Source organism: Streptomyces arenae (genome assembly GCF_022343545.1).
Taxonomy (GTDB): Bacteria; Actinomycetota; Actinomycetes; order Streptomycetales; family Streptomycetaceae; genus Streptomyces; species Streptomyces humi.
Map to the genome: position 1 here is coordinate 55685 of NZ_JAKQYH010000068.1, position 94965 is coordinate 150649.

72 protein-coding genes (1 of these 72 running past the window's edge) are annotated in these 94965 nt (G+C 71.5%); 42 read left to right on the forward strand and 30 right to left on the reverse strand.

From position 1 onward, the window contains the following. From MB828_RS31250 to MB828_RS31265, 4 genes are all read right to left on the reverse strand, one after another. Nucleotides 1-215 carry the 5' portion of a hypothetical protein gene (locus MB828_RS31250; protein WP_301651101.1) on the reverse strand. Its footprint begins 67 nt before the window's first position, so only the first 215 of its 282 coding nucleotides appear in the window; it begins with the start codon at nt 213-215; its stop codon lies beyond the left edge, outside the window. A gap of 770 nt (nt 216-985) precedes the next feature. Then, nucleotides 986-1720 carry an NADPH-dependent F420 reductase gene (locus MB828_RS31255; RefSeq protein WP_301651102.1) on the reverse strand — a complete coding sequence of 245 codons (735 nt, stop codon included), beginning with the start codon at nt 1718-1720 and terminating at the stop codon, nt 986-988. A gap of 104 nt (nt 1721-1824) precedes the next feature. Further along, nucleotides 1825-2421, reverse strand: coding sequence for a TetR/AcrR family transcriptional regulator (locus tag MB828_RS31260; RefSeq protein ID WP_301651103.1), 597 nt, complete (start codon nt 2419-2421; stop codon nt 1825-1827). A gap of 264 nt (nt 2422-2685) precedes the next feature. Then, nucleotides 2686-3063 (reverse strand): hypothetical protein, encoded by a 378-nt coding sequence (locus MB828_RS31265; protein ID WP_133023555.1) that lies wholly within the window; start codon nt 3061-3063, stop codon nt 2686-2688. Between the two features lie 635 nt (nt 3064-3698). On the opposite strand from MB828_RS31265, the gene MB828_RS31270 reads away from it, so the two are divergent. After that, complete coding sequence (locus MB828_RS31270) at nt 3699-4049, forward strand: MerR family transcriptional regulator (RefSeq protein WP_133023554.1); 351 nt, start codon at nt 3699-3701, stop codon at nt 4047-4049. A 521-nt stretch (nt 4050-4570) separates the two neighbouring features. Here MB828_RS31270 and MB828_RS31280 read toward each other — a convergent pair. Both MB828_RS31280 and MB828_RS31285 read right to left on the reverse strand, forming a co-directional pair. Beyond that, on the reverse strand, nt 4571-4966 hold the full coding sequence (locus tag MB828_RS31280; protein ID WP_133023553.1) for a hypothetical protein: 396 nt from the start codon (nt 4964-4966) through the stop codon (nt 4571-4573). A 231-nt stretch (nt 4967-5197) separates the two neighbouring features. Continuing rightward, nucleotides 5198-6433, reverse strand: a complete 1236-nt coding sequence (locus tag MB828_RS31285; protein ID WP_301651104.1) for an IS701 family transposase — start codon at nt 6431-6433, stop codon at nt 5198-5200. A gap of 42 nt (nt 6434-6475) precedes the next feature. Between MB828_RS31285 and MB828_RS31290 the strand changes: the two genes are divergently transcribed. Then, complete coding sequence (locus tag MB828_RS31290) at nt 6476-6931, forward strand: hypothetical protein (protein WP_301651105.1); 456 nt, start codon at nt 6476-6478, stop codon at nt 6929-6931. A gap of 244 nt (nt 6932-7175) precedes the next feature. Then, nucleotides 7176-8240, forward strand: coding sequence for a hypothetical protein (locus tag MB828_RS31295; protein ID WP_301651106.1), 1065 nt, complete (start codon nt 7176-7178; stop codon nt 8238-8240). Nucleotides 8241-8320: 80 nt separating this feature from the next. Here MB828_RS31295 and MB828_RS31300 read toward each other — a convergent pair whose 3' ends face one another. Then, nucleotides 8321-9166, reverse strand: coding sequence for an alpha/beta hydrolase family protein (locus MB828_RS31300; protein WP_301651107.1), 846 nt, complete (start codon nt 9164-9166; stop codon nt 8321-8323). Nucleotides 9167-9914: 748 nt separating this feature from the next. Next, nucleotides 9915-10649, reverse strand: coding sequence for a hypothetical protein (locus MB828_RS31305; RefSeq protein ID WP_301651108.1), 735 nt, complete (start codon nt 10647-10649; stop codon nt 9915-9917). A 671-nt stretch (nt 10650-11320) separates the two neighbouring features. Here MB828_RS31305 and MB828_RS31310 point away from each other — a divergent pair. The 10 genes from MB828_RS31310 (at nt 11321) to MB828_RS31355 (ending at nt 22142) form a co-directional block, all read left to right on the forward strand. Continuing rightward, nucleotides 11321-12472, forward strand: a complete 1152-nt coding sequence (locus tag MB828_RS31310) for an MFS transporter (protein WP_301651109.1) — start codon at nt 11321-11323, stop codon at nt 12470-12472. A 5-nt stretch (nt 12473-12477) separates the two neighbouring features. Further along, a complete protein-coding gene (locus MB828_RS31315) occupies nt 12478-13287 on the forward strand; it encodes a M15 family metallopeptidase (RefSeq protein WP_430381453.1) in 810 nt (269 codons plus the stop codon). A 25-nt stretch (nt 13288-13312) separates the two neighbouring features. Beyond that, nucleotides 13313-14464: a D-alanine--D-alanine ligase family protein gene (locus MB828_RS31320; protein ID WP_301651111.1), complete on the forward strand. Its 1152-nt coding sequence runs from the start codon at nt 13313-13315 to the stop codon at nt 14462-14464. Nucleotides 14465-14850: 386 nt separating this feature from the next. Then, complete coding sequence (locus tag MB828_RS31325) at nt 14851-15723, forward strand: LysR family transcriptional regulator (protein WP_301651112.1); 873 nt, start codon at nt 14851-14853, stop codon at nt 15721-15723. A gap of 245 nt (nt 15724-15968) precedes the next feature. Next, nucleotides 15969-17492 (forward strand): GMC family oxidoreductase, encoded by a 1524-nt coding sequence (locus tag MB828_RS31330; protein ID WP_301651113.1) that lies wholly within the window; start codon nt 15969-15971, stop codon nt 17490-17492. Nucleotides 17493-17962: 470 nt separating this feature from the next. Further along, complete coding sequence (locus tag MB828_RS31335; RefSeq protein WP_301651114.1) at nt 17963-18967, forward strand: DUF4331 family protein; 1005 nt, start codon at nt 17963-17965, stop codon at nt 18965-18967. 94 nt (nt 18968-19061) lie between these two features. Beyond that, entirely contained in the window at nt 19062-19778 is a 717-nt protein-coding gene (locus MB828_RS31340; RefSeq protein WP_301651115.1) for a hypothetical protein, read from the forward strand. Beyond that, the gene (locus MB828_RS31345; RefSeq protein ID WP_301651116.1) at nt 19775-20365 is read left to right on the forward strand and encodes a cytochrome c oxidase subunit 3; all 591 of its coding nucleotides are present in this window, start codon (nt 19775-19777) and stop codon (nt 20363-20365) included. Before MB828_RS31340 ends, MB828_RS31345 begins: the two co-directional genes overlap by 4 nt. Nucleotides 20366-20368: 3 nt before the next feature. Further along, a complete protein-coding gene (locus MB828_RS31350) occupies nt 20369-20605 on the forward strand; it encodes a cytochrome C oxidase subunit IV family protein (protein ID WP_301651117.1) in 237 nt (78 codons plus the stop codon). 253 nt (nt 20606-20858) lie between these two features. Beyond that, nucleotides 20859-22142 (forward strand): MFS transporter, encoded by a 1284-nt coding sequence (locus MB828_RS31355; RefSeq protein ID WP_301651118.1) that lies wholly within the window; start codon nt 20859-20861, stop codon nt 22140-22142. Nucleotides 22143-22169: 27 nt separating this feature from the next. On the opposite strand, the gene MB828_RS31360 is transcribed toward MB828_RS31355, so the two are convergent. Beyond that, nucleotides 22170-22844 (reverse strand): response regulator transcription factor, encoded by a 675-nt coding sequence (locus tag MB828_RS31360; RefSeq protein WP_301651119.1) that lies wholly within the window; start codon nt 22842-22844, stop codon nt 22170-22172. Beyond that, complete coding sequence (locus MB828_RS31365; RefSeq protein ID WP_301651120.1) at nt 22841-24109, reverse strand: PucR family transcriptional regulator; 1269 nt, start codon at nt 24107-24109, stop codon at nt 22841-22843. Before MB828_RS31365 ends, MB828_RS31360 begins: the two co-directional genes overlap by 4 nt. 496 nt (nt 24110-24605) lie before the next feature. Here MB828_RS31365 and MB828_RS31370 point away from each other — a divergent pair, with 496 nt between their 5' ends. The 3 genes from MB828_RS31370 to MB828_RS31380 all read left to right on the forward strand — a co-directional run bounded on the left by MB828_RS31370 (nt 24606) and on the right by MB828_RS31380 (nt 28950). Beyond that, a complete protein-coding gene (locus MB828_RS31370) occupies nt 24606-25484 on the forward strand; it encodes a LysR family transcriptional regulator (protein ID WP_301651121.1) in 879 nt (292 codons plus the stop codon). Nucleotides 25485-25697: 213 nt separating this feature from the next. After that, a complete protein-coding gene (locus MB828_RS31375; protein WP_301651122.1) occupies nt 25698-27245 on the forward strand; it encodes a protein kinase domain-containing protein in 1548 nt (515 codons plus the stop codon). Nucleotides 27246-27375: 130 nt separating this feature from the next. Continuing rightward, nucleotides 27376-28950 (forward strand): hypothetical protein, encoded by a 1575-nt coding sequence (locus tag MB828_RS31380; protein ID WP_301651123.1) that lies wholly within the window; start codon nt 27376-27378, stop codon nt 28948-28950. 60 nt (nt 28951-29010) lie between these two features. Here MB828_RS31380 and MB828_RS31385 read toward each other — a convergent pair whose 3' ends face one another. Beyond that, nucleotides 29011-30741 (reverse strand): SpoIIE family protein phosphatase, encoded by a 1731-nt coding sequence (locus MB828_RS31385; protein ID WP_301651124.1) that lies wholly within the window; start codon nt 30739-30741, stop codon nt 29011-29013. Nucleotides 30742-30892: 151 nt separating this feature from the next. Further along, nucleotides 30893-31972, reverse strand: coding sequence for a hypothetical protein (locus tag MB828_RS31390; RefSeq protein WP_301651125.1), 1080 nt, complete (start codon nt 31970-31972; stop codon nt 30893-30895). 201 nt (nt 31973-32173) lie between these two features. On the opposite strand from MB828_RS31390, the gene MB828_RS31395 reads away from it, so the two are divergent. Both MB828_RS31395 and MB828_RS31400 read left to right on the forward strand, forming a co-directional pair. Beyond that, nucleotides 32174-33553, forward strand: coding sequence for an RNA polymerase subunit sigma-70 (locus MB828_RS31395; RefSeq protein WP_301651126.1), 1380 nt, complete (start codon nt 32174-32176; stop codon nt 33551-33553). Between the two features lie 130 nt (nt 33554-33683). Then, nucleotides 33684-34451: an SDR family NAD(P)-dependent oxidoreductase gene (locus MB828_RS31400; protein ID WP_301651127.1), complete on the forward strand. Its 768-nt coding sequence runs from the start codon at nt 33684-33686 to the stop codon at nt 34449-34451. 295 nt (nt 34452-34746) lie between these two features. Here MB828_RS31400 and MB828_RS31405 read toward each other — a convergent pair whose 3' ends face one another. Both MB828_RS31405 and MB828_RS31410 read right to left on the reverse strand, forming a co-directional pair. Next, nucleotides 34747-37677, reverse strand: coding sequence for an ATP-binding protein (locus MB828_RS31405; protein ID WP_301651128.1), 2931 nt, complete (start codon nt 37675-37677; stop codon nt 34747-34749). Between the two features lie 478 nt (nt 37678-38155). Beyond that, a complete protein-coding gene (locus tag MB828_RS31410; protein ID WP_301651129.1) occupies nt 38156-38920 on the reverse strand; it encodes an SDR family oxidoreductase in 765 nt (254 codons plus the stop codon). Nucleotides 38921-39379: 459 nt separating this feature from the next. Between MB828_RS31410 and MB828_RS31415 the strand changes: the two genes are divergently transcribed. The 9 genes from MB828_RS31415 (at nt 39380) to MB828_RS31455 (ending at nt 58958) form a co-directional block, all read left to right on the forward strand. After that, the gene (locus MB828_RS31415; protein ID WP_301651130.1) at nt 39380-41305 is read left to right on the forward strand and encodes a hypothetical protein; all 1926 of its coding nucleotides are present in this window, start codon (nt 39380-39382) and stop codon (nt 41303-41305) included. Nucleotides 41306-41402: 97 nt separating this feature from the next. Continuing rightward, entirely contained in the window at nt 41403-42689 is a 1287-nt protein-coding gene (locus MB828_RS31420) for a hypothetical protein (protein WP_301651131.1), read from the forward strand. 29 nt (nt 42690-42718) lie between these two features. After that, nucleotides 42719-45307 (forward strand): hypothetical protein, encoded by a 2589-nt coding sequence (locus MB828_RS31425; protein ID WP_301651132.1) that lies wholly within the window; start codon nt 42719-42721, stop codon nt 45305-45307. Nucleotides 45308-45412: 105 nt separating this feature from the next. Continuing rightward, nucleotides 45413-46996 carry a VWA domain-containing protein gene (locus MB828_RS31430; RefSeq protein ID WP_301651133.1) on the forward strand — a complete coding sequence of 528 codons (1584 nt, stop codon included), beginning with the start codon at nt 45413-45415 and terminating at the stop codon, nt 46994-46996. Between the two features lie 11 nt (nt 46997-47007). After that, entirely contained in the window at nt 47008-48960 is a 1953-nt protein-coding gene (locus tag MB828_RS31435; RefSeq protein ID WP_301651134.1) for a PQQ-binding-like beta-propeller repeat protein, read from the forward strand. Nucleotides 48961-49073: 113 nt separating this feature from the next. Further along, complete coding sequence (locus MB828_RS31440; protein WP_301651135.1) at nt 49074-52205, forward strand: FG-GAP repeat domain-containing protein; 3132 nt, start codon at nt 49074-49076, stop codon at nt 52203-52205. A 102-nt stretch (nt 52206-52307) separates the two neighbouring features. After that, on the forward strand, nt 52308-53948 hold the full coding sequence (locus MB828_RS31445; RefSeq protein WP_301651136.1) for an adenosine deaminase family protein: 1641 nt from the start codon (nt 52308-52310) through the stop codon (nt 53946-53948). A 113-nt stretch (nt 53949-54061) separates the two neighbouring features. Continuing rightward, the gene (locus tag MB828_RS31450; protein WP_301651137.1) at nt 54062-56725 is read left to right on the forward strand and encodes a SpoIIE family protein phosphatase/ATP-binding protein; all 2664 of its coding nucleotides are present in this window, start codon (nt 54062-54064) and stop codon (nt 56723-56725) included. A gap of 70 nt (nt 56726-56795) precedes the next feature. Continuing rightward, nucleotides 56796-58958: a protein kinase domain-containing protein gene (locus tag MB828_RS31455; RefSeq protein ID WP_301651138.1), complete on the forward strand. Its 2163-nt coding sequence runs from the start codon at nt 56796-56798 to the stop codon at nt 58956-58958. A 27-nt stretch (nt 58959-58985) separates the two neighbouring features. On the opposite strand, the gene MB828_RS31460 is transcribed toward MB828_RS31455, so the two are convergent. Further along, nucleotides 58986-60035, reverse strand: coding sequence for a cation diffusion facilitator family transporter (locus MB828_RS31460; protein WP_301651139.1), 1050 nt, complete (start codon nt 60033-60035; stop codon nt 58986-58988). A 352-nt stretch (nt 60036-60387) separates the two neighbouring features. Here MB828_RS31460 and MB828_RS31465 point away from each other — a divergent pair, with 352 nt between their 5' ends. Further along, the gene (locus MB828_RS31465) at nt 60388-61314 is read left to right on the forward strand and encodes a TolB family protein (RefSeq protein WP_301651140.1); all 927 of its coding nucleotides are present in this window, start codon (nt 60388-60390) and stop codon (nt 61312-61314) included. Here the strand turns inward: MB828_RS31465 and MB828_RS31470 are convergent. Beyond that, the gene (locus tag MB828_RS31470; protein ID WP_301651141.1) at nt 61302-61889 is read right to left on the reverse strand and encodes a hypothetical protein; all 588 of its coding nucleotides are present in this window, start codon (nt 61887-61889) and stop codon (nt 61302-61304) included. The genes MB828_RS31465 and MB828_RS31470 overlap by 13 nt on opposite strands. A 158-nt stretch (nt 61890-62047) precedes the next feature. Between MB828_RS31470 and MB828_RS31475 the strand changes: the two genes are divergently transcribed. Then, nucleotides 62048-63901 carry a glycoside hydrolase family 15 protein gene (locus MB828_RS31475; RefSeq protein ID WP_301651142.1) on the forward strand — a complete coding sequence of 618 codons (1854 nt, stop codon included), beginning with the start codon at nt 62048-62050 and terminating at the stop codon, nt 63899-63901. On the opposite strand, the gene MB828_RS31480 is transcribed toward MB828_RS31475, so the two are convergent. The 5 genes from MB828_RS31480 to MB828_RS31500 form a co-directional block, all read right to left on the reverse strand. Continuing rightward, nucleotides 63898-64932, reverse strand: a complete 1035-nt coding sequence (locus MB828_RS31480) for a cytochrome d ubiquinol oxidase subunit II (protein WP_301651143.1) — start codon at nt 64930-64932, stop codon at nt 63898-63900. The two genes, MB828_RS31475 and MB828_RS31480, sit on opposite strands and share 4 nt — an antisense overlap. Continuing rightward, complete coding sequence (locus tag MB828_RS31485) at nt 64929-66374, reverse strand: cytochrome ubiquinol oxidase subunit I (RefSeq protein WP_301651144.1); 1446 nt, start codon at nt 66372-66374, stop codon at nt 64929-64931. The genes MB828_RS31480 and MB828_RS31485 overlap by 4 nt, the downstream gene beginning before the upstream one ends. Nucleotides 66375-66410: 36 nt before the next feature. Next, nucleotides 66411-67250 (reverse strand): SDR family oxidoreductase, encoded by an 840-nt coding sequence (locus MB828_RS31490; RefSeq protein ID WP_301651145.1) that lies wholly within the window; start codon nt 67248-67250, stop codon nt 66411-66413. 164 nt (nt 67251-67414) lie between these two features. Continuing rightward, entirely contained in the window at nt 67415-68995 is a 1581-nt protein-coding gene (locus MB828_RS31495; RefSeq protein ID WP_301651146.1) for a GMC oxidoreductase, read from the reverse strand. A gap of 115 nt (nt 68996-69110) precedes the next feature. Further along, nucleotides 69111-70073, reverse strand: a complete 963-nt coding sequence (locus MB828_RS31500; RefSeq protein WP_301651147.1) for a cyclase family protein — start codon at nt 70071-70073, stop codon at nt 69111-69113. Between the two features lie 316 nt (nt 70074-70389). Between MB828_RS31500 and MB828_RS31505 the strand changes: the two genes are divergently transcribed. The 3 genes from MB828_RS31505 to MB828_RS31515 are packed head-to-tail and all read left to right on the forward strand — an operon-like array spanning nt 70390 to nt 73259. Next, nucleotides 70390-70629 carry a ferredoxin gene (locus MB828_RS31505; protein WP_071659643.1) on the forward strand — a complete coding sequence of 80 codons (240 nt, stop codon included), beginning with the start codon at nt 70390-70392 and terminating at the stop codon, nt 70627-70629. Then, nucleotides 70626-72020 carry an NAD(P)/FAD-dependent oxidoreductase gene (locus tag MB828_RS31510; protein WP_301651148.1) on the forward strand — a complete coding sequence of 465 codons (1395 nt, stop codon included), beginning with the start codon at nt 70626-70628 and terminating at the stop codon, nt 72018-72020. The genes MB828_RS31505 and MB828_RS31510 overlap by 4 nt, the downstream gene beginning before the upstream one ends. Before the next feature lie 18 nt (nt 72021-72038). Next, a complete protein-coding gene (locus tag MB828_RS31515; RefSeq protein WP_301651149.1) occupies nt 72039-73259 on the forward strand; it encodes a cytochrome P450 in 1221 nt (406 codons plus the stop codon). 15 nt (nt 73260-73274) lie between these two features. Here MB828_RS31515 and MB828_RS31520 read toward each other — a convergent pair whose 3' ends face one another. Beyond that, a complete protein-coding gene (locus MB828_RS31520) occupies nt 73275-73952 on the reverse strand; it encodes a GAP family protein (RefSeq protein WP_301651150.1) in 678 nt (225 codons plus the stop codon). A gap of 186 nt (nt 73953-74138) precedes the next feature. Next, nucleotides 74139-75158, reverse strand: coding sequence for an FUSC family protein (locus tag MB828_RS31525; RefSeq protein ID WP_301651151.1), 1020 nt, complete (start codon nt 75156-75158; stop codon nt 74139-74141). A 183-nt stretch (nt 75159-75341) separates the two neighbouring features. Between MB828_RS31525 and MB828_RS31530 the strand changes: the two genes are divergently transcribed. Further along, entirely contained in the window at nt 75342-75512 is a 171-nt protein-coding gene (locus MB828_RS31530; protein ID WP_046734738.1) for a hypothetical protein, read from the forward strand. Nucleotides 75513-75589: 77 nt separating this feature from the next. On the opposite strand, the gene MB828_RS31535 is transcribed toward MB828_RS31530, so the two are convergent. Beyond that, complete coding sequence (locus MB828_RS31535) at nt 75590-76051, reverse strand: ATP-binding protein (RefSeq protein WP_301651152.1); 462 nt, start codon at nt 76049-76051, stop codon at nt 75590-75592. Nucleotides 76052-76233: 182 nt separating this feature from the next. Between MB828_RS31535 and MB828_RS31540 the strand changes: the two genes are divergently transcribed. Then, nucleotides 76234-77088: an RNA polymerase sigma factor SigF gene (locus tag MB828_RS31540; RefSeq protein WP_430381451.1), complete on the forward strand. Its 855-nt coding sequence runs from the start codon at nt 76234-76236 to the stop codon at nt 77086-77088. Here the strand turns inward: MB828_RS31540 and MB828_RS31545 are convergent. Together MB828_RS31545 and MB828_RS31550 are read right to left on the reverse strand one after the other, a co-directional pair. Further along, nucleotides 77075-78088, reverse strand: a complete 1014-nt coding sequence (locus MB828_RS31545) for a Ppx/GppA family phosphatase (RefSeq protein WP_301651153.1) — start codon at nt 78086-78088, stop codon at nt 77075-77077. The genes MB828_RS31540 and MB828_RS31545 overlap by 14 nt on opposite strands. 309 nt (nt 78089-78397) lie before the next feature. Continuing rightward, complete coding sequence (locus MB828_RS31550; RefSeq protein ID WP_301651154.1) at nt 78398-79213, reverse strand: ANTAR domain-containing protein; 816 nt, start codon at nt 79211-79213, stop codon at nt 78398-78400. Between the two features lie 313 nt (nt 79214-79526). On the opposite strand from MB828_RS31550, the gene MB828_RS31555 reads away from it, so the two are divergent. Next, nucleotides 79527-80693 carry a sugar ABC transporter substrate-binding protein gene (locus MB828_RS31555; protein ID WP_430381452.1) on the forward strand — a complete coding sequence of 389 codons (1167 nt, stop codon included), beginning with the start codon at nt 79527-79529 and terminating at the stop codon, nt 80691-80693. On the opposite strand, the gene MB828_RS31560 is transcribed toward MB828_RS31555, so the two are convergent. Further along, entirely contained in the window at nt 80686-81987 is a 1302-nt protein-coding gene (locus MB828_RS31560) for a hypothetical protein (RefSeq protein WP_301651155.1), read from the reverse strand. The two genes, MB828_RS31555 and MB828_RS31560, sit on opposite strands and share 8 nt — an antisense overlap. 158 nt (nt 81988-82145) lie before the next feature. Further along, the gene (locus MB828_RS31565) at nt 82146-82673 is read right to left on the reverse strand and encodes a peptidoglycan-binding domain-containing protein (RefSeq protein WP_133023506.1); all 528 of its coding nucleotides are present in this window, start codon (nt 82671-82673) and stop codon (nt 82146-82148) included. A gap of 143 nt (nt 82674-82816) precedes the next feature. Here MB828_RS31565 and MB828_RS31570 point away from each other — a divergent pair, with 143 nt between their 5' ends. After that, on the forward strand, nt 82817-83866 hold the full coding sequence (locus MB828_RS31570) for an ArsR/SmtB family transcription factor (protein WP_301651156.1): 1050 nt from the start codon (nt 82817-82819) through the stop codon (nt 83864-83866). An 18-nt stretch (nt 83867-83884) separates the two neighbouring features. Here the strand turns inward: MB828_RS31570 and MB828_RS31575 are convergent, their stop codons facing one another. Continuing rightward, a complete protein-coding gene (locus MB828_RS31575) occupies nt 83885-86167 on the reverse strand; it encodes a heterodisulfide reductase-related iron-sulfur binding cluster (protein ID WP_301651157.1) in 2283 nt (760 codons plus the stop codon). A gap of 225 nt (nt 86168-86392) precedes the next feature. On the opposite strand from MB828_RS31575, the gene MB828_RS31580 reads away from it, so the two are divergent. From MB828_RS31580 to MB828_RS31600, 5 genes are all read left to right on the forward strand, one after another. Next, nucleotides 86393-87412: an MraY family glycosyltransferase gene (locus MB828_RS31580; protein ID WP_046734444.1), complete on the forward strand. Its 1020-nt coding sequence runs from the start codon at nt 86393-86395 to the stop codon at nt 87410-87412. Between the two features lie 94 nt (nt 87413-87506). Beyond that, nucleotides 87507-89342, forward strand: a complete 1836-nt coding sequence (gene dnaK, locus MB828_RS31585) for a molecular chaperone DnaK (RefSeq protein WP_301651158.1) — start codon at nt 87507-87509, stop codon at nt 89340-89342. Continuing rightward, nucleotides 89339-89995: a nucleotide exchange factor GrpE gene (gene grpE / locus MB828_RS31590; RefSeq protein WP_133023502.1), complete on the forward strand. Its 657-nt coding sequence runs from the start codon at nt 89339-89341 to the stop codon at nt 89993-89995. The genes dnaK and grpE overlap by 4 nt, the downstream gene beginning before the upstream one ends. Nucleotides 89996-90031: 36 nt before the next feature. Further along, on the forward strand, nt 90032-91207 hold the full coding sequence (gene dnaJ / locus MB828_RS31595; protein WP_133023501.1) for a molecular chaperone DnaJ: 1176 nt from the start codon (nt 90032-90034) through the stop codon (nt 91205-91207). A 5-nt stretch (nt 91208-91212) separates the two neighbouring features. After that, nucleotides 91213-91659 (forward strand): heat shock protein transcriptional repressor HspR, encoded by a 447-nt coding sequence (locus MB828_RS31600; protein WP_046734448.1) that lies wholly within the window; start codon nt 91213-91215, stop codon nt 91657-91659. A gap of 74 nt (nt 91660-91733) precedes the next feature. Here the strand turns inward: MB828_RS31600 and MB828_RS31605 are convergent, their stop codons facing one another. Further along, the gene (locus tag MB828_RS31605; RefSeq protein WP_301651159.1) at nt 91734-93389 is read right to left on the reverse strand and encodes a fibronectin type III domain-containing protein; all 1656 of its coding nucleotides are present in this window, start codon (nt 93387-93389) and stop codon (nt 91734-91736) included. A gap of 295 nt (nt 93390-93684) precedes the next feature. Here MB828_RS31605 and MB828_RS31610 point away from each other — a divergent pair, with 295 nt between their 5' ends. Next, nucleotides 93685-94791, forward strand: coding sequence for a sugar ABC transporter substrate-binding protein (locus MB828_RS31610; RefSeq protein WP_133023500.1), 1107 nt, complete (start codon nt 93685-93687; stop codon nt 94789-94791). The last annotated feature ends 174 nt before the right edge of the window (nt 94792-94965 follow it).

A 94965-nucleotide genomic window follows, 5' to 3' on the forward strand; every position in this document is an offset into this window, starting at 1 on the left:
GGGTCGGCCGGGCCATGCATCCTGTCGAAGTCCGCGATCAGCTCGTCCAGGTTGTCCCGCTCGATCTGCCGCTGGGCCGCCTTCTCCAGGTACGCCGAGACGCCCCGCTTGCCGACCCGCTCGCGGATCGCCTGCAGGGTTCCGGCGGTCAGTGTGACGGAGATGCCACTGGTGGGGCCGTCGCCGGGTGGGAAGTCAACGTAGTCATCAGCCACACCCCGAGTATGCCATTGAAAATGGCATAGCGGGTGGCAAGCGCACTGCGAGGCTCTGATCGGATGACGGAGGGCCTGGTGCCAGAGGCTCGCGGGCAGTGTGCAGCCGCAACGCTCCTCGACAGCAGGCCTCGGTCCCGGGTGGACCGGGCCCCGTCGTCCCCCACGGTGGCGCCGGCCTCCCCCCTTCAGGACTCCGTGCCCTCCGCGTGCCCGTAAGAGCGGAAACCCACGGTCAGTGACAGTGCAATCCGCCGCACGCGAACAGTCCGAGGTCTGGGTATCTGTGCTGGTCAGGGGTGTGGAGTCGGCGCAAGCGTCGTCGCTTCCCAAGCTGAGAGCGCGAGTTCGATTCTCGTCACCCGCTCTTCTTGAAGCCCCAGGCCAGTGGCCTGGGGCTTGTGCATGGGCGAGGGTCTGTCCGCGGGATCCGGCCGCTGGGCGCAGGGGGATTGGGCACCAGAAGGGCACGTGTTCTCGGCGGTCCCGGCAGACTCGTCGAACCCTGACGCCGAGCGGTGTCCCTGATCCGCGGTTCCGCTGCATCAACCAGATCGATCACCTCTGTGAGCCCTCAGCCTCTCCGTCCCTTTGACGAGACGGTGGCGTTCGCGGACGCCGCAGCACTGTGCGCTGCCCAACTCTTGCCCGGCTGAGAGGACTTCGACTGCTCGGGCGATTGACGGCCTCCTTCATGCCCGCCTGGGCCCCCGCAGGCGTAGCCGTACCCCCAGCTGCTTCCCGAAGGGCCTCGCCGTCGGCAGGTGTGGTCACCTGTGGGCGGCGCGGTTCATCTCGACGACGGCCTCCAGGGTGGGATCGGCACCTAGAGCGGCGAAGCGCTCCCCCATGCTTTCCCGGACCGCCGCGTCCTTGACGCGGTCGGCCGAGGCCAGGGCCGCCGGCAGCTCCTCCAGGGTCAGTTCCGTGCAGTAGGCGGGGCCCATCGGCTGCTGACGCCAGGAGTCGGCCAGTGCTCCCGCGTCGTAGGGGTCGAATCCGGTGTCGTCCACCAGACGCATGGCCACACGCTTCGCCTCCTCGGAATCACCGGCGACCGGGATGGCGATGCGGCCCGGCGTGCCCGCCGGGACACCCTTCGTCCGCTGGGTCTCGGCCAGGGCGGCGTTCCATGCCTTGACCACGGGGCGCCCGAGCAGCCCGGCGGTGTACATGCTCTCTACGGCGCCGCCCTCCACTGCCTCGATCCGTCCGCTGAGGTGCGGGTAGTAGTTGGAGGTGTCGATGACCACCGTCTCTGCGGGGACGGAGGCGAACAGATCGGCCAGCTGTCCCGCCACCCCGAAGGGAATGGCCAGGATGACGGCGTCCCTGTCCTTGACGGCGTCTTCGAGAGCCACGGCGTGGGCGCCGGTCTCCAGCACGCCGGGCGCGACGGCACCGGGCCCGCGGGCGTCGGCCACCTGGACGTCGTGGCCGGCTTCGCTGAGCTTGCGAGCGAGGTTGCCGCCGATCGCTCCGGCACCGATAACGGAAATTCTCATGATTTGTCCTTCCAATAGGCACACCACTCCCAGGGCGGCGCGATGTGATCACTGCGGGGATGCGGAATGTGAAGCAAAGGCGCGGGTCATCGCCCGGCAGGGGCTTACGCCTCGGTGTTCTGCTCGCGGTAGCCGGCGGCGATGAGTGCGCGAACGCGGTCCAGCGACTCCTCCTCCGCGGCGCCGGCACCCTTGAGCCAGGCGACGGAGATGGCCGCGAGGAACAGGTCGTAGCCCTTCACCGAAGCGCGTACGTACCCCGTCCGCTGAGCGGCCCGCACGTACTCCTCGGTGGCGGAGATGACGGTGTCACAGGGGAGCGTGAGCGGGTTGTCCGGATCCTGCGCCCTGGCCGCGGCCATGAGCGGCTCCGGCAGTCCGCTGAACGCGCTGAAGTACTCCTCCAACGCGCGCAGCCACTGGGCCAGCGCCTTGGCGGCGTCGCCGAGGCGCGCGATCTCCTCCTGACGCGCCACGAGTTCTTCGGAGCGCGTCTGCAGCACGGCAGCCAGCAGCGCTTCCCGGGTGGGGAAGTGCCGGTACAGGGTGCCGGGCCCGACACCCGCCTCCTTGGCCACCGCCTCCAGGGACGTACCGACCCCGTACTTCAGGAAGTGGCGCTGGGCCGCTTCGAGGAGGGCGGCACGGTTGCGCTGGACATCCGCACGGGGCCTGCGCCCCTGCTGTCCAGTGGCGTCCATACGCCCTCCCGACTCACGCGATCCTGCGGTCCCGATAAAACGGAGGCCGCCTCCGAAGTGGTTCCACAGTAAAACGGAGGCAGCATCCGGTCAAGCTGGAGGTGCCACCGGCAGGACGCCTCGGGACGGCCGGGCGGGGTCGCGGCAGACCTGCTGTCGGGCCGCTCGGGTAGTGACGGTTCTCGTCGGCATCGCACAGGCGGGCCACCCGGTCGGTCGAGGGGCCGTCGAGCGCCGGCCGGGCGACGGGGCCGAGGTGGCGTCTCACTCGTCGAAGCGGATGAGATCTCCTACGGTCCACGCACTGACGTCCTTGATCGCGACGCGGTACATACCGCCCGTCTCCGGGATCCCGCGGCTGCCCTGCAGGATCCGGGCGAGATGGAAGTGCAGGTGCGTGGGTGCCTCGCCGCGGCCGGCCCGGTTCCCGCCCGGGCCGCGTGCGAAGACGTCCGAGAACGCGCCGAGGCGGTCCGAGGCGTGCAGAACCTCCGCCACCCGTTCCCTCCACACGGCCTCGGGGGCCAGCCGGCCAGTGATGACGGCGCCACCGACGACCACGGTCAGCGACATCTGATTGCTTTGCTCGGACTCCACCGCGGCGGAGATGGCGACGAGCAGCTCATCAGGGTTGTTCGACATGCAGCAGAGCTTATGCGGCCCCGCGGTCCCGAACCGCCCGCGGGGCCGAAGTGGCCGCGCGACCGGCAGGAGGGCGGCTTCGTCATGCGGTGAGGGTCACGCGTGGCAGGGTTCCTCCTCTTCCAGACGAGTGAAACCTTCTCTTGCCGGAGTAGATTTTTGTTCCCAGCGTGGGTATGGTTCTTCTCGTAGAGACGGTCGAACGAGACCCGCCAGACACGAACTGGCGGGTGGCTGAATACGAAGTACGCAGGTCAGTGCGGCTCTCGAGCCTCGAAGCCACGTGTTCCCAGATCGGTGACGGGACTGCGAGCCGCACTGGGTGGCTCGCACGTCGAGGAGCCGCCAACAGCAGTACCCGTTCATGTAGTTGTTGGTCCCGAGAGGAACGGAGGAGTAGACGCCATCAGGATCGCCCGGCCCGAGAAACCATCGGCCCGGGTACCGCAAGACCCCGGAATGGATGGTGGTCCCCGGTCAAGCAGCTGCGATCCCCCGCTCCGCCCTGTCGGGCCGGGTAGCGGAAACAGAAGGTCGGCCCAGCAGTAGGGCCGACAGATGGTGTTCAATTTCCTTCGGGGCCCTGGTGCCGGTACGGCGCCAGGGCCCCTCGACGCGTTGCACAGCGAGGTGACATGACATCGGACAACCCCCTGAATGATCGTCTGGACGACGACGACTACCCGGCGTACACGATGGGCCGGGCAGCCGAGATGCTCGGCGCCACCCCGGCCTTCCTCCGAGCCCTCGGTGAGGCCCGTCTGATCACTCCGCTCCGCTCGGAGGGTGGACATCGCCGGTACTCCCGCTACCAACTGCGGATTGCCGCGCGCGCCCGGGAGCTCGTCGACAAGGGGACTCCGATCGAGGCCGCGTGCCGCATCGTCATCCTTGAGGACCAGCTCGAGGAAGCGCAGCGCATCAACGCCGAATACCGTCGTGCCGCCGGCGAACCGGCGGACCGTGCCGGCTCCGGCTCCGTCTGAACACACGGGCGCGTGGTCGTGTCCGCGACGCCGTCCGGTCGACGGAGTCAGCGGCGCCAAGCGCGGAGCCCGTTCATGTCGAGGTCGACATCCCGGCGGCGGAGGCCGGCCAGTTCTTCCGGCCGCATCGGACCGTAGGCGCCCGCGGCAGGCCATGAGCCGCCGCCGCATCCCCACGGCGTCGGCGAGCGCGTCGATCAGGGCGACGGTGGCGATACGCCGTTCAGCGGCCTTTTTCTTCCCGCTCCTTCCCAACGGCCCTGATCCGGCCGGGGTTTCGGGCGATCGGCTCTTGTCCGCCTGCCCTGTGCGCTATGGCGGTCAGCGGGATCCGCGAGCAGGGGCGGTGGGCGATTCCCGGAACGACGGGAAAAGAGGCGGCGCCCCCTGGCCTCTGTCGGGCCAAGGGGCGTCGGCATTACAGGTCGACCCTTTTATTGTGGTCACACACAATCAGGACGTTTCTGCCGCGTTGTAGCTTCCGGCAGATGCGTCGCAGGGAATACCCGAAACTTCCTCGATCAGGCCGACGAGGTGGCGGTGTGGCAGAAACGGTCGCCCTCCGCCGCGTTGTTCAGGCACACCTTGAGCGTGACCTTCGTTCCCTCGGCCAGGTTCCAGCTGTCCGGAGAATAGGTACAGTCCCCGTTCGACTTGGCATACAGAGTGGTCGAGCCGCCCGACCAGGACACCGTGCCCTTGGCGGCATAGCCGTCAGCCTGGTTGTCACACACGACCCACTTGTCCTGAGTACCCGAATAGGCACCCCACCAGTCCAGGTCGCCGCCAGGGTTGTCGTCCGTCGTGTAAAGCAGGTAGGCGGACCCCGCCGCGTAGGCGCTGCTCCCCGTGAGGGCGAGCGCCATCGCACCGGTGGCCACTCCGGCGACCGTGAAGGCCTTACGAAGACTGAGCATGACTTACTCCTTTTGATTCGGTCTCTGTATGAGCACCTGGTGCCGCCTGCACCGCCCCGCGCCCCATATCGTTGATGGCGCAACTTCTTTGGGAAAACGGCCGTCGCAACAGGCCAAGACAGAGACGTGGCGTATACCACGAGGGGGCTCCCGTTGTCGCCCCCTTTGCGATGAGAGCACGGTAAGTGAATAACAAATAAGACCTAATACTCCAGCTGTAGATCGCGATCTTCATGTCTGGGCGGCTTGTCGCTGATAGTGGCTGGCCTGGGATCGAGCCTGGTGACGGCGTCGCCAGTGGGACCAGTCGAGCCGGTGGGCCGTTCCGTGGACGGGCCGGACGACGAGCACGATGAACAGGCGCTGGATCTCGTTGCAGGTGAGCGGTATCAGTCCGTCCGGCTTCGGGTGGCGGGCGTGTTCGTCAGCGCGGACGACGGTGAGGAAGGCATGGGCGAGCATCGCGAGGGTGACCCAGCGGTGCCAGGACGTCCAACGTCTGACCTGGTGTTCGTCCAGCCCAGTTAGGCCCTTGCCGGAGTGAAAGGTCTCCTCGATGGTCCATCTGCGTCCGGCGACGCGCACGAGGGTGGACAGCGGTGCCGGGGCGGCTGAGTAGCAGCGGTAGAAGGCGAGTTCGCCGGTGCGTCGGTTGCGCCGGACGAGCAACTGGTGGTGGCCAGGGCGGTCGTCGGCGAGGTCGGCCAGGGCCCAATCGTAGAAGCGGTGCCCCTTGGCCCCGGCGCCGGCGGAGAGTTTCTGCCAGGCTCTCCGCGGCAACTTCTTGATGAGGGCGTCGGCGCGGAACGTGCCCGCGTGGGTGGTGATCTGGTGGTCACGGGCGACGGCGAGTACGTAGCCGACCTGCCGTTTCTCCAGGGCAGTGCGCAGATGCGGGTTGGCTCCGTAGACCTCGTCGCCGACCACCCAGGATGCGGGGACGCCGACGTCCAGCGCGCGGGTGATCATACGGACTGCGAGGGCGGGTTTCGTGGCGAAGCTGACGTCGTCGGGTATTCCGGCGGCCCGGCAGCGGGCTGTGTCCTCGGTCCACGAACGCGGGACATATAGCTCCCGGTCTATCGCCGCGTGCCCGAGCGGAGTCGAGTAGGCAAGGTAGACGGCGACCTGGGAGTTCTCGATGCGCCCGGCAGTGCCGGTGTACTGGCGCTGCACCCCCACAGTGCCCATGCCTTTCTTCAGGTCGCCGGTCTCGTCCACGACCAGCACCGCATCCTCGTGGTGCAGGTGCTCGACGACGAAGCCGCGGATGTCATCGCGTACCGCGTCGGCATCCCACTTGGCCCTCGACAGCAGGTGTTGCAGACCGTACGGGTTCGCGTCCCCGACCTGCTCTGCGAGTGTCCAGCAGTTCTTGCGCGGCAGGTCCGACAACAGTCCGAGCACGAACGCCCGTGCCCGGCGCCGGGGTTCCACCCGGACGAACCGTCCCGCAATACGGCCCATCAGGGCCTCGAACGCTTTCTGCCAGCGGGCAGGATCTATGCTGTGACCTGCGGCCACCGCCTGATCTTCTGTCTTCACACACCGATGATCACCGGTGGCCGCACCCGTTCCCTGACCGGCCCGACCATCAAGATCATGGTCTGGGCCCGAGCACCAGCTCTGGAGTTGAATCGGCTGATGGACATGTCCTCCCGAGAGATCCGCATGCCCCTCAGCGAGGTCGTCGCGGTACTGCAGGACCTGAACGAGTTCGTCGTTTCCCTCGACCGGCTCGGATCCCGGCAGGCATCCGGAACCGCCGACGAGTACACCGTCGGCACATTCATCGCCGACTGGGATGTCGCCCGGCGATTGGCCCGTGCCCGACGCGTCATCAGCGTCGCGCTGGATGCACAACTGAGCGGAGAAGACAACGCCGAGATCGACGCATTGTGCGACCAAGGCCGCTTCTACGGCACGGACAGCACCACCAGCCCCTCCACTGACCAGTCCAGCTGAGACAGCAAAGGCATCGGACCGGACCAATCGAGACCGGGATCAGTTCGGCCCAGGACCTGATACCCGACCAGCAAGATCACGATCTACAGCCGGAGTACTAAGGTCAAAACAAGATGATCATGCAGTGAGAATACCGTATATAAACGGGCAAAACTGAAAATTCCAGGGCCGACAGCGTGGCGGAACTTGCGTCAGGCGGTTCGGTGTCACCGGAAGGCAGGAAGTGGGAAGAGAGGGTGCGGACATGGCGGGCGGTAGTTCTGAGATGGGCTCGGACGAGCGCCGGGCCGGCGCTTCCGTCGTGGCCGAGGCCCTGCGCATCACCGGCCGGGAGCGGCGGCCCGTGTTCGGCTCCGCGGTCATGGCCGGCGCCGCGGCGCTGCTCGTCGGAGGGGGGACCGTGGCAGCCGGGTTCGCCGCGTCCTGGGGTCTCTTCCTGGCGGCCAGGAGAGACGCCGAGTTCTCCATCGCGAACGAGGACTCCTACGTCGCCTACGCCGACCAGTGGAACAGCCTCGTCAAGGTGGCGTTCGGCGTGTACCCGCTGCTGCTTCTCGTGGCCATGGTCCTGGTCGCCTGGCTGTTCACCGCCCAGGCGGTGATCGCGGCGTACGCGCGGGAACGCGTGGCGTCGGGCGCCGACGCCGCCACGGCCCCCGGTGCTCTCACTCTCCGCGCGCTGTGGTGCCGCTCCCGTCCGCACCTCGGGGCCGCCCTCCGGGTCCAGTTGCTGACCCTGCTGTGCGTCCTCGTCCCGGGGCTGGCGGGCCTGCTCGTCCTGGCCGCCATCCAACTGGAGCTGGTGCCCGGGGTGGTGTGGCCCACGTACCACGATCCCGCGACGGTGCAGTTCGTCCTGGTGGGCCGGATCCTGCCCGTCGTGATCTGGACGCTCGGGTTCGTCCTCCTGACCCGCTTCTCACTGGCCACCGCCGTACGGGTGGCGGACAGTTGCTCGGCGACGGCGGCGATGCGCCGTTCCTGGACGCTGACCCGTACGGCACGGCTGCGCACCACCGGGGTCTGCCTGCTGGGTACGGTCGCGGTCGTCGCCGCCTTCATGGTGCTGAAGTGGCTCGGGACGTACGTGGCGCACTGGGCGGGGCTGCTCATGCTGGCCACCACCGACGACAACGTGTGGGTGACCGGGGTCCTCGTGATCATCACCCCGGTCGCGGTGGCGCTCCTGCTCCTGCCCTTGGCGCTGGCGCCGGTCGGCGTGCTGCTCGCCTGCCTGCGCGAACGGCTCGACGACGGCGCGGGAGAGGTGGGAGAGGCCAGGGCGCCGTCCGGCGCCCTGGCCGGGTAGGCCTCGGTGAGGGGTGCGGGTACCCGCTGCCTGCCTGCACGAGGAGCGGTACCAACCGTGGGCCCCGCTAGGGGAGTTCGTCAGTGCACGGAGTCGGCGGCGGCGACGATGGCACGGTCGACCGCTCCCGGGCTGATCGAAGGAACGTCGTGGCCCGAGCGGGTGTAGATGACGTGGGCGCCCACTCGGTTCGCCTCGAACTTCTGGGCGGCCGTCGGCACGGCGTGGTCCTCGGTCGAGATGACCGCCCACTTCGGCGTGTTCGCCGGCGGATTCACCGTCGCCTTGTCGGTGAACGCAGAAAGCGCGACCGGCTCCTGAGTCACCGAGGCGACCTGGATGTCCGACTTCGACAGCCCGTTTCCGTAGACCGTCCCGAACTTGTCGGCCTTGAGGTACACGTCGGTGTCACCGCCGGGCAGGGGAACCGTGCGGAAGTTCTCCGGGACGAGCTGCGACCCGGGGAACTGCCCGATCAGTGAGCCGGCGGTCTCTCCGGCCTTCGGGATGAGGGCCGCCACGTACACGAGGGCCTTGACCTTCGGCGTCTTCGCGGCGACCTGGCTGACGACCTCGCCCGCGTAGGAGTGGCCGACCAGCACGACGGGCCCCTTGACGGACTTCACCTGTGCCTCGACGTAGGCGCTGTCGAAGGCCAGGCCGCGCAGCGGGGTGTCGATCGCGAGGACCGGGTAGCCGTGGCGTCGCAGGTAGCCGATCTCGCTGTGCCAGCTGGAGGAGTCGGCGAACGCCCCGTGGACCAGGACCACCGTCGGCTTCGCGCGGTGCGCCGCCCGCGAGGCGACGGCGTGGTCGTTCTCCGTGGTCGTGACGGCGCTCGCGGTCGTCACGGCCAGCGAGGCCACGACCGCGCCACTCACAAGCCCGGCGGCGGCCAGCGCTTTGATTCGAGCGGTGGACTTCATGTGGTGGTGTTCCTCTCGGGTTGTCGAACATAAAAGGCAGAGGAAACGGCGTCATTCGCAGGGACACGGAAACCGTATGTGCTGCGGCCGGCGGCGCTTCGCAGAATCGACTATGGCGGCCGTGTCGGTGGAAGGCCAATGCCAATCCTGCTTCTTTCCATGTCGAGTCGGCATGAGCCAGTGGACTCTTACAGTTCTTCGATTTCCAGCGCCGAAATTCTGATGCCTAAAACGGTGAGAGCCGCCGGCAATGGAGCGGCGTGGGCACTGCGCGGGGTACGAACGGGCACGGTCGCCACGGAGCGGCCGTTTTCGTGACCGGACGCCGACCATGTGAGGACGGTGACACGTCGCCAGCATGCCGAAATCTGATCTCGCAGGGGCAAACCCCTGCCCAGCGGCCAGAACTGGCAGGCGCGCGGCGACGGGACGGTCTACAGCGCCGTCAACCAGCGGTGGAGCATCCCCACCTGATCACCTGATCCTTCAGGGGCGGCTTGCCGAAGGCGTGCTCAGGCATCTGGTAAGCTGCCCTGTGGAGGGACCCGGTGGAGTCTCCGGCGGGGGCCGACCTCGTTCGGACCAGGCAGGGTCACGCCCCATGTCACCGAACGCGACGAGGCTGCCCCATGTCCGTCCCCCGCGCCACCCCCTGCCGTCCAGGCGTCCAGAAGCGCGGCCCGCACCGACTCCTCCGACTCCTCCGGTTCCGATGCTTCGCCTGATGCCGCCGCTCGCTCGTCCATGTTCAGCTCTCCGTTCGCCTTCTCCCGGAATCCTCGACGAGGCCCAGGAACGTCGTGCGTCCCCACTGGGTCGTGCAGTTCACCGCCAGTCCGTACCGCGCGAGGCGCTCGTCGAGCCGTACGACCCTGCCCTGCAGTGCTCGGCGGCTCATCGGCTCCCCGGCTGTGCCGAGCAGGAGGCACAGATCGTGGCAGCACCATGGCCGAGCGGCGGAACAGAGGATGTCGAACAGCACCCGCTGTGAGTGCTGCTGTGCGCGGACAGCGCGAAACGGTGGTGAATCCGCGGGCCGCCGCCGCGGTGCGCGCCGCATGTCCAGCCATCGGCGCTCGGCGGTGATTCTGCCGGCGAGTTCCCTGGGCGGCGTGTCGCGGCGGAGGACGTTGGCGGCACCCGCCAGCAGAAGCCGTACGGAGTCCGTGTGATCCGGTACGAGTACGACCACGGAGGAGAGGTTGCTGAGCGCGCGCACGCGTTGCTCCAGACCGCCGCTCCACTGCGAACCGGGTACGTCCAGGACGGTGAGGCGAGGGCCGGCCTCGTGCAACAGGGCGCCGTAAGCCCGCTCGGAGCCCCAGGTGTGCGTCTGGGCGGGCAGCACCTGCTGACTGCGCAGGGCGCGGAGCAGCGACGCCGTCCGCTCGCGCTGAAGCGTGAGCACGATGTCTACCGCATAGGTGACGTCCTCCTGTTCCACGAGACCGACGGGGCCTTGGCCGATGCTGAGGTCAGTCATGTTCGGTGTTCGTCCTCCGGGGTGGCAGCGCCCGGACCTGGGCTCTGAGGCGTTGGCGAAGGCCGGCGCTCACGGACATCAGCGGGTCGCCGGACGACAGAGGCAGACCTGACCCGCCCGCCGATTCTCGGTCGGGTCCAGCCGATACCGCCCATACCGACCAGGGCCGTGCCGATGCCGGATGGGCATGCCCCCAGCTTGCCGACGCGTCATCCATCGCACCTGCCGCACCGAAGTGTCCGTTCGGGCCCTGCCGAGGTCCCGTTGGTACCCGATGCGCTACGGCAGCCGTGAGGCACGTCACCCGGAGCCCTACGGTGGTCCCCGTCGGCCTCCCCCGGTCCCCCTCGGCGGGAGGCCGCGCTGATGCCGTCGAGCCGCCTGCGGCATCAAAGCCGTGCAGGGCACGGCTCCACCGGTGCGTACCGCGCTCCGCGGGCGACCGTGGCGCGTCGCGGGAATGACGGCGCCGGGGCGATGGCCCCGGAACGCGCCGACAGGTCAAGCGACGTACGCCCTGCGGGTGCCGCTCGCGTGTCCCACTCCGCCCCTCCCGTACAGAGAGCCGAACAAGGATGCTCGAAGAGCTTCATGCCAAGTCCGAGGCACGGGCCAGACCGCCCAGCGGGTGGGCCGACCACGCGGTCATCCGCCGGAGGTCGGCTGTCTTCTTGTCCGTCGTCCTCACCACGTTCCTCGTCGCCTCCAGTGCGCCCACTCCGCTCTACCGCGTCTACCGGGAGAGTTGGCACCTTTCCTCCGGCACGGTCACCGTGGTCTACGGCGTGTACTGCCTGAGCGTCCTGGTCGCGCTCCTGACCGTCGGCGCGCTCTCCGACCATGTCGGCCGGCGGCCGGTCATCGGCGCCGCGCTCGCCCTCGAAGCACTGTCCATGCTGCTTTTCCTGCAGGCCGGCGGCGTGACCTCGCTGATCCTCGCCCGGACGCTCCAGGGGCTGGCCACAGGTGCCGCGACGAGTGCACTGGGTGCTGCCCTGCTCGACGTGACCAGGCGGTGGGGGCCCCTGTTCGTCAGCATCGCTCCGCTCATCGGCATGGCGCTGGGGACGATCGGCACCAGCCTGCTCATGGACCTGATACCAAATCACCTCGGGAGTGTGTACACGCTGTTGTTCGGCGCGCTGGCGGCGCAGACGCTGGGTCTGGCCTTCCTTCCGGAGTCGAGGTCGCCGAGGCCCGGAGCCTGGCTTTCCCTGCGGCCACGGATCCGCGCTCCCCGGTCCAGTCGCCGGGCCCTCCTCGTCACCGCCCCCGTGTTCGTGGCCGTCTGGGCACTGGGCGGTTTCTACCTGTCCCTCGGGCCCGATCTGGTCCAGGGCGTCACGGGATCGGCGTCGTCGACCGCCGATGGCCTGATCGTGTCCCTGCTGACCGTCAGCGCCGTACCCGCGGTGCTGTTGACCCGGCATGCCGACGCGGGCCGAACGGCCCTGGGCGGTTCCCTGCTTCTGACGACGGGAGTGGCCGTCACGCTGCTGGCCGCGCACCGCGACTCCGCCACGGCCCTGTACGTGGGGACCGCGGTGGCCGGTGCGGGATTCGGCCCCGCGTTCCAGGGCGGCGTCCGTCTGGTGACGGCGAACGTCCTCCCGACGGAACGGGCGGGCCTGATGGCCGCCATCTACACCATCACTTATACGTCGATGTGCGTTCCGGTGCTCGTCACTGGTCTGCTCGTCGGCGAATACGGTCTCCTGCACTGCACCTTGTTCTTCGGTATTTTCGTCATGGCGCTCTCACTGGCGCCGTTCGCGGGTCGGGGGAAATTCTCCGCCCCTATGTCAAGTAGAGGTACGGCATAGTGAAGATCAACAACGTACGCAAGCGTGTCCCCGCGCTGCTGGCATTTGTGGCGGCCACTCTTGTCACGGTGACGAGCACGTCCGTCACCGCGCAGGCCGCCGACACGGAAAACACGGCACCCGCCGATTTCGTGGCGCTCCACGACGTGGCCCCCGCGATTCTGCAGGAAATCCGCTACGCCACGCCCCACAACTTCATCGGCACGCCGATAAACGGCTATGACGAACCGCTGTGCATCGTCACCGCCCCGACGGCACAGGCCCTGGCGAAGGCCGAGCGCCACTTCCTGGCGCAGGGCTACACGCTGAAGGTGTACGACTGCTACCGGCCGCAGCGTGCGGTGGACCAGTTCGTCGACTGGGCCGAGGACCTGACCGACGTGAAGATGAAGGACGAGTTCTACCCGCAGGTGGACAAGGCCGACCTCTTCGCCGACGGGTACATCGCGGCGAAGTCGGGGCACAGCCGGGGCAGCACGATCGACCTCACGCTCGTGAAGCTGCCGGCCCACCCGACGCGCCCCTACGTTCCGGGGGAAAAGCTTGAGCCCTGCTATGGGCCGGCGGCGCAGAGGTTCCCGGACAACTCGATCGACATGGGCACCGGATACGACTGCTTCGACACGCTCGCGCACACGCTCGACCCGCGCATCGTGGGAGTCCAGCACAGCAACAGACTGCTGCTCAAGAACGAGCTGGAGTCCCTCGGATTCGTGAATCTCGCCGAGGAATGGTGGCACTTCACCTTCGCCGCCGAGCCCTACCCGGACACCTACTTCGACTTCCCCGTCTCCCGGTCCTCGCTGACCGGCTGACCGCACAGCGAAGGAAGCAGAGACCATGACCGAACAGCCCACCTCCCCTCCGGGATCGCGCCGCAGGCCGCTGGTGCTGCTTCTCTTCGGTGGCCGGAGCTCGGAGCACGGCATCTCCGTCGTGACCGCGGGAGCCGTGCTGCGAGCCATCGACCGGACGAAGTACGACGTCCTGCCGGTCGGCATCACCCAGGACGGCCGCTGGGTCCTGACGGCGGACGATCCCGGACGCATGGCGATGGCCGACCGGCGGCAGCCTACGGTCGAGCAGCTCACGGATACGGGCCGGGGCACCGTCACCGTATCCGTGGACCCGACCGACCGGACCGCCGTGCGCGGCGAACGCGGTACGGAGCCCAAGGTCCTCGGCGAGGTGGACGTGGTCTTTCCCGTCCTGCACGGACCGTACGGCGAGGACGGCACGGTGCAGGGCCTGCTGGAGCTGTCCGGCATCCCCTACGTCGGAGCGGGCATCCTCGCCTCGGCGGTCGGTCAGGACAAGGAGTACATGAAGAGGGTGTTCAGCTCGTTCGGCCTGTCGGTCGGGCCGTACCTGGTGATCAGGCCCCGCGAGTGGCAGTCCGACGCGGCCGGTGCCCGGGCGAGGATCCACCGCTTCGCCGACGGGTACGGCTGGCCGCTGTTCGTGAAACCGGCACGCGCCGGCTCGTCGATCGGTATCACCAGGGTCGAGGGGCCGCCCGGGCTGGAGGACGCGATCGCGGAGGCGCACCGGCATGACGCGAAGATCATCGTGGAGGCCCTCGTGCAGGGCCGCGAGATCGAGTGCGGCGTGCTGGAGTTCCCCGAGGGACCGCGGGCCAGCGTGCCGGCCGAGATCCCGGCGCCCGGCACGGGCGCGTACTACGACTTCACGGCGAAGTACCTCGAATCCACCCCCGGAGTGGTCCCCGCGGCGCTGACCGACAGCCAGACCAGCGAGGTGCGCCGACTTGCCCTCAAGGCGTTCGACGCGGCTTCCTGCGAGGGGCTGGTCCGTGCGGACTTCTTCCTCACCGCGGAGGGGCAATTCGTGATCAACGAGATCAACACCATGCCCGGCTTCACCCCCGTCTCGATGTACCCGCAGATGTGGCAGGCCAGTGGCATCGGGTACGGGGAACTGGTGGACCGCCTGCTCCAGGCGGCGCTGCGGCGGACCACCGGGCTCAGGTGACCCGAGCCTGACCGCTCCGCCCCGGAACACCTCGGCTCCACGCCGCGAAATGAGGCGGCCGGCTATAAAGAACCGGGGGATTTGTCGATTGCCGCGCCGAGGCGGAGTGGAATTATTTCACGGCGGTGCCGATTTTCGGCTCCTCGCCGCGGTTCGCCGGTGGCAGGAGCGGAAGGAGAGCCCTTCGGCCGGGCGGGGCTGCGTGCAGGGCAGGGCAGCCATCCGCCGATGGCGGGCTGCTTTGTGCCAGTCAATCATGGTCATGGATGCCTGGTGACGCCAATGCCGATTCGCGCAGAAGCCATGCCGATTGGGCATCATCAAAGCCCAAGGTGCTATTTCGGATCGCAGTTCGACAGGAAAAGCGGCGTGGTTAACATGGCGTCATGGATATCGACCTCCGGCGTCTCCGCTATTTCGTGACGGTTGCCGAAGAGCTCAGTTTTGTGCGTGGTGCCGAACGACTGAAGATGACGCAGCCCGCACTGAGCCGACAGATCCGTGCCCTTGAAGACGATCTCGGAGCTTCGCTGCTTCAGCGCGGCCCGCTGGGTACGGCGCTCACTCGGGCCGGCGGTCAACTGCTGGAGGACGCAAGGCCGTTGCTCGCGGCATCGCTGGCCCTGCAGCGGCGAGTCCGGCTCGCCAGCCGGGAGGGGCACCATTTCACCATCGGTTTCATGCCGGGTGTCATAGTCACGCCAATCGTCAGACAGTTCCGGGCGCTGGCGCCGGAGGTCAATGTGCAGGTGCTGCACACGGCACCCACCGACCAGGTCGACTATCTGCTGGACGGACGCGTCGATGTCTGCTTCGTCCGGCTGCCGTTGCCGGTCGACACCTTCGAGGTCGTCCCTCTGTTCCCCGAGCCGCGGGTCGCGGCTCTCTCCGACGAACATCCGCTGGCACAGGCGCGGACAGTCCACATCACGGAGCTGACGCCGTACCGCTTGCTCCAGGACTCCGCTGACGTACCGGAGTGGCGCGGCACCGACTTCGACGCGGCAGCGGCGCGCAACCGTCCGGAAGCCGAACGGCCCACCTCGATCGAGGAGAGCCTGGAAGCCGTCGCGTCCGGCACCGGGTTCATCGTCGTCCCGGCCGGCCTCGCCGATTTCTACCGTCGCCCCGACATCCGTTACGTACAGCTCACAGGGGTCGCTCCGCGCATGGTGGCGCTGGCGTACGCCAAGAACCGGAAGATGCCGTCCATCGACCAGTTCGCCAAGATCGTGATTGCGGCGCTCGGTTCGGCATAAAAGCACGCGCGTGGGTGAGCGGAACCGCCCTGTCCTGTCGCCATGTCCGATCGGCATGACGATTCGGGTGATCGGCATTGGCGCGACGGGCCGTGGCCCGCAAAGCTCATTGGCAGAAGGAAATTGAGCTGAACAGAAGAGGTTTTGACGATGTGGCGTCGCGGCTTATTCGTGCCGGGGACGAGCACCCACCCGGGGCTCACGCTGCCGGGCCGCGCTTCCAGGCACCTGTAGGCGGGACAGAAATGACTGCCTATGACTATGTGGTCGTCGGTGGCGGAACGGCCGGCTGCGTTCTGGCGGCGCGTCTGTCCGAGGACGCGGCGGCGGAGGTGCTGCTCGTGGAGACCGGCTCGGCGCTCGGGCCGCCGGCCATGCACCTTCCGGTCGGGTTCCCGCTCACCCCGGCCAAGGAGATCCTCTGGTCACGCTGGACGACACCGCAGCGAGGGACGCTGTCGCGCAGGCACCACTGGCCCAGCGGAAGGGTTCTCGGAGGGTCGAGTTCGATCAACGCGATGATGCACGTCCGCGGGCACCGTGCCGTGTACGACGGGTGGGCGGACGACGGTGCGAAGGGCTGGAGCCACGCCGAGCTGCTGCCGTACTTTCGCCGGACGGAGACGGCGATGGGCCGCAACGCCGCCCTGCGCGGCGTCATCGGGCCGGTGTGGGCGGCGCCGACGACCCAGCTCGACGACGGGTCGTTCACCTTCCTCGACGCGCTCACCGAGGCCGGTCACGATCTCACCGACGACATCAACGGTGAACGGCAGCACGGCGCCTTCTGGTGCGACCTGGCGGGGGCGGGTGGCCGTAGGCAGAGCGCCGCGGACGCCTATCTCGTCCCGGTGCTCGACCGGCCCAATCTGCACCTGGCCACGGAGGCGGACGTCAGCCGCCTGGTGATCGAGCACGGACGCTGCACCGGCGTGGATTACACGTCCTTCGGCACAGTGGAACGTGCCAAGGCGCGCGGCGAGGTGATAGTGGCGGCCGGGACGGTGGGCTCCGCCCAGCTGTTGCTGCTCTCTGGTATAGGTCCCGCGGCACACCTGCGTGACGTCGGGATTCCGGTGCTGGCCGATCTCCCCGGAGTCGGCGCCAACCTGCACGATCACCTGCAGTGCCCGGTGGTCTTCGAGGCAGGGCGGCAACTGACCACCAGCCATGGTTTCAGTACGGTCGGTGCCCTGGTGCACACCGGCGCGACAGCCGTGCCGGACGTTCAGCTGATGCTGCTCGACGCTCCCGCGGACATCGCGGACGCCGGGACGCCCGAGTGCGGACACACGGTCGCCTTCGCCCACACGGCGCCCGCGAGCCGGGGAACGGTGCGCCTCAGGAGCTCGAACCCGGGCCGGCTGCCGTTGATCGATCCGAACTACCTCGCCGACAGCGCCGACGTGTCCGCCATGCTCGCGGCCCTCGGCATGGCGCGAGAAGTCGGCCGCATGCCCGCCTGGGGCCAGTGGGGTGCTCGGGAGACCGCTCCGGGAAAGGCAGACGACCTCGTCACCTATCTCCGCGGGAACGCAGCGAGCTTCCACAACCCCGTCGGCACGTGCCGCATCGGCATGGACGACCTCGCTGTCGTCGACCCGGACCTGAGAGTGCACGGCATCGACGGTCTGCGTGTCGCGGACGCGTCGGTGATGCCGTCCATCCCCAACACAGGAGTCAACGCGACTGTCCTGGCCGTCGCCGAACGGGCTGCCGACACCATCCGACGCGATGCACGACGGCCCCTGAACCCGAAGGAGCGGTAACCGTGAAGTTCTTGTGGCGCCTGGTGGACGAAACCCTCGTCGGTGCGGTGATCTACGCACTCACGTGCAGGCTGCCCCGCAGCTCGCCCCGTAGGGACGGCACGCGTGCGACGCGGCGCGGTCCCGTGTGAGCCGTCCCGGATTCGCTGACCTCCCGGCCGCGTCCAGAGCAGACAAGTGGGCTGATGCCGAAGCGGCATGCGGGCCCACCGGATAGGCATTGGCGACGAACGACCGCCCCGGGTCAGGATGTTCGACGTGACCCGCACCTGAGTGCGGCGATCGTCGCGCCGGAGTGCTGAACGAACACCCCGCCACGAGCGGCGCCGGGCCGATGGAGACGGCCGGTACCGCGGCGGCTTCCCCGGGTCGCGGAACCGCACCCCTCATGTGCTGTGCACACCACATCCGCCGAGCCGGCAGGGCTTTGCCGTGCCCTGTCCCGCTCTGCTCTCACGGAAGGCCGATCGATGTCCCACCACCAGGATTCAGCTGCCGCGAAACAGGACCCCCGCCTGGACATCAGCGATGTCTACCTGTTCAAGGGCCGGACCGGCACGGTCTTCGTCATGAACACCAACCCGGTGTCGGCCGACAAGGGCTTCCACCCCGAGGCGCTGTACGAGTTCCACATCGACACCGACGACGACGCGGTGCAGGACCTGACGTTCCGGTTCAGGTTCCTCGCCACCGAAGCGGACGGCCGGCAGGGCTGGGTGCTCGACCGGCTCACCGGTGCCGAGGCCGCCGACCGCGACGCCTCGGGAACCCTCGTGGCAACCGGCAGGACGCAGGAGATCGTCACCACGCCGGACGGCGTCAACGTCTTCGTCGGCCGGGCCGGGGACCCGTTCTACCTCGACGGCACCGTCGTCACGGCGGTCCTGACCGCGCTCCGGGACGGCACGGCGGTGGACCTCTCCGCGTTCGACCCGCAGCGGGCCTCGAACCTGTTCGCCGGCACCAACGTCACCGCCGTCGTCCTCGAAGTACCGGACGACCTCATCGGACCGGGGACGATCGGCGTCTGGGCTACCACCGCCCTGGACGACCACCACGGCGGCTGGCTGCAGATCAACCGGTGCGCGACACCGCTCGTCAGCACGCTGTTCGACGTCACCGAGGCCGGCTTCGACGACTACAACGCCACTGATCCACGCGATGACCTGGCCAACTACGGAGACCTCGTGCGCCGGAAGGTCGCGGGTCTCGTGGCCGCCAACGACACGCACGCCGACCCGCTGGGCTACGGCGCCGCGACGCGGGACGTCATCTTCCCGGACGTTCTGCGCTACCAGGTCGGGACCGAAGCCGACTTCGGCGCGAAGGCGCGCAACGGCAGAGGGCTCACCGAGTCCGCTCCCGAGGCGATGTTCGAGATCGTGCTGAACGCCCCCGTCCCCATGGGCCTGGACGCCGGCCACGCCACCGGGACGCTGCGCGCCGTGTTCCCGTACCTGAGCGCACCGGCCTGACGCCAGCGGGACGGCGGTCCCACCCTCACGTCCTCAGGTCCGCGCGGCGAAGCCCGCTCCGTACCCGCCCCTTCCGGAACCAGGAGATTCCACCATGTCCCGCCGAATCCTGATCGCCTGCGCGAGCTTCGGTTACCTGTTCATCGCGCTGTTCTTCGCCGCCCTGCTGATCGCCCACTGGATACCGCCGATGGCGCCGAGCTGGTCGGCGGAGCGGGTGGCGGCCTTCTACACGGACCACGCCGACTCGATCCGGGCCGGCCTCGTGGTCATGCTCGTCGGCGCCGTGACGACGGCACCCTTCGTCGCGGCGCTGTCGAGCCTGATCCGGCGGATCGACCCGCGGCTGGAGCCGCTGGCCGGCATACAACTCGTCTGTGGTGCCGCGAACGTGGCCGCGATCTTCGTACCGGTCCTGATCTTCACCGCGACGGCCTACCGGCCGGACCGCTCGCCCGACATCACGATGGCGCTCAACGACACCGCCTGGATCACCCTGGTCATGAACGCCTTCCCGGCGATCGGGCAGGCCACCGCGGTCGGAGTGGCGATCCTGGCCGACAGGCGCAGCACGCCGCTCCTGCCGCGCTGGGCCGCGTACCTGAACTTCTGGATGGCCTTCCTCTTCCTGCCCAGCATCCTGTTGACCTTCTTCAAGACCGGCCCCTTCGCCTGGAACGGCATCCTCTCGTTCTGGGTCGCGGCCGGCGCCTTCGGCGCCTGGTTCCTCGTCATGACGTCCCTGATGGTGCGGGCCGCGAAGCGGGTGGACGACGACCGGGTCCCGGCCGTCCTGGAACCCGCGGTATGACCGCCACCGTGGCCCGGACCGCGCACCCGGCGCCCCAGCGCCACCGCCACATTCCTGGCGAGGCGGGCCTCTGGGTCTTCCTCCTCGGCGACATGATCATGTTCTCGGTGTTCTTCGGCTTCATCGCGGTACTGCACGGCCGGTATCCGAGGATGTTCCGGGCTTCCCAGCAGGCCCTTCATCCGGACCTGGGACTCCTGAACACACTGCTCCTGCTGATCGCTTCAGCGCTGGTGGCTCGCGGGCTGCGGCAGCTGCGAGCCGGCGGGCCCGCACGGACCCTGCCGTGGGCGCTTCTGTGCGCGTTCGGGTTCGCCGCCGTCAAGAGTTCCGAATACGCGCTCGTGATCCACGGCGGACACACACCGGGCAGCAATGACTTCTTCATGTACTACTTCGTGTTCACCGGCATCCACCTGGCCCACCTGGCGATCGGAATGGGCGCGCTGACGTTCCTCATCGTCCTGTCCCGTCGGCCGGCGTTGAGCCGGGGCCAATTGCTGGCCGCCGAGGGAGCGGCCGCGTACTGGCACATGGTGGACCTGCTCTGGCTCGTCCTCTTTCCGCTCTTCTACCTGGTGGCGTGACGCATGTGGGTCTTTCCGGTACTCGTCCTGGCCACGCTGTCGAGCTGGCTGCTGGGCATCGAAGGCAGCACGTCGACCCTGGTCGGTTGCGCGGTCCTGGCGATCGCGCTGGTCAAGGTACGCCTGGTCGGGCTGCACTTCATGGAGCTGCGCGACGCACCGGCGGCCCTCCGCGGCGCCTTCGAGGTCTACGTCGGGGCCACGGGCGTCACTCTGCTCACGCTCTACCTGTTCCTCTGAATTCAGTCCAGGAAGTCCGTCAATGCCGATCCGGTATGGGCGGCGACAATATCGGCATTAGCGATATGGGGCGACTTCCTCGATAATTTTCCCAGCGACTCCCTTATGGGCGGGAGTCCACGAGCAGTGGAGGTGGAAAATGAAGAAGCAGCACTCCTGGTGAATTCATCGGCCGCTCCGGTACTTGTTCGGGTCCGGAGCGGCCGTATATTCCGCGCAATGTCCGCCATCGCGAGAAACAGGATCCATCACCTTGCGGGCCTCCCGTCCTTCGGTGCCGGCGCCGCTGCGCCGTGCCGCGTTCAGAAAGCTCTGGTCCGCCACCACGCTGGCCGCCCTGGGCGATGCCATCTCCTCGGTGGCCCTGCCGCTGGCCGCGATCGAGATCCTTGGCGCCGACGCCGTCCACAGTGCCGTCCTGTCGGCCGTGATCTGGCTCCCGAGCCTGTTCCTGGCCATACCGGCCGGTTCCTTCGCCGACCGGACGGGACACCACCGGGGACTCCTGGCCGGCGCCAATCTCCTGCGAGTCGCGGCGCTGAGCAGCGTGCCGGTCGCAACGGCCTTCGGTCTGCTCTCTCTCATCCAGCTGGCCGTCGTCCTGGCCGTCATCGGCCTGTGCTCGGTGCTGTCGAACGTCAGCGAGAGCGGTCTGTTCGCCACCACCCTGCCGCCCGAGCTCTACGTGGCCGGGCAGGCGGCCTCCTACACGGGCCGGACCGCCGCGATCCTGGCCGGACCTGCCATCGGTGGCCTCCTGGTCCAACTCGCCGGTGTACCCGCGGCGATCGGCGTGGACGCGGCCACCGCCGTCACGGCCGCCCTGTTCCTCCTCCGCCTGCGCCCGCTGGAGCACCGCCGGGAACCCGGCCCCCCGGAGAGCCGCGACCGTCGCCCGGGCCTGGCCTTCATCCGACGGAATCCGCTGATCAGGACGGCTCTCGCGGTCACCGCCACCGGCAACTTCTTCAACATGCTCTTCTTGTCGGTGCTCGTCTGGTACTACGTCCACCAACTGTCCCTTACCAGTGCCCAGATCGGCTTCGTGTTCACCGTGCAGGCCGTCGGCGGACTCGCCGGCGCGGCCCTGGCCTCCCGGCTCGCCCGGCGCATCGGCCTGGGGCGGATGCTCCTGGCCGGCTGCGTGCTGTCGCACGCTCCGCTCCTCGTGATCCCCGCCGTCGGCGCCACCGGAAGCCTCGTCCTCGCCCTGGTCCTGGCCTCGACCCTGCTGGGCGGCGTCGGCGAATCCGTCCAGGACATCTCCGTCGGCTCGGTGTTCGCGCTGGTGGTGCCTCCTCACCTCCGCTCGGCGACCCGGGGCGCGTACCAGACCGTGAGTTTCGGCCTCCGCCCGCTGGGCTCGGTCACCGGCGCCCTCATCGCCGCGACAGCGGGCATCCCCGTGGCGCTGTGGGCCGGCGCGATCGGCGGAACCCTCGCCTGCCTCTGGCTCCTTCCCTCACGCCTGCTGTCGTTCCGCGGTCAGGACGACCCGTCCGAACAGCCGGAAAGCGCCACCGCCCTCGCCTCATGAGGCAGAGCGGCGGCCCGCTGGGCCGGCTCATATGAGCTTGTTGCGGATGGCGTACGAGACGGCGTGGACGCGGTTGCGCAGTCCGAGGCGGTTGATGACTCCGTAGAGGATCTTCTTGATGTTGCGTTCGGAGTAGCACATCGTGTCGGCTATCTCGGCGAGGTCCAGCCCCTGCGCGACCAGCCTGAGCACGTCGATCTCCCGTGTGTTCAGGCCGGACGGCGTCAGGCCCTTCGGCAGCAGCACGTTGCGGTGGAGGCGGTCCGCCTGGTCGAGCAGTTCGCCCTGTACGGCGGACGGCAGCAGCGCTTCACCGGCGGCGACCGCCAGCACGGCACGGATCAGGGACTGCGGCCGCGCCTCGGCCTGCCAGAGCACGGCCCGGATCCCGCTGTGGGCCGCCACCGTCAGGTCGGCGTACCAGCCGTCGCTGACCACGAGCACGATCCGGGCCGGAGGCGGCATGGGCAGACCGCGCAGGGCCTCCAACGTGGAGTTGTCCGCGGTCCGGATCGCGGCCACCACGACGTCCGCCTCGCTCACCGTCGTGAGCGCCACTCCCGGTCCACGGCTCAGCCCGGCCGCCAGCCCGGCGTGGGTCACCGGGTCCGCGGCGTCCACGGCCACCGGCACCGAGGCCGTGGGAACCCGGCGCCGTGTCGGCACCAGCCCTGCCGGGGCTTCCGTCGGACGGGTTCTCATCGCTGCTCGCTTTCTGAGTAGGTGCCTGTTCGGCCGGTGCCGTCGGGCGCGGTCGACAGCGAGTGGTTCAGCGCGGATCGCGATCCGGCCGGTCGGGAGGAGACCCGCGCCCACCTGACCGCCAGCCACACCAGCGTGCGGTCGCCGTGTCTTTGCAGGTCGAGGCCGATGAGTTTCTCGATCTGCTTGACCCGGTACAGCAGGGTGTTGCGGTGCAGGTGCAGGGCGGCCGAGGTGGAGGCGCTGTCGAACTGCTTCTCGGCCAGGCAGGTGAGAGTCGCCGTGAGTTCGTCGTGGCCCCCGTCCGCCAGTGGGCCGAAGACCCGGCGGGCCGCCGCGTCGGCGAGTTCGGGCGAGCGAGCGAGAAGCAACTCGGGCAGGAACTCCTCGGTCCGGACCTGCCCGTGCCGCCGGGACCGCGATGCGACAACGACCAGCAGACGCAGGGTGTCGACGGCGGTCCGAAGGCCGGTCCGCCCGGTCGCCGGGCCCTGGGCCAGCAGCAGGCGTCGGCCGGCCATGAACCCGGACCAGTCGAACGCGGACCCGGTGACTCCGGAGACCTGGACGTCCTCGACGAAGGCCAGGGCTCCGGCGGTACGCAGGCGGGCCGCCAGATCGGCGCGCTCGGCAGGGACGGACCCGTCGAGCAGCACGACGAAGGGCATGTACGGGGGTGTCAGGTCGAAGCCGAGCCGAGCGGCACGCTCCTGGTCCTCCACCGTGACGGGCAGGTCGGCGCGGATGCGGTCGAAGAGAGTGCGCGCTCGGCGCTCGCCCTGTGCGGACGGCAGGTCGGCCTGGTCCGCGTACGCCCGCGTGAACACCCGGGTGACCAGGTCGAGGTGGCTGTCGAGGTACCGCCGTACCTGGTCGGTCCAGCCCGCCAGGTGTCCGCGGTCCTCCTCGGTGACCAGGCCGAGCACGGCGTCCCAGAAGACGCTCGCGGCCCGGAGATGGAGGAGCAGGCCGCCGTCCAACGGCTGTCCGGCGGCGGCGCACTCCCGCGCCTGCTCGTACATCTCGGACAGGACGTACGAATCCGGCGGTGTGCCCCTCACGATCCAGTGCAGGAGCAGGTCGACGTGCCGGCGCAGCGGGACACGGAGAGCGGAGGACCCGAAGTCGCGTGCAGGGCACCCGTGTTCGGGCGTACGGCGAAGCGCGGGTTCCATGCGCTGCACGACGGCGTCGGGGTCGATGCGTTCGAGGGCGGCGCGCAGGGCCGCGGTCGCGGCGGCAGCGCGCTCGGATCTGCCGGTCATGACGGACAGACACGAACCGGGGAGCGGACCGACCGCCGTGCCGTCCCGTCGTACGCCGTGGCGCCCGGGGTGTGTCCGGTGGACGGCGTGGCCCTGTCCCCGTGCCGGCGCAGTCCCATGGTGACTCCTCTCGTGGGGCACATCGGCCTCGCGGGCCGGACGTGGGGCGGATGGCCGATGCGCGCGTGCTCGTACGAGTGGCTTGCTCGTACGAGTGGACGGTCGTGTGACCGTGTCCGCGTTCGACGCGCGCGGGGTCCCGACGCCTCGCGGCCGCTCCCGGCCGACGGCGTGCGTGCCCCCTGCCCACGACGGTGGCCGGCCGCCTCGCAGGCCGGGCGGGCGACTCAACTGCTGTGACAGCAGGGGACGTTGTGATCCCGTCTTCGGTCCGTCCCATGGTGGACCGGTCGAGGGGGACCGCGCCAATGCCTATCTGTTCGATTCTGAAGCCGCTTCGGCATATGCCGTGATGGGCGCGGCTACGATGAGCCGCATGGATCTCGACATACGCCGGGTGCGCTACTTCGTGGCCGTGGCCGAGGAGTGCAGCTTCGTGCGGGCGGCGAGCCGCCTCTACATGACGCAGCCGGCGCTCAGCCGTCAGATCCGTGCGCTGGAGGAGGATCTGGGCGTGGTCCTGTTCCTGCGTGACCGGCAGGGCACCGTACTCACGCGGGCGGGACACCAGTTACTGGAGGACGCCCGGCCCATGCTGGCGATGGCGCAGGCGGTGCAGCAGCGGGTGCGGACGGCGAACCGGGAGGTGAACCAGTTCACCATCGGCTTCATGCCGGGTGTCATCGTCACGCCCATCGTGCGGGAGTTCGCCCGGATGGCGCCGCAACTGGACATCGAGGTCGTCCACACCTCGATCACCGACCAGGTCGACTTCCTGCTCGACGGGCGGGTCGACGTCTGTTACGTCCGACTGCCCCTGCCCGAGGGCATGTTCGAGGTGGTCCCGCTCTTCCCGGAGCCCCGTGTGGTGGCGCTGTCCAGTGAGCATCCGCTCGCGGAACTCAAAGCGGTGCACGTCGAGGACCTGCGGGACATGACCTTGCTGCAGGATCCGCGGGACGTACCGGAATGGCGTGGACGTCTCCCGCTGGACCCGGTGGCACCGCCGGGGGACGCGGGACGGTTCCCGGCGACGATCGAGGAATGCCTCCAGACCGTCGCCCTCGGCTCCGGGTGTCACGTCATGCCGGCCGGGATGGCCGGCTTCTACCGCCGTGACGACGTGGTCTACCTGACGCTGGAGGGCGTGGCACCGCGCATGGTCGCCCTGGCCTACTCCAAGCACCGGACCATGCCGGAACTGCTCCAGTTCGCCGAGCTCTCGCGCCGCATGCTAGGCCCGGGTCCGGACTGACGCACGGCCGTTCCGCGGCTTTGCGGGCCGGACGACGGGAGGGCCGTTGTGCCGGTGCCCAAAAAATCGAGATCGTGCTGGTCCGGCGCACGTTGTGCGTGGCCGCGTCACGCGTCGACACTGACACGCAGGCATCTGCGGTCGTAGACCCCGGCGTGCCGTCTCCCGGTCCGGTCGATCGTCGAACGGCAACTGCGCTGGAGTTCCGCCCTCATGTCAACACTCGTCACCGTCGGACGTCACCGCCTGCAACGCCTTCTGGGCTGCGGAGGGTTCGGCATGGTCTGGCTCACCCATGACGACCTGCTCGACGCCCCGGTCGCGGTGAAGGTCATGGCGGAGAAGTGGGTTCACCGGCCGGACCTACGGGAGCGTTTCCTCGACGAGGCCCGGCTGCTGCGCCAGGCCGCGTCGGACCGCGTGGTGCAGGTGTACGACCTCGGTGAACTGCCGGACGGACGGCCGTACTTCGTCATGACCTACGCCGACGGCGGCACGCTGGCCGACCGGGTGGCCCAGGGACCCCTGACCGTCGACCGGGCGCTGCGGTTCGCGGTGCAGGCCGCTCGGGGCGTGGCCGACCTGCACGCGGTCGGCATCGTGCACCGTGACATCAAGCCGTCCAACATGCTGCTCCAGACGGTGCCGGGCGGCCGTGAGCGGCTGCTGGTGGCCGATCTCGGCTTGGCCAAGAGCCTGGCGCACGCCTCGGGCCTGACGCAGGGCGTGGGATCACCCGGCTACATGGCTCCGGAACAGGTCCCGGAGGACCGGCTGGTCGATGTCGACGAGCGCGCCGACGTCTACGGACTGGGCGTGCTCACCTACGAGTTGCTGACCGGGAGCCTGCCGAGCTCGACGGAACGGCTCGACTGGCCCGGCCCGCCGCGCCCCCAGGTGCCGGCGGCGGTCCGGCGCGTGACGCGGCGTGCCCTCGAACCCGAGCGGGAGGGGCGCTGGGCCGATGCCGCCGAGTTCGCGGACGCACTCGAATCCGCCGGTGCCGCGACCGTCCGCGGCCGCCTGTCCCGAACCGCCACGACCGGCAGGGGCACCGGCGCCCGGCGAGTGGGAGCCGTACTCGCCGGGGCCGCGGTCCTCGTGACCGCGGGGCTGGCCACACGCGCGTCCTTCGTAGCGGACTCCGCCGTCGGCACGAAGCCCGGCACGGGGGCCGGCAGCACAGCGATCGCCCGGCCGTACGCGACCGCCTCGGCCCCGGCATCACCGCCCCGGCGTCGAGCGTCCACCGCGGCGGCTTCCTCGCCGTCAGCCGCACGGACCGCCGCGCCGCGGTCACCGAACCCCTCGGCGGGACGCGGCGCCGGGGCGACGCAGAAGACGACGCAGAAGAAGACGGAGAAGACGATCCCCGCGGGTGAGGCGACGGCCCCGGACCCGGGCGGGACGGCATCGGCCTCGCCCGAATGGACGACGTTGACCGTGCGGCACGACCAGGAGTTGATGCCGGGCGAGTCCTGGCGGACCAACCGGACGACCATGACGATGCAGACCGACGGCAACCTCGTCATCTTCGACGAGGACCACCACCGGCGCTGGTCCTCGGGCACCTCCGGCACCGGATACCGCGCCATCATGCAGGCCGACGGCAACCTCGTCGTCTACGACAAGGACACCTGGGGTGTCTGGAGCTCGGTCACCTCCGGGCACGACGGCGCCTGTCTGTACCTCGGTGCCGACGGTGACGTCAGCGTGGTCTACCAGGGCACCACCCTCTGGTCGGCCGGCACCCAGCACTGACCCGTCGGCGTTCGCGGCGGCGTGATCTTTCTTTGTCACACCTTGATCAGGTGTATCTCCTGGCTTGAACCACCGTGTGCGTGGCGTACCTATGATTGGCGAACTTGGGGGTTTCAAGGGGGAGTTGTCGATGGTGCTGCGAAGATCGCTTGCTTTCGCCGGGGTGGCCGCGCTGGTACCGCTGGTCGCGTCGGCCGCCTCCGCGCAGGCGGCGTCGGGCTCGCTGACGGTCACCACGCTGGGGCGGCACGGCGGGAAGGTCTCGACGACGGTCACCGTCGTCGCCGTGCCGTCCGGTCAGACGTACAGCGTCAAGTCCGGCAAGCGGATCAGCCTGCCGTCGGGGCGGTACCTCGCGATGACCGACATCTGGGAGCACGGCACGGACGGTCTCGGCACCGACACCATCGGCGCTCAGGTCGTACAGGTGTCGGGCAGCAAGTCGGTGACGCTGGACGCGCGTAAGGGCAAGCTGGTCAAGGTGTCGCTGGACACGCCCGCGGACGTGACGGACCCGCCGCGGATCAACGCGCAGGTGTGCGCCGCCACCGTCGGCACCATGCCCTCCGCGTTCAGCGCGGGCGGCTGGAACAACGAGGGCGCTCTCTACGCCATCCCGAACTCCTCCAAGCTGCTGCAGTTCGGGTACCTGGCGCAGTGGTCGGGCGACGACAGCTACGTCGCCGTGAAGAACACCACGGGCATCCCCACCGCGCCCGGCGGGTCGTTCAAGCGGTCGAAGCTGGCGACGATGCGTTTCTCCGTGCGCGCCGGTACGCAGCTGGCCCAGCAGAACGACACCGCGCTCCAGGCGGTGCCGAAGGCCGACGACTGCACGACCGACCTGACGGCGGCGGTCCGCGACGACAGCGCACCGTACAGCGCCACCGTCCATGTGACTCCCGGCACCTGGCAGCCGCGCGACGACGTCATCGCGGACAACGGCGACGACGTCGGCGGCGGTTTCCCCAAGGTGCGGACGTTGACGGCGGGGCAGAGCTTCACCCAGTCCTTCGGACGGGCCGCGTGGAGTCCCCTGCACTACCTGCCCCTGCTCGGGCAGAAGTCCGTCACCTTCCTCCCGGACGCCCTGATCGGCGACCCCGACGTCGGCGGCGTCTGGGCCGACCCGACGAAGGAGACGGTGGTCCTGACCAAGGGAAGCACCACCGTCAAGAAGAAGACCCTGACCGACTGGGGTTCCGGGGACGCCGAGTTCACCGCCGGCATCCGCTCGGCCGGCTGGTACCGCCTGACCGTCGACGCCCACCGTTACCGCCCGGGCATCACGTTCCCCGCCGGCATGCTGTCGCCGCGGACCACCCTCGACTGGCACTTCAAGGTGGCCGACCCGGACAGGGCGATGGTCGCGCCCGTCTTCCTCACCCGCTTCCTGCCGACCGGGCTCAACAGCCACAACCAGGCCGCGCCGAACAGCACCACGACGGTCGACGTCAGCGCCGGGCGCGGCTCCCAGGGCCCCGACACGAAGCTCACCAAGGTGACCGCCAAGTCCGTCCGCGTCTGGTCGTCCCCTGACGGCGGCAAGACCTGGAAGGCGGCGACCGTCAGGCACTCCGGATCGACCTGGCAGGCCTCCGTCCCCAACCCGGCATCCGGCGCCGTGGCCCTGCGCTCCGAGGTGACGGACTCCGCCGGGAACACCTCGGTGGAAACGGTCTACCGCGCGTACGCCATCGGCTGAGCGCGTTGCTCCCGTGACGTCCCGACGGCCCGCGGGTATGCCCCGGCGAGCGCTGTCCCCTCAGACTTTCGATCCCGGGGGAGCCAGGGAGATGGCTGTGTCAGGTGACCAACCCGGTACGTACCGCACGGCCAGCAGGGCCACGTCGTCGTCGTTGTTCGGCGGGCGGGCCCGCGCCAGCAACTCGTCGGTGAAGGACTCCAGGGAGCGACGGGACAAGGCCGCGGCGTGCCGGCGCAGGCGTTCCAGGCCCTCGTCCAGGGTGTGGCCCGGAGACTCGATCAGGCCGTCGGTGTAGAGGAGCAGGGTCGCCCCGGGCGGCACTTCCGCCGTCGCGTCGGGACGGACCTGTTCCGGTGTGACGCCCAGGAGGATCCCGTGGCCGTCGGTCAGAAAGCGGGCCACACCCTCTTGGGTGACCAACAGGGGAGGCGGATGGCCCGCGTTGGTCCAGGACAGCTCGCAGCGGCCGTCGGCGTTCTCACTCATGCGGGCGAAGACCAGCGTGGCCATGGAGACCTCGGCGATGTGCAGCGTCGCCTGGTCGAGCCATTCCACGATCTTGCTCGGCGGCCGCTGCTGGGACACGGCGTAGGCCCGGAGCATGTTGCGCAGCTGGGCCATGCCGGCCGCGGCCTCCAGGTCGTGGCCGACGACGTCCCCCACGGCCAGGGCGGTGGCGCCGTCCGTGAGGGTGAACGCGTCGTACCAGTCGCCGCCGACGTGGGAGGCGTCCGGCGCGGGCAGGTAGCGGGCGGTCATGCTGCGGCCGGGTGTACGCGGGAGCTTCGGCAGCAGATGGCGCTGCATGGTCTCGGCGACCTGGCGCTGGCGCTGGTAGAGGCGGGCGTTCTCCAGCGCGAGGCTGGCGCGTCGGGCGATGTCCTCCAGCAGGGCGGTCTCGGCCGCGGTGAACCGCTCGGGCTGGTCGGCCCGGCCCAGGGTGAGGGCGCCCATCACGCTGTGCAGGCTGCGGAGGGGGACCACGATGGCCGAGTGCATGCCGGTCGCCTCGAACAGGCGCCGCTGCTCCACCGCGATGCCGGAGTCGGGCGGGCCCTGATAGGTCTCGGGACCGGCGAAGGAGGACGCGACGCCGCGCAGCGCGCGGGACAGGGGCATCGGGGACTCCTGCGGTATCGGCGGCATGGGCCCCTGGAGGTCCTCCCGGAAGGCCACGGTGCCGTCCTCGGCGTGGGCGACCGCGAAGCGCCACACCTCGTCCCGCTCGCCGATCAGGTCGATGACGGTCCAGTCGGCGATGCGCGGCACCACGAGGCGGATCAGGCGGCGCAGCGCCTCGTGGATGTCCAGGGTGGAGGTGAGCAGGGTGGTCGTCTCGGCGAGGAGAGCGAGCCGTTCCAGTTCGGAGAGCCGTCCGCCGACCGGCGGACGCCGCGCGGAGGGCCCGGGGCGTCCTGTGGAGTGGAAGAGGAGGAGCGTGGCCGGCCGGCGACTGCCCAGGTCGTAGGGGGTGCCCAGCCATCCCACCGGCAGCAGGGTGCCGTCTCCACGCTCGAACCACTCGTCCTCACCCTGCTGGGTCCGCCCGTCGAGCAGGCTCTCCCGCAGCCGGCACTGGGCCCTCGGCACGGGGTCCCCGTGGCTGGTGCGGTGCAGCAGGTCATGGGCGTCCCGGCCGACCAGATCAGCGGCGGGGCGGGCCAGGAGTTGTTCGCCGCGCGTGTTGACCGCGACGATCAAGCCTTGCTCGTCCGTCAGGTAAGCACCCGTCCCGAGGGCCTCCAGAACTCGGGCAACCGGCCCCTGGGGGCCATCCAGGCCCATCATCCCTGCCTCCCGTCACCGGAGAAACCGCCTGGGCCATCCCTGCGGTCCGAGTACCCCAGGGCACACACGTGACCCTCACGGCACCGGCGAGGACGGGCACCCCGGCCACTCGGCCTGGACCGGCACCCTTCCGCAGGGAGAGGCGAAGGGGTCAGGTCTTGAGGTCGGTCTTGTAGAAGATGGTCGACCGGAACTGGGCGGGGAGGTCGCTGTCGTACTTGCTGGAGAAGCCGAATGCCAGCTGGGGCCCGGTCGGAGAGCGGTAGACCGCGATTCCCTGCGGTTCCCGGCCGGGGAGGAGGGTGTCACCGGCGTGGGTCGGGAAGACCTCCTTGACCGAGCTTCCGACGTCGTTCATGTCGAGCGTGACCAGGTAGGACGGCACGGCCGGATCCGTGGTCTTCTCCGGATGGCCGCCGTAGAGGAGGTAGGCGTACTGACCGTAGGCGGTCACACCCTGGAAGTCGTCCTTGTCGGTGAGGCCGATCTCGCTGTTGCTCGGGAGTGCGCGGGCGGCGAGGCGGGGCGGTTTGTCGTCGACGAAGCCCTTGCTGAGGACGCCGGGGAGGTCGAAGAGCGCGAGGCGCCACGGGCTGGTGGTTCCCATGTACCGCAGGAGGATCCGGTTGTTGTAGGGATCGATGGCCGGTCTCGGGCAGTCGTGGAAGTCGGACAGGAGGATCGGGAACTTCCGGACCGCCGAGTTCGAGTAGCTGAGGTCGCCGCCGTCGACGTACTTGAAACGGGCGATGGTGTGGCTGTTGGGCTTGCTGTCGGGGTCCTCGGGATGCAGATCTCGCCAGTCGCCCGGGACCCACATGTACGGGGATCCGTAGGTGTCCGGCTCGATGGCTATGTTCGAGCCGTGGTCGAAGCCGTGGATGGCCATGGCGCCCAGGATCTGACCGGTCATGTCGGTCCTGGTCACCCAGAGATCGCCGTTCTCGCTGCCGACCTTCGTCTGCACGTAGTAGATGTGGCCGTAGACGTGGTCGAAGGCAAAGGACTGCATCGCCCAGTAGGGCTGGTGGAGCGGGATGTTCACGAAGAACTTCCCGCCGTTCCCGCCGAGATCGAAGCGCTGCGACGCGCCCACGTCAGCGGACGCCGGCTGAGCCGCGAACACGGAAAGGCCGCCGCTCACGGCGGCGGCCGCCATGCCCGTACCGGTCCGGAGGAGTGTGCGACGACTGACGGCGGATGCCCCGCTGTCCTCGGTCTTCTCGCGCAACTGCGTCACCCTCTACTGATCGTTCAGCCGATGTGGTGCTTCGCGATCACGCTAGCCCGCGGAACGGCAGGCGTCCATGAGGTTAATTCCCTTGCGGACAGGCGCGGTTGAGGCAAGGTCCGCGGGGCGGTGGTCGTGTGGTCGTGTGGTCGTGGTGGTGAGTGGGTCCCGCGTGACGGGCGGCGGCTCTAGCGTGGGGGCATGACGGTGACGTGTCAGGTCTGTGGGGGACCGATCGAGGGTGGTGGTGGGCCGGGGCGGGTGGCGTCGTACTGCTCGCAGGCGTGCCGTCAGCGGGCCTACCGGGAGCGGCGGCGGCCTGCCGGCGTGCCCGCGCGGGAGCTGGTCTCCGACATCGGGGAGCGCCTGGCGCGGCTGCGGCTGGAACCCGGGCTCGTGTTCCACGCCGATGTCGAGGCGCTGTCGACCCGGTTCGCGCAGTTGCGGCGCCTCGCGCGCGAAGCCCGCGAAGGACGCGAAGCCCGCGAAGCACGTGAAGGCCGTGAATCGCGTGACGCCCGTGACGTTCGTCAGGACTCCGGGGCGGCGGCCGCTGTCGTCGAGGGTACGGAATTCGTCACGCCTTCCGGTGTGACGAATTCGCGGGAGGACGCCTTCACCGGTCTCGTCGAAGGGCACCGGCGGGAGCTGCGGGTGCACTGCTACCGGCTGCTCGGCTCGTACGACGAGGCAGAGGACCTCACCCAGGAAGCCTTCCTGCGAGCCTGGCGGGCCCGGGAGACGCTGGAGGGCGTCGACAACACGCGCGCCTGGCTGTACAAGATCGCCACCAATCTCTGCCTCGACTTCCTGCGGAAGCACAACCGGCGGCCCGCGCCCTATGAACCGGTGCCGGGCATGGACTCCGGAGCCGGGCCGCCGCCTCCGCGTCTGCCGTGGTTGCAGCCGTTTCCCGACGACCAGTTGCCCGAGACGCCCGCGTCCCAGCCCGCCCCCGACGAACGGGCCGTGGCGGGCGAGACGCTGGAACTGGTCTTCCTGACCGCCATCCAGCATCTCCCGCCGCGCCAGCGGGCCGCGGTGATCCTCCGCGATGTCGCCGGATGGTCGGCGCAGGAGACCGCCGACCTGCTGGACTCCAGCCTGGCCTCGGCGAACAGCGCAGTGCAGCGCGGAAGGTCGGCACTCCGGCAGGCGCTGCCGGGCCGGCGTGAGGACTGGTCGGCCGATCCGCCCAGCGCCGAGGACCTGGCTCTGCTCCAGCGTTACATGGACGCGGCCGCCCGCGCCGACATCGACGCCATGACCGAGCTCGTACGGGAGGACGCGGTGCTCACCATGCCGCCGAACCCGTTCTGGTTCACCTCCCGCGACGCGCTCTTCGCGTTCGTACGGCCGAACCTCGACCCGGCGTCACCGATGTTCGCCGGGCACTGGCGGCACCTGCCCGTGCGCGCCAACGGCCAGCCGGCGGTCGCCGGTTACCTGCAACGTCCGGGGACCAGCGTCTTCAGGGCCCAACTCATCGACGTACTGCGGGTGGAGGAGGGCCGGATCGCCCAGATCACCACCTTCGAACCCCATCTGTTCGCGGCGTTCGGGCTGCCGATGACGCTCTGATGCGCCGTGGGACCAAGGCGGTGAGGGCGGGCTCGCGGCGGGTCCGGCGGGCGCCGATGAGTTTTCCCGGCCGGCGCGTCCTATGGGTGACGGGCGCACACGGCGCCCCGGTCGGAGGAGTCGAAGAACCATGCTGAAGGACAAGGTCGCGATCGTCTACGGCGGAGCGGGTTCCCTCGGTGCGGGAGTCGCGAGGGCGTACACGCAGGCGGGGGCGCGGGTGTTCCTCGTCGGCCGTACGGAGGCCACGCTGCGGAAGGTCGCCGCCGAGACCGGCGCCGAGTACGACGTCCTCGACGCCCGTGCCGAAGACGCCGTCGAGGCCCACGCGACGGCGGTCGTCGAGCGGGCGGGACGGATCGACATCTCGCTCAACCTCGTCCCGCGCGGGGACTTCCAGGGCGTCCCGCTGACCGAGATGTCGGTCGAGGACTACACGCGGCCGGTCGTCCAGGGCATCGCCTGCCAGTTCATCACCGCCCGTGCCGCGGCACGCCGGATGACCGCACAGGGCTCGGGCGTGATCCTCTCCCTGGACAGCGCCTCCGGCAACGGCAGCCCGATGATGGGCGGCACCGCCGCGGCCGACGGCGCGATCGACGCGCTGATCCGCCAGTTCGCCCAGGAGGTCGGCCCGGCGGGCGTACGCGTCTGCGGGATCTGGACCGCCGGTGTCACCGACAGCCTCACCCCCGAGAAGCTCGCCGCCGCCGGTGCGCCGGGCATGGACGAGGCCGCGGTCCAGGGCATCCGCTCCCACCTGGACGGGCTGCGGATGACGAAGCGCTCGCCGCGGATCGCCGACATCGCCGCGCTGGCGACGTTCCTCGCCTCCGACGCCGGAGCCGCCATCACCGGCACCTGGATCAACGCGACCGCCGGCATGTTCCCCAGCTGACAGACCACCCCGGCCATCACGGCTCACCGCCCGATCAACACGGCTCACCGTCCGGTCGTCACCGCCGATGGTGCGGCCATTCGGCTCGCCGTCCGGCCATCACGGCTCGTGCCGCGTCGCCTCGGCCGGTCGTTCGGTAATCACGGCTCATGGTTCGGCTGCCCGCTCACCGTCCCGTCATCACGTCTCGTGGTTCGGACAGCTCGGCTCGCCGTCCACGGAGCCCGCGTGGCGCCGGGCCGGCCGAGCCGGTCCGTGGCTCACGGGTCACGGGTGACGGGCCGCGGGTCAGGGGTCACGAGAGCGTGTCGGGGGTCCAGTGGTGGGTCAGTTTCTTGGTGAGTGGGGCGGGGAGGCCCAGCAGGCGCAGGGCTTCGGGGAGCGTGGCCGCCGCGGTGACCGTGGACACGGCGGCCTGCCCGGCCTGCCGGTACCGGGTCCGGGCCTCGGTGTGGTCGCCGCGTGCCTCGGCGGTCCGGCCCAGGCCGGCCAGCGTACGGACGCGGTTGGCGGCCCCTTTCACCCCGTGCGGGTCGAGGTGTTCCAGCGCCTGGGCGTACAGGTCCTCCGCGGTGGTCCGGTCCCCCTCCGACAGGGCGATGTCACCCAGTCCGCGCAGGGCCGCCGACAGGGCGCCGGTGCCGCCGGCACGGCGGGCGAACCCGGCCGCCCGCGCGTAGTCGGCCTGTGCCGCCGCCGGATCGGCGTCGATCCGCAGGTCCCCCCGGTTGACCAGGAGGTCGGCACAGTCCTCCAGGGCGTCCAGCTCTTCGGCGAGGGTGAGCGCCTCGTCGGTGAGCGCGACCGCCGTGCGCGGCTCCCCCCGGGTGCGCGCGACGCCCGCGAGCGCGTCCAGTACCAGCGCGGCACCCCAACGATCGCCCAGCGCGCGGAACCCACCGGCCGCCGTGCCGAAGGCCCGTTCGGCTTCGGCCAGGTCGCCGTCGCCGAGGGCGCCGAAGCCGGTCACGTACTGGGCGGCGGCCCTGACCCACGGTTCCGCGCTGTCACGCTGCGCGGAGACGAGGGCGAAGGCCCCCTGCGCGTCCCCCTCGCGCGTCGCGTTGTGCGTCATCCACAGCAGCAGGGCGGCAGGGTGCCGTCCCGTCCGGCCGTCCGACCACGCCGCGGTCAGTGCCTCGCCCGCCGCCGCCCGGTGCCGGCGCCACACGTCCCGGCCGGCCGTTCCGGACGCGGCGACCAGCACGCAGACCGCGTACTCCTCGCCCAGCCCGGCCGGAGGCGGGTCGCCCAGGGCGTCGAGGACGGTGCGGGCCGGTGACGCCAGGGTGCCGGCCGCGCCGCGGATCCACAGGTACGCCGAGGCAGCGGCGATCAGTGCCAGGGCCGTTCCGGTCTCCTGCGCCCCGGCCGCCCAGCGCACGGCCGCCGTCAGATCGGGCTGTTCCGCCGTGAGCGCCGGCAGCAGGTCCAGCTGCTCGGCGCGGCGCAGCCCGGGGCCGGCGGTGCGCAGCAGCTCCAGCAGCGTCTCGGCATGGACGCACCGCACCGGCTCCGTCTCACCCGCGGCTTCCAGCTGCTCGGCGCCGTAGGCACGGATCGTCTCCAGCATGCGGAAGCGGCCGCCCGACCACTCCAGCAGCGACTTCTCGGCGAGCGAGTGCAGGGTCTCCTCGTCCGTGTCGCAGACCCGCAGCGCGGACGCCGTACTCGCCCCGCCGACGAACACCGAGAAGCGCCGGGCGGCCCGTTGCTCCCGCTCCGGCAGCAGGTCCCAGCTCCAGCCGACCACCGAGCGCAGCGTCCGGTGCCTGGACTCGGGCGTGCGACTGCCCCGCTCGGTCACACCGAGCCGGTCGTGCAGCCGGGCCGAGAGCTCCGCCGGCGTCAGGGTGCGCAGCCTGGCCGCGGCCAGCTCGATGGCCAGCGGCAGGTTGTCCAGGGCGGCGCAGACACTCCGTACGGTCCCGGGGTCGGCGGTGAACGCCCGGCGCGCGGCTCTGGCCCGGTCGGTGAGGAGTTCCGCGGCAGCGGCGTCGTCGAGCGGTCGTACGGGGTGGAGGTGTTCGCCGATGACGGCGAGCGGTTCGCGGCTCGTCGCCAGCACCCGCAGGCGCGGGCAGGCGGCCAGCAGGTGTGCCGCCAGTACGGCCGTCTCCTCCACCAGGTGCTCGCAGTTGTCCAGCACGAGCAGCAGCTCCCGGCCGGACAGCGCGGTGACCAGGCGGTCCAGCGGTCCCTGGGCACCGGCCGCCAGGTGCAGCCCGCTCTCCCGCAGGCCCAGGGCGACCAGGAGGGCCCCGGGCAGCACGGCGGCGTCCCGGACGGCGGCCAGTGCCACGAAGCAGACCTCCGCGTCGGCCGTCCTCGCCACCTCCGCGGACAACCGCGTCTTGCCGACGCCTCCCGGGCCGGTCAGGGTCACCAGCCGTGCTGTCGCGAGGAGTTGCCGGACCTCGGTCACCTCGTCGGCGCGGCCGACGAACGCGGTGAGCGCGGCCGGCGGGGCGGCGAGGGCGGGGGCCGGGTCGGCGCGCAGCAACTCGGCGTGGAGGGAGGTCAGTTCGGCGGACGGGTCGGCGCCGAGCTCGTCGGCGAGATGGCGCCTGACCTTCTCGAAGACGACCAGTGCCTCGGCCTGGGCGCCGTTCGCGTGCAACGCCCGTATCAGCAACCCGGCGAGCCGTTCGCGCAGTGGATGACGATCGACGAGCTCGCGTAACTCGGCGACGGCGGACCGGTGTTCGCCGAGGCTCAGCTCGGCCTCGAGCCGGTCCTCGAGCACGGTCAGCCGCAGTTCGTCCAGCCGTACGGCGGCCGCGCGGGCCGACGCGCTGTCGGCGAGGTCGGCGAGCGCCGGGCCCCGCCACAGCCGAAGTGCCTGACGCAGCAGCGGCAGGGCCGCTCGGGCGTCACCGTCGGCGAGTGCCGAACGGCCGTCCCGCGCCAGCCGTTCGAACCGTCCGGCGTCCGTGTCCTCGGCGCTGACGGCGATCCGGTAGCCGGTCCCGGTCCGTTCGATCGCCGCGGTGTCACCAAGGGCCGAGCGCAGCCGGGACACCTGCGACTGGATCGCGTGGGCCGACAGCGCGGCGCCTTCCGGTCCGCCGGACGGGATGTCGTCCGCCAGCCGGTCCGTCGGGACGACCTCGCCGGGGGTGACGAGCAGCAGCGCCAGCAGTGCGCGGCGGGCCGGCCCGCCCAGGGGGACCTGCGCACCGTCGTCGTCCCACGCCTGCGTCCCGCCGAGGATTCCGAAGCGCATGCGGGTGATTATCCACGCGCCCGCCTGCCCGCACAGGACGGGCGGCCGGCCGGCGGACGAGGCCCGCAAGGAACGGCTGACCAGGCCGGGGCAGGACCGGAACGGCGCACCGGACGGCCGGAGAACACGGGCACCTGACGGGCGGACGCCGGGGGTGCGGGGTAGTGAGAAGACGGCCCCGCACGGTCGAGCGACGACACCGGACGCCCGGCCACCACGGGCGCCCACCGGGGGCGCTCACCGCGGGCGTTCGGCGCGGGCGTTCGGCGGGCGGGCATTGTGGGCGTTCGGCCACCGCAGGCACCCGGCGGTCGGGCACCGTGGGCGTCCGGCGGTCGGGCACCGTGGGCGTCCGGCGGTCGGGCACCGTGGGCGCCCGGCGGTCGGGCACCGTGGGCGTCCGGCGTTCGGGCACCGCGGGTGCCCGGTGGTCGGGCACCGCGGGCGTCCGGTGGCCGGTCGGCGGGTCTCCGGGCGGTCAGGCGATTGGGCCGAGGTAGGTGCCGCCGGAGACGTCGATGGTGCGGCCGGTGATCCAGCGTCCGCCGGGGCCCGCCAGGAAGCCGATGACGTCGGCGACATCCTCGGGCTCCCCGAGGCGGCCCAGTGCGGTGATCGCCTCCAGCCCGGCGACCACTTCGGGGATCGAGGTGTAGCCGGCGGTCAGATCGGTGCGCACCGCGCCCGGTGCGACCGTGTTCACCGTGATGCCGCGCCGGCCGAGTTCGTTGGCGAGCGACGGCGCCAGCGACTCGACCGCGGCCTTGGTGACGGTGTAGCCGATCTGCGTGGAGACGGCGAACCGGCTGGCGGTGGAACCCACGGTGATGACGCGTCCGCCGTCGTTCAGCAGCGGCAGCGCCCGCTGGATCACGAAGAACGGCGCGGTGACGTTGACCGCCAGCAGCCTGTCCCACTCGTCCGCGCTCACCTGGGAGATCGAACTCGTCGACGAGATGCCCGCGTTGTTGACCAGGATGTCCAGCCCGCGCCCCGCGAGTCCGTCGGTCAGACCCTGGAACAGCCTGTCCACCGCGCCCTCCTCCCCGAACCGGGCCCGGACGGTGAAGGCCCGGCCGCCGGCCTCCTCGATCCGCGTCACGGTCTCCTTGGCCGCGTCGTCGTTGCCGCCGTAGTGGACCGCGACCAGTGCTCCCGCCGCGGCCAGCCGCAGCGCCACCGCCCGGCCGATGCCCCGCGAACCGCCGGTCACCAGTGCCGTCCTGCCTGCCAGTTCAGCCATCGTCCGCTCCTCGCTCGGAGACCGGCCCACTGCGGGCCGGCGATGGCCCCACACTGGCGGCGCCGGCTCACCGCCCGCTCACCGCGCGCTCACCGGGCACGGCAGCGGCACCGTCAGCGTCCCCCCTCCAGAGGCCGCCCAGCAGACGGAGAGCGGATGGCCGGCGGTTCGCCAATGTTTCGCCACCGCGCCCTGCGGTCCCGGGCGGGGCCGACGGCTACTTTGGGGCTGGGGCCGTTCGCAGATTCGGTCGATTTCCGCTTCCATACGCCTTCGGGAAAATCGCCGAAATCTCCAGCGGTGGCTGAATTTCGTGTATCTTCACGACCGTCACACAAATCGCATCATAGCGTATTCGTGCATTTGTGCGCCCCCTGAATCCGGCGGGGCGTCGTTCGTTCGATTTATGTGTGGGCAGGGCGTTCCGCGCACCGCGGTCCGTTCTGCCCTGGGGGGCACGTGAGAACGCAGCAGGGAAATGAGGGGTCCGGCCGTGACGACACCCTGACCGCCGCCGCCCGGGTGGTGGGGGCGCTGGGCGCGCCGGGGGCGGCCGCGACCGAACCGGGGTGCGAGCAGGCGTTTGAACGGGTCGAACAGTTGGTCAGGGAGCAGTTGGCCGAGGTCGGCCGGCATCCGCCCGAGCACTGGCGGGCGGCGCTGCGGAAGGTCCGCGAGGAGGAGCGGCGGCACCTTCCGCCGGCGGGACGGGGGTGGCTCGCCACCGCACTCGCCGGCGGGGAAATGGCGGCGGCGACTTTCCTGGAATTCGGCTGCGAGAAAATAAGGGTCAGCCGGATCACGGGTGACACGGGTGACGCTTTTCCGAGCAGTGACGTCCTTTTCGAAGCGGAGTGGCGCGCCTCTCAGCCCGGTGACGCCTCTCAGCCCGGTGACGCCTCTCCGGCCGGTGGTGCCCCTCAGCCCGGTGGTGCCTCTTCCCCCGGAGCGGGAGACCGAGCGGGCGGCCGAATACGACGCCTTTTCGAGCTGGCGTCCGGGAAACCCACGGCCGAGGAGATCGGCCGGCCGCTGGGCCTGACCCTGGACCGGGCCCTGCGGCGGCTGCCGGAGCCCCCGGACCGCGGGGACACCCCGGTCGTCGTCGCCGTACGCGCGGCCGGCTGGACCTGCCTGGAGCGCGCCGTCGAACGGCTCGCTCCCCGCACCCCCCTGCTGTGGCTGCGTCTCCCGGCCGGATGGCCGGCCGGCGGCCCCGACGACCTGCTCGCCCCGACCCCGCTGCGCCGGACCCTGTGGTTCGCCGCCGCGCACGTGCAGCCGTCCACGGGAGCGGTCCAGGTGGTGCGGCAGCCGCTGTTCCCGGCGGGCAGCACGGCCACCGTGCCGGGCGCGCGGTCCGCCGGGCCGCTCGCCGAGGTGCGGGTGCGGGCCCCGTCCGACGGCGGGGAACAGCCGCGCGCCTGTGCCGTCGTCGTCACGGGAGCCCCCGAGGACGCCCCCGCCGACTGGCAGGCCGTCCGGGCCGACCGGCTGCTGCTCCCGGCGGCGGGACCGGCGACCCTGCGCTACCGGCTCGACGGGCCCGGCCGGGTCCGGCTCCTGTACGACGGCGGGCACCGGCCCGAGTCCACCGCCTGGAGCACGCTCGTCGACAGGCTGCCGCGCCGGCTCGCGCCACCGCTCCCGCTCGACCTCGTCCTGGCCGTGGAGACCGCGGTCCGCCGCCGGCAGGGCGCGGCCCAGCTGGCCACCCGCGTCCGCCGGGCGAAGGCCGTCGTCGAGGCGGTACGGGACGGCAGCCGCCACCCGGAGTCGCTGCGGGTCGCGCTCATCGGCTACCGGGACCACCTGCCGCTGGCCGGCCCCGGCGACACCAGCCCCCTGCACTACCGGACGGGCTTCCACCCCGTCACCGCGGCGCTGCGGATCCTGGACGAGTGGGAGCCCTCCCCGCTGCACCACGACTTCGCCACCGGCCTCGAACACGTCCCGTACGAACTGCGCTCCTGGCAGGACCGGTGGCGCCCCGGCAGCCTGCGCGGCCTGATCGTGGTCGGCTCGCGCCCGCCGCATCCGCACAGCCGCCCACCGCAGGCGGTGCGCAGGCGGGCCCCCGTGCGGGTCTGCCCGGACCGGCTGGACTGGGGGGCCACGCTGAGCCGGCTCCGCCACGAGCAGCGGCTCCACTGTCTGGCCCTGGTGGACGAGCCGGACTGGATGGACGACGACGGCGAACCGCTCGTGGCCCGCTGGGCCCGCCAGGCCTGGGCCCACATCGGCACCCAGGGCTGTTTCGACGCGCACGAGGACCCGCGGCGGGTGGTCACGGGCCTGCTGCCCGACACCCGCTCCGGGACGGACGAGGCCGGACCCTCGGGGCTCGCGCTGGCGGCGGGACGCCCGGAGAGCTGGCTGCCGTGAACGCCGCCGAGGCGCCGAACAAGGCGGTACAGCAGAACAAAACAGAACAAAGTGGATCAAGTTTTGCCAGGCTGAATCAGCCGAACCAGGGGGAGACATGAACGACCAGGACGACGTCACCGAGTCCGGGCCGCGGCAGAGCGGGCGCAGTCGCGCGGACAGTGGCCGCAAGAGCCTCTATGCCGCGTTCGAACAGCGCCCCGCGCTGCCCGGCCCCGTGCCGGCGCCCGCCCCGCCGCCGACGACCTTCCCCGTGCAGGAGGACGCGCGGGCGGCCGACGGCGCGGACCAGGCGGCCCCCTCGCTGCCCCGCACCCGGCCGGGACCGGGCGGGGAGCCGTCGGTGAAGTGGCCCGAGGCGGGCGGGGAGACCGCCGAGCCGCCGCTCGCCGAGGAGACCGAACCGGGCGGGCCCACCATCACGCTGTGGGGCGGCATCGGCAGCGGCAAGTCCACCCTGCTGGCCGCGCTCACCCGGGCGCTGATGGACCCCGTGTACGGCTCGTGGAACGTGTTTCCCGAGGACCACTCGTCCAAGCAGTACCTCAGCGACCTCGCCCACACCTTCTACCGTGAACGCGTCTTCCCCAGCGCCACCCAGGACGAGCAGCTGCCCGTCCGGCTGACGCTGGTCGGGGACGTCGGCGGCACCCCCTACGCGAGCAGGACGGCCGGCAGACGGCGGTGGCGCCGGGGCGGGCAGCCCGCCAGGGACGTGCTCGAGTTCCGGGTCTCCCTGCGGGACATGCCGGGCGAGGCCTTCGACCTGCGCTCCGACATGGGCGCCCTGATGGGGCCGCGGCTCGTCACCGACCTGGCCGACTCACGGGCCATGGTGTACGTCCTCGACGCGGCCCGCGAGTGGCGGGTCAACGGCGCGGACGGGCCCGTGGACGAGGACGAGCGGCAGAGCGCCGACTTCTTCACCGAGGTGCTGGACGGGGTGGCGACCGAGATCGCCATCCGCGGGCAGCGCGACGGGCACCGGCTGCCGCACAGCATCGCGGTCTGCCTGGCCAAGTTCGACGACGACGACGTGTTCCGGTTCGCCTGCGAGCACGGCAACGTACGGCTCAACCCGCGCACCGGCCAGCCCGAGGCCATCGACGCCAAACGGCTCTTCGACGACCTGTGCGACCGCTTCCCGCACGGCAGCCTCGGCGAGATCAGGAACCAGATCGGCCGCTACTTCGTGCCCGAGCGCGTCGGCTACTTCGTGTGCAGCGCCGTCGGCTTCTGGGTCGACCCGGACCGGGGCTTCGACTTCGACAACCCCTCGCTGGTCAACGCCGTCGACGACAAGGTCCGGTTCGTGGCCCCGCCCCGGCCGGTCAACGTCATGGAGCCCTTCCTGTTCCTGCGCGGCCTGTCCCGGCAGCGATGACGTCCCGAGCGAGAGAGGGAGGTCCGCCCATGTCGTCCGACGGCGCCGGGCTGACCGCGGGCTGGGCGGTCTGGGGCAAGCGCCCCCACAGCCCGCAGGGTTTCCAGGTGATGGCGGCCTGGCCGCCGGAGTGGAACAGCTACTACACCAGGGCGGTCCAGCACTGGTCCCCGGGCACCCCCTCGCCCGCCGACCGGCTGCCCTGGGTCACGGTCGGCCCCAGCACGAACCCGGACCACCGGCTGTCCCTCGGGGTCTTCGTCCTCGACCGGACCGAGACCGCCGACGTGCACAGCCGGCCGATCAACCACGTCACCCACTTCTGGGTCCCCTACGAGGAGGCGGCCGGCCACGGCCTCGGCTGGAGCGCGCTGGCCCGCGCCGCGCTGGCCGGCCGGACCGGGCTGTCCCGGATCGCCGCGGGCGGTGAGTCCGGCGCGCTGCACGGCCCCGTACGCCTGCCGCTGTCCGCCGACGAGCACCTGATGAACGGCTTCGACGAGGAGTTCGTCTCCGCCAGCGACCCCCTGCTGCACTGGCACGCGGCGGTCGCCGCCCTGCTGCTGGACGGGCCGGTGGTGGTGACCGGCGCCCCGGACGACGACCCGCTGGAACGGCTGCGGCTGCTCGACAACATCGCGGCGATGCTGCCGTACGCGCTGCGCACCTGTCTGTCGGCCGCCACCGCCACCTCCTCCGGCGCCAACCACCGCATCCGCCTGTCCTGGGGACGCTCCGCCCCCGGCCGGGACTGTGTGCCCTGGGGCGGCGCGGTGGGCGTCGAGCGGTTGTCAGCCGTGGCGCGCCAGTACCACGACCTGCTGATCCACGCCTGGGAGTCCCGGGGCGGCCACACGGTCCTGGACCATCTGGCGCGCTGCACGGCCCTGCCCGAGGGCGCGCACGCGGGCCTGCCGACGGCCCAGCAGGCGCACCGGCTGCTGTGCGCCATGGACCACGAACTCCACGTCGAGGCCGAGGTGTTGCGGGGTGGCCCGGTGGCCGACGACGTGGTCGACGGGTTCCTGCGCGATCCGCGGACCAACCCCAGGACCGGCAGCATGATGGCCCGGGCGAAGCTGTCCGGGACCTCCACCGACCTGTCGTTGCTGCCGCCGTACCTGAGCGATCCCCAGGTGGCGGACTCGCTCCTGAAGCGGCTGCGCGAGGACCTGCGCACCGGGCCTCTCTCCTCCGTGCAGGAGAAGGTCAGCAGCCTGTTGCGGGCCACCCGCGTGGAGGGCACCAACCTCGACGTCGTCGACCGCGCCCTCGCCGTCCTCGTGGACCCTGGCGACGGACCCGGCGAGGACGTCGACGTCACGGCCACCCTGGGTCTGCTGCCGTCGCTGGAGCCGTTCCCGCCCGGCACCATGCCCCTCGCCCGGGGTGCGGTGGCCGCCCGGCCCGAGCTGACCTGGATCCTGCTGGAGGGCGCGGCCGGCACCCCGGAGCCCGCCCGCTCGGTCCGCCGCTGGCTGGAGTGGCTGGGTACCGGCGCCGGCGACGAACTGGCCCTGCTGTACGACCTGTTGCGGCCGGACACCACCGTCTGGCAGCCGCAGTCCGCGCGGTGGGCCGCCAAGCACCCGGACGGGGCCGCGCGGCTGCTGGGCCTCGGCGTCGCCTGTGGACGCGGCGACACCCTGCTGACCTCGTCGTTCTTCGACGATCTGAGTGACGCGCTGGGGCCCGGCGGACCAGGCCGGGTGCTGCGCCTGCGCGGTCCGCGCACCGGGCCGGAGGGGCTGCGGGCCACCCTGGCCGCAGGACCGCGCGCCGCCCTCGGCCTGGCCGCGCGGGCCCGCTGGGACCTGCTGTGCGCGCTGGCCGGCGAGGCGCCGAGCGCGCTGCCGGACGACGCCGGGACGCTGACCAGACCGGAGGTGGACCGCTATGCCGACACGCTGAAACAGCACCTGGACGCACTGTCCCAGCACCGGCGCAGGCCCGCCGCGAAGACCCTGCTGCGATGCCTGCTGCGTTTCGACCCCGCCACCGGGCGCCGCCCGGGAGCGGCGGCGCGGGCCGTGGCCGAACGCCTGGTGCAGGAACCGACGGACGCCGCCCTGCGGGGCATCACCGCCGAGGCCGTCTCCGACCTGCTGGCGGCGCCCGGCTGGCGGGCCCGGGGCGAGGAGGCCGCCTGGCTGGACCGGCTGGCGCAGTGCGTACCGCAGATCGGCGGCACGCTGCGCCTGTACGCCCTGGGCGAGGCGGCCCGGGACGGCGCGCTGAGCGCCGAGGAGTTCGGCAGGCGGCTGCGTTCGGCCCGGTGCGCGGGCGCGACCCGGGCCCAGCTCTGCGGTCCCCTGGCCGCCTGGGCGGACGGCCGGCCGAGCCCCGGGACGGCGGTGCTGGAGCTGCTGGACGCCTACCGGGAGGCCTACCGGCAACAGGGCGACCCGGCCGGCCCGGAGCAACGGGCGCTGCTGGAGAAGGAGTTGTGGGGGCGGCTCGGGGGGCGGCTGTGGACCGCGTACTTCGAGGCGGCCGACGCCCACCTGCTGGACCAGGAGGAGAGCGCCACGGACGCCATCCGCCGCAACGAGCAGCTGCGCGAGGAGGTCAGGCGCCGTCGGCAGGCGCTCAGGGCCCTGCACTTCACCCGCCGCTGAGCGCCCCGCCGGCGCCCCCGTCCGTCCCCGGACCACCCGCCCTGCCAGGGGCGTTCACCACCCGTGAGTCCCGACCGGGCCCCGCCCAGGAAGAGTTGGCACGTCATGATCACCTCTGTTCCGTCCGCGCCGCGGGTACGCGCGAGCGCCACGGCCCTGTTCCTCGCCGCCGCGCTGCTCCTCGGCGCCCGCGGGTCCGCGTCGGCCGACGACGCGTCCGCGGTGCCGTCACCCGACGACATCTGCCGTTCCCTGCACGTCGACGACGTGCCCGCCTCGTACGTCGTCCTGGTCGACACCTCGTCCTCGATGCAGGACCGCGGCCCCGACGGCGCCACCCAGTACGACACCGTGAAGAAGCGGCTGCGGACGTTCCTCGCGGGACTCGCGCCCTCGGACCAGGTGGCGCTGGTCTCCTTCGGGCGCTCCGTCGGGGTCGTCCACCCGCTGGGCCCGGCGGCCGGCGCGCGGAACGCCGTCGACGACCTGCCCGCGCGGGCCACGGAGACCGCGAGCGACCCCGGCAGCGCCCTGGAGGCCGCCGCCGACCAGCTGCGCGACAGCCGTACGCCCGTCGCGGCGGTGCTGCTGCTCACCGACGGCGCGGTCAACGCCCCGGACAGCGACTACGCCGAACTGGGCTCGCCGAGCTGGCGCAGGCTCGGCGCCCGCTACCGCGCGCTGGGCGCGGACCGCACGGTGGTCGGCTACGGGCTGCCGCTCGCCGACGACACGCACGTCTCCGACATCCTGGGCGCGGTCGTGGCGACGCCACGCATCCTCCCGGTCGGTGCGGCCGCCCTGGGCACGCAGCTGAACAGCGCCAAGGACCGGGTGCGGACCGACAAGGCGGTCCGCGCCCTGCGCGACGACGCCGGCGCGGGGGTACGGCTGGCCGTGACCGACGGCACCTCAGGCACCGGCACCGGCACGCTCGACCTCGGCACCGGCGACCGCGAGGGCGCACGGCGGCAGACGGTACGGCTCACCGTCACCTCCACCGCCCGTCACGTGCCCCTGCGGGTCCGGCTGCGCGCCGGGACCGACGGCGGCGGTCCGGCCGTGACCTCGGTCGGACTGCCGGACCGGGCCGTCACCCTGGCGCCGGGTGAGCGGCGCAGCTACCGGCTCACCCTGCTCTGGCACCAGGACCCGCGGGCCGCCCTCGCCCCCGCCACCGAGGACTTCGAGACCGGACTGGCCGTCTCCGCGGAGGTGACGTCGCCGTGGACGCCCACGGTCCGCGGGGCACTGGGCTACCCCGGGTTCCGGCTCGCCGCCGCCGCTCCGGCGCGGGTACGGCTGCACGGCCAGGTGCCCGGCACGCCGCCCGGGTGGCTGTACCCGGCGCTGACCGTACTGGTGCTCGGCGGGATCCTGGCGGGAGCGCTGGTGTACCGGCGGCGCAACCCGCTGCTGTCCGGGACGCTCGTCGTCACGGACCTGCGCTCGGGCGACCGGGTCCACCATGCGCTGGGCGGGCGTCTTTTCACGAAGGACGTCGAGGTCGCCCAGGTGCGCGCCCGGGTCAAGGTGCGCGGCCGGGCCGGGCGCGGGGTGCTGGCCGTGGAGTGCGTACGGGAACCCCTGCGTGCCAACGCGCCCCGCCTCGCCGACAGCGGGGAGTGCGAACTCGGCAAGTCGACCGTCCTGTGCGGGATCGGCTTCTCCCACACCTCCGACCGGTGACGGGAGCGCAGGTGAACCCCTCCGCGCCGGTGGTCCCGCAGCCGCGTCCCGCCCCGATCGTCGCCCTGGAGCGGTCCGATCCCGCCGAGGCCGCCGGGTTCCGGCTGCTGGGCCGGCTGGCCACCGGCGGCTTCGGTCACATCTACCTCGGCAGACGGGCGGTCGACCATGCCGTGGACCCGGGTGGCGACCCGTACACGCTGGCGGCGGTGAAACTGCTCAAGCAGGAGTACTCCGGCAACGCCCAGCACCTCCAGCGCTTCCACCAGGAGAGCAAGGCGCTGCTGCGGGGGGCCGGCGCCCGCATCCCCGAACTGCTGTCCTTCGAGTTCGACGCGGGCCGGCCGCCCGCCATCGCCACCCGGTTCATCCCCGGGCCCTCCCTGCACCAGGTGATGGCGGTGCACGGCGGAGCGCTGCCGGCCGAGACCGGTTACGGGGTCGGGGCCGACCTGGTCGACACCCTGCTCGCGGCCCACGACCAGGGGGTGTGGCACCGCGACCTGCACCCGGGGAACGTGCTGCTGACGGCGGACGGGCCGTGGATCATCGACTTCGGCCTGACCCGGATCCGCGGCCAGCAGCTGACCCGCCCCCTCGACCAGGCCTTCGGCAACCCCCACTACTGCGCGCCGGAACAGCTGGGGGGCCTGGCCGAGACGGACGCGGCCACCGACGTCTTCGGGATCGCGGCGGTCCTGCTGTACCTGCTGACCGGACACGCGCCCTACCCGGGACCGCGGGCCCCCGCCGGGCGGCCGGCGGACCTGTCCGGGCTGCCGCGGGGCCGGGCGGCGCGAGCGGTCGCCGCCTGTCTCGCCGTACGCGCCGGCGACCGGCCCTCGCTCGGCGAACTGCGCTCGGCGCTCGGCGAGGCCGGCGCCCTCGCACTGCCGTCCGGGGTCCGGCGGGAACTGGACGCCCACCGCACCCGGCTGACGGAGTTCCTGCGTGCCGCGGACAACGAGGCCGACCTCACCGTGCCGTTCCGGCCGGGCCGCCGCAGCTGGAGCCGACGGGTGGGGGAGTGGGCGCACGCGCTCGTGGCCGTAGGGGACGACACGGTGGTGACCGCCGACGGCGCGGGCCGGCTGCACTGGCTGCACCCGGGGACGGGCGCGGTGCAGCGCACCGACGTCGGGTTCCGGCCGCCGGTGCGGCTGTGCGCGGGGGAGCGGGTGATCCTCGTCCGGGACGCCGCCGGGCGGCTGGAGGCGTGGGACACCGTCTCCCGGACGCGCCGCTGGTCGGTGCCGGAGCCGGAGGACCGGGTGGCGGCTCCGGCGCTGCTGCACGGCCGCAACGTGCTGCTCGGCGACGCCGGGGGGAGGGTCCACCACTTCGACGCCGACACCCGCCGCGTGTGGTGGCGGGGGGAGCCGCTGCCGGACACCACCGCGCTGGCGGTCGGCCGGCAGCGGGTGTACGCGCTCATCGACCACGGACTGCGGTTGCACGCCCTCGACGACGAGGACGGCAGGACGGCCTGGCAGGCGCCCCTCGCGCTGCGGGCGCCGGTGCGGGCGGCACCCCTGCCGGAGCCGGACGCGGTGTACCTCGCCGACACGCGGGGCGCGCTGTACTGCGTGGCGGCGGCCGACGGCACGCTGCGCTGGCGGGTACGGCTGGGGGCACCGGTCGTCGCCGCGCCGGTGCGGGTGGGGGACACGGTGATCGTCGGCGACACGGCCGGGGTGGTGCACGCCCGCGACCTCGCCACGGGGGCGGAGCGGTGGCGGAGCGCCGGTCCGGGAGGGGACGAGGTCTTCGCGCTGTGCGCCACCGGGACCACCGTGGTGTGGGGCGGCTGGCAGGGACGCCTGCATGTCGTGGACGGCCTGGCGGGCACCTCGCTCCAGAGTTTCGACATGCGCGGCCAGGTCCTCGCCCTGGCCCCCGCCCCCGCACAGGGCGCCGTGTACGCGGCGACGACGAGCGGCGAGGTGCACGGCGTACCCCTGTGACCAGGGGGAGACCCGGTCCCGTGAGCGTCCCCGCGCACCACCCGTTGGTAAGAGTCGGGTAAGATCCGGCCACTTGTGCGAGGGGCGGACCCTCGTGGGGGAGGGAACATCACGTGGGCAGACACGCCCTGGGACGGGGCGGGCCTGCCGCCGCCGTCTCCTCGCTCGTGGTCGCCGTCGTGGCCGCGTCCGTCGTCGTCCTGGCGGAGGGCGGCGGCTCCGCGGAGGCGACCGAGGCCGACACCACCGCGGTCACCCTGGTCGACCCGAGTTCCGGCACACCGCGCACCGACCGCCCGTACGTCGCGGGCGACACCGGGTTCCTGCACCGGCAGACCGGCAGGACCGGGATGCTGTGGAGCGACTACGCGACCGGCAGGACCGTCACCGTCGAGAACGCCGCCGGCGTCTACACCCCGGGCACGGGCTGCACGAGCATCGGCTCCGCGTGCCGTACGGCCTGGTACGGCTCGGACGGTGACCTGGTCGCGCTGCCGGCCACGGCCAACGACGCGTACGCCACCCTGTGGGACCCGGCGACGGCCACCTCGGAGAAGGTGAGCTGGAACGGGTCGACCGCGTACGGCCAGGGCTACTACCGGGCCCTCGCCGGCGACACGATCGTCACCACCAACTCCCTGATCGACGAGGCCGACGGCGCCGACGGCGGGTGGCGCACCCGCAAGGTCACCGGCGACGCGACGAACGTCGGGACCGAGGACGTGCTCGCCGCGGACTCCGCCGGCGTGTTCGTGGCGGAGCGCACCTTCGGCACGCTCCACTACATCGACATCGCGTCGGCCGTGAGCACCACCCTGTTCCCCGACGCCCCCGACGCCGGGCGCTACGTGATGAGCGAGGACCGCGTCGGCTGGTACCAGCCCGGCACCGCCGAACTGCACCTGAAGTCCCGCACCGACCTCACCGCCGCCGAGCGGGTCGTCACGCTGCCCGCCAACCCGGGCGCGCTCGACGGCGACCCGGTCCTGGCCGGCCACTGGCTGCTGCTGCCGCTGTCCTCCGACGCGCTCGGCTCCCGGCTGCTCGCGGTCGACGTCGACGATCCCTCGGTGCAGCGGACCGTGCTGGCGAGCGCCGGCGCCTACACGCTGGCGGCGGGCGACGGCAGCGCGCTGGTCACCGGCGGCACCGACGCCACCGACTGGTGGGTGCGGCGGGTCGGCGCAGCCGCCGACGGCACGCCGGAGCTCACGAAGGTCCAGCAGTCCCCGGCGATCGAGAACGCCAAGACGGGCATCGCGCTCAGCCGCGGCAGCCTGCGGGTCGCCGAGGACGACCCGGACGCCACCGCGGACACCACGTCCGTGCGCACCCTCACCACCGACGGCTCCGGCTCGCTGACCGCGTCCGAGGCCACCGCGAGCCGCTCGATCCACCAGGCCCTCTGCCCGTACGAGGGCACCACGTGCACGGCGCTGTGGGGGAACCTCGACGCCCGGGACGTCTACCTCGACGCGAACGGCGGCACCGACGAGGGCGAGAGCCTCGGCGACGACCGGCTGGTGGAGGTCGGCGGCCACTACCTCGACTTCGGCGGCCAGGGCGGCCACATCGTCGACGTCTCCGACAACTACGCCGTCTTCGACTCCGGCGGCAGCGCCCCGGCGCAGTACGTCGGCGAGTTCGACCAGGGCCAGAAGCTGAAGCGGTCCGTGCGCGCCGCCGCCCTGAACGGCTCCACCCTGTGGAGTGCCACCACCAGCGCGGGCAGGCTGACCTCGTACAGCATCCCGCTGGCGAAGACGCTCACCACGGTGACCGTCCCGGGGCTGGCCTGCGTGCCGAGCGAACTCCAGGCGGCGGGCCGCTGGGTGTACTGGGCCTGCGGGACGGACTCGGCGGGCGTGTACGACACGAAGGCCGGTACGGCGAGGGCGGTCGTCCCCGGTGACGTGCTGCTCGGCGACGGCTTCACCGTCCGCCACGACCACGGCACGGGCACGCTGGTGCTCACCGAGGCGGCCACCGGCACCACCCGTACGATCGCCTCCGGCCTGGCCGGCAAGGGCCTGACCGTGGACCGCCGTTACCGGTGGACGGTCGACGAGTACACCGGCCTGGTCGGCTGGTTCGACGACTACGAGCGCACCCACGTCACCACCACGGGCATCGCCCCGTCCGCCGTGACGGCCTTCGAGACGTCGGTCGGCGACTACGTGGCCCCGGGGGCGCCCTACCAGGGCTCCTGGGTGTTGTCCCGTCCGGTCACCTCCTGGTCGCTCACCTTCACCTCGGTCCAGAGCGGCGCGAACGGCAAGGTCACCCACACCCTCACCGGCGGCACGACCCCGGCGCGGGTGACGGCGACCTGGAACGGGCGGACGGCGGGCGGGGGTTACTTCCCCAACGGCCACTTCACCTGGACGCTGCGGGCGACCGGCCTCGGCACCACCACGCTCAACACCGTGACCAGCGGCGACGGCTTCCTGCAACGCGGGGCCGCGGTGCGCCGCGACTTCGTCAGCCCCGACGGTCCGGACGGCCGCGGCGACCTGCTCACCCTGAACTCCTCGGGCGGCCTGACCTTCCACAGCGGCACGGGGACCGGGAAGTTCGGCGACAGGTACACGGGCACCGGCTGGCCGACGACCGTCATGGCGGTCCCCTTCGGCGACCTCAGCGGCGACCGCTGCAACGACGTCCTGGTCCGCTACAACAGCGGTGCGCTGCGGCTGTACAAGCCGGGCTGCGGTGCGCCGGTCAAGCCGTCGACGTCGTACACGAGCCTCGGGACCAGCGGCTGGACGCAGTACAACGTGCTCACCTCACCCGGTGACGTGAGCGGGGACGGCCGCCCCGACCTGATCGCGCGGAACTCGGCCACCGGAGCGGTCTACCTCTACAAGGGCACCAGCACCGGCAAGCTCTCCGCCCGGGTCAAGCTGTACGACAACTGGAAGGGCTACAAGAAGATCGTCGGCGTCGGCGACATCACCGGCGACGGCAGGGCGGACCTCCTGGCCCAGGACACGTCCGGCAACCTCTACCGGTACAACGGCAAGGGCGACGGCACCTTCGCGGCCCGCGCCAAGGTGTTCTCGAACTGGGGCGGTTCGTACAACGCGGTCGTCGGGGTCGGTGACATCAACGACGACGGCAGGGCGGACCTGGTCTCCCGCGACACCGGCGGCAAGCTGTGGCGCAACAACGGCGACGGCAAGGGCTCGTTCGGCGCGCGGACCCAGATCGCGACCGGCTGGAGCGGCTACCGGTCCCTCTCGTAGGTCCGCCGGGGAAGGGCGTGGCTACGGCCGCCCGGGTGGCGCCCGCGTGCGTCGCGCGTGGCTGGGCGGCCGTAGCCGGTCCGGTTTGATGATCATCCTTGGGTGACGACCTACGACGGCCCCCGCGCCGCGCACCGCACCCGCCGCCCGGCGCTCGCCGCCGGCCTCGGCGCCCTGCTCTGTCTCGCGTCCCTGTCGGCGGCGCCGTCCGCGGCCGCGCGCACCGGGACCGTCCCCAGCCGGACCGCGCACCCGGGGGCCGCCCGCCCCGTGGCGCCCCGTCCGACGACCGCCGCCGAGGCGCGCACGGCCGCGTACCTGGCCTCGATCCGCAACGAGCCCCGGCTGCTGCGCGGGTTCTTCCGGCACCTGCCCAAGGGCGGCGACCTGCACAACCACCTCTCCGGTGCGGTCAGGACGGAGTACCTGATCGAGCTGGCCGGTGAGGACGGGCTGTGCGTGGACACGGCGACGCTGACCGCGGTCGTACCGCCGTGCGGTCCCGGGGCCCGGCCGGCCGCCGACGCCCGTACCGACCGCGCCTTCCACGACGCCATCGTCCGGGCCTGGTCGATGCAGGACTTCCCGGCCGGCCAGAGCGGGCACGACCACTTCTTCGACACGTTCAACAAGTTCGGCGAGGTGCCCTGGCGGCATCGCGGCAAGCTGCTCGCCCAGGTCGCCGACTCGGCCGCGGCGCAGAACCAGTTCTACCTGGAGACCATGGTCACCCCGGCCTCCGACGGCGCCCGGCAGCTGGCCGCCGAGGTCGGCTGGGACCCCGACCTGGCCGCGCTGCACGCCAAGCTCGTGGCCGGCGGCCGGCTCGACAAGGTGGTGGCCGACGCGCGCAAGGAGGCCGACGACGGCGACGCCGAGTTCCGTACCGCGGCCCGCTGCGGCACCAGCCGTCCGCGCCCCGGCTGCGCGCTGACCGTGCGCTGGATCTCCCAGGTCAACCGTGGCAGTTCACCGGAGCGGGTCTTCACACAGCTGGCGCTCGGCATGCGGCTGGCCGAACGCGACTCCCGGTTCGTCGCCGTCAACCTCGTGCAGCCCGAGGACTGGGACAGCTCGCTGGCCGGCTACAGCCTGCAGATGCGCATGGTGCAGTACCTGCGCACCGTCTATCCGAAGGCCCACGTCACCCTGCACGCGGGCGAGTTGACGCCCGGTCTGGTCAAGCCGGAGGACCTGGCGTTCCACATCGCCCAGGCCGTGGACATCGCCGGCGCGGACCGGATCGGGCACGGCGTCGACCTCGTCCACGAGGACCACTGGCAGCAGACCGCCCGCACGATGGCCGACCGCCAGACCGCCGTCGAGGTCCCCTTCACCAGCAACGCGCAGATCCTCGGCGTCCGCGGCGCCGACCACCCCTTCGACACCTACCGCGCCCACGGCGTCCCCGTCGTCCTGGCCACCGACGACCCCGGCGTCTCCCGCACCGACATCTCCCACGAATACCAGTACGCCGCCCAGACCTACGGCCTGACCTACCCCGAACTCAAGGACCTGGCCCGCGCCTCCCTCCAGTACGCCTTCCTCCCCGGCCCCGGCCTGTGGAGCGGCAACCCCACCCGCGACGGCTACCGCCCCGCCGCCGCCTGCGCCGGCCAACTCCCCGGCAGCGGACACGCCCCGGGCACCGCCTGCCGTCACCTGCTCGCCACCAGCCCCAAGGCAGCCGTCCAATGGCGGCAGGAAGCCGCCGGCGCGGCCTTCGAGAAGCTCTTCGCATAGCCCGCACGCCCCCTCGCCGAGGGTGCCCGAGGGGGCACGGAGGGCGTCCGTCGGTGAAGGCGTATCACCCGGGGGGTGATGTCGCCTTACCCCTTTAGTGTTATATGAGCCGTATGCACCAGCTGCTCCGGCGGCTGTGGTCCCGGCGTGGGACACGCAGCGTGGCCGGCCAGATGTTCCTCCTTCAGGTCGTGGTCGTCCTGGTTCTCGTGGCGGCGGCGGTCGTCGCCCTCCTGCTCCAGTCACGGAACGACGCCGAGCGCGAGGCCCAGCGGCGCACCCTCGCCGTGGCGGGCGCCGTCGCCTCGGACCCCTCGGTGCGGCAGGCGCTGACGAAAGCCCGCCCGAGCGCCCTGCTCCAGCGGCAGGCCGAGGAGACCCGCAGGCGCTCCGGGGTGGACTTCGTCGTCGTGATGAGCCCCTCGGGCGTCCGCTACACCCACCCGACCCCCGGCCGGATCGGGGAGCACTACATCGGGAGCATCACGGCGGCCCAGCACGGCGGCGTCGTCACCGAGACGACCGTCGGGACGCTGGGCCCCTCCGTGCGGACCGTGGTCCCCGTGACCGGCACGGGGGGCAGGGTCGTCGGGCTGGTGTCCGCGGGCATCACCGTCCACCAGGTGAGTCTCGCGGCCGGCCGGCAGATGCCGCTCGTCCTGGGGGCCGCGGGCCTGGTGCTGACGGCGGCCACCGGGGGGAGCGCCCTCATCGGCCGGCGTCTGAGCCATCAGACACACGGTCTCGGACCGCTCCAGATGACCCGCATGTACGAGCACCACGACGCCGTCCTGCACTCGGTGCGCGAAGGCGTCCTCATCGTGGATCCACGGGGCCGGCTGCTGCTGTCCAACGACGAGGCCAGGCGCCTGCTCGGGCTCGCGGCCGGCGTCGACGGCCGACCCGTCACGGACCTGGGCCTCGACCCGGGGGCCGAACAGCTCCTCCGGTCGGGCCGGGCCACCACGGACGAGGTGATCGAGGTCGGCGGCCGGCTGCTGGCCGTCAGCCAGCGCCCCACGCCGCCGCCCGGACCCGGCGGCTGGGTCGCGACGCTGCGGGACACCACAGAACTCAGCGCGCTGATGGGCCGGGTGGAGGTGGTCCAGGAACGGCTCGGGCTGCTGTACGAGGCCGGAATACGCATCGGCACCACCCTCGACGTGACCCGCACCGCCGAGGAACTGGCGGAGTTCGCCGTGCCCCGGTTCGCCGACTACGTCACCGTCGACCTGGCCGACGCCGTGCTGCGCGGCGAGGAACCCGATCCGCTGGGCGCGGCGGTGCTGCGCCGTGCCGCACTGCGCGGCATCCGGTCCGACGTGCCGTTCTACCGGCCCGGCGCGCTCATCCGCTTCGCCCCCGCCACCCCCCAGGCGACGGGTTTCGGTTCCGGCCGGATGGTGCTGGAGGCCGACCTCGCGACGTTCTCCGGCTGGCAGGCCCAGGACCCGGACCGCGCCCGCAGGCTGGTGGCACACGGCGTGCACTCCATGATCACCGCACCGCTGCGGGCCCGCGGAGCGATCCTCGGGGTGGCGACCTTCTGGCGTTCCAGGGAGCCGACCCCCTTCACCCACGAGGACGTGTCACTGGCGGAGGAACTGGTCGCCCGCGCCGCGGTGAGCATCGACAACGCGCGCCGCTTCACGCGGGAACGCACCATGGCGGTCACGCTGCAACGCAGCCTGCTGCCGCACGTCCTGCCGGAGCAGAACGCGGTCGACGTGGCGCACCGCTACCTGCCGGCCGAGGCCGGGCTCGGCGGTGTCGGCGGCGACTGGTTCGACGTCATCCCCCTGCCCGGAGCCCGGGTCGCCGTCGTGGTGGGCGACGTCGTGGGACACGGGCTGCACGCCGCCGCCACCATGGGCCAGCTGCGGACCGCCGTCCACAACCTGTCCACGCTCGACCTGCCGCCCGACGAACTCCTCTGGCACCTGGACGAGCTGGTCACCCGTATCGACCAGGACCGGGACCAGGACGGCGGGGCCCCCACGCTCACGGGCGCCACCTGCCTGTACGCGATCTACGACCCGGTCTCCCGGCGGTGCACGATGGCCAGGGCGGGGCACCTGGAACCCATCCTCGTGCACCCGGACGGCCACGCCCGCCTGCCCGGAGTGCCGGCCGGCCCGCCGCTGGGTCTCGGCGGGCTGCCGTACGAGATGACGGACGTGCTCCTGCCCGAAGGCAGCAGCATCGTGCTCTACACCGACGGCCTGGTCGAGGACCGCGACCGTGACATCGACGAGGGCATCGAACGCCTGCGCCGCGCCGTCGAGCCGGCGGGCCGCACCCCGGACCAGATGTGCCGGGCGGCGATGGACACCATGCTGACCGGACCGCCGCACGACGACGTGGCCCTGGTCGTCGCCCGTACCCGGCTGCTCGACGACAAGCACACCGCGTCCTGGGAGGTGCCGTCCGACCCGTCGGCGGTCGCCGGGGTCCGTGCGGCCGCCGCCGGCCTGCTGCGGGACTGGGGCCTGGAGGAGGAGGCGTTCACCCTGGAGCTGATCCTCAGCGAACTGGTCACCAACGCCATCCGGCACGCGACAGGACCCATCGGGGTACGCCTGATCCACGACCGCAGCCTGGTCTGCGAGGTCTCCGACGGCAGCAGCGTCTCTCCGCACCTGCGCCGGGCCACGACCATGGAGGAAGGCGGCCGCGGCCTGTTCCTGGTGGCCCAGTTCGCCGACAGCTGGGGGACCCGCTACACCTCCGCGGGAAAGGTCATCTGGACCGAACAGCGGCTCGCCACGCAACCCTGACCCGCCCCGGTACGGCAGCCCCTAGTCTGATCACCGTGAGGCAGGCAGGTGCTGGGAAGGATGTTCGGCGATGACGCCCCTGGGCAGCGGGGACCCGGAGTCCATAGGCGGGTACACCCTGCTCGGCCGGCTCGGGTCGGGCGGCATGGGGGTCGTCTACCTGGGCGTCTCCGCCTCGGGACGGCAGGTCGCGGTCAAACTCGTGCACGGGCCGTACGCGCAGGAGGAGGAGTTCCGGACGCGCTTCCGGCAGGAGATCGCGGCGGCGCGCAGGGTGAGCGGCGCCTTCACCGCGCCCGTCGTGGACGCCGACCCGGACGCCGAGCGGCCGTGGATGGCCACGCTGTACGTGCCGGCGCGCAACCTCGCCGAGGTCGTCGAGAAGGACGGTCCGCTGGGCGGGCGGGAACTGCGCGCGCTCGGGCTGGGCCTCACCGAGGCGCTGCGCGACATCCACCGGGCGGGGCTGGTGCACCGGGACCTCAAACCCGGCAACGTCCTGATGACCGAGGACGGACCGCGCGTCATCGACTTCGGCATATCCCGCGCCGCCGACCACCAGAGCCTCACCACGACCGGGCGGATGATCGGCACACCGCCCTTCATGTCACCGGAGCAACTGGCCTCTCCCCGGGACGTCACCCCGGCCTCCGACGTGTTCTCGCTAGGGTCGCTGCTGGTGTTCGCGGCCGTCGGCACGGGACCGTTCGACGCCGACAGCCCGTACATCACCGGCTACCAGGTGGTGTTCGGGACCCCGGACCTCGGCGGGGTGCCCGAGGCGCTCCTGGGCGTCGTCGAGCGCTGTCTGGACAAGGACCCGGCCGCGCGGCCGGAACTGGCGGACGTCCAGCGCATGCTCCAGGAACTGCCGGCCGCATGGCCCGCGCGACCCAGGCGTCAGACCGCCGCCCGGAGCCCGGCCACCGCCCTCACCTCCGCGCCCGCTGCCCCCTCCTCGGCCGGTACCGGCACCGGGACCGCCGGCACCGGCGGGCGACGCCGCACCCGGATGCTGCTCACCGGCCTCGGCGCGACCCTGGCCGTCGCGGCTCTGGGCATCGTCGGCATGGCGGCCTTCGCGTCCCGTCCCGGTACCGCCACCGCCTCCGGGACGGCCACCGCGTCCCCCGCCCGCGCCGCGGCGCTGCCCGACGGCTGGCGGCCCTGGCAGAGGCAGTTGCGGTACGGCACGAAGGGCATCCCCCTCGACTACCAGAGCCCCGGCTGCGTGACCGCGGGAACCGCCCTCTTCTGCGGCGGTACGGGCTTCACGGCCGCCCGCGTCGACGCCGCGTCCGGCCGCACCCTGTGGCGGGCCGGCACCCGCCCGGAGGGGGTACGGCCGATCGGCGTCCGCGACGGGCTGGTCTACGTGTACGAGGAACCGGACGACACGAGCAGACGCGTGGTGGCCCTGGACGCCGGCACCGGGAAGCGGCGCTGGCAACGTGACATCAGCACCTCCGAGGAGGCGGTCCTGTACGACGGCGGGCTGCTGACGCTGTCCGCCGACCACTCGGCGTTCGTGGCCTACGGGGCTTCCGGCGGACAGCTGTGGCAGGCGCCCGCGCCGGACGAGTACTGCACCCCGTCCGCGCCGGGCGGGGTCCCCTACGCCCTGTGCTCGAAGGGCACCGAGCCCGACCAGGCCCCCGTCGGCCTGATGCGGCTCGGCCCCGGCAGCCTGACCGGGACCGCGACCCTGCCCGAGAAGGCGCGGGCGCTCGGCGCCGTCGGCGGACAGCCCCTCTTCCTGGCCCCCCGGACGGCGAAGGACGTGTACGAATCCGGGTACGAACGGCCGTACGACGCGCTGCTGCGGGTGGCCCCGGAAACCGGGCAGGTCAGACGGATACCGCTGGCCCGTCCGCTGACCGGCGCGTCCACCCTGGTGGACGGTGTCGTCTACTTCGTCCGGTCCGACGGGGTGGTCACCGCGGTTTCGGCGGACAGCGGCAGAGAGCTCTGGCAGAAGGTGACGGACGTGGAGAGCCTGTCCGCGCCCGCGGTGTCCACGACGTACGGGCGGGTCTACTTCGCCAACCGCTTCGGCCGCCTGCTCGCGCTGGACAGCCGTACCGGAGCGGAGGTCTGGCGCACCTCCGCACTGGACGACCCCGGTGACAAGGCGCAGGGCGACCCCCCGACCGTGCTGCTCGTCGGGGACGCGATCGTGGCGACGGCCGGCGACACGGCCTTCTCCCGGAGCCCGGACGGCCCCGCCGACTGACCGGCCCGGCAGGGGGCGCCGGTGCCGTCAGTGTTCGTGCGGGCCGGGGCGGTGGACCGGGCCGTGGGCGTCGTCGCAGTGCTCCGCCGGTTCGGCCGGTGCCGTCGAGGGGGCGGTGATCTGGAGCAGTTCCGCGCCGTCCGCGTCCTCGCCCAGGTGGTCGACCTGGAGGGTGGCGTGGGTGATGCCGTGCCGGTCGCGCAGCAGGTGCTGGAGGGTGCGGCGGACGGCGTGGCAGTCGCCACCCGGTTCGACCAGGACGTGGGCGGACAGGGCGGGCTCCCCGGAGGTGATGGTCCACACGTGCAGGTCGTGGATCTCGACGACCTGGGACTGCCCGGCGAGCTGGTCGCCGATCGAGTCGGGGTCGAGACCGGCCGGGGCGGCCTCCAGGAAGATCCGGCCGGAGTCGCGGACCAGGCCGTAGCCGGCCTTGAACATCAGGGCGACCACGACGAGCGTGGCGATGGCGTCGGCGCGGGCGAAGCCGGTGAGGACGACGATCAGCGCGGCGATCGCGGTGCCGATGAAGGCGAACAGGTCGTTGAGGATGTGCTGGTAGGCGCCCTCGACGTTCAGGGAGCTCCGGTTGGCCCTGGAGATGCACCAGGTGGCGGCCACGTTGACGACGATGCCGGTGAGCGCGGTGGCCAGCATCAGGCCGCCCGCCACCTGGGGCGGGCTGATCAGCCGTCGTAGCGCCTCGTAGGCCAGCCAGGTCCCGAGCAGCAGCAGGGTGAGGCCGTTGGCCTGGGCGGAGAGGATCTCGGCGCGCTTGAGGCCGTAGGTGAAGCCGCCGCGGGCGGGGCGGGCGGACAGCCGCATCGCCACGAGGGCGAGCACGATGGACGCGGCGTCGGTGAGCATGTGCGCCGCGTCCGAGATCAGCGCCAGGGAGCTCGCGACGACACCGACGACGACCTCGGCGGCCATGAACACCGTGATCAGTGTGAGGGCGATGGCCAGCCAGCGGCGGTCGGCGTCCGCCGAGACACCGTGGGAGTGCCCGGCGTGCCCGCCCGCGCCGTGACCGTGCGCGTGGCCGGCATGTCCGTGCTCGTGCTCGTGAGCGCCCATGGCGTCCGCCTTCCCCCTCGTACCGGGTGTCAGGCTCGCAGTGAAACGCATGGCCACCGCTATCGCCAAAGGCTGCACCGGTGACCGTTGTCATCTCCGATAGTACGGCCCTGACCTGCGGTGTTCAGCTCAGCACGGACGCCGGGGTGTTCAGCTCAGCACGGACGCCGGCAGGTCCGTGCCCGGCGCGGTCACCACGCCACCGCCGCCGGATCCGGCGGCGGTTCTTACCGTCTTCTTGACCCGGGGTCACCCGCTATTGCACAGCTGTGACGGTGGCCGCACAGCACCGTCACCGGCCGCGGAAAGACTTCTCCCATCGCAGCGTCGACCACGTTCTGGGGGAACCCCGATGTCCGCTCGTCACCGCCGGAGCACCGCGGCCGTCACCACCGCGGCCGCCGCCGCCCTGCTCACCCTGTGCGGCACCGCCGCCACCGCGACGGCCGCCTCGTCCGCCCCGCGGGTCACCGTGCCCAGGGGACTCACCCTCAGCGACGGCACCCGCCACGTCTGGGTCAACGGGCGGTCGATCGACTTCGGCACCACCGTCCGTGACCTGGCCTGGAACCCCAGCGGCAGCAAGGCCGCCTTCGTCAACGGGCACGGGGACCTCGTCGTCTCCGACCCCGACGGCAGCCACCGCGTCACCGTCGCCGTCAACCCGGGCGGCCAGACCTGGTCCCACCCCACCTGGCAGGTGACCGCCGCCGACCGGGCGAACCGCATCCCCGCGAAGAACAACCTCATCTTCTCGGCCAGGATCCACGGTCACACCGTCCTGGAGAGCGTGAAGGCCACCGCCAGTCACGGCAGGCCGGCGAAGATCAGCCTGAACGGCGACCCGGGAGACGGCGCCGTCCCCCAGACCGACAACACCTGGCCGAACGTCGGCGGCGGCTACGGCACGGCCGTCTACGAGAACACCCGCGACGGCGAGGTCTACATCCGCGACGACTACCTGCGGCAGCAGGGCGGCGCGCTCACCAAGGGCTCCGAGCCCGACCTCGCCCCCGACGACGAGGAGGTCGTGTTCGTCCGCTCCGTCCACGGGCACGACCACCTCTTCGTCGACGACTTCGGCGGCTCCACCGCCACCGTCAAGGACGTCACACCCGGCACCACCACGGACTCCACCGAGCCCACCTGGTCGCCGAACGGCAGGACCATCGCCTTCCGCACCCCGGCCGGCACGTACACCATCACGAAGACCGCCCACGGCTTCGGCAGGCCCGTCAAGGTCACCGGGCACACCGGCCTGCCCGCCTACCGTGGCTGACCGCCACCCGACTGGCCGCCGGACCGGGCCAGTTCGGCCCGGAGCTCCGGCAGGTGCTGGTCGGCCGTGTCATGCGGCAGGTACTCGACCACGTCGAGGAAGCGGAACAGCACCCGGGTCCTGGTGACGGCGAACTCGTAGTCGCCGAAGCCCACCACGGCACCCAGCGCACCCCGGACGGCACCCCGGACGACATGAGCGGTCATGTCGTCCGGGGTCTTCGCCGTCAGCCCCCGCCGCGCGTTGGGGCGCGCCAGGTACGGGCAGACCATCGAGGCGTAGAGCATGCACGCGCGGTGCCCCGGAGCCTCCAGGGTGGCCGCCGTGTTGCGGTACGGCCGCCCGGCTGCGAGCGCGTCACGGATCGCGTCGCTCTCCGCGGCACCGACCACCCGCCACACCGGTCCTCTGGGCATCAGCGTGTCGCAGACCGAACAGAGCCGGCCGCGCGCGCACTCGGCGCTGCGCCCGTAGTCGGTGAGCGCGAACCGGGGTTCGTCGTCCTCCCACGGGGTGATGGCGGGCACCGGATAGCCACGGCTGTCGCGCGGCCGGGCCTCGACGGCCGCGGGCATGGGAACGGAATCGAATCGCACACCCCATGGTGGCCGTCGCGGCCCCCGCGAGTCGATCCCGGTGCGGGGCCCGGTCCGACGAGCCGGGGCAAAGGCCCCGGCATACCCTGATCGAGGGGGTGCGCTCGGGTGACTCGCACACCGGAAGGGGCACCCCGATGGACGACTACCCGCTCATCGAGAACCACGGACTGATCGGTGACCTGCAGACCGCCGCGCTGGTCACCACCGAGGGCGCGATCGACTGGTTCTGCGCCCCGCGGTTCGACTCGCCGAGTGTGTTCGGGGCGCTCCTCGACAAGGAGAACGGCGGCCACTGCACGGTCCGCCCGGCCCACCCCACGCATTCGACCAAGCAGCTGTACCTGCCCGACACCGCGGTCCTGGTGACCCGGTTCATGACCGAGGCCGGCGCCGGCGAGGTGGTCGACTTCATGCCGGTCACGGGTACGACGGCCACTCCCCGGCACCGGCTGGTCCGGCTGGTCCGCTGTGTGCGCGGCAGCATGACCTTCGACGTGGAGGTGGCCCCGCGGTTCGACTACGGGCTCATGAAACACGAGGTGCACATCACCCCGCACGGGGCGGTGTTCGCCGCGGAGGACGGTACGGAGCTCACCGTGCACCCCATCCGGGAACCGGACGACGAGCGGCTCTCGGAAATCCTGACCCACCGGGACGCCGACCTCCAGGTGTCGCTGACCCTGCGGGCCGGTGAGCAGCGCGGACTGGTCCTGGAGACGGGCGCCGACGGGCCGCCCAGGGAGATCCGCCGGGAGGAACACGAGCGGCTGTTCGCCGAGACGGTGGGGTTCTGGCGCTCCTGGCTGGCGCAGTCGACGTACACGGGGCGCTGGCGCGAGGTGGTGGAGCGGTCCGCGATCACGCTGAAGCTGATGACCTTCGCCCCCAGCGGCGCCGTGGTGGCCGCCCCGACGGCGGCCCTGCCGGAGCAACTGGGCGGCGAACGCAACTGGGACTACCGCTTCACCTGGATCCGGGACGCCTCGTTCTCCGTGTACGCCCTGCTGGGACTGGGTTTCACGGAGGAGGCCAGGGCGTTCATCATCTGGCTGGGCGACCGGGTCAAGGAGCGCGCCGGCGGACAGGGGAACACGGGTCCGCTGAACATCATGTACAAGGTCGACGGCTCCTCCGAGCTGAACGAGCGGATCCTCGACCACTGGGAGGGGTACGCGGGTTCCGCCCCGGTCCGGATCGGCAACGGCGCCGCCACCCAGCTCCAACTCGACATCTACGGCGAGGCGCTGGACAGCATCTACTTCGCGCACCAGCACGGCTTCACGGTCGGGCACGGGGGCTGGACGTCGCTGCGGACCGACCTGGAGTGGCTCGCCGACAACTGGGACCAGGCCGAGGAGGGCATCTGGGAGACCCGCGGCGGCCGCCAGGACTTCACGTACGGGCGGGTGATGTCGTGGGTGGCGTTCGACCGCGCGGTGCGGCTCGCCGAGGACTCGGGGTGGCCGTCCGGCGCCGACCGCTGGAAGGCCGAACGGGACACCGTCTACGAGCAGGTCATGGCCAAGGGCTGGAGCGAGGACCGGCAGGCCTTCGTCCAGCACTACGGCAGCGAGGTGCTGGACTCCTCGCTGCTGCGCATGGCGACGGTCGGGTTCCTCACCCCCGGGGACCCGATGTGGACCTCGACCCTGGACGCCATGGAGCAGGAACTGGTCAGCGACAGCCTGGTCTACCGGTACAACCCCAGTGCCTCGCCCGACGGCCTGCGCGGCTCCGAGGGCACCTTCTCGCTGTGCACGTTCATGTACGTCGACGCCCTGGCGCGCGCCGGCCGGACCAACCGGGCACGGCTGGTGTTCGAGAAGATGATGGGCTACGCCAACCACCTGGGCCTGTACTCGGAGGAGATCGACCCGACGGGCCGTCAGCTCGGCAACTTCCCCCAGGCGTTCACCCACCTCGCCCTCATCGACTCGGCCATCACCCTGGACGCGGCACTCGACAGGCGTCCGGGCGGCCGCCGCTAGTCACCGACGTCGCCGCGCCGCAGGTCGGCGTCCGTGAGGCCCTCCAGTTCGCCGTGGGTGTCCAGCCAGTACAGCAGGGCGACCGCGGGGACGACCAGGACCACGGCGACCAGGGTGACGAGCGCCAGCCAGCGCAGGGTAGTGGGGGCGCCCGCGCCCTCGGAGACGGTCAGCGAGGTCGGCACGAGGTACGGGCGCTGCGCCATGCCCCAGGCGATGACCGACGCGGCGACCGCACCGACCGCCGTGACCCGCGACCAGGCCCCCGAGGGGCGGCCCAGCAGCCCTCCGGTGGCGAGTGTGGCCAGCGCCGCCACGATCACGAAGAGCAGACCGACCCCGTGGGTGAGGCCGTGCCACACGTGGTGCGCGTCCCCGTGGGTGACGAACAGGGTGACGGCGGCGAGGACGGCGACGGCGGCGAGGGCGCCGAAGGCCCGCCGGCGGAAGTAGCGGTCCAGGTCGGGGGCGTCGAAACGGCGGGCGTCCGCGGCGAGGAAGACGGCGCCGAGCATCGCGGTGGCGGCGATGGCCAGCAGGCCGAACAGCAGCGAGGTGGGATTGGCCCAGGCGTCCGTGGCGGCCGTGGCCGTGGCGGTCACCCGGCCCGAGGCCACCCCGCCGGCGGCGGCACCGAGGAAGAACGGCGTCAGCAGCGAGGAGACCGCGAACACCGCCCCGTACAGGCGGCGCCCGGCCAGCCGCCGGACGGGCTTGCGCAGGGCGAAGCCGGCGCCGCGCAGCACGATGCCGACGGCGGCCAGTGCCAGCGGCAGCCACATGGTGACGAAGACCTGCTGGAAGAAGACGGGGAAGCCGGTCCACATGACGATCAGCACGAAGATCAGCCAGACGTTGTTGACCTCCCAGACCGGCTCCATCGCGTGGTCGATCAGCCACCGCGGCCGGCTGCCGCGCTCGGCGCCGCCCGCGGTCAGGTCCCAGAAACCGGCGCCGTAGTCGGTGCCGCCGCCGCAGGCGTAGGCGGCGATCACGAGCAGCAGGACGACGGCGACGACCCCGGCGATCACAGCCGGCTCCCGGCGGAGCGCGGCCCGTACGGCGTGCCCGTCTCCGGCGGTTCCGGCTGCGGGGTCCCCTCAGGCGGCCGCGGTCCGCCCCGCGCGTCGGCGAGCCGCCAGCGGGTGCGCATCTTCAGCAGGACCGCGAGGAACGACCCGAAGACGAGGACGTACACGACGACGACCACCGCGAACATGATCCACAGGCTGGTGGAGCGAGTCGCCGTCACCGCCTCGGCGACCCGCATGTTCTGGTAGACGATCCACGGCTGGCGGCCCACCTCGGTGGTGATCCAGCCGCATTCGACGGCGGCCACGGAGGCCACGCCCGCGCAGGCGGCGGCGCGGAAGAACCACGGCGAGACGGGCAGCCGGCGGCGCCGGAGCCACAGGACGCCGTACCAGAGGGCGAGCAGGAGCAGCAGGGAGCCGATGCCGACCATGGTGTCGAAGGCGAAGTGGGCGATGGTGGCCTGGGTGGCCGTCGGCCGGTCGCCGGACGGGACCGAGGTGAGTCCGGTGACCTGGGTGTCAGGGCGGAAGCCGGCCAGGACGGAGTCGAGCTGCGGGATCCTGATGCCGCCGGAGACGGTGCCGTCCGGATGCAGCCGGCCGAACAGGTACTCCGGCTGGTGCGTGGCGGTCTTCCAGACGATCTCCATGCCGGCGAACTTCACCGGCTGCTTGTGGAAGACCTGCCGGGCGATGGAGTCGCCGAGCACGAACTGCACCGGCGTGCACACCGCGGCGAGCGTGAAGGGGACCGTGAAGCCGAGCCGGTGGTAGCGGTCCCGGCGGCCGCGCAGCCACCCGGCGGCGTAGACACCGGCGACGACATAGCCCGCCGTCACGAACATGGCGAAGACGAAGTGCCAGTACTCCGGGCCGAACATGGGGGTGAAGACCGCCTGCCGGATCTGCACGTCGACCGGGTTGCCCGCGGAGTCGAGGGTGAAGCCCCGGGGGGTGTTCATCCACGAGTTGGCGGCCAGGATGCCGAACGCGCCGAGCAGGGCCACCAGCGGCAGGGGAAGCCCGAGCAGGAAGTGGGTCCCGGAGGGCAGCCTGCGCCAGCCGTAGAGGTAGACGGCGATGAGGACGGCCTCCAGGAAGAACGCCCATGCCTCGACACCGAAGCCGATGCCGAACACGTCGCCCCACCGGCCCATCATGCCGGGCCACAGCAGCCCGAACTCGAAGGACAGCACCGTGCCGGTGACCACGCCGATCGCGAACTGCACCGCCATCACGGCCGACCACCGCCGGGCGAGCAGCAGGGCGGTGGCGTCGCCGCGGCGCAGGCCGTAGCCGTGCATGACGAGCGTGATCAGCGGCAGCGCCACCCCCAGGGGCACCAGGATGATGTGGGCGGCCAGGGTGAAGGCCATCATGGATCTGGCCGGCAGGGTCTGCGCCGGTACGTCCGCCAGCAGCAGGGCCGTGGTGTGCATGTGTCGTCTCTCCGGGGCCGGCGCAGATGGAGTGGGTCAGCCGCCGGTGGCGAAGCCGGGGAAGAGGGTCATGCCGCCGTCGACGTACAGGGTGGCGCCGACGACGTAGTCCATGAGGTCGGAGGCGAGGGCGACGGCCGCGTAGCCGATGTCCTCGGGGTCGCCGACCCGGCCGTAGGGGATCAGCTTCAGCAGGTCCTGCTCGGCCTGGGGGGTGTCCCAGGCGTCGCGGTTGATGGGGGTCCTGATGGCCCCGGGCGCGATCGCGTTCACCCGGATCTTCTTCGGGGCGAGCTCCTGCGCCAGGGTCTCCATCATCATCTGCACGCCGCCCTTGGAGGAGGCGTAGTTGACGTGCCCGGCCCACGGGATGATCTGGTGCACCGAACTCATGCAGATGATCTTCCCGGCCGCCCGTGACACCTCGGGCACGACACCGCGCCGCAGGAACTCCTTGGTCGCCTCGCGGGCGCACAGGAACTGCCCGGTGAGGTTGACGTCCAGGACCTTCTGCCACTGGGCCAGGGTCATCTCGGTGAACGGGGCGTCCCGCTGGAGCCCGGCGTTGGCGACCAGGATGTCGATCGTGCCGAACTCCTCGACCATCCGGGCCGTCATGGCGACGACCTGCTGCTCGTCGGAGACGTCCGCCTGGTAGGCGGCCGCCTTCACCCCGAAGCCGGTGATCTCCTCGACCACCTTCTCGGCCTCGTCGCCGCCGGCCACGTAGTTGACCACGACATCGGCGCCGGCCCGGCCCAGGGCGACGGCCGTAGCCCTGCCGATGCCGGAGTTCGCGCCGGTCACGAGCGCCTTCTGGCCCTTCAGCAGGTGTGCGGGGACCACGCTCGCGGGCGCCCCCTCGGTGGAACTCACGATGTTCTGCTCCTCCACTGCGTTCCCGCCTCCGCCGGGCCGTCGCCCGCAGATCCGGGCCTCAGGGAAACACCGGGAAGGGACGGCGGCACGTGGCGGCGGACCGCGTTGCGCTGCCCGGCGGAGAATGTTCGCCCGGTCGGGGGCCGGGTGCCCGCGCGGGCTCAGCCCAGTCGCTCCAGCAGGTGCTCGCCCACCCGGAGGGCGTTCGCGATGGCCGTCAGGGACGGGTTCACCGCGCCGATGCTCGGGAAGAAGCTCGTGTCGACGACGTAGAGGTTGTCCAGGTCATGGGCCTTGCAGTGGACGTCCAGGGCGGAGGACGCAGGGTCGGTGCCGAAGCGCACCGTGCCCGCCTGGTGCGCGGTGGCGCCGATCGGCATTCCCTTGTGCAGGTAGATGCTGTGGGACAGCAGCTGGTGCTCGTGCATGCCCAGATGGCCGAGCAGGTGCTGGAGCTTGTGCCGCAGCCGCTTCAGGCCCGCGATGTTGTTGCCCTCGTCGAGGGTGAGGCGGATCTGCCCGTCGTCCTCCAGGGTCACCCGGTTGCCGGGCAGCGGCAGGTCCTCGCCGCACAACCAGAAGTCGACGGCGTGGTGGGCCAGCACCTCGAACGGCATGTCCGGCATGACCGCCCCGGCCCAGCGCGGGGCCTCGCCGTGGATCTGCTCGGCGTCCGACTTGCCGAGCATCTGGATCCCGCCGAGCGGGTACTCCCAGTCGTCCGCGCCCAGGTACCAGTCGTGCAGGGCGAGCGTCTTCTGGAAGCGGGTGTCGTTGGGCTCCTCCGAAACGGCCATCAGCGCCAGGTTGTTGTGACGCATGTAGTGCCGGCCGACCACGTCGGAGCTGTTCGCCAGGCCGTGCGGGTGCCGGTCGTTCGCCGAAGCCAGCAGCAGGGCGGCCGAGTTGACGGCACCGCAGGCCACCACCACGACGTCGGCGGAGAACCGGGCCTCCCGCTCGCCCGGGAGTTCGGCGACCACGGAGGTGACGCTGCGCCCGGTGGGGTCGGTCTCCAGCCGGGTCACCCGGGCGTCGGTGACCAGGTCCACGTTCGGGTGCTCCAGGGCCGGTTCCACACAGATCACCTGGGCGTCGGACTTGGCGCGCACCAGGCAGGGGAAGCCGTCCACGCGGTCGCAGCGGATGCAGACGCTGGAGCGGGCCGCCCGGCCGTCCTCGTCCTGGGTGAGGTTCACCCCGATCGGCAGGTGGAAGGGGTGCAGCCCCTGCTTCTCCAGGTCCATGCTCAACTGCTCGATGCGCGGCTCGTGTTCGACCGGCGGATACGCGTACTGCGCGCTGCACGGCCCTTCCCAGGGGTCCTCGCCGTGCCGGCCGTGCACCAGGTAGAGGTGCTCGGCCTGGGTGTAGTACGGCTCCAGGTCGTCGTAACCGATGGGCCAGGCCGGGGAGACGCCGTCGTGGTGGCGGAGTTCGCCGAAGTCCTCGGGGCGCAGCCGGAACAGGGCCGCGCCGTAGAACTTGGTGTTCCCGCCGACGTAGTAGTTCACCTCGGGCGGGAACTCCTTGCCGTGCCGGTCCAGCCAGAACTCCGGGGCCCGGTACTTGGCCTTCACGAACACGGCGGTGGAGTCCCAGTTGTCGCGTTCGCGGGGCAGGTAGCCGCCGCGTTCGAGGACGAGCACCCGTTTGCCGGACGGCGCCAGACGGTGAGCCAGGGTGCCGCCGCCGGCACCGGTACCGATGACGATCACGTCGTACGGGGGCAGGGCGTCCATGGCAACCACCGTCCTTGCTCGCCTGGTCCGCGGCCGGCGCGGCTCTCCCTTCCTCCGAACGTACGCGCCGTACCGGGGGCGCGGCACCCGGAGCGGGGCCGCGCCCCCGGGGTCGTCACATGACGGCGACCGGGTTCACCGGTGAGCCGGTCGCCGCCGGGAGCCTGAGCGGGGCGACGACGCACAGGAAGTGCCAGCGCCCCTGCTCCTCGCAGACCGGTACCAGTTCCTCGAAGTCCAGCCAGTCCAGCAGGTGCAGCCCCATGGCGTTGACGGCCAGCACGTGCACGGGGAACCCGACCCCGGCGACCGGGCTGGGCGCGGCGTCGCTGTTGCCGTCCGAGCCCAGCGCCGCCACGCCCCGCTCGGCGAGGAAGTTCATCGCCGTCGGATGCAGGCCCGCCCGGTCCCGTGTCACGTCCCAGGGGCCGAGGGTGCGGCGCCGCAGGCGGTGGCCCACCCGCACGAACAGCAGGTCACCCGGTCCGACCGTGGTCTGCTGGGCGGCCTCGGCGGCGGCCAGGTCCCCGGCGGTCACCTGGTCGCCGGGCTCCAGCCAGCGCACCCCGCGCAGCCGCGGGACGTCCAGCAGGACACCACGGCCGACGAGGCCGTCCCGCACCAGGTCGAGCGAGAGCGCTCCGGCACCGTCCGGGGTCAGCGTGCTCGACGGGACCCCGCCGTACAGTTCGCCGTCGAAGATCACGTGGCAGAGCGCGTCGAGGTGGCTGTCGACGTCGTTGTGCACGTTCATGGCGAACCGGTCGCGGGCGAACACGAGCCCGGGGGCGCCGGCCTCGTCGTGGGTGGGAGCGATCATCCGGTGGGTGGCGGGCTGCGAACTGTCCTGGGCGGTGCGGGTCTCGACGGACGCGGCCAGCGACACGGTGCGCCCGCACCGGACTTCGGCTGCCGCCGCGACGACGTGCTCCGGTGTCAGCCGGTCCAGGGCGCCCCGAGGTCCCGCGCCGCCGTCCCGGGCCCGGCTCCGCAGCCGGCGGTACAGGTCGCGGAAGGCCGCTTCGGTCAGGGTCCGCCCGGTCGCGGGCGGCGAGGGTACGGGCGGGTCCGGGGCCACCGGGACACCTCCTGCTCCGGTCGGTGCGTCGACGTTCCTCCCGACACCGAACCACCGGGACGGCCGCACCACACGCCGGGCGGGGGCGCACTGCGCCGATCGGCGGAACGCCGGACGCGGTGCCCCGGAGTGCGGGTGAACGGCGCGCGGAATAGCCTGAACGCGAGGAATGCCAGCAGGTGCGGGCGGGTCCGGCCGCCCCCGGTCGCGTTGAGCGCGATGCCCCGTTTCTTCCTGCGGAGACCCACGACGCGCCCCGTCACCACCGGGGTGCCGGCTTCCGGGTCCGCAGCTTGCAGACCCCGCGGAGGTCGGGATGCGAGTCGTCGTTGATCTTTCCCGATGTGAAGGGTACGCGCAGTGCGCGTTCCTGGCTCCGGACGCGTTCCGAATGCACGGTGAGGAGGCCCTGATGTACGACCCGAACCCCGACGACGCCCAGCGCGAGCGGGTGTTGCGCGCCGCGGCGGCCTGCCCGGTGCAGGCGATCCTGGTCGACCGGCTGGAGGGACGGCCGGCGGGGCGGGACGTACCGGTGGCGGCGTCGACGTCATGACCAGCGCCGACAGCCTGCGTGCGTTCAAGCGCGACGGCCGGATCGTGGTCGTCGGGGCGTCCCTGGCGGGGTTGCGGGCCGCGGAGTGCCTGCGTGACGAGGGGTTCACCGGGTCGCTGACGATGATCGGCGACGAGCTGGGTGAGCCGTACGACCGGCCGCCGTTGTCGAAACAGGTGCTGACGGGGTGGGTGCCCGCCGACGGCACCAGGTTGCCGCGGCGTCGTGACGTCGACGCGGAGTGGCTGCTGGGAGTGCCGGCGAGCGGGCTGGATCTGGCCGGCAACCGGGTGTGGCTCGCCGACGGCCGCGAGGTGCCCTTCGACCGGGTGCTGATCGCCACCGGGGTGCGGGCCCGGCCGTGGTTCGTCGAGTCGGAGGCCGCGCTGGACGGGGTGTTCGTGGTGCGGACCCGCGAGCACGCCGAGGGCCTGCGACGGGCGCTCGCCGCGGGGCCGTCCCGGGTGCTGGTCATCGGGGCCGGGTTCACCGGTTCCGAGATCGCCTCCGTCTGCCGGGAGCGGGACATCCCGGTGACCGTCGCCGAACTCGCGCCGTATCCGCTGGTGGGGGCGCTGGGCGCGCTGGTCGGCGAGGTGGCGGCCGACCTCCAGCGCGCGCACGGCGTGGACCTGCGGTGCGGGGTCAAGGTCACCCGGCTGGAGGGCGACGCGCAGGGCCGCCTGCGCCGGGCGCACTTCGACGACGGCAGCACCGTCGACGCCGATGTCGCGGTGGTGGCACTCGGCGGCATCCGCAACACCGAGTGGCTCCAGGGCTCCGGCCTCGCGGCCGGTGTCTGGGGCATCGCCTGCGACACGGGCTGCCGTGCCATGGACCTCAACGGCACGATCACCGACGACGTCTTCGTCGCCGGGGACGTGGCGCGCTGTCCGAACCCGGTCTACGAGTACCGGCTCATCTCGCTGGAGCACTGGGCCAACGCGGTCGAGCAGGCCGAGGTCGCCGCCCACAACATGGTCCACGGCCAGGCGGACCGCTGGCCCCACCTGTCCGTCCCGCTGTTCTGGTCGATCCAGTTCGGCGTCAACATCAAGTCCGTCGGCGTGCCGACCTTCGCCGACGAGGTGGTCGTCACCCAGGGCTCGGTCCCCGACCACCGGTTCGTCGCCGCGTACGGCTACCGGGGCCGCGTCACCGCCGCCGTGAGCTTCAACAACGCGAAGTGGCTGGACCACTACCGGCGTCTCGTCGAGACGGCCGCGCCCTTCCCGCCGCCCTGTCCCACGCCGGACCAGCCCGTCGACATGAAACCGGTGCCCGTCGACTTCCCCGGCCCCACCCTGCTCGCCCAGGGCGCCACCGTGGTCGTCACCGGACACGACCCCGGCGAGCGACGCGTCACGGCCGCGTACCAGCACCACCGGTAGCGGGGAGAGGAGAGCGAGATGACCACGATCCAGAGGCCGGACACGCTGCACCGGATCCTCGACTACGCCTCCCGGGCCGACCCGTACCCGCTCTACGCCGAGCTGCGGCGGACGCCGGTGGCCCGTCAGGAGGACGGCAGTTACGTCGTCAGCACGTACCGCGAACTCGCCGACCTGCTGCACAACCCGCATGTCAGCTCCGACGTCCGCAACCTGGCGCATCCGATGCCCTCCATGGACGCCGACGCCACACCGGCGTTCATCAACATGGATCCGCCCGAGCACGACCGGCTGCGGCGGATGGCGATGCGGCACTTCGGGCCCCCGCACACCCCGGGCCTGGTGGACGGCCTGGACCCGCTTCTGACCGCGACCGTCGTCGGACTGATCGACGACTGCGCGGGCAAGGAACGGATCGACGTCGTCGACGACCTCGCCTACCCGTTCCCGGTCACGGTGATCTGCCGTCTGCTCGGCGTGCCGCGCGAGGACGAGCCGAAGTTCCGCGGGTGGGTGAACGACCTCATCAACTCGATCGACTACAACCCCGCCGTCGACCCGAAGGAGAAACTGGAGAAGGGCCTCCAGGCCCGCCGGGACCTGCGCGAGTTCCTCGGCGGGCTGGTGGCGGAGCGTCACGGCCGCCCCACCGACGACCTGTTGTCCAAGCTGGCCAACGACGACGGACCGGACGGCCGGATGACCGACGACGAGATCGTCGCCACCGCCAACCTGCTGCTGATCGCCGGCCACGAGACGACGGTCAACCTGATCACCAACGGGATGCTGACGCTGCTGCGGTACCCGGAGGTGCTGCGGCGGCTGCGCGACGAACCGGAGCTGGCCGTGCCGCTGGTCGAGGAACTGCTGCGCTACGAGCCCCCGGTGCACATCATTCCCTGGCGGGCGGCGTACAGCGAGGTCACCGTCGCCGACACCGTCATCCCCAGGGGCTCGCAGATCATGCTGATGCTGGCCTCCGGCAGCCGTGACCCGGACCGGTTCCGCGATCCCGACCGGTTCGACCCCGACCGGCGGGACAACCAGCACCTCGGTTTCGGCAGCGGCATCCACCTGTGCTTCGGCGGTCCGCTGGCCCGCCGGGAGGCCCAGATCGCCCTGACCGAGCTGGTACGACGGCTGGACCACCCCGGCCTGGTCGCCGACCCGCCGCCGTACCGGCGCAGCCCTGTCCTCCGGGGCCCGATCCATCTGGACGTCGAGCAGAACGGGGGGTAGGGAGCCCGGGGTCGCTCAGCCGGTGAGGATGCTGATGCCGTCGCCGAGGAGCTTGAGCCCGAGCACGAAGAACAGGACGGCCAGGACGGCCACGTTGTGCCGTGCGGCCCACTCCCGCCAGTTGGCGAGGATGCCCTTGGCGCGTTCGCCCATGACCAGGTAGAGGGCGAGCGGGGCGAGCACGCCGAGGGACGCGATGACCACGAAGACGGCGAGGGTGCCGATCTGTTCGGGCACGGAGATCCCGGCGGAGCTGATCGAGGCGGCGGCGGCGATGGTCAGGGGGGCGTTCTTGAGGTTGCCCGCCGAGAGCAGCAGGCCCAGGCCGAGGATCTTGGCGGGGGAGAAGTGGTCGATCGCCGCCATCCACTTGGGGAGCCTGGCCTGAGACGGGTCCTTGGGGCGGCGCCGCCACTGCACGGCGCCGAAGAGGGCGAGGAGCGCGCCCAGCACGAGTTTGAGGACCCCCACCCAGGTGGCCGGGTTCTTGTGCGCCGAGGCGCCGCCGGTCCCGCCGACCAGCAGCATGACCGCGCCGAGCGCCGCGAGCCCCAGCACCCACCCGAGGGCGAACAGCACCCCGCCCAGGCGCCCCCGCGGGGTGGCCAGGACGAGGATGATCGCCACGATCGGCAGCGGGCTGACCGCGACACCCGCGGCCAGCCCCAGCACATCCCCGACGGCGTGTCCCACGGCGGCCTCCGACGGCGAGAGAGACAGACGAACGTAAGGCCGGCAGCCGGCGCGCCCAGGGCGCCGGCCCGTTCCTCCCCGCCATCGTGGGCGCCGCCGCCCCCACCGGCCACCGCCCGCCTACGAACGGGTGACGGCCTGCGGCGGACGGCGCCGACGACGGCCGCCACGCGTCCTCGTCCGGGCTCAGCGCGGGGAGTCGCAGAGGTCGAGGATCCTGGTGAACGGGCGGCGGAGGACCACCGCCAGGGGCCGGGTGTCCTCCCGCGCGTACCGGGCCAGCGCGGCGCGGGCGGCGGTGGCGTCCGGGCGGGGGTCCCGTCCGGCGAGGACGGCCTCCAAGGCCCGGCCGGTGGCCTCGGCGGCCGGGAGGAGGCGGGTCCTGGCCAGGGCGAGGGCGGGGGAGGGGCCGTCGCGCACCGAGAAGAACTCGGCCTCCGCGGCCAGCGACAGCAGATGCGGTGCCGCCCGTACGGCGCGGTCGACGCGGCCGCCCAGCTCGGTCACCTCGGCGCGGTGGCGGCGCCGCAGCGGATTGAACCGCAGGGCCGACTCCGCCTCCCGTGCCCGCTGCCCGCGAGCGCGCAGCCGGTCGGCCGTCGCCTGCGCCGCCGCTCGGTTCGCGCGCGCCGCGTCCGGCGACCCGATGGCCCGCGTACCGCTCACGAGGCCTTCCGCCAGTTCGGCCGAGCACTCCCGCGCCAGCGTCGCCGCCTCCCGGCGCGGGTCCCGCGGCCAGAGCACCGGACCGAGGACGGCGGTGACCGCGCCGCCCAGCGCGTTCTCCCACAGCCGGGCGACGCCGTACGAGTCCGGCGAGGGGTTGGCGAAGACCAGCAGCGAGGTCACCGCGACCTGCACGTTCAGGGTCGTCCCGGAGCTGATGACGGTCCCGCACAGCAAAGCCACCCCCAGCACGACGGCGAGGACGGCGGTGGACGGCCGGAAGAGGGAGACGACGGCGACGCCCAGGGCCACGCCGGCCAGCACGCCGAGGATCCGCAGCAGCAGTGCCGTCAGGGAGGCCGCGGCGTCGCCGCGCAGGCACAGCACCGGGACGATGGCGGCGAACACGGGTGGCTGGTCGGCGCCCGCCCACAGCGCGGTCTGCCAGCAGATCACCGCGATCACCAGGATCCGGGCCGCCGTCGGCCCCTGCACCCGGAGCCTGCGGCCCACCTGCGTCCACGGGGGTAGGCCCGTCACCGGGCCACCATAGGCACACACCGCGGCCCGCCGCCCTCCGGGGACACGTCGGGAGCCGGGTGCACCGTGACGGCACGAGAAATGACGGCCGTTGCTCTTCCCCCACTTTCCCTTCACAAACAAGGCAATTTCGAGAATGGGCGGATCAATGGAGGGCACACGGCGGTCAGGAGGTTGATAACTATGGTTCCCCTGCTGCTCGTTCTGCTTCTTGCCCTGATCCTTTTCGGGGCCGGGTTCGCCCTCAAGATCCTCTGGTGGGTCGCCGTCGTGGTCCTGGTGGTATGGCTCCTCGGCTTCGTCATGCGCTCCACCTCCGCAGGAGGTGGCCGCGGCCGCTGGTACCGATGGTGAACCAGCCAGCAGGTACGCACTGACGCTGCGGGGCCCGGCCGTCACGGCCGGGCCCCACGCATGTCCGGGCTCCCCCGCTAGCCGGCCGTGGCACCGGACGGCGGCCTGAAGCAGGCGATGACGTCCTTGCCGCGCGGGCAGCGCTGGGCCTGCCAGGTGTCGGCGAGGGCGTCCACCAGGAGCATGCCGCGTCCGCCCTGCGCCTCGTCGTCCGGGCGCCGCTGCTCGGGCAGGTACGAGGAGGTGTCGTGCACGGTCACGTGCAGGCACTCCTCGTCCCAGACCAGGATCAGCTGTGCCGTGCTGTGCGCGTGCACGTGGGCGTTGGTGACGAGTTCGGAGACGGTCAGCAACACCGAGTCCACCAGGTCGGGGGCGGTCCTGGTCCAGCCGAGCGTGGCCAGGTGGCCGCGCGTCCAGTCTCTGGCGGCCTTCACCCCGCTGCTCGCGGGCAGCGAGCGTGCCCATCCCACCGCTCTCAGCGACGACCGCGACGCCTGCGGTCCGTCCTCCGCCTCCTGCTCCGGTCCCTCTGCCACCGTCTCCTCCTTCCTCTTCGCGTTCTCTCCGCGTTCCCTCCGTGAAACGGGTGCCAGTCCCGTCTGCCCAGACCGGTCGCGGTCTCACCCGTGTAGGAGCACGATGAGGGGGTAGACGCGCCGCGACGCCGGCTGCTCGGGCCGGCGCGCGCGGAATGGTATGGACTCGGGAGGGGAACGGCATGACGTCCATGAGCACGAAGGCAAGGGGTACCGGAGCCGCCGGAACCAGCGTGCTTCCGGAGGTGCCCGACCCTTCTCAGGTGGCGCCGAAGGACGCCCGTCAGCTGTCGCGGCTGTTCTTCGAGCGGCTGGCCACGCTGGAGGAGGGCACCGCGGAGCACCAGTACGCCCGCGGCACCCTGATCGAGATGAACATGTCCCTGGTCCGCTACGCCGCCGGCCGTTTCCGCAGCCGTGGACCGGAGGAGATGGAGGACATCGTCCAGGTCGGCATGATCGGCCTGATCAAGGCCATCGACCGGTTCGAGCTGTCCCGGGAGGCGGAGTTCACGTCCTTCGCCATCCCCTACATCGTCGGCGAGATCAAGCGGTTCTTCCGTGACACCACCTGGGCCGTGCACGTGCCGCGCCGGCTCCAGGAGGCCCGGGTGCAGCTCGCCAAGGCCACCGAGGAACTCCAGAGCAGGCTGGGCCGGCTCCCCACGGACCGGGAACTGTCGGAGCTGATGAGCCTGCCCGAGGACGAGGTCCGGGAGGCCCGCCTCGCCGCCAACGGCTACAACTCCTCTTCCCTGGACGCCACCATCGGCGGCAGCACGGACGGGGAGGCGGTGCTCCAGGACTTCATCGGCACCGAGGACGCGGCGCTGGAACTGGTGGAGGACTTCCACTCGCTGGCGCCGCTGATCGCCGCCCTCGACGAGCGGGACCGGCAGATCCTCCACATGCGGTTCGTCGAGGAACTCACCCAGGCCCAGATCGGGGAGCACCTGGGCGTCTCCCAGATGCACGTCTCCCGGCTGCTCACCCGCACCCTCGCCCGGCTGCGCGAAGGCCTGCTCACCCTCCAGTGAGCCGGGCCCGCGGCACCGCCCCGGTGGCGGGGCGGTGCCGGGTGTCGTCGTGGGCCGCCTCGATGTCGGCCCACCAGTCGGTGCCGTCCTCCAGGAACCGCAGCAGGATCCCCTCGCGCAGGGCCCACGGGCAGATCGCGAGGGTCCGCACGCCGCTGAGCTTCATCGCGGTGTGGCCGACGACCGCCCCCGCCAGGCTCTGCCGGGCCCGCGGCGCGGAGATACCGGGCAGGGTGGCGCGTTCGGCCGCGGGCAGGGCGGCCAGCCGGTCGATGGCACGGCGCAGGTCGGCCCGGTCCAGGAAGCGGTCGGCGAACGGCCCCTGACGGCCCGGGGCGGCACCGCACAGCCGGGCCAGCTGCTGGAAGGTGCGGGAGGTGGCGACCGCGGTGTGCGGGTGCTCCCAGCGGATACGGGCGGTCGCGTCCCGCAGTTGATGGCGCACCCGGCGGCGCAGGGCCTGGAGCTCCTTGTCCGACGGCACGTCGTCGTGGTCGAGGAACTCGTTGGTGAGCCGGCCCGCGCCGAGCGGCAGGGAGACCGCGAACTCCGGCATCCGGCCCCGGCCGAAGGCCACTTCGAAGGAGCCGCCCCCGATGTCGAGGACGGCCAGCGGGCCGGCCCGCCAGCCCATCCAGCGCCGGACGCCGAGGAAGGTCAGCTCGGCCTCCACCTCGCCGGGCAGCACGCACAGCCGTACGCCCGTCTCCTGGGCGACGGCCCGCAGGACGGCCGTGCGGTCGGGGGCGTTGCGTACGACGGCGGTGGCGAACGCCAGCGGTTCGGGCGCACCCCAGCGCGCGGCGGTCTCGACGGCCCGGTGCAGCGCCCGGACCAACTGCTCCGTGGCCTGTTCGCCGAAGTGACCGTCGGGGCCCACCTGTTCGGACAACCGGAGCTTCCACTTGGCGGTGTGCACCGGCAGCGGGACGCCGCCCGCGGCGTCGCTGACCACCAGTCTGACCGTGTTCGACCCCGCGTCCACCACGCTTACCCTCATGGAGATGTGCGTACCCAGCGCGGCCGCGCTGATGCGAACCGTGACGGCAGAGCCGCCGGCTGGCCGGGCGGCGGCAGTGGACCGGGGCGTGTCCGGCGAGCCGCCCGCCGGGGGCGCGGCGGACACACAGCCGCCCACCGAGGGCCGACGGCTCTCGCCTGCGTCCCCAAGCGAGCCCTTGACCCCGAAGTGCCCGATCGCCCGTACTTCACACCCCCGGTCACACCACCCCTCCCTCACCCACACCCCCACTCCACACCCCCCGGCCCACGCGCCCTCGCGCGGTTTCTCCGTGTCCCGGGGTGGTGGTCAGTTGGGGTGGGTGGCGTTGGTGTGGAGGTCGTTGAGGGCGCTGAGGACCGCCGTGTTGCGGTGCCACAGCAGCCAGCGGCCGACCTGCGCGCCGACCTGGCGCAGCGCGGCCAGCTGGGCGACGCTGAGGTCGCGCAGGGTCTCCTCGTGATGGGTCGAGATCATGCCCATCACCTGCCCGCCGGGGCTGACCAGCGGGACGCTGTGACAGGCGCGGCTGCCCGCCTGGAGGATCGCCTCCCGGGACGACTCGTCGAAGATGTCGGAGACGGCGACGTCCTTGACGGTGATCTGCCGGCGTTCTCCGGCGGCCTGCCCGCAGGCTGTCGTGGAGTCGTCGACGAAGGCGAAGTAGTTGGTGAACCGCCGGTTCAGTCCCGTGTGTTGCTCCAGCCGGAGCATGCCGTTCTCCACCAGCTGCACATTGCCCATCCCGGCGCCCGTGACGTGCAGGGTGTGCCGCAGGGCGGCCTTGAGCACGGCACCGTGCCCGGTGAGCCGCTCCGGGCCGGTGCGCAGGGCGGACAGCGAGGGCGCTGCGCCCTGCGGACGGCCCGGTACCCAGCTGGGGGCGCCGGCCTGTGGGGCGGGCAGCCGGACGGCGACGTCGGCGAGCGTGTGGAGCTTGACGTTGAACTTCTGCGAGGTGCGGCGCAGCAGGTCGAAGGCGTCCTGCTGGGAGGGGATCGGATACCGTTTGACGAGGAGCTTCTCGGCGCGGGCGACACCGGCACGGGCCAGCCGCCGGTTGCGCTCGTCGACAGCACGGTCCGCGGGTTCCTGGGGCGCGGGCGCATGCGGGTACTCGGTCACTGGTGTGGCCTCCTGAAGGGTCAACACCCGCACGGCACCGCGTTCGGGGCCCCGTGCGCGCGGCGGCATCACGGTGCCTGCTGGCCGAAGCACCCTCCCCCCAACTGTAAGCATGCCCCGCACTCCGGCCGTCAGGCCTCCCGCCCGGTTCGCGGTTCGCCCGCGCACAAGCCGCACACAGGCCACGCACGCACCATGCGCAAAAAGGTCGCGGCATCTCCCTTAGGGGCACCCCTCAACCACGTTATTGTCCATACGTCTTGACGTGCCGTGGGTCTTTGCGTTTGCTTCCGTCTCACATCATCGGCCGCGCATGACACTCCCCCTTCGGAAGGCGCCTGAGGTGAGATCTCCCATCCTCCGTGGGACCCATCTGTCCCGCATCGCTACCGCCCTGGCCGCCTCCGCGTCCGCTCTCCTGCTCACCGCCTGCGGTGCCGTCGAGGACCTCGGCGGAAGCGACGACGCCACGGCCCTGAAGAAGGGCGACGACATCACCGTCGGGCTGCTCCTGCCCGACAAGGACACGGCCCGGTTCGAGGCCTTCGACCACCCCATCTTCGCGAAGGAGGTCGCCGCCCTCACGCACGGCAAGGGGAAGGTCGACTACGCCAACGCCGAGGCCAGCCAGGACAAGCAGAGCCGGCAGTTCCAGGAGATGGTGTCCAAGAAGGTCGACATCATCGTGGTGGACGCGCTGGACGCCAGGGCCATCGCACCGGACGTCCAGAAGGCGAAGGACGCCGGCATCCCCGTCATCGCCTATGACCGGCTCGCCCAGGGCCCGATCGACGCCTACGTCTCGCACGACAACGAACTCGTCGGCGAGGTCCAGGCCCGCGCCGTCATCGAGGCGCTCGGCAGCAAGGCCGCCACCAGCAAGATCGTCATGATGAACGGCGACCCCGCCGACCCGAACACGGCGAGCTTCAAGGCGGGCGCCCTGAGCGAACTCAAGGGCAAGGTGCGGATAGCCGAGGAGTACGACACCGACAAGTGGTCGCCCGCGGTTGCCGAGGCGAACATGAAGAAGGCGATCAAGGCCGTCGGCCTCGGCGAGATCGCCGCGGTCTACTCGGCCAACGACGGCATGGCCGGCGCCGTCATCGACGCCCTGAAGCAGGCGGGCGCCACCAGCATCCCGCCGGTCACCGGACAGGACGCGAACCTGGACGCGGTGCAGCGGGTGGTCTCCGGCGAGCAGTACATGACGGTGTACAAGTCGTTCCTGGACGAGGCCACCGACGCCGCGCAGATGGCGGTGTACAAGGTGCAGGGCAAGGACATCCAGTACGACGCGCTGGCCCAGGACAAGGTCGACAGCCCGACCGCCAAGGACATCCCCGCGACGCTCGTGCCGGTGGTCGCCCTCACCCGGGACAACATCAAGGACACGGTGATCGCGGACGGCGTCTACACCGTCAGGCAGATCTGCACCGCGAAGTACGCGGCGGACTGCGCCGCGATCGGTCTCACGTAGCGGAGCCGCCGGGTTCGGGCGGGGACGCCAGGAAGTCCGCCACGGCCAGGGCGAGGAGCAGGCACAGGGCGATGCCGACCACCACCCAGCCCGTCGGGTACGGCCACAGCAGGTAGACCAGCAGCGCGACGGCCACCAGCAGCCAGGTGATCCAGGTGCGGTACCGGCGTACGAAGGGCCCGACCGGCCCGGTGCGCAGGCCGGCGTGGTCGGCGGTGCCGCGTACCGCGCCGATCCCGGACGTCCACAGGCCCCGGACCAGCCCGGCGTACCGGCCCGGCCCGGTGAGCCAGGCACCCAGGGCGACCACGACGGCCAGGGCCACGACCATCCGCACGGTGGTCTGGAGGAAGTGCACCAGCGCGTCGTAGACGGCCGCCGCCGCGCCCGGCGAGACCCCGGCGGGCAGCCGGTCGAGGTAGAGCACGCGGAACACCCGCAGTCCGATGCCGAGGACACCGGTGGCGACGGCGACCCCGAGACAGCCGGCCACCAGCGCCCGGCGCCGCCGCACCGAGAGCAGCACGCCGGCCGCGACCAGCAGGACGGCCAGCACCGGCAGCCAGTTCCCGGCGAGCTGGAGCAGCCGCACGTAGGTCTTGACCTTGCCGACCTGGTCGGACCTGACGAGGGTGAAGTCGGTGTGGACGGCCGGGATGTGCTGGGCGGCGGACAGACCGGAGGCGATCAGGCGCTGCTTGACCTGGTCCACGACGGGGCCGATGTCGACGGTGACCGAGTCGTTCGTCAGCTGTACCGCACCGCCGCCACCGCCGGTGAGCGCCTTGTCCAGCGAGCTGTGGATCCGGCGGTTGGCGTCGGTCCACACGGCTTTGAACGCGTCGGACGCGGCGACCTTCCGGGCCTGGTCGTGGACGAAGCTGCGGACCGCGCTCTCCAGGGCGTCGCCCAGTCTGCCGCCCAGCGCCTGTTGCAGCCGGGGCCGGTCGGCGGGGGCCACGTCCGCGAGCAGGGCGGGCAGGTCCAGGTGGGACATGAGCGCGTCGGTGGCCCGGTTCGCCACGGCGTCCTGCACGTCGGGGTCCGAGGCGAGCGGGGCGACGGTGGCCACGTACCGGTCGGTGTCGGCCACCTGGTCGGCCGCCCACGCGGCGACCACGGACAGCGGCGCGAGCAGGCAGCCGACGACGATGAGCACGGCGGCGAGCCCGGACCGGACGTGGTGCCGGGGCGGCCGGGCCCGCTCCTTCTCCAGGGCCGCCACCCGGGCCCTCAGTTCCCGCACGTCGGCCGGGTCCGCTCCACCGTCCGCGTGCGCGCTGCCCTCCGCCACCCGTACCTCCAGCTCGATCCGCTCCCCTCCACCCGACCCGCCTCGGAGCCCGCACGCGAGCAGAGGTGGGCCGTACGGGTCAACGACCCGTACGGCCCAGTGGCCGGCCGAGGCGACCCCGGGGCGCGGGACCGGCGGACTTCCGGCCGTGGCCGGTACTAGCCGCAGGTTCGGTAGTTGTAGCCGGCGATGCGACCCGCGCCGGTGCCGTCGAGGAAGTGGTAGTAGCCGTCGCTGTCCCGCGTGACGTCGATGATGAACTCGGTGCCGATGTACTTGGCCACGGTGCCGTCCGTCCCGTAGGACGAGTTGCGCAGCCAGTTGCCGGCCGCGGTCCAGGTGTTCTTCCCGGCCGAACCGTCGCTGGTGACCTGGAACTTGGTCTGCCACCTCGCGGTCGCGGCCTTGGTGGTGGGCCCGAAGTCACCGTCGATGTCGGCGGCGGTGAGCTCGCCGTCGGCCCACAGGACCTTCTGCCACAGGCAGGTCGCGTTGGACGCCGTGTTGTGGCTGGTGTCCACGATGCCTTCGTTGTCCCAGTCGTCGGTGAAGACCCCGGCACCGTAGACGTAGGCGAGGCCGCTGTACGAGCCGCTCGCGGACGCGGGGGTGGCGCTCAGGGCGAGGACTCCGGCGGTCAGGGCCCCGATGGTGCCGGCGGTCACCTTGGCTCTCTTCGTGAACACGCGCGTTCCTCCTGATTCGTGCGGTCAAGCGCGGGATTCGGCCAAAGCGACTGCTGGCCTGACGGGAACCTTGGCAGGGCCCCGTCGGCGGCGACACACTCTTGCGCCTGGGTGCAAACGTGGAGCTCTTCGGGGGGAATCACGTGCTCCGTATTCACTTCAGTGAGGTCGATCTCGCCCGCGTCCGGGTGGCCGCCGAGCCGGACCCGATGTGGGAGGTGCTCTCGACGCTCCACCGGCTGCAGTCCCGCGGCGGACGCCGGCAGTTCGCCGCCTGGCGCCGGACGGTGTGCGCCGACCTGAACACGGCCGGACTGTCCCGGCCGGTGCGCGGCGTGCTGTTCGCCCTGTATCCCCTCGGACCGTACCTGCCCGACTTCCTGACGCCGCCGGAGGGCGAGGGCGGCGTCGCGGCGGCCCTCGACGGCATCCTCCGGCTGCCCCGGCAGGACGTGCTCGCCCAGGTACGGCTCCTCGACGGGATCTCTCCGGTGCCGTCCTGGGCGCTGCGGCTGGGGCAGGGCCCCGAGCGGCGGGAGCTGACCGAACTGATCCGCCGGTACCACGAGGTGGCCGTCGTACCGTACGGGGAGGAGATGGCCGGGGAGCTCGTCGCCCACCGCGGCCTGCTCGCCCGTGCGCTGCTGACCGGCGGGGTCGAGGCACTGCTGGCGAGTCTGGGGCCCCGGTTCCGCTGGCGCCGGCCGGTCCTGGAAGTGGACTACCGCACGGACCGCGACCTCCATCTGCGCGGGCGCGGGATCAGGATCGTCCCGACGTACTTCTCGTGGGGGACGCCGGTCGCCCTGGCCGACGCCGGACTGCCGCCCGTGCTCTCGTACCCGCTGAGCCCGCCGCCGGTGCCCGAGGAGGCGCTCCCCACGGAGCGCGTACCGCTGGGCGCGCTGCTCGGCGGCACCAGGGCGCGGGTGCTGCGGTGTGTCGCCGACGGCCTGACCACGGGAGAGCTCGCGCGGGCCGTGGGGGTCTCCCTCTCCGGTGCCAGCCGGCACACCACGGTGCTCCGCGACGCCGGACTGACCACCAGCCGGCAGGTCGGTCCGACGGTCCTGCACACGCTGACCCCGCTCGGGGCCGCGCTGCTCGGGCAGGCGCTGGGCGGGGGGCCCGGGAACGACGACGCCCCCCAGGCCCGGCGAGGGCGTGGGGGGCGTCGAACGGCGCGGCCGTGACCGGCGCCGCCATTCTCGTTACTTCACCGGCTCGGGCTCCGGGGCGTTCTCCTGCTCCGCCTCGCCGGCCGGGTCCACCGGGGTGCGGACCGAGTCGAGGAGCAGCTGGGCCACGTCCACGACCTGGATGGACTCCTTGGCCTTGCCATCGTTCTTCTTGCCGTTGACCGAGTCGGTGAGCATGACCAGGCAGAACGGGCAGGCGGTGGAGACGATGTCGGGGTTCACCGACAGGGCTTCGTCGACGCGCTCGTTGTTGATGCGCTTGCCGATCCGCTCCTCCATCCACATCCGGGCGCCGCCGGCGCCGCAGCAGAAGCCGCGCTCCTTGTGGCGGTGCATCTCCTCGTTGCGCAGGCCCGGGACCTTGCCGATGATCTCGCGCGGGGGCGTGTAGATCTTGTTGTGGCGGCCCAGGTAGCAGGGGTCGTGGTAGGTGATGATGCCCTCGACCGGGGTGACCGGGACCAGCTTGCCCTCGTCCACCAGGTGCTGGAGCAGCTGGGTGTGGTGGATGACCTCGTAGTCGCCGCCGAGCTGCGGGTACTCGTTGCCGAGCGTGTTGAGGCAGTGCGGGCAGGTGGCGACGATCTTCTTCGCCGACTTCGGCTTGCGGGACTCCGCCGTGACCTTGCCGTCGTCGTCCAGCTCCTCGCCGAACGCCGTGTTCAGGGCCATGACGTTCTCCATGCCGAGCTCCTGGAACAGGGGCTCGTTGCCCAGGCGGCGGGCGGAGTCACCGGTGCACTTCTCGTCGCCGCCCATGATCGCGAACTTGACGCCCGCGATGTGCAGCAGCTCGGCGAAGGCCTTGGTGGTCTTCTTGGCGCGGTCCTCGAGGGAGCCCGCGCAGCCGACCCAGTACAGGTACTCGACCTCGGTGAGGTCCTCGATGTCCTTGCCGACGACCGGGACCTCGAAGTCGACCTCCTTGAGCCACTCCAGGCGCTGCTTCTTCGCCAGGCCCCAGGGGTTGCCCTTCTTCTCCAGGTTCTTGAGCATCGTGCCCGCCTCGGACGGGAACGCGGACTCGATCATGACCTGGTAGCGGCGCATGTCGACGATGTGGTCGACGTGCTCGATGTCGACGGGGCACTGCTCGACGCAGGCGCCGCAGGTGGTGCAGGACCACAGCACGTCCGGGTCGATGACGCCGTTCTCCTCGGCGGTGCCGATGAGGGGGCGCTCGGCCTCGGCGAGGGCGGCGGCGGGGACGCCCGCCAGCTGCTCCTCGGAGCCCTTCTCCTCGCCCTCGGCGGTCTTGCCGCCGCCGGCCAGCAGGTACGGCGCCTTGGCGTGCGCGTTGTCCCGCAGGGACATGATCAGCAGCTTGGGGGAGAGCGGCTTGCCGGTGTTCCAGGCCGGGCACTGCGACTGGCAGCGGCCGCACTCGGTGCAGGTGGAGAAGTCCAGCAGGCCCTTCCAGGAGAACTGCTCGACCTGGGAGACGCCGAAGACGTCGTCGTCACCGGGGTCGGTGAAGTCGATCGGCTTGCCGCCGGAGGTCATCGGGAGCAGGGCGCCCAGCGAGGTCTCACCCGTGGCGTTGCGCTTGAACCAGATGTTCGGGAAGGCCAGGAAGCGGTGCCAGGCGACACCCATGTCGGTCTTCAGGGCGACCACGATCATCCAGATGAACGAGGTCGCGATCTTCAGGCCGGCGAAGAAGTAGGTGAGGTTCTGGAGCGTGGAGACGTCCATGCCCCGGAACCAGGAGACGACCGGGTACGAGATGAAGAACGACGCCTCGTAGGAGTCCACGTGGTGCTGGGCGCCCTCCAGGGCGTGCAGCGTGAAGATGCAGACGCCGACGATCAGGATGACCGTCTCGACGAAGTACGCCTGGCCGAAGTTGGAGCCGGCGAAGCGGGACTTGCGGCCCGGCCGGTTCGGCTTGCTCAGCTGGCGGATGGCGATCAGCACGAGGATGCCGAGGACCGTCATGGTGCCGATGAACTCGACGAAGACGTTGTACGGCGCCCAGTCGCCGATGACCGGCAGGATCCAGTCGGCCTGGAACAGCTGGCCGACGGCGTTGACGATGGTCAGCAGGAGGGAGAAGAAGCCGACCGCGACGAACCAGTGCGCCACGCCGACGATGCCCCACCGGTTCATCCGGGTGTGGCCGAGGAACTCCCTGACCACGGTGACGGTCCGTTGGACGGGCTCGTCGGTACGGGTGCCGGCGGGCACGTTCTGACCGAGCCGCAGGAAGTTGTAGATCTGCAGGACGGCGCGGGCGAACAACGCCACGCCGACCACGATCAGAACCAGCGACACGATGATCGCGGCGAGTTGCATGGGGGCTCCTCGGGCCTGCGAGGGGTCTCTTCGGGTCTCTTCGCGAGTGTTCCCGAAATTACTAAGCGGTAACTTATGCAGTCCGTCTGAGACTACCCGCATCTTTACTCGCACTGTAGCCAGGTGCGGAGTGATCTGGATCGCTGAGGTCTGCCTGTGCTCCGGTCCCGCAACCCGATCGTGTTATTCGTACAGAATGGTTACATTCAGGTCTAATTTGGACCTGTGCTCTACGGGATCGCCGCCGCCACCACCGCCCTCCTGCTCGCCGCCGTCCTCGCCGCCCTGATCCGGCCCCCCGCGCTGCGGCTCGGCCTGGTCGACCGCAGGCGGGCGCGGCCCGTGCCGGCCCTGGGCGGCCTCGCCGTCGTCGGCGCCACCTGTGTGGTCGCGGGCGCCGGCGACTGGAGCGGGGTCGCCCCCCTCGGCACCGGGGTGGGGGAGCTGCTGATCGCCGGGGCGGCCGTGTCCCTGCTCGGGGTGGTCGCCGACGTGTGGCGGCTGAAGACCAGGTTCCTGCTGTTCGGTACGGCCGTGGCGGCGGCCTGTGTGGTGCCGTACGGGGAGTTCGGGATCGCCGGCGGGGTGCTGGGCGTCGGGTGGATCGCGTTCGTCGCCGTCGCCTTCAAGGGGCTCGACCACGCGGACGGGCTGGCCGGGACGGTCGGGGTGGTGACGGCGTTCGGGGCCGGCGCCTGTGCTGCCGCCGAGGTGATGGACGGGCTCGCCGTGCTGCTGAGCGTGCTGGCCGCCGCGCTCACCGGGTTCCTGATGCACAACTGGCATCCCGCGCGGATCGCCCTCGGGGCCACCGGCTCGCTGTTCGCCGGGTTCGTGCTGGCCGCGGCCGCGCTGCTGACCCGGGCCGGGCACGATCCCGTCGCCAGCGCGGGGGTGCTGTTCGCGCTCACCGCCGTCGCGGGCGCCGACGTCCTCGTGGTGATCCTGTCGCGGCTGCTGGCCGGGCGGCCGGTGCTGCGGCGCGGGCCCGACCATCTCGCGCACCGGCTGCGGCGGCTGGGGCTCACCCCGCAGGGCTCGACGGTCGTCCTGGGTGCCGGATCCTTCGCCGGGGTACTCGTCGCGGTGCTCGTGCACGGTGGCTGGGTCGGACGGACGGGCGCCACATGCGTCGCCTGCGTCACCGTCAGCATCGTGCTGCTACTCCTTCGGGTGCCGGTGTATGAGCCTCGACGTACTGAATCCACGCAGGTCAGCGGCCACTTGCGTGTAAGGAACGGATAAGACTTGAGTCTCTATGACTCAGGTCTGTTGACCCGTGGCTCCGGTTGATGCACACTTGAGTCCGTTCCACTCAAGTCAGCTGGAGGAAATCACCATGGCACGTGCGGTCGGCATCGACCTGGGCACGACTAACTCCGTCGTCAGCGTTCTTGAAGGCGGCGAGCCCACCGTCATCACCAACGCCGAGGGTGCCCGGACCACGCCGTCCGTCGTCGCCTTCGCGAAGAACGGCGAAGTCCTCGTCGGCGAGGTCGCCAAGCGTCAGGCGGTCACCAACGTGGACCGGACCATCCGGTCCGTGAAGCGTCACATGGGCACCGACTGGAAGATCCAGCTGGACGGGAAGGACTTCAACCCCCAGCAGATCTCCGCGTTCATCCTGCAGAAGCTCAAGCGGGACGCCGAGGCCTACCTGGGCGAGAAGGTGACCGACGCGGTCATCACCGTCCCGGCCTACTTCAACGACTCCGAGCGCCAGGCGACGAAGGAGGCCGGTGAGATCGCGGGCCTGAACGTCCTGCGCATCGTCAACGAGCCCACCGCGGCCGCGCTCGCGTACGGCCTCGACAAGGACGACCAGACGATCCTCGTCTTCGACCTCGGTGGCGGCACCTTCGACGTGTCCCTCCTGGAGATCGGTGACGGCGTCGTCGAGGTGAAGGCCACCAACGGCGACAACCACCTCGGTGGTGACGACTGGGACCAGCGCGTCGTCGACTACCTGGTCAAGCAGTTCGCGGCCGGTCACGGCGTGGACCTCGGCAAGGACAAGATGGCCCTCCAGCGCCTCCGCGAGGCCGCCGAGAAGGCCAAGATCGAGCTGTCCTCCTCCACGGAGACCTCGATCAACCTGCCCTACATCACCGCCTCCGCCGAGGGCCCCCTGCACCTTGACGAGAAGCTCACCCGCGCCCAGTTCCAGCAGCTGACCGCGGACCTGCTGGAGCGCTGCAAGACCCCGTTCCACAACGTCATCAAGGACGCCGGCATCCAGCTCGGCGAGATCGACCACGTCGTCCTCGTCGGCGGCTCCACCCGGATGCCCGCCGTCGCCGAGCTCGTCAAGGAGCTGACCGGCGGCAAGGACGCCAACAAGGGCGTCAACCCGGACGAGGTCGTCGCCATCGGCGCCGCGCTCCAGGCCGGTGTCCTCAAGGGTGAGGTCAAGGACGTCCTGCTCCTCGACGTGACCCCGCTGTCCCTCGGCATCGAGACCAAGGGCGGCATCATGACCAAGCTCATCGAGCGGAACACGACGATCCCGACCAAGCGGTCCGAGATCTTCACCACCGCCGAGGACAACCAGCCCTCCGTCCAGATCCAGGTCTACCAGGGCGAGCGCGAGATCGCGGCGTACAACAAGAAGCTCGGCATGTTCGAGCTGACCGGTCTGCCGCCGGCCCCGCGCGGTGTCCCGCAGATCGAGGTCGCCTTCGACATCGACGCCAACGGCATCATGCACGTGACCGCGAAGGACCTGGGCACGGGCAAGGAGCAGAAGATGACCGTCACCGGCGGCTCCTCGCTGCCGAAGGACGAGGTCGACCGGATGCGCCAGGAGGCCGAGCAGTACGCGGAGGAGGACCACCGCCGCCGCGAGGCCGCCGAGACCCGCAACCAGGGCGAGCAGCTCGTCTACCAGACCGAGAAGTTCCTCAAGGACAACGAGGACAAGGTCCCGGGCGAGATCAAGACCGAGGTCGAGGAGTCCATCGCCGAGCTGAAGGAGAAGCTCAAGGGCGAGGACACCGCCGAGATCCGCACCGCCACCGAGAAGGTCGCGGCCGTCTCCCAGAAGCTGGGCCAGGCCATGTACGCCGACGCCCAGGCCGCGGGTGCCGCCGCCGGTGGTGCCCCCGCCGGTGACGCCGCCGACGACGTGGTGGACGCCGAGATCGTCGACGACGAGCGCAAGGACGGTGCCGCGTGACGGAGGAGACCCCGGGCTTCGAGGAGAAGCCCGACGTCCCCTCCGGCGCCACCCCCGACGACGCCGAGCCGAAGGCCGCTCCCGCACAGGGGGCGGCCCCGGCCGGGGACTCAAGCGCACAACTGGCCGGTCTGACGGCCCAGCTGGACCAGGTACGCACCGCGCTCGGCGAGCGCACCGCGGACCTCCAGCGCCTCCAGGCCGAGTACCAGAACTACCGCCGCCGAGTGGAGCGCGACCGGATCACGGTCCGGGAGATCGCCATCGCGAACCTCCTGACCGAACTCCTGCCCGTGCTCGACGACATCGGCCGCGCCCGGGAACACGGCGAACTGGTCGGCGGCTTCAAGTCGGTGGCCGAGTCGCTGGAGACGGTCGCGGCGAAGATGGGCCTGCAGCAGTTCGGCAAGGAGGGCGAGCCCTTCGACCCGACGATCCACGAGGCGCTGATGCACAGCTACGCGCCGGACGTCACCGAGACGACGTGCGTGGCCATCCTGCAGCCCGGGTATCGCATCGGCGAGCGCACCATCCGCCCCGCGCGGGTGGCGGTCGCCGAACCGCAGCCGGGGGCGACACCGGCGAAGGCCGAGGGGTCCGAAGAGGCTCCCGCGGCCGGGGACGAGAAGGACAACGGCCCTGAGGAGGGCTGACGAAATAAGGACCGAGCGGAAGGAGGGGCGTCGGGGATGAGCACCAAGGACTTCATCGAGAAGGACTACTACAAGGTCCTCGGCGTCCCCAAGGACGCCACCGAGGCCGAGATCAAGAAGGCGTACCGGAAGCTCGCCCGCGAGTTCCACCCGGACGCCAACAAGGGCAACGTCAAGGCCGAGGAGCGCTTCAAGGAGATCTCCGAGGCGAACGACATACTCGGCGACCCCAAGAAGCGCAAGGAGTACGACGAGGCGCGCGCCCTCTTCGGCAACGGCGGCTTCCGCCCCGGGCCGGGCGCGGGCGGCGGCAACTTCAACTTCGACCTGGGCGACCTCTTCGGAGGCGGCGCCCAGGCCGGGGGCGGCGGCTTCGGCGGCGGCGGCTTCAGTGACGTCCTGGGGGGCCTGTTCAACCGGGGCGGGGGCGCGGGCCAGCGCACCCAGCCCAGGCGCGGCCAGGACATCGAGTCCGAGGTCACGCTCAGCTTCACGGAGGCCATCGAGGGCGCCACGGTCCCGCTGCGGATGTCCTCGCAGGCCCCCTGCAAGGCCTGTTCGGGCACCGGCGACGCGAACGGCACCCCGCGTGTGTGCCCGACCTGCGTCGGCACCGGCCAGGTGGCGCGGGGATCCGGCGGCGGCTTCTCGCTGACCGACCCCTGCCCGGACTGCAAGGGCCGCGGCCTGATCGCGGAGAACCCCTGCCCCGACTGCAAGGGCAGCGGGCGCGCCAAGTCGTCCCGGACCATGCAGGTCCGCATCCCCGCCGGGGTGACCGACGGCCAGCGCATCCGGCTGCGGGGCAAGGGCGCACCGGGTGAACGCGGCGGCCCCGCGGGCGACCTGTACGTCATGGTGCACGTCGACACCCACCCGGTGTTCGGCCGCAAGGAGGACAACCTCACGGTGACCGTCCCGGTGACCTTCACCGAGGCGGCGCTCGGCGGCGAGGTCAGGGTCCCGACCCTGGGCGGACCGCCGGTCACCCTGAAGCTGCCCCCGGGCACGCCCAACGGCCGCACCATGCGCGCCCGCGGCAAGGGCGCGGTCCGCAAGGACGGCACCCGCGGCGACCTCCTGGTCACCGTCGAGGTGAGTGTCCCGAAGGACCTGTCGGGGAATGCTCGTGACGCACTGGAGGCGTATCGCGAGGCGACCGCGGGCGAGGACCCGCGGGCCGAGCTGTTCGAGGCCGCGAAGGGAGCATGACAGAGATGGACGGCCGTCGGCGCAACCCTTATGAACTGACCGAGGAAACCCCGGTCTACGTCATCTCGGTGGCTGCCCAGCTCTCCGGACTGCACCCGCAGACGCTGCGCCAGTACGACCGCCTCGGCCTGGTCTCCCCGGACCGCACGGCCGGGCGGGGCCGGCGCTACTCGGCCCGCGACATCGAACTGCTCCGCCAGGTGCAGGCGTTGTCCCAGGACGAGGGCATCAACCTGGCCGGCATCAAGCGCATCATCGAACTGGAGAACCAGGTCGTCGCGCTCCAGCAGCGCGTCGCCGAGCTCCAGGCGGCGGTCGACGGCGCGGCGGCCGCGATGCAGCAGCGGGAAGCCGCGGTGCACGCCTCGTACCGCCGCGACCTGGTGCCGTACCAGGAAGTGCAGCAGACCAGCGCGCTGGTGGTGTGGCGGCCCAAGAAGGCCAAGGACTGACCTGCGCGCGTACGAGCGGGGCCCGGAGGATCCTCCGGGCCCCTTCGTGTGTCACCGGCCGGCGAGCCGGTGTGTCACCGGCCCACGAAGAAGTCCAGCGACGAACTCTGTTCGCCCTGCCGCCCGTAGGCGTCCACGGCGTACACGGTCACCGTGCACGGTCCGTTGTACGGAGGCGTCCAGGAGAGGTTCCCGGTGGTGGACAGCAGGGTGCCGCTGACCCCGCAGGCACCGGCGACCTCCCAGGAGTACCCCTGGAGTCCGCGGTCCTCGTCGCCCGCGCCGGGCGCGGCCGTCACCCTGACCGGGGAGCGCGCCGGGATCCCCTCGCTGACCAGGGTGAGCTTCGGGGCGGCCGGGCCGGTCGCGGTGGCCGGGGAGAGCCGGTCGACGGTCGACTCCGCCGAGGGCGCCGACTCGGCGCCGTCCCCGTCCACGGCGGCGACGTAGTAGTACGCCTTGTGCCGCGGGGCCGAGGTGTCCTCGTAGGACGCGCCGGAGCTGCTCCCCAGCAGGGTCCAGGCGCCGTTGAAGACGGTCCGGCGGTACACGTGGTAACCGCTGACGGCCGGGTCCCCGGACGGGGTCCAGCTCAGGCCGGTGGCGGCGTCCGCGGGGGTGGCCGTGAGGCCGGCCGGGGCGGCCACGGCGGACGCCGCCGGGCGGGTGGCCGTCACGTGCGCCGAGACCGCGGAGACGTTCCCGGTGGTGTCGACGGCCTGGACGGTGTACGTGTAGGGCGTACCGGCGTCCGCGGTGGCGTCGGTGAAGCCCGGCAGGCCCAGGAACTCGGGCCCGTCCGGGTCGGGCTCGCCGCCCCGCGAGGCCCACAGCTCGTAGTGGTCGAGGTCCTGTGCCGAAGAGGCCTGCCAGGTCACGACGTTGCCCGCGGTGCTCGCGCGGACGGTCACCCCGGTGACCCGCTCCGGAGCGGTGCGGTCGGCCGTGGTGACCTTCTGGTCGGCCGTGCCCGCCGACACGTTGCCCGCCCTGTCGTAGGCGCGCACCTCGTAGTAGTAGACCTTCCCGTCCACGGGCAGCGAGCTGTCGGTGTACGACGTGGCGCCGGTGGCCGCCAGCGGTGTGCCGCCGAACGAGGTGCCCTGCGGGCGGCGGTAGACGCGGTAGCCGGAGAGGTCCATCTCCTTGTTCTTCGACCAGGTGAGCCGGGCCCTGCCGGTGGCGGCGTCGTACGACACCGTGGCGCCCGCCGGGGTGAGGGGCCTGACCTTGTCGACGCTCGCCGAAGTACGGGGCGTGTAGGCGAACTTGACCTTCGCGGCGCCGGTCCAGTTGACGTAGTCGACGCGAATCGTGTGCTTGCCGGACGGGACGGTCACGTTGACGGTCCTGCTCACCGTCCTGCTGGTGTTCTTCCACAGGTCGACACGGCGGGTGCCGTCGACGTAGACCCGGATGCCGTCGAGGCCGGAGGCGGCGAGCGCGAAGGGGCCGCCGGAGCCGAAGTCACGGGTGACGGTCCAGCGGACGCCGAAATTGTCCTTCGGGAGGCCGGAGGCGGGGGCCCCGCTCCAGCTCTGGTCGATCGCGCTGTCGCAGTCGGTCTTCTTCGGGGTGCCCTTGAACGTGGTGTTCGCGAACAACTGGCGTTTGTAGACAGGAGAGGTGCAGGCCGTGGCCGCGGATGCGGTGACGGCCGCGCCGCCGAGCAGGGTGCCGGCGGTGGCGAGCACCGCGGCGGCGGCCACGGTGCGGCTGGCTGGGTTCATTCGATCCTCTGGTCGTACTCCGTACACCGGTGTCAGCCGGTGCAGATGTCGACTCACGAGGAATGGACTTGGTTGTACTGATCTTTGCCTTCCCATGAACTCCCTGTGGGTGGAGGGTCCGTAAAGGGTGCTTGGAGACGGTTCCGCGATGTCTTCACAGGGTCGGCGGAGCGTGGTGTTGCGCACTCGTTAAGTAGTTCCGCTTGACGCCGGGTGTGGCGTACGCGTTGGCTTTTCAGACATCTGGGTCCTCTAGCGGCCCCATGTCCGGAACGCACCTGAAGTGAGCACCCGTATGCGTCGTATAGCCATGTTCGTGGCCGCGTCCACGATGACCCTTTCGCTCGCCGGCTGCGGCGTGTTCAACGCGACGGGATCGTCGACCTCCGCGACACCGACCAAGGGCAACGACGTCACGGTGGGCGTGCTGATGCCGGACAAGATCAACACCCGGTACTCGAACTTCGACTACCCGATCATGAAGTCGAAGATCGAGGAGCTCACGAACAAGCAGGGCAAGGTCGACTACGAGAACGCCGCCTCGTCCGCCGACACGCAGAAGAAGCAGATGCAGAAGATGATCGACGACAAGGTCGACGTGATCATCCTGGACTCGGTCGACGCGCACGCCATCGCGGGGACGGTGAAGAACGCCAAGGATGCGGGCATCCCCGTCATCGCCTACGACCGCCTCGCCGAGGGCCCCATCGACGCCTACGTCTCCTTCGACAACGAACTGGTGGGCGAGGTCCAGGCCCGTACGCTCCTGGAGGGCCTCGGCTCGAACGTCGACACCTCCGACAAGGTCATCATGGTCAACGGCTCGCCGACCGACCCCAACGCCAAGCAGTTCAAGACGGGCGCGATGTCCGAGCTGAACGGCAAGGTGACGATCGCCGCCTCGTACGACACCAAGGACTGGGACCCGGACATCGCCGAGAAGGAGGTCGGCAAGGCGATCGCCTCGATCGGCAAGGACAACGTCGCCGCCGTCTACTCCGCCAACGACGCGATGGCGGGCGGCATCGTCAAGGCCCTCAAGGCGGCCGGCGTCACCTCGATGCCGCCGATCACCGGCCAGGACGCCGACCTCGACGCCATCCACCGGATCCTCGCCGGCGAGCAGTACATGACCGTCTACAAGCCCTACCCGGACGAGGCCGAGGCCGCCGCCGAGATGGCCGTCTACAAGGTGCAGGGCAAGGACATCCAGTTCGACGCGCTCACCCAGGACACCGTGGACAGCCCGACCACCAAGGACATCCCGGCCCAGCTGGTGCAGGTCAACGCCGTGACCAAGAGCAAGATCAAGGACACCGTCGTCGCGGACGGCATCTACAAGATCTCGCAGATCTGCACGGCCGACTACAAGTCCGCCTGCACGGCAGCCGGCCTCAAGTAACCACCCCCGCTCCTCGGCAGCCCCGTTCCATCCACCTGGAACGGGGCTGCCGCGCGTACAAGGGAGCGGCGAGCGGGAACCGGTATGGGGAGCCGGGCTCGGGACGCGGGAGCGGGCATCGGGAGCGGGGGAGCCGGGGCGGGTGGGGGGCGTCAACCATCGTCAACCCGGTGG

Coding starts and splice junctions, on each gene's coding strand:
- MB828_RS31255 (WP_301651102.1), bottom strand. CDS start 1,720: ATGAGAATTTCCGTTATCGGTGCCGGAGCGATCGGCGGCAACCTCGCT.
- MB828_RS31260 (WP_301651103.1), bottom strand. CDS start 2,421: ATGGACGCCACTGGACAGCAGGGGCGCAGGCCCCGTGCGGATGTCCAG.
- MB828_RS31265 (WP_133023555.1), bottom strand. CDS start 3,063: ATGTCGAACAACCCTGATGAGCTGCTCGTCGCCATCTCCGCCGCGGTG.
- MB828_RS31270 (WP_133023554.1), top strand. CDS start 3,699: ATGACATCGGACAACCCCCTGAATGATCGTCTGGACGACGACGACTAC.
- MB828_RS31280 (WP_133023553.1), bottom strand. CDS start 4,966: ATGCTCAGTCTTCGTAAGGCCTTCACGGTCGCCGGAGTGGCCACCGGT.
- MB828_RS31285 (WP_301651104.1), bottom strand. CDS start 6,433: ATGGGCCGTATTGCGGGACGGTTCGTCCGGGTGGAACCCCGGCGCCGG.
- MB828_RS31295 (WP_301651106.1), top strand. CDS start 7,176: ATGGCGGGCGGTAGTTCTGAGATGGGCTCGGACGAGCGCCGGGCCGGC.
- MB828_RS31300 (WP_301651107.1), bottom strand. CDS start 9,166: ATGAAGTCCACCGCTCGAATCAAAGCGCTGGCCGCCGCCGGGCTTGTG.
- MB828_RS31305 (WP_301651108.1), bottom strand. CDS start 10,649: ATGACTGACCTCAGCATCGGCCAAGGCCCCGTCGGTCTCGTGGAACAG.
- MB828_RS31320 (WP_301651111.1), top strand. CDS start 13,313: ATGACCGAACAGCCCACCTCCCCTCCGGGATCGCGCCGCAGGCCGCTG.
- MB828_RS31325 (WP_301651112.1), top strand. CDS start 14,851: ATGGATATCGACCTCCGGCGTCTCCGCTATTTCGTGACGGTTGCCGAA.
- MB828_RS31330 (WP_301651113.1), top strand. CDS start 15,969: ATGACTGCCTATGACTATGTGGTCGTCGGTGGCGGAACGGCCGGCTGC.
- MB828_RS31335 (WP_301651114.1), top strand. CDS start 17,963: ATGTCCCACCACCAGGATTCAGCTGCCGCGAAACAGGACCCCCGCCTG.
- MB828_RS31340 (WP_301651115.1), top strand. CDS start 19,062: ATGTCCCGCCGAATCCTGATCGCCTGCGCGAGCTTCGGTTACCTGTTC.
- MB828_RS31345 (WP_301651116.1), top strand. CDS start 19,775: ATGACCGCCACCGTGGCCCGGACCGCGCACCCGGCGCCCCAGCGCCAC.
- MB828_RS31350 (WP_301651117.1), top strand. CDS start 20,369: ATGTGGGTCTTTCCGGTACTCGTCCTGGCCACGCTGTCGAGCTGGCTG.
- MB828_RS31360 (WP_301651119.1), bottom strand. CDS start 22,844: ATGAGAACCCGTCCGACGGAAGCCCCGGCAGGGCTGGTGCCGACACGG.
- MB828_RS31365 (WP_301651120.1), bottom strand. CDS start 24,109: ATGACCGGCAGATCCGAGCGCGCTGCCGCCGCGACCGCGGCCCTGCGC.
- MB828_RS31370 (WP_301651121.1), top strand. CDS start 24,606: ATGGATCTCGACATACGCCGGGTGCGCTACTTCGTGGCCGTGGCCGAG.
- MB828_RS31375 (WP_301651122.1), top strand. CDS start 25,698: ATGTCAACACTCGTCACCGTCGGACGTCACCGCCTGCAACGCCTTCTG.
- MB828_RS31380 (WP_301651123.1), top strand. CDS start 27,376: ATGGTGCTGCGAAGATCGCTTGCTTTCGCCGGGGTGGCCGCGCTGGTA.
- MB828_RS31385 (WP_301651124.1), bottom strand. CDS start 30,741: ATGATGGGCCTGGATGGCCCCCAGGGGCCGGTTGCCCGAGTTCTGGAG.
- MB828_RS31395 (WP_301651126.1), top strand. CDS start 32,174: ATGACGGTGACGTGTCAGGTCTGTGGGGGACCGATCGAGGGTGGTGGT.
- MB828_RS31400 (WP_301651127.1), top strand. CDS start 33,684: ATGCTGAAGGACAAGGTCGCGATCGTCTACGGCGGAGCGGGTTCCCTC.
- MB828_RS31405 (WP_301651128.1), bottom strand. CDS start 37,677: ATGCGCTTCGGAATCCTCGGCGGGACGCAGGCGTGGGACGACGACGGT.
- MB828_RS31410 (WP_301651129.1), bottom strand. CDS start 38,920: ATGGCTGAACTGGCAGGCAGGACGGCACTGGTGACCGGCGGTTCGCGG.
- MB828_RS31420 (WP_301651131.1), top strand. CDS start 41,403: ATGAACGACCAGGACGACGTCACCGAGTCCGGGCCGCGGCAGAGCGGG.
- MB828_RS31425 (WP_301651132.1), top strand. CDS start 42,719: ATGTCGTCCGACGGCGCCGGGCTGACCGCGGGCTGGGCGGTCTGGGGC.
- MB828_RS31430 (WP_301651133.1), top strand. CDS start 45,413: ATGATCACCTCTGTTCCGTCCGCGCCGCGGGTACGCGCGAGCGCCACG.
- MB828_RS31450 (WP_301651137.1), top strand. CDS start 54,062: ATGCACCAGCTGCTCCGGCGGCTGTGGTCCCGGCGTGGGACACGCAGC.
- MB828_RS31455 (WP_301651138.1), top strand. CDS start 56,796: ATGACGCCCCTGGGCAGCGGGGACCCGGAGTCCATAGGCGGGTACACC.
- MB828_RS31460 (WP_301651139.1), bottom strand. CDS start 60,035: ATGGGCGCTCACGAGCACGAGCACGGACATGCCGGCCACGCGCACGGT.
- MB828_RS31465 (WP_301651140.1), top strand. CDS start 60,388: ATGTCCGCTCGTCACCGCCGGAGCACCGCGGCCGTCACCACCGCGGCC.
- MB828_RS31470 (WP_301651141.1), bottom strand. CDS start 61,889: ATGCCCGCGGCCGTCGAGGCCCGGCCGCGCGACAGCCGTGGCTATCCG.
- MB828_RS31475 (WP_301651142.1), top strand. CDS start 62,048: ATGGACGACTACCCGCTCATCGAGAACCACGGACTGATCGGTGACCTG.
- MB828_RS31485 (WP_301651144.1), bottom strand. CDS start 66,374: ATGCACACCACGGCCCTGCTGCTGGCGGACGTACCGGCGCAGACCCTG.
- MB828_RS31495 (WP_301651146.1), bottom strand. CDS start 68,995: ATGGACGCCCTGCCCCCGTACGACGTGATCGTCATCGGTACCGGTGCC.
- MB828_RS31505 (WP_071659643.1), top strand. CDS start 70,390: ATGCGAGTCGTCGTTGATCTTTCCCGATGTGAAGGGTACGCGCAGTGC.
- MB828_RS31510 (WP_301651148.1), top strand. CDS start 70,626: ATGACCAGCGCCGACAGCCTGCGTGCGTTCAAGCGCGACGGCCGGATC.
- MB828_RS31515 (WP_301651149.1), top strand. CDS start 72,039: ATGACCACGATCCAGAGGCCGGACACGCTGCACCGGATCCTCGACTAC.
- MB828_RS31530 (WP_046734738.1), top strand. CDS start 75,342: ATGGTTCCCCTGCTGCTCGTTCTGCTTCTTGCCCTGATCCTTTTCGGG.
- MB828_RS31540 (WP_430381451.1), top strand. CDS start 76,234: ATGACGTCCATGAGCACGAAGGCAAGGGGTACCGGAGCCGCCGGAACC.
- MB828_RS31545 (WP_301651153.1), bottom strand. CDS start 78,088: ATGAGGGTAAGCGTGGTGGACGCGGGGTCGAACACGGTCAGACTGGTG.
- MB828_RS31555 (WP_430381452.1), top strand. CDS start 79,527: ATGACACTCCCCCTTCGGAAGGCGCCTGAGGTGAGATCTCCCATCCTC.
- MB828_RS31575 (WP_301651157.1), bottom strand. CDS start 86,167: ATGCAACTCGCCGCGATCATCGTGTCGCTGGTTCTGATCGTGGTCGGC.
- dnaK (WP_301651158.1), top strand. CDS start 87,507: ATGGCACGTGCGGTCGGCATCGACCTGGGCACGACTAACTCCGTCGTC.
- dnaJ (WP_133023501.1), top strand. CDS start 90,032: ATGAGCACCAAGGACTTCATCGAGAAGGACTACTACAAGGTCCTCGGC.
- MB828_RS31600 (WP_046734448.1), top strand. CDS start 91,213: ATGGACGGCCGTCGGCGCAACCCTTATGAACTGACCGAGGAAACCCCG.
- MB828_RS31605 (WP_301651159.1), bottom strand. CDS start 93,389: ATGAACCCAGCCAGCCGCACCGTGGCCGCCGCCGCGGTGCTCGCCACC.
- MB828_RS31610 (WP_133023500.1), top strand. CDS start 93,685: ATGCGTCGTATAGCCATGTTCGTGGCCGCGTCCACGATGACCCTTTCG.